The organism is Tsuneonella sp. CC-YZS046 (genome assembly GCF_035581365.1).
Classification (GTDB): domain Bacteria; phylum Pseudomonadota; class Alphaproteobacteria; order Sphingomonadales; family Sphingomonadaceae; genus JAWKXU01.
Genome location: NZ_CP141590.1, coordinates 736,009 through 847,543, shown reverse-complemented (window position 1 = coordinate 847,543; position 111,535 = coordinate 736,009). Strand labels below are relative to the sequence as shown.

The following is a 111,535-nucleotide window of genomic DNA, read 5'->3' as shown; positions in this document are numbered from 1 at the left end:
GAGGGACCGGGAAGCTGTCATGTCGGCTTCCGATCCTGCTTCTATCGCGAGGTGGATCTGGACAGTCATATGCGGCCCTCGCGACTGCTCCGGACCGAGACCGAACCCGCGTTCGACGCCGCAGCCGTTTATGCTGGCCTGCCCAATCCCACGAAACTTTGAGGGTGAGCCGGATGTCTTCCTGGCGAACGAAGCACAGACGGCGGCGCAATCCCGAAGAGATCGAAGCATTGGTGATGCGCGCAATTCTCACTGCCGACGCACCGCTCAGCGCCTACGATATTGCCGATTCCACATCACGGACGGGATCGCCGCTGGTTGCCAATCAGGTTTATCGAACGCTTGCCCGCCTGATCGAGCAAGGCCGCGTCCAGCGCATCGAATCCTTGAACGCCTATCTGCATCGCGACGGCGATGCCGATGCCTGTCTGATCTGCGACGACTGCCATCATGTCCGTATGATCGCGATGCCCGATCTACGCTCCCGTATGGGAGAGGTGGCGGACGGCACAGGCTTTGCAGTCGAGCAGCGCGTGATCGAGGTTCACGGCCATTGTGCCGACTGCCTGGCGCGTACCAGCGCATCGCATCCGACACCTTCCGAGCCGAATGAGGTACAACATGCCCAAGGATAACCGTCTTCCCGTCACCGTGCTTTCCGGCTTTCTCGGCGCTGGCAAGACCACGCTGCTCAATCACATCCTCGCCAATCGCGAAGGCAAGCGCGTTGCCGTGATCGTCAACGATATGTCCGAAGTGAATATCGACGCCGATTTGGTGCGGGGCGGCGACGCAGCATTGTCCCGAAGCGAGGAGAGCCTGGTCGAAATGACCAACGGCTGCATCTGCTGCACGCTGCGCAATGACCTTCTGAACGAGGTCCGCGCGCTCGCCGAAGCCGGCCGGTTCGATTATCTGGTGATCGAGAGCACGGGCATTTCCGAACCCCTTCCCGTCGCCACGACATTCTCGTTCCGTGATGAAGCAGGCGCATCGCTGGGTGATGTCTCCCGGCTCGACACGATGGTGACGGTGGTCGACGCCATCAATCTGCTGAAGGATTATTCGAGCCAGGATTTCCTGACAGACCGCGGGGAATCGCTGGGCGAGGACGATAATCGCAGCCTCGTCGGTCTGCTGGTCGAACAGATCGAGTTCGCAGATGTCGTGATCGTCAACAAGGCGAGCGCAATCGCGCCCGATCAGCTCGCTACGGTCAAGAAGCTGATAGCCTCGCTCAATGCCGATGCCCGTATCCTCACCTGCGATCATGGCCGCGTGCCGCTCGATGCCATTCTCGATACCGGCCTGTTCGACGAGGAACAGGCGGCGCAGCATCCGCTCTGGGCCAAAGAGCTGTATGGCTATGCCAGCCATCAGCCCGAAACCGAGGAATATGGCATCGAAAGCTTCGTCTATCGAGCGAGGCAGCCGTTTGATCCGGCGAAATTCCACGCCTTCCTGGTCGGCGGCGGTCTCGACCATGTCGTGCGCGCGAAAGGTCACTTCTGGTTGGCGACACGCCCTGATTGGGTGGGTGAGTTGGCTGTCGCTGGCGCTCAGACGACGACCTCCCGCATGGGGCGCTGGTGGGCAAGCGTGCCGAAGAACCAGTGGCCTGACGATGACCGGTTCGAGCGCTTCGTCGCCGCCCACTGGGACAATGTATGGGGCGACCGGCGGCAGGAGCTGGTATTCATCGGCATCGGGATGGATGAAACGACAATCCGCGACAGGCTGGACACATGCCTCCTCCCGGTTCAGGTCCTTACTCCCGATCTTTGGTGGGGCCTGCGCGATCCATTTCCCTCATGGCGCGAAACCGTTCCTCAGATGAGTGCGTAAGATGCGGTGGATTCATCCCCTTGTTTTCCGCAGTTCAAATGGTCGGGGAGACAGGATTCGAACCTGCGACCCTCTGCTCCCAAAGCAGATGCGCTACCAGGCTGCGCTACTCCCCGACCCTGAGCCGATCGGCCGGTGCAATGGTGGGCCCGGCAGGATTCGAACCCGCGACCTAGCCGTTATGAGCGGCCAGCTCTAACCGCTGAGCTACAGGCCCCGATTGCGCGCGTGGCCTAGCTTGGGCACAGGCAAGAGGCAAGCACCGATGCACAACCTTGGCATTGCACGCCCCGCAGAGAATTACCGAGCCTGCAGCTTCCCAAGCCATTCCGCAATCATGGCCTGCCCAGCCTGCACCGCGGCAGGGCCAAGCGTGTCATGGGCCGCGCGAAGCGAGGTTTCGTCTCCCCCGGCCTCCGCAACCGATTCAGGCCATTCCTCTATCCACGCGTTGAAACGGGGGTCCAGCCCCATTTCCGCATGGAACTGGAGCGCAAGGAGACTGCGTCCGCGCCGAAAGGCCTGATGTTCATAGACGTGGCTCGAAGCCAGCAGGTCCACATTGTCCGGCAAGGTGAACGTATCGCCATGCCAATGCAGGATGGGAACATCGACGATGTGGCGCAGAGGGCTGTCCAGCGCATGATCGTGTATCCGGACCGGATGGAATCCGACCTCCTTCACCGGGCCGGGATAGACATGGCCGCCCAGCGCGGCGGCGATCATCTGCGCGCCGAAGCAGACCCCGAGCGTCGGCCTGTCGGCATCGAGGCGCCGCGCAAGCCTGCGCAACTGACATCCGATCCAGGGATACCGATCCTGTTCGTAGACTCCCATCGGCCCGCCCATCATGATGAGAAGGTCCGGCTCACAGAGATCGAGCGCGGAAAAGGCCGGATCGGATACGTCGATCCGGTCCACCTCATATCCCGCTGCCTCGATAGGCTCACGGTATCCGGCAACGCCCTCATAAGGGACATGCCGGATAATCAGCGCACGCTTTGCACTCATCTTACTCCTCGCGAGGGAAATGCTGGCTCCGCATTCCCGCTTATCGCTCAGCCAGAAATTACGGGACTTATAAATTCAACTTTAGAGATTGACATTTAGATTGTTCTAAATCGACCTAAAGCCAAACTTTCCCGTCATTCATCCGGAAGGAAATCCGGAACCGATAGATAACGCTCGCCAGTGTCGTAATTGAAGCCCAGAATTCGCGCGTCCGCCGGAAGGTCCGACAATTTCCGGTGAATTGCGGCCAAGGTGGCGCCGGAGGAAATGCCGACGAGCAAGCCCTCTACCCTCGCGGAATTTCTCGCCCATTGCTTCGCATCGACAGGATCGACCTGAACCACGCCATCGAGCAACTGCGTATGCAAATTGAGCGGGATAAAGCCGGCGCCGATACCCTGGATCGGGTGCGGCGCCGGCTGCCCCCCACTGATGACAGGCGAGAGAGTGGGCTCGACGGCATAGACCTTCAATTCCGGCCATGCCGCCTTCAACACCTGCGCCACGCCGGTAAGATGCCCGCCGGTTCCCACCCCGGTGATCAGCGCATCGATCGGCCGGTCCGCGAAATCGGCAAGGATTTCCTGCGCAGTCGTGCGTTCATGAACCGCGATGTTCGCCGGATTCTCGAATTGCTGCGGCATCCAGGTGCCCGGCGTCAGAGCCACCAGTTCCAGAGCGCGCTGGATCGCGCCCTTCATGCCCTTTTCGCGCGGCGTGAGATCGAATTGGGCGCCATAGGCAAGCATCAGGCGGCGTCGCTCGATCGACATCGATTCCGGCATCACCAGAACGAGACGGTAGCCCTTGACCGCCGCCACCATCGCAAGCCCGACCCCGGTATTGCCGGAAGTCGGCTCCACGATGGTGCCGCCGGGCCTTAATTCGCCACTGGCTTCCGCCGCTTCGATCATCGCAAGAGCGATGCGGTCCTTGATCGAGCCGCCGGGGTTGGAACGCTCCGACTTTATCCAGACATCGGCATCAGGGAACAGTCTTTGAAGGCGGATATGCGGTGAATTGCCAATAGTGCCGAGGACCGAATCCGCCTTCATCTTCCGATTTCCAGTCTTTCATTCTGCGTGGAGGAGAAAAACGACGCCGAGGCTCCCTGCGCCGCGGCTGCGGGCGTTGGGGCGACCGCCGCAAGCAGGCGATCCAGCAGATAGCGCCCATAAGGCCAGTTCCCGATATTGGAATCGGCATTGATATGGCCGATCCATCCCGCATCGACGAGACGGCTTCCCCAGATCCGGGCCATCTTCCGGGCTTGTCCGAAAGAAGCATAGGGATCGTCCTGGCTGGCCGCGAGAATGCTGAGGAACGGCAGCCGCTCTCTCGCTACCGGCGCGAAATCGGCAAGCCGGCTGTCGACACCATGCCCCTCCAGGGCCGGTGGGGCGACCAGCAAGGCGCCCGCGACCTTGCCGTCCGGTCCGGGCCGCTCCAACGCGTTCCACCACGCGACCGCATGGCAGCCCAGGCTGTGGGCAACGAGGATGACAGGACGCTTGGCCGCGGAAATGGCGGCATTCAGCTTGTTCACCCATGTATTGCGATGGGGCTGCTCCCACATGCCGAGATCGACGCGCTGGCAATCCGTGCGCTCTCGCTCCCATATGCTCTGCCAGTGGCGCGGCCCGCTATTGTTGAGACCAGGGACGATAAGCAACGTCGGGGAGTGCAATTCGCCAGGTTCGTGAAAGAACATTTCCCGCTCCTCGATGATGGGCGATACGGTCAGTATAACCATACCCATCGGATAGGGAATTGAAATTAGCTCAACCGTGGAAAATTGTCGACTAAATAAGTTGAGTTTAACCCTAAAGGAAAAATTTATCGCCGATCACTCCTGCTCGGCGAAGTCCGACACCGGCACGATCGGATCGGCCAGGTTGATCGAATTGAGTATGGCCGCGGTTTCGTCCCGGACCTTCAGCATCAAGGCACGAAGCCGGCATTCCTTTTCGGGCAGGCAATGATCGCAATGCTCATGGGCATACCGGCTCGCGCAAGGAACCAGGGCAAGGGAACCGCGAGTGATGCGGATGATATCCCCATAACGGATATCCACGGGCGCAAGGCCGAGCTGATAACCGCCTTCACGCCCCCGGTGGGAAATCACGATGCCTTCGCGGGTCAGTTCCGAAAGTATCACTGTAAGGAATTTGGGCGGGATATTCTGTCTTTCCGCAATTTCCGCCATTCGCGCCATGCCATGCGGGTATATATCAGCCAGATGCTGAAGCGCACGGATCGTGTAGCGGCTCTTTTGGGAAAGCATGGAAGCAATTTAGCGGATCAAAGGTTAATTTCAAGCTGAGAGATAGAGATAGCCCACAGTCTCATCATCCACTTCGGCAAGCCCACTGCTCCGATTCTATTTCCTACTTGTCTAATAGGTTTAATTTAAGGATTTGGCGCAAAATCGCCCCTCCGCCATAAGGGTGGACAAGATTGCCGGACCGGGCAGGCAATCAATTGCCATTCTTCGAACACCCGTTATAATTTCGGGAAAATCCGCACAAGTCGACCGGCGCGGCGGATAGACGGGAGACGAATGGATTCAGCCATCGGATAGGAATGCTCCCGGATTGGTCGCCGGATAATTGCGGCGGAGAATTTACCCGCCGCTTCGCAAGGCTTCTTGAACCCCATACGTCAAAAGAGAGGAAAGTATAATGGCAGACTATGTCGCACTGGTGGACAAATTCCTGACCGCCTACAACGACAAGGATTTCGAAACCATGCGTAACATGATGGTTCCGGATATTGACATGGCTCACTACAATCGGAATGCATTCTTCAACAATCGTGAAGACCTGGTCGCCATTCTTCCCGTCTTTGCAGACAATCTTGCCCCGGATCGCAAGTTTTCTTCTGCCCTGCGGGTAACGGCGTCGGGAAATATCGTCATCCGCGAGTCCGATTTTTCGGGAACCGCAACCGGCGACATCCCCAACTTCGCCAGCAAGGGTGAGCATTTCAAGCTCCGCCTCTGCAGCCTTTTCCGCTTCAACGACGATGGCCTGATCGCCGAATGGAAGGATCACGGCTAAGTCACGCGCCTTCACATTTTCCGGATTTTGCCCGGGCGCTCGCCGGGTGTTCGTTTCCACCACACGGCATGAACATCCGGCGGCGCTCATTTCAATGCTTGCCAAGCAGCGCTGACTGATCGACAGCATGGCATGATGAGCATGCTGCCGACCCTTGGCGAAGCTTATTATGTCCTCGAGTGGATCATCCGGCTGGCCATGCTGGCGGTGGTGCCGTTCCGCAGGAACCCGGCCGCCACCACCAGCTGGCTGCTGCTGATCTTCTTTCTCCCGCTCCCCGGCCTGCTGCTTTTCCTGGCGATCGGCGCACCGCGCTTTCCGCGCTGGCGGACCGCTCGCTTCCGGCAATTGCAGCCATTCTTCGAGCGGGTGGCCATCAGGCTGGAGCAGGCCGCGCCGCCCGCGCCCGACACCCCGGCCGACATCTCCACCCTCGCGGAGCGGCTCGGATACCTGCCCGCCACCGGCGGCAACGCGATCGAATTGCTCGAGGAATACCAGACGGTGGTCGATCGGCTGATCGCCGACATCGATCGCGCGCGCAGTCATGTCCGCATTCTTGCCTATATTTTCGCGGATGACGAAACGGGCAGAAATGTGATCGCCGCGCTGCAGCGCGCCACGCAGCGCGGCGTCGCCTGCCATGTGCTGTTCGACCCGGTCGGCTCCCGCAAATGGAGCAAGCGGCTCCAGCGGCGGCTCGAGGAAGCCGGAGTGGCGGTGCGCGCCGCCCTGCCCTTCCGGCTGCTGCGGGCGCGGACCCGGCGGGACATGCGCAACCATCGCAAGCTGTTCCTGATCGATGGCGAGATCGGCTACGCCGGCTCGCAGAACCTGGTTTCGCGGGACTTCCGCCCCGGCGTGGTGAACCGCGAACTGGTGGCGCGGGTGGAAGGGCCGGCAGTCGCGGCGATGAATGCGGTCTTCCTGGGCGACTGGTATCTCGAAACCGAGGATTTGCTCGAGCCGAACCCGGCCATCCCCGAATCCGCCGCATCCTCGACCCTGCAGATCCTGCCGAGCGGCGCGGATTATCGGCTGGAGAGCTTCCAGGCGCTGCTGACCTGGCAGGTGGGCGAAGCGCGGCGGGAGGTCGTGATCGTCACTCCCTATCTGATCCCGGACGAAAGCCTGCTTACCGCCCTGCGCACCGCGGTGCTGCGCGGCGTGGACGTGCGGATCATCGTTTCCTCCGTCATCGACCAGTGGCTGGTGCGGCTGGCGCAGGATTCCTACTACGACGAACTTCTCCGCAGCGGAGTGAGGATACACACCTATCGGGATGAGCTTCTCCATGCCAAGAATGTGCGGATCGACGGGCGGCTGGGCATATTGGGTTCCAGCAATGTCGATATCCGTTCGTTCCAGCTCAACGAGGAAGTGAGCCTGCTGTTGCTGGACCCTGCCTGCATTGCCCGGCTGGAGGAGATCCAGCGCCGCTACCTTTCGCACAGCGACGAAATTACCCGGGCGCAATGGCGGCAGCGCGGCCGCCTGCGCAAGCTGGCGGAAAACGGCGCGCGCCTGGTCAGCCCGCTGCTGTGACGCCCGGTGGCGGGGCGACTACCTTCGCCCGCCCCGGCCGAGCGGATCGAGCGCGGATGGAACGGCTGCCGAAGCGCGCCTCACCGGCGGCTGCATCGCCTCCAACGCCGCGATCCGCTTTTCCGTGGCGGGGTGGGTGGAAAAGATGTCCGATACGCTGGTCGGCACGATGTAGAGCTGCGCCGCGGCGGGGTTGCGCTCCACCGCCGGGTTCGGGATGCGCCGGGCCGCGCCGGAAATCTTCGCCAGCGCCGATGCCAGCGCGCGCGGATTGCCGCAGATCTCGGCGCCCGCGCGGTCGGCGCCATATTCGCGCGTGCGGCTGATCGCCATTTGCACGATCATCGCGGCGAACGGGGCGACGACCACCGCGAGAATGCCGGCGGCCGGGTGGCCGCCCCGGCCATTGCCGAAGAACAGGCCGAAATTGGCGATCATCGAAATCGCGCCGGCAATGGTGGCGACCATCGTCATCACCAGAGTGTCGCGGTTGCGGACGTGCCCCAATTCATGCGCCATCACCGCCGCCACTTCCTCGCGGCTGAGCATCCCGAGCAGGCCGGTGGTCGCCGCCACGGCCGCATTTTCCGGATTGCGGCCGGTGGCGAAGGCGTTCGGGTTCGGATTGTCGACGATATAGACCTTGGGCATCGGCAGGCCCGCATTGCGCGCCAGATCCGCCACCAGCCCATAGAATTCCGGCGCGCTGGCCGCATCGACCTGCCGCGCGCCATGCATGGAAAGGACGATCTTGTCCGCATTCCAGTATGTGAACAGGTTCATGCCCGCGGCGATAACCAGCGCGATCATGGCGCCCGCCTGCCCGCCAACCGCAAAGCCCACGACCATGAACAGCGCCGTGAGCGCCGCAAGCAACATGGTGGTCTTCAAGCCGTTCATCGATATGTCCTCTGGATAAAATCCACGTTTGGAATGTAGGTAGCATGAAGGCTTTCGCAATAAGGCCATGGCCCATTTTCCAGGATCGCAGGCGAGCATGACGGACATGCGAAAGTTCTATCTTTGCGCCGGCATCGTCTCGGTGGGCCTGGGCATCATCGGGGTCGCGCTGCCGATCATGCCCACAGTGCCCTTCCTGATCCTGGCGGCGTGGTGCTTCGGCAAATCGAACCCGGCGCTGGAAGCCCGGCTGCTGAACCATCCCCGCTATGGCCCGCATATCCGCGCCTGGCGGGAAAACGGGGCCATCCCGCGCATCGGAAAGCTCGGCGCCACCTTCGCCTTCGCGGCCAGCACATTGCTCGGCTTCCTGTTCATGCCCTGGCCCTGGCCGCTGCTGCCGCTGGGCATCGCGGTCATTGCCCTGAGCTGGATCTGGTCCCGCCCGGACGCGTGACCGGGCGGCGCTGCCCAAGCCCCATCAGGCATTCCCCACCACGAAGCAGGCGGCGGCGACCAGCAGGCCGGCCATCCGGTTGGCCCGGAAACGGGCAAGCGCATTGCCGCCATCCGCCGGATCGAGCGTCAGCACTTGCCAGCCCAGATGCATCGCGGCGGGAAGCAGCGCCAGCAAGGCCAGCCAATCTTCCCGCAGCAGCCAGAACGCCGCCGCCCACAGCGCGGCCGCCAGCGCATAGAACCCGCCGACCGCCAGCCGCACATGGCTGCCGAAGCGCAAGGCGGTGGAGCGGATGCCGACCATTGCGTCATCCTCCCGGTCCTGCAGAGCGTAGATCGTGTCATATCCGATCACCCAGCAGACCGCCCCGGCATAGAGCGCGGCGAGCACCTCGAGCCGGTCCGGCCGCAGTTCGACCCAGCCGACCAAAGCGCCCCAGGTGAACACCATCCCCAGCCATGCCTGTGGCCACCAGGTGATCCGCTTCATGAAGGGATAGCCCGCAACCAGTGCAAGGCTGGCGAGAGCCACCAACTGCGCCTGCCAGCGCAATTGCAGCAGGACGACAAGGCCGATCAGGCAGAGCGCCAGCAACCAGATCCAGGCCGCCGTCCTGCTCACCCGGCCGCTGGCCACCGGCCGCGAGGCGGTGCGGGCGACCTGCCGATCGAGATCGGCATCGACGATGTCGTTATAGACGCAGCCCGCCCCGCGCATCGCAATCGAGCCGAGCAGCATCCAGCCCACCAACGCCCATTGCGGGCCGGCCCCGGCCAGCCATACGCCCCATGCGCAGGGCCAGAACAGCAGCCACCAGCCGATCGGGCGGTCGAACCGGGCCAGCAATGCATAGTCGCGCAGCCGCTGCGGCAGCAGCGCAACCAGTCCGCGATGTTCGCTGTCCGGGGTGATTTCAGAGGCGGGCATGAATCTCCTATAATCCTTCGGCGTTTCCGGGAAAGCGGGAACCCGGCGACGGGCGCGCCGGTTGACGCAGAACGCCCGAAATGTGCATTTCCATGGGGACCTGCCCCGCCCCGTATTCCCCGCGAAAACCGGGCTTCGATGGGGTGGAAAGCCGGTTCATCGGGTGTGACCTTTCGCAAGGGCGGCTTTCGCAGCTGCCCGGATCGCGAGATGGCGTCTCGAACGGCCGGGCGACGCGAAGATAACGGAATTTGCGTCTCATCCCACAGGATAAGCCAGATTTCCGCCAGGTAGGAAAGGAGAAGCGCCATGGCCCCGCCCGCACGGGGATGACGGCTTCGACTTCGGCCTTCCGCTGGCGGTGGGGGCCATGACGGTAATGGAATTGGTTCGGGCCGAGGCGGCGCCGAAATATGACGAGTAGAGGCTTGACTGGCTGTGCCATTGCTCCCATCGAAACCAACTGGCGCGATGGGGGAAGTATAGGAATGCAAAAGATTTTGGGGGCGGTGCGGCAAAAGAAAAGCTGGATCGCAGTGGTTTCGGTATTCGCTGCTTTCGTTTCGGGTCTGGCTCTGGTTCCAGCCCTGGGCAAATCAGGCAACTGCATCACGGATACGGAGCTTGAAACCGCCGTTGGCGATCAAATTCGATCCGGCGTGTTCGCGATCAACACATCCAAATTGCGCGAGGCTCCGATGTGCTCCGGTTTGACTGTGGCGCAGGCGATACATAACTTGGGCGAAAGGATCGCGCCGCGACAGAATGACGCAGGTGCTTCATCACAACCAGCGCTTGCCCAATCCGCTCCCGCAGGCCCATCAGACAGCGCCTATTCCGAACTGACGCAATATGTAGGCAAAAAGGCTGATTTCCGCGTGCGGGGCCACACATTTCTGGAGCACCCGCTCCTGGAGCGAAAGCTCCAGGAAATCGACGTGGACGGGCCGTATAGCCTTATTGTTCAGACCGGCTCGGCCTTTACCAGGATGGAAGGCCATGTGTTGGTGAATGGCGGCTGCTTTCCGGAAAACTGCAAGACCAATTATCACCGGCTGTTCCTGAACACCGAAACCGGCGCGATTGCAGTCTGCTATGTCGGCGGTCAGTGGTCCGACAGATATTGGTTCTCAACGGTAACGCGCGGCGAGTGGCTGGAGTTCACCGGCTCCTGTCCGGAAAGCTATCGCACCGCGCCGCCTGCGATTAGAAAATCCCTGGAGGCGCGAGGTGCAAGCGCGCCAAGTTCTGGCATGACGGCGCAGAATGCCGCTGCCAATGCAAGCTCGCTCGCCCAGCTTCTGATCGGTAATTGGGAAGTGACCGACCCAGATAGCGATCCTGGCCGCTGCATCTCCAAGAAAAACGAAGTTCAATTCGCGCTAACGACATTCAAGCCGGGTGGACGGGTTGAGTTCATAGGGCAAGATGGTGGAGGCGCCGGCACTTGGAGCGTTTCGGGTAACGTTGTGCGGGAAACCATCGACGGTCAGAGCCTGTCCTACACCGTGAGCGTTCTCTCCCCCGATCATCTGCACGTGAAGTACAATATCCCTAACGGAGGGACCGAGAGCTTCCGTCGCTGTCCGTGGTGAATGCTTCAAGCTTCGTAGCACACTTCCGCCCGATCATAGGGCTAAAACCTCATGGCCATTGGCGCCCATAATAGCACGTTGCCGGTTGGTTTATGCGCATCCGCACCCGGCAGACGATCTTTGAGGCGACCGAACATGACCTCAATGATGACGGCGCCCTGTCGGGCGGCTAAGGGCGTCCCATGCCCGCAACACCCGCCTGGCCCCCCAAGAGCGCGCCGCGCCTGTTCGTCCCCGGCCCTTTGCACGCCGGGCAGGAGATGGCGCTGGATGGCCCGCAGGCGCATTATCTGGCGCGGGTGATGCGCGTGGCCCCGGGCGATGCGGTGATCCTGTGCGACGATCTGACCGGCGAGTGGGCCGCCGGTGTGACCGATGCCGGGAAGCGCGATGTCGGCCTTCGCGTCGAGGAACGGCTGCGCGAACGGGAACAGGTGCCCGATTTCACCCTGTGCGCCGCGCTGCTGAAGAAGGACCGCTTCGATCTGGTGCTGGAAAAGGCGGCGGAGCTGGGCGTGCGGCGGATTCAGCCGGTGCTGACTCGCCGCTGCGTGGCCGACAAGCTCAATCTGGAGCGTGCCCGCGCCATCGTGACGGAAGCGGCCGAGCAATGCGCCCGCACCGCCCTGCCCGAACTGGCCGCGCCCATCCCCCTAGCCCAATTGCTGCGCGGCTGGCCTTCGGAACGGCTGCTGTTCTTCGCCGATGAGGCCGGCGGAACGCCCGCCAGCGCCGCCTTTTCCGCCGACCCCGGCCCGGCGGCGCTGCTGGTAGGGCCGGAAGGCGGCTTCGACGATGCGGAGCGCGAAACGATCCGCGCGATGGGCCAGGCACGGCCGATTTCGCTCGGCCCGCGCATCCTGCGGGGAGAAACCGCTTCGATTGCGGCCATCGCGCTGTGGATGGGCATGGTTGGAGATTGGGCAAAATAGCGCTGGCGCAGCGCGTTGCGCTCGCCTAACGGCCAGCCATGAGCACGCGAACGGCGTCAGAGCAAGACGATCTCCTGATCGAAGGCCGCGACCAGCTGGTCGCGCCGATGGAAGAGGGCGAGAAGCCGCGCGAGGACTGGCGGATCGGCACCGAGCATGAAAAGCTCGTCTATCGGCGCGAGGACAAGCACGCCCCGGCCTATGACGAGCCTTGCGGCATCCGCGATATGCTGCTGGCCCTGCGCGAGTTCGGCTGGGAGCCGATCGAGGAAGACGGCAAGGTCATCGCCATGGGCGGCAGCGACGGCACGGTGAGCCTGGAGCCGGCGGGCCAGCTCGAACTCTCGGGCGCGCCTCTCGAAAACCTGCACCAGACCTGCGCGGAGACCGGCCGCCATCTGCAGCAGGTCAAGAGCATCGGCGAGAAGTGCGATCTGGGCTTCCTCGGCCTCGGCATGTGGCCCGACAAGCGGCGGGACGAATTGCCGATCATGCCGAAGGGCCGATACGACATCATGCTGCGGCACATGCCCCGGGTCGGCGATCTCGGGCTGGACATGATGCTGCGGACCTGCACGATCCAGGTCAATCTCGACTATTCCAGCGAAGCGGACATGGTCCGGAAATTCCGCACCAGCCTGGCGCTGCAACCGCTGGCGACGGCGCTGTTCGCCAATTCTCCGTTCACCGAAGGCAAGCCGAACGGCTTCCTGTCCTATCGCAGCCATATCTGGTCGGATACCGACCCCTATCGCACCGGGATGCTGCCCTTCGTGTTCGAGGACGGGTTCGGATACGAACGCTATGTCGATTACATGCTCGACGTGCCGATGTATTTCGTGTTCCGCGACGGGAAATATATCGACGCGGCCGGCCAGTCCTTCCGGGATTTCCTGAACGGCGAACTGCCCGCCCTGCCCGGCGAAAAGCCGCGCCAGAGCGATTGGTGGGATCATCTCTCCACCGCCTTCCCCGAAGTGCGGCTCAAGAGCTTCCTGGAAATGCGCGGCGCCGATGGCGGCCCCTGGAACAGGATCTGCGCCCTGCCCGCCTTCTGGGTGGGCCTGCTGTATGACCAGTCCGCGCTCGATGCGGCGTGGGATCTGGTCAAGCACTGGAGCATGGAAGAGCGCGAGACGCTGCGCAACACCGTGCCCCGGCTGGCGCTCGATGCGCCGATACCGGGCGGAGGCACTCTGAAGGACATCGCCCCCGAAGTGCTGCGGATCGCGCGCGCCGGGCTATCCGCGCGGAACTGCCTCAACAGCGGCGGCGACAATGAGACCGGATACCTGACCCCGCTCGACCAGATCGTAGCCGAGGGTCGCGTGCCGGCGCAAAGGCTGCTCGACCTTTATCACGGCGAATGGGCCGGGGACATCACCCGGGTCTACGAAGAGAGCTTCTGAGAAGCCGCGCCTATTCGGCGATCTGGAGGCGCGGGCCGCGCGGCCGGATCAGGGACTTCAACCGGCTAAGCGACCGCGTAATCAGGGCGTTTTCCTCCATCCAGTCGTAATAGGCGCGGTATTTCGGATCTTCGGCCAGCAGGTGCTTCTCTTCCGTCTTGGCGCGCCAGTAATAGACCGCGCCGACCAGCGCCAGCAGCACCGTGTTGCGCACCGCGTCGGTGACCGATCCCGTGGCCGCCAGGAACGGCATGGTGGAGAACCACCAGAACGCGTTCTTGGAAAGATAGGCCGGATGCCGCGTGAAGCGGTAGGGGCCGTTGGTCAGCACTCCGCGATAGGTCAGGTTGGAGAAGCGCAGGCCGAAGGCCACCGTCGCCCAGGCATAGGCGGCGGTGAGGAACACCAGCACCGCGCCCCAGGCCCAGAGCAAGGCCGGATGGCCGCCGAGCCATTGCGACCAGTCCGCTCCGTTGACGTGATAATCGAGCGGGCCGGTCCCCATCATGTTGAAGGGCGGATAGCATAGCAGGGCCGCCACCCAGCCTGCGAGAAACGGGTTGGCGGAGCGGATATGCGCATCGAGCGGGCGGAAGGTCAGCAGATAGCCGACCATGCCGATCTGCACGTCGAACACGAAGAACATCTCGATCAGCAGGGTGCAGAAGGCGACCGGATCGCCCAGCACCCGATCCGGCTCGGCATTGACCATCGTGTTCCAGCCGCCCGGCAGGATCGAGATCATGAAGGCGGTGAAGAAGCCCTTCACCGCCCAGGCGCGCCAATGCGCCCGCACATGCTCCGGGCAATAAGGCTCCCGCCCGATCAGCATCGCGCCGAAATGCCAGGCATGGTCGCGCGGGTCCTTGAGCAGCCGGTCGAGCCAGATCACATAGGGCACCGACAGCAGGAAAAGCGGGATCGCGAGGAAGCCCATCATTTCCATGGAGAAGCGATACTGCCCGTCCCAGTAGTAGCGCGCGACGCAGTAAATGAAGCCGATCACCGCCCAGGTAGCCCAGAGGCCAGCGATCTTGGTGACGGAAATGTCGATGATCGCGGAGATCGGCCGGGGGTTGTCCCAGTCTATGCCGGTCGAGGGATTGCGATGGACCTTCTCCACCAGCAGCGACCATGCCACCATCGGCAAGGCGCAGAACAGGGTGGCGACCACCGAGGCATAAGGGCCATCCAGCCGCATATGCGGGCCGGGAAGGCCGAACAGCTCCATCAGCTGCGGCCAGCAGCGGCAGATCGCCAGCCATGTGAACAGGCCCGCAAGGCCCAGCAGGCCGACAATCGCCGGCACGTCACTCGGCGGCAAGGCGCCGGCGGCTTTCCTGCTTCCGCTGCTCATCGCCGCCGCATTAGCGGGAAAGAATTAAAGCTAAGGTAACGGGATGCCGCCCGAAGCGCCCGCGCGCGGCTCCACGCCTTGCTTAACGCAAGGCATGGATCTTGCCGCCGTCATCCAGGATATACAGGGTCTGGTTGGCCACGATCGGCGCCAGCGAGATGTCGGAGCCGAGTTCCTGCTCCGAGGCGATCGCGCCACTCGTCACATCGACTGAAACCAGCTTGCCGCGCGAGCTGGCGATCCACAGCCGGTTGCCCGCCAGCACCGGGCCGGTCCAGAAGATCTGGTTCTTTTTCTTCTTCTCGTTCTTCCATTCGCGCAATTGCGTGATCCAGCGGACCTTGCCGCTGGCGCGGGCGATGGCGAGCAGGCGGGCATCGTCGGTCAGGGTGAAGATCCACTCGCCGGCGATGGCCGGAGTGGAGATACCGGCAAGGTTAAGCTCCCAGATACGCTGTCCGGTAACCAGCTCGTAGGCCGCCATGCGGCCGCCCTGGCCCAGAGCGTAAACCCAGCCGCTGTCAATGATCGGATCGGCGTCCACATCGGTCAGGGTGCCGACCTGGGTGGAGATAGAGGTGCGGGCCAGCGCGTCGGCCCACAGGGTGCGGCCGTTCTCATAGCGATAGGCGACCAGCTCGCCGGTGCTGTAGCCCGCGATCACGGTGCCCTGCCCGGCGGCGGGGGCGGCCACGCCGAACACCCCGGCCTGTCCGACCGACGAGGATTCCTGCCAGACTTCCGATCCGTCGGCCGCATTGAGCGCGTGGATCTGGTTGTCCTGCGTCATCACATACACGGAATTGAAGGCGATGGTCGGCGCGCCGCGCAGCGGGCCGGCGGGCTTCACCTTCCACGCCACCGCGCCGGTCTGCGCATCCAGCGCGGCGACTTCGCCCACGCCGTTGGTGGCATAGACCCGGCCGTCGGCATAGCTCACCCCGCCGCCGAAGGCCGCGCTCCTGAGGTTGCCCTCCACTTCCAGCTGCTGCGACCAGATGCGCCGGCCGGTATCGGCATTGAACGCATGGATCGTGGCGGTGGTGTCGATCGCGAACAGCATTCCTCCGCCCACCACCGGGGAAGCGGCCAGGCGGCGCTTGTTGCTCGACCCGGCGATGGAAGCGGTCCAGGCCCGGCCCGGCGACGCGGACAGCGCGAAATGGCCCGATGCCTTGGCCGCGCTGCCGCCGGCCTGCGTCCAGTCGGTGTTCACCTGCGCGGGCGGGAGCACCACCGCGACATTGGAGATCGAGGCATCCACCTTGGTGCCCGCCTCGATCCGCGAGAGAATTGGCACCCGGTTGCCGACGGTGGGGGTATGCGGCTTGTCCTTGCCGCCGAGCACGCCGCAAGCGGACACCATGGTTGCGAGCAGGACGGCGGTCGTCGCCATGGCGAGACGTCGCGCCGGAGCGTTAGCATGCTTCATTCGGGTCATCCTCGGATAAATCACTGCGCCGCCTGGCCTGGATCGGCCTCGTCTTCTTCCTGCGGCTGCACGATCTTGTCGACATCGGAGATCGCATCGTAGCCCAGCAGCCCCGCAAGCTGGCGCGCCCGCGCCCGCAGCGTATCGGGCAGGCTCTCGTCCTTGGCGATCGCGGCGAACAGCGGCCCAGCCAGATCGCGCTTGCCCTGCTTGAGATAGGCCAGCCCGACCAGCTCGCCGGCGCTGCCGAACCACGGGTTGCCCGGCGTCGCCAGCGGCTTCAGCCTGGAAATCACGTCATCCGGCTTCATCGTGTCGAAATTGACGGCGACTTCGCGGATGGTGGCAAGGTCGCGCAGCGGCTGCGGCGCGCCGCTGTCGGCGGCGATGGCGGCGAAGAGCTTGGCGGCTTCGGCATTGCGGCCCTGCTGGGCGGCGATACCGGCCTTGAGCATCCGCGCCGATGCGGCGGCCCCGCCGCCATCCTGGATCACCGGATCGAGCACCTTGCTGGCGGTATCGAGATTGCCCGCGCCGATCCGGTCGATCGCGCGGACAAGCTCTTCCGAATGCTCCTCCATCGCGGATTCGCGCGTTTCCTTCCAGATCAGCCAGCCGCCCAGGGCGAGCAGCCCGACGACGACCGCGATCGCCAGCGGAATGCCGAAGCGCTTGGCCGCATAGGCCAGCTGGTCCTGACGGACGGCATCGTCGACTTCCCGGACGAAAACATCGTCCTGGGCGGCTTTCTTCTCAGCTTCGGTCTGGGGGCGATTTGGTACGAGAGCCACGCAGGCGCCTTCATAAGACTATTTGAGACAAGTCGGCGTGTTTAGCGAATGGAACCATCAATTCAACGCATAAAGCCAGCCTGTCCCCATTCATCTGAACCTCCGCTGAAATCAGAAGGGCACGCGCCGCCGCGTACCCTGCCCCGAACCGCGTCGCGCTACGGCCTGTCGAGCGCGAGCGCCTGCTCGTAAAGCGCGCGATAGCGGCCGATCATCGCTGCCTCGTCGAACTGTTCGCGCGCCTTGTCCCGGTTGGCCGCGCCTATTTCCGCTCTCAGCCCTTCATTCGCGGCAAGCTGCGCGAGCGACCGGGCCAGCAGCGCCTCGTCCCCCGGCGGCGTGACGAACGGCCTGTTCGGCTCGGCCACGATCCGGGCCACGTCCCCCACTGCGGGCGCGGCCACCGCCAGCCCCGCCGCCATCGCCTCCACCACCGAAAGCGGGAACTGCTCGCTGTCCGAGGACAGCGCGAACAGATCGAACAGGCCCGCCACCTTGGCCGGATCGGCAACGAAGCCGGGCAGATGCACGCGATGCGCCACGCCCAGCCGCATGGCCTCCGCCCGGATCGCCTGTTCTTCCGGCCCTTCGCCCGCGATCACCAGCTGCCATTCCTCCGGCAGCGGCGCGAAAGCCCTGACCAGCCGGGGCAGGTTCTTGACCGGACGAAGCCCGGCCAGCGTGCCCAGCCAGTATTCGCCCTTGCGCTTGATCAGCCCCGGCAGCGAATCCGGCCGGGGACGGCGCGCATAGGCCGCAACCGGCAAGCCATTGGCGATGCGATGGATGCGCTGCGCCGGCTGCACCCAATCCTCGCGCGCGATCCGCTCCAGCCGCTCCGAAGGGACGATCAGCGCCGAACAGCGCCCCAGCGCAATCCGCCGATACCAGTTGCGCGAGGGCTTCAGGCGCTCCGCCTCGTCCTGGTTGAACCCGTCCTCGTGATGGATCAGCGGCGCCAGGCGATAGGGCCGGGAAAACAGCGTATGCGCCATCACCGCGTCCATGGCGCCCCAATTATAGGTAAGGATCAGATCGAAAGCCTGCATCGCGCGGGCGATTCGGCTCAGCCGCGACGGCGTGGGCCAGCCTTGAAGCGATGGGAAGTTTCGTGGATAAGATACTGCAATGGATTTCGAAATATGCCGCGCGGCCCCGAGCGCTTCCGGCTCTGCGGAAACAATGGTGTGCTGGAATTGCGCACCGAAGGCGTTCATCAGCCGCACGCAGCGCAACTCCTTGCCCCCGGCATTGAATGTCGAATGCAGGTGAAGGATGCGCGCTTGCTTTCCCTTCGCGGTCATCCGACCCTTTCGAGCAGGCGGGAAATCGCCTCGATCGCCGCCGCTTCGCCCAATGTCGGCGCATGGCCCACCCTCGGCACCGTCACCGCTTCCATCTGCGGCAGGCGATGGCCCATCTCCGCCAGGGTCGCGGCGGAAAGGATGTCCGACAATTCGCCCCGCAGCACCGTGACCGGCCGCCCCGCCAGCGCCGGGAACACCGGCCACAGGTCCACGCCCGCCTCCCCGCCCGGCTGATTGAATATCTCGCCGATCTTCATGTCGTAGTCGAACACGATCCGGTCATTGTTGCCCAGGGTCATCAGGCGCTTCGCCATCGCCAGCCAGTCCGAAACCTCGTAATCGGGAAACGCCATTCCGTGGGTTTCCTCCATCGCCCGGGCCGCGTGCATCCAGGTGGGAAAGCTGCGCGCCTGCCCGACATAGTTGCGAATCCGGTCCAGCCCGGCCGGGTCGATCACGGGGCCGATGTCGTTGAGCAGCGCGCCCGCCATCCTTTCCCCCTGCCGCCCGGCCAGTAGCATGGTGAGGATGCCGCCGAGCGAGGTGCCGAGCGCGACGAAGCGCGCGATCCCGGCCTGTTCGAACAGGGCTTCCAGATCCTCGACATAGGTGAGCGGATTGTAAGTCCGCCAATCCTTGGCGTATTCGCTGTCGCCGCGCCCGCGCAGATCGACGCAGATGACCCGCCACTCGCCAGCGAAACGCTCGATCACAGGCTCGAAATCGCGGGCATTGCGGGTAAGGCCCGGCAGGCACAGCAGCGGCGGGCGGTCTTCCCGCCCCGGATAATCCCGATAATGCAGCTGTAAGCCATCCGCGCTCGACCAGTGGCGATCGGCGTATTCGATTTGCGTGGTGGCCATGGGTGCCTTGCGCTTCCGTTTTCCCTACGGCCCGGCTTGCGCCGCGCCTTCCCTGCCCCCACTATTGCCAGATGCGCGCAGAACCGCAACCCGCACCCTATCGCCCCGATCCACAAATTCGCGAGATTGCCGGCTGGATCGGCGATCCCGTGCCCGTGGCGCCCTTTCCCGAGGCGCGATTGCGCTTCCGCAACCAGCGCTGGGCGCAGGCGGTGGGGCTGGGCCAGCTCGGCGACGATGCCTGGATTTCCCATTTCGCCCGGTTCGAGCCGCTGCCGGACAATCTGCCGGAGCCGCTGGCCTTGCGCTATCACGGCCACCAGTTCCGGGTCTACAACCCGGAGATCGGCGACGGGCGCGGCTTCCTCTACGCGCAGCTGCGCGATGGCGACGGCCGCCTGCTGGATTTCGGAACCAAGGGATCGGGGCAGACTCCATACAGCCGCCGGGGCGACGGCCGCCTGACCCTGAAAGGTGCGGTGCGGGAAATTCTCGCCACCGAAATGCTGGAGGCGCTGGGCGTCTACACCAGCAAGACCTTTTCCGTGATCGAGACGGGCGAAAGCCTGTGGCGCAACGACGAGCCATCGCCCACCCGTTCCGCCGTGCTGGTCCGGCTCAGCCACGGGCATATCCGCATCGGCACGTTCCAGCGGCTCTATGCCCTGGACGAAAAGGATCATCTCGCCGAGCTGACGGATTACTGCCTGCGCCACTATCCCGGCCCTCCCCCGCCCGAGGACGCGCCGGGCCGCGACGAGCCGCCGGTGATCCTGATGCATCAGGTGGTGGAGCGGCTGGCCGATCTCGCCGCGTCCTACATGGTCGCAGGCTTCGTCCACGGCGTCCTCAACACCGACAACATGAATATTTCCGGCGAGAGCTTCGACTATGGCCCGTGGCGCTGGCTGCCCCAATGGGACCCGTCCTTCACCGCCGCCTATTTCGACGAGAGCGGGCTTTATGCCTATGGCCGCCAGCCGGAAACCCTGCTGTGGAATTGCGCCCAGCTCGCCAATGCCCTGCACGTCCTCACCGAAGTGCCCAACCTGGTGGCGGCGCTGGACCGGTTCAGACCGCTTTACGAAGCGGCTCTGGGCCGGCGGTTCGCATGGCGGCTTGGCGTCACTTCGCCCGGCCCAGAACGGGACATGGATCTGGTGCGGGCGGCCGAAGCGATCATGCGCGAAGGCGGGCTCGGCCCCGATGCCTTCTTCTTTTCCTTCCGGGGCGGACGGAACGCCCCGCCGGAGCTGGCGCAGGCCCTGGCGGGCCGCGATCTGCTGGACAGCAGCGCGTCCTACTGGTCCGGCCCCACGCCGGAAGCGATGCTGATAGACGAGGTGGAGGAAATCTGGGCCGCCATCGCGGAAGACGACGACTGGTCGAAGCTGCACGGCAAGGTCGCGCGCATTCGCGCGATGGGCCAGGCCCTGGGACCAGCGCCGTTGCCGCCGGTCGCCTCGGAACGGCACGGGCCGGAATAGCACGGTATTGCCGGAACTTCTGGCTGCAACCGAAATTCGCCGCTAAGGACATCCGACCGCAATCCGCAGATTCAGAGCAAGGTTTTTTCCCAGGGCGTGACCGTCAGCACCATCATTTCCCATGAACCCGCCACGGGGGAAGAACTGTGGCGGGGCGCGGCGGGCGATGTCGAGGAAGCCGTCGCCAGGGCGCGGCACGCCTGGCCCGGCTGGGCCGCGCAACCGCTGGCGAACCGGATCGAGCTGGTCCGCCGCTTTGCCAACGAAGTGCGCCGCACGGCCGAGGATTTCGCCACGCTTGTCGCGCGCGAGACGGGCAAGCCGCTGTGGGAAGCGCGGGCCGAGATCGAAGGCGTCATCAATAAGGTCGAGATTTCGGTGCGCGCCTATGCGGAGCGATCCGCCCAGCGCAAGCTGAACAGCGCGCTCAAGGGCACCGCCGCGATACGGCACAAGCCCCACGGGGTGCTGGCCGTGCTGGGGCCGTTCAATTCCCCCGCCTTCCTGCCCAACAGCCATATCCTGCCCGCGCTTGTCGCCGGCAATGCGGTGATCCTGAAGCCGAGCGAGAAGGCCCCGGCCTCGGGCGAATTTCTGGTCCGGTGCTTCCACGAGGCGGGACTGCCGGAGGACGTGCTGCAATTCGTGCCGGGCGGGCCGGATACCGGCCAGGAACTGGTGGTTCACGCCGGTGTGGACGGTGTGCTGTTCACCGGATCGGTGCAGACTGGGATCGCGATCAATCGCCGGCTCGCGGTCAATCCCGGGAAGATCGTGGCGCTCGAAATGGGCGGCAACAATCCCCTCGTGGTGTGGAACACGCCCATCGTCGCCGATGCCGCCGTGCTGGTGATCCAGTCCGCCTTCAGCGGCGCGGGCCAGCGCTGCACCGCCGCGCGGCGCCTGATCGTGCAGGATGCCATGTATGACGCGCTGATGGACGAGGTGAAGCGGCTCGCCGACCGGATCATCGTGGGCGCGCCCTTCGATGAGCCGTCGCCCTTCATGGGACCTGTCATCGATCCGGCCACGGCCGATGCGCTGACCGACAGCTTTCTCTATTTCCTGAGCCAGGGCGGCAAGGCCATCAAGCACATGACCCGGCCCAAGGGCGATCTGCCTTTCATCTCGCCCGGGATCATAGATGTCACCGCCATCAAGGAACGGCCTGATGTCGAGCTGTTCGGCCCCCTGCTCCAGGTGATCCGGGTAAGCTCGTTCGACGAGGCGATCGGGGAGGCCAACAATACCCGGTTCGGCCTGTGCGCATCGCTGGTCGGCGGCAGCCCGGAGGATTACAACCGCTTCTGGTCCAATGTCCGGGCCGGGCTTATCAACTGGAACCGCTCGACCAACGGCAGTTCCTCGGCCGCGCCGCTGGGCGGGCTAGGCCTGTCCGGCAACCATCGCCCCAGCGCCTTCTACGCGGCCGATTACTGCGCCTATCCGGTCGCCTCGACGGAGCTGGAGCAGCCGCGCGCCATGCTCGGCGTGGGCTTTCGCGACGCCTAGGGCCGGAACCTAATCAGCGTCCGCTGGTGACGAGATCCACCTCGGTCCGGCCCGAGGGAAGCTGCCGCGCCGACACCAGATAGGATACGCCGCCCTTCGCGCCGCCGAGCATTTCATCGCTGCCCTGGCGGACCCGGTCGGTCTTGAATCCGGCCGCAACCGCGCGGGTGTAATAGAAATCGATCACCTCGCCATGCGCCACAGGGGTGGTGTAGGTCACGGCCCGCAAGGAGCAGCCATCGCGGTCCGTCCCCGCCGCTTCCTTCACGTTTCCGCGCGGATAGACCGGGAAGGCGGCGGGCATCCTGGCGGCCCAGGCGGTCGTATATTCGACCTTCTCCGCACAATTCGCGCCATCAGGGCCGAGCGCGGCAGCGCGCGCGGCGGCGGTAATCACGCTGCCCGCGGGCTTGCCTTCGGCGACCACGCGCGGCTCAGGGGCGGGTTTCATCCTGTCCGCTCCGCCAACCAGCTCGAGCGCCTTGCGCCGTGCCGCCTCGATCTCCTCGGGGGAATTGACTTCGGGCGGAAGGGAGGCGTCCTGCGTCCCGATCGCGATGCCGGCGCTGGCCGGATTCCGGCTGGCGAGGTCCGGGTCGATCATGATCTCGTCGGCGAGCGCCTTTTCCAGCGCGGGGTCCGCTTCGGGCGCGACCTTGGCGGCCTTCGGCGCATCGTCGCCGCAGCCGCCCAGCATCAGCAGGGGCGCGGCCATCAAAACCATGGGAAAGCGGCGGGAAGCGGTCATGCGCGGGTCCTCGCGGAATGGAGCGGCCGTCAGCGATGATCCATTGATGGTTAAAGGCCGGTTAGCAAAGCCCCCGAATTGTTTCCCTGTCCCGCCTCGGGAAACAATCTCAGAAAGGTTGAAGGCGCCTGCCCGGCCCGGATCGGCGGACAGACGCCTTCTTGCAGCCCGTTCCAGATGCGACCCGGGCCGATTCCGCGAGCAGCGAGGCTGCCAGCGGAAATCTTGCCGGCCGGTCCAGCCGGCCCGACATCAGCGGCAACGGGTGTTGCCCTTGTCGATCGCCCGGCCGAGCAAGCCGCCACCGGCAGCGCCCAGAATGGCGCCCAGGGTGCGATCGCCATATCCGGCGACCTCGTGTCCGACCAGGCCGCCCACTGCCGCGCCGATCAGGAGGCCGGTGGTTCCATTGTCCTTGCGGCAATAATAGCGCCCGTCATGGCCTCTCCAGACCCGCGTATTGGCGCGGACCGGCTCGCCATAATAGCGGCGGTCATAGCGGGAATCCCGGTATTCGCGGCCCCGAGACCAGTTCCGGTCCCGCCCGCGGTCGCTATGGCTCAACGCCTCGACAGAATAGACGTTGCTCACCTGCTCCGCCGAGCCGAGCGGCACGGCTGCCGCAGGCGCCGCCGCGGCGATCAGGCCCGGCACGGCGAGAGACATCGCTGCGATTTTCCATTGCTTGGCTTTCATCACTAACCTCCTGGGTTCCTCGTTGTTCGGTGAAGCGCCATCTGCTGCATTCGCCCGTTACGTTCAGGCCTACGCCTCTTTTTCTGAACGCCACGCAACCATCTCGTAAGGTTGGCATTTTTGCGACGAAACGTGCGCGACCATCGGGCGGGTCGGGCATTGCAGTGAGGTAAAGACAGGCCTAAAGCCCCTTCCAATCTCCGGAGCCGTTCAATGCCGTCCCCCAACACAACCAAGCAGTCAGGCGGTTTCGCCTATGCCCTTGGTGCCTTCGGGACATGGGGCTTTCTCCCCTTCTACCTGCTGCTGGTCTATCACGTCTCGGCCTTCGAACTGGTCGGCTGGCGGGCGATCTTCACCTTCCCCGTCTGCGTGGCGTTCATCGCGGCGCGCAAGCAGGGCAAGGAAGTGTGGCAGGCTCTCGCAAACCGCAGGACGGGGCTGCTGCTCTTGCTCACCGCCACGCTGATCGGCAGCAACTGGCTGCTTTACGTGTGGTCGGTGATGAACAACCATATCTACGCCGCCAGCCTCGGATATTATATCAATCCGCTGCTCAATGTGCTGATCGGCACGGTCTTTCTCGGTGAGCGCCTGTCCAGCCGCCAATGGCTCGCGGTGGGGCTTGCCGGAATCGGCGTCGCGATTCTCGCCGCCGGGGCGCTCACCACCCTATGGGTCAGTCTCGCCCTTGCCTGCAGTTTCGCGACCTACGGCCTCGTGCGGAAACTCATCCCGATCGAAGCATTGCCCGGCCTGGCCGTGGAAAGCCTCTATCTGGTTCCTCCCGGCGTCCTGCTCATCTGGCTCGCAACGCGCGGCACGGGGCACACCGCGCTTCATGAAGGTTTCGGCTTCAGCCTGATAATCGCCGCAAGCGGCGTGCTGACAGCCGTTCCGCTCTACTGTTTTGCCGAAGCCGCCCGGCGCATGGACTATTCCACGCTCGGCTTCTTTCAATTCATGGTGCCGACGATCGTATTCATTTCCGGGCTGACGGTCTTTCGCGAGCCCTTGCAGCCGGTTCAGCTCGCCAGCTTCATCTTCATCTGGGCGGCGATAGCGGTATTCTGCTGGGATCTGTCCCAGAGGCACCGGGCGATGGCGCGCAGGTCAAAGGCAGCCGACGAAACGTAACGGCTCGCCCACGGCCTCGTTGCCAAGCTGGCCTTCCCACATCGCGAAATGCCCGCGCAGGATGGTGCCGATCACCCGCCCCTGAAGCTCCATCCCGGTAAAGGGCGACCAGCCGCAGCGGCTTTCCACCCAATCCTCGGTGACGGTAAAGCTGCCCTTGCGATCGACAACCGTGAAATCGGCATCGTAACCGACCGCGATCCGCCCCTTCCCGACGAGTCCGAACACCCGCTGCACGCCCGCGCTGGTCATGTCGATCAGGCGCTCCAGCGTCATCCGGCCATTCGCCACATGATCCAACATCAGGGGCAGCAAGGTCTGCACTCCGGGCATTCCGCTCGGACTGCCGGGATAGGGCTTGTCCTTTTCCTGCCTGGTATGCGGCGCATGGTCCGAGCCGATCACGTCGGGAACCCCCTGGCGCAGCCAATGCCACAGCCCGTCGCGATGGGCGCCGCTGCGGATCGGCGGGTTCATCTGCGCAAAGGTGCCCAGCCTGGGATAGGCGTCCTCGGCGGCCAGAGTGAGATGCTGGGGCGTGACCTCGCAGGTGGCGATGTCCCTGTGCCGCGAGATCAATTCGAGTTCCGCCGGGGTGGTGACGTGCAGGATATGGATCGGACGCCGCGTTTCCCGGGCCAGCCTCAATATCCGGCGGGTGGCCAGCATGGCGCTTTCATCGTCCCGCCATACCGGGTGGCTGGAAGGATCTCCTTCGACGCGCAACTCCTTGCGCGCATTCATCCGCTCCTCGTCCTCGGCATGGATGGCGACGCGGCGGACGCCATTCTGCAGGACCCGCCGCAAATTCTCATCCTCGGCGACCAGCAGGCTGCCGGTGGACGCCCCCATGAAAATCTTGACGCCCGCCGTGCCGGGAATGCGCTCGAGCCGCGCCAATTCCTCCGCATTGTCCGCCGTGGCGCCGACATAGAACGCATGGTCGCACCACATCCGATGGTGGGCGCGCTCCAGCTTGTCATGGACCCGCATCTCCGAATCGGTGTTGGGAGAGGTGTTCGGCATTTCGAAAACGGCCGTCACACCGCCCATCACGGCGGCACGGCTGCCAGTCTCGAGATCTTCCTTGTGCTCCAGCCCCGGCTCGCGAAAGTGAACCTGGCTGTCGATAACGCCCGGCAGGATGTCCAGCCCCGTGCAATCCAGCGTGCGCGCGGCTTCGGGAAAGCTCCCTATGCCGGCGATTCTGCCGTCCCTTACCGCGACATCGCCCTGAAAGGGGCCAGAAGGAGTGTGGATCGTGCCATTGGCGAGAACAAGTTCGGGGTGAGCCATAGAAATCCCCTACATTTTTGCATCGCCAATCACTACCTCTGATCGCATGCCAGCTGAACGCCTCTTTTCACGCGCCGTCATTCGCCTGTCGGCGGATTCCGCCGATGAAGATGTCGCCGCTTTCCTGCAGGGCCTCGTCACCAATGACGTAACCGGGCTGCTGCCGGTCTGGAGCGGCCTTCTCACCCCTCAGGGCAAGGTGCTGTTCGATTTCCTGGTGTGGCCCGGCGCGGACGGGCTGCTGCTGGATTGCGAAGCGCGAGTGGCCGACGATCTCGTGCGGCGCCTCTCGCTCTATCGCCTGCGGCGAAAGATCGCGATCGCACGGGATGAAAGCCTCGGCATCTATTGGCAGGCCGATTTGGGCGACGGCGGCGCGCCGGACCCCCGGCTCGCGGCGCTCGGGCAGAGGTGGATCGCCAGGGTTTCGGACGACGACGAAAGCGCCGATCAGGCCTGGATGGCTCACCGGCTGGCCCTGGGCGTGCCGGAAGGCCAGGCCGAGCTGGGCAATGGAGAAATTCTCTGGCTCGAATGCAATGCGGTGGAACTCAACGGGGTCAGTTTCACCAAAGGATGCTACGTCGGCCAGGAAAACACCGCGCGGATGAACTGGCGGCAGAAAATCAACCGCCGCCTTCTCGTGGTTCCGCTCGAAGCGTCGCAGGAAAAACGACGGCGGATCGCCTATCCCGAGCTGCGGCTCGCCATCGATCATCTCAGAAACGAGGACATCGCCGATCGGTTGCGGCCGGGATGGCTTCGGCCGGGCGACGAAAAGGAAGCCTTACTGTAATTCCGGGGGCCTCAGCTCGTTGGCTTCTTCGGCAATCACGGTTTCGAACAGGGATTGCGCAATATCGCGCGCGCGCAAGCGCGGCAAACCGAGTTCCTTCGCCATGCTTTCGCCAACCAGAGCATCCGCGAAGGCAAGAAGATTCGCCACCATGGCCGCCTGCCTGCGCGCAACCGACCCCTTGCCATCCTCCGACATTGCGCCGGATACCTTGGCAATGGCCTCGGCCATCGGCTTCAAGCCTTCCTTGTCGCCATGCAGCGCCATCCAGGCGAACAACGCGCTGCCTCCTTCCCTGGCATAGGCATCGAATACCAGATCGATCGATTCCCGCACGCTGCCAATCCCTGCCAGCCGGGCCTGAGTCGAGCGCAGAATCATCCCGCAGACCATGTCTGAAATATGCGCGCCCAGCGCCGCCTGAAGGCTGGCCGCGCTGCCGAAATGGTGAAGGATATTGGCATGGGTCTGGCCGACCCGGGCCGCCACCGCCTTCAGGGTCACGCCTTCGGGGCCTTCTTCCAGCAACAGGTCCCGAGCCGCTTCGATTGCGGCTTTTCGACTTTCCTGTGGAGATCGCCTCTTCCGATTTGACATCTTATCAAGTCACCATATCACGCGAGCGTCAGTTTGCCTGTCTGCAAGCTCTCGCCGGCGATTGTCTGGCAAATGCACCACTCAGCAGACGGCGCTTATACGTGGATCGGGCGAAAAGCAAAGTTTCGCCGTGAATCCACGTTGCTGAAGGCATATCGCCCTTCGGCTCGCAGCCTCCCCCTCTCGTTTCTCCCCCATAGTCTCGGGAGGGGGAGATGGCGTCATAGCTTGAGGCAGTCGGCGGAGAAAACCGCAAGGCATTACGCCGCGTGCATTTCAGGGCCTGCCCACGACCAGTCGCGCTTGTGCGGGATTGTCAGAATCGCGTTCTCTCCGAACGGGATAAAGCCGCTGCCGCCCGGCAGAAAACCCGACTTCCTGAGGACGCGCAGGATAGCTACGTTGCCGGGCGGAATGGTGGCCAGGATTCGTTCGTGGCCCGCCGCCCAGGCCAGTTCGGCCATTGCCCGCGCCGCCTCGGTGCCATAGCCGCGCCCGCGATGGGCGGGGTCGATCCACAATTCGAGGACCACATTGCGGTCCCTCAGAAACAGGCCGGCCGCACCGACGATCTGCTCGCCATTTCCACCGGGCCTGGCGATCACGCAGCGGGGGAGGCGCGGTGCCTCCTCGCCTTCGTCGCCTCCGTTCCTGCAAGAACCGGCCGGGGCATCCACCACCACCCTGCTCCAATCCAATTCACCGATCGCGGCACGCAAGGCCACTGCATCTTCCGACCAAATCGGCCGTAGAAACAAATTCTTACTACGAAAGAACATGTTGCCTCCTCTCGCCGACCACAATGCCATGCCACCTAACCGGGGCAGGTGACACGCATATTGCGTCAGGGCGTTTCAGTTCCGGGCGAGGGAGAAAAAATAAAGGGAGACGGGCCAGGCCCCTCTCCCTCCAGCATCCGGATCTGCTGATCCGGCAGGGGCCATCCCGGTGGACGGCCCGCTACAAAGCCATCCGTTATTCCGCGGCTGCAGCCATGTCCACCGACACATATTTGCGGCCGAGCTTGCCGCTGTGGAAGCGCACGCGGCCTTCCACGAGAGCGAACAGGGTGTGATCCTTGCCCATGCCCACATTGGTGCCCGGATAGACCTTGGTTCCGCGCTGGCGAATGATGATATTGCCGCCGACCACTTCCTGGCCGCCGAATTTCTTCACGCCAAGGCGACGGCCGACTGAATCGCGACCGTTCCGTGACGAACCGCCTGCTTTCTTATGTGCCATTTCGCTTTAACTCCGTCGGCTAACTGATCAATCTTCAGCCTGGTCGGCTGCAGCTTTCTTTGCGGGCGCCTTCTTGGCGGCGGGCTTTTCCGTGGCGGCCGTCTTCACCGGTTCCGCGGCCTGCAGGCTTTCATCCGCATTGGGAGCAGCGCCCTTGGCCGGCTCGTCCGCCTTGGCAGCGGCCTTCCTGGCGGGAGCCTTGGAATCGCCCACGGCAAGGATGCGCAACAGAGTGAGCTGCTGGCGGTGGCCGTTCTTGCGCCGGTAATTATGGCGGCGACGCTTCTTGAAGACGATGACCTTTTCGCTCTTCGCCTGGGCGATGATCTCCGCCGACACCTGCACCTTGGCGGCGTCAACCAGTTCCCCGCCGTCGCCGGCAAGCAGAACTTCTCCCAGGGTAATCGTATCGCCGGCTTCCCCAGCCAGCTTTTCGACTGCGATCTTGTCTCCGGCGGCAACCCGGTATTGCTTGCCGCCCGTGCGCACTACTGCGAACATGGTGCTCTAATCCATTCATGTGCCCAAAGAGGCTTGTAAAACCCGCCCCGCCTACGCTGGCCGAAAGATGCCTGCGTGCGGGCGAAACGCCGACACCCTGCCGATGCAGGATGCCGGAAAGATGGGTGCCGTTAGGGAAAAGCTCGCTCCATGTCAACGCCGGATCGCCGCTTTCATGAGGCGTCGAGGCCGCCGCGCATCTTCCGCCACACCCCTGCTGGAAAGCGCGCCGCGCTATGCTATTGCGCCATATATGAACCGAGCCTCGCTTGCAGCCATCATCGCAATCACCCTGGGCGGCCTGACCGGCGCCTGCGCCGGGGACAGCGGCAGATATCCGTCCCTCGCGATCCGCGAAGCGGAGCGGGTGGAGGGCACAGCACAAGCTGTCGAGCCGGAAGAGATTCCGGCGCCGGAAACTCCGTCCCAGGATCTCGTCACCCGGCTGGAACAGCTCAAAAGCGAGGCGGACCGCGCGCATAAGGCGTTCATGGCCGCCGCCCCGGGCGCGGAACGCCAGGTAAGCGCCGCCAGCGGGGCCGCGGTGGCGAGCGATGCCTGGACTTCCGCGCAGGTCGCCATCGCCAATCTCGAGGCCAGCCGCAGCAGATTGCTGATCGCGCTGGCTCAACTCGATTCGCTGCACGTCACGGCCGAACTGGAAGGCGGCGCCCGCTCCACCATCAGCGATGCCCGCAATCAGGTCGATCAAATGGCTGAAACCGAAAACGAGATCATCGCTCGCTTGCTCGGGCGGATCAGGGGCTGACAGCAAAAAAGTGGCGCGGTTTCGCCGAAGCAAAGCCGCGCCAGTCGGGAGAGAACCGTTTTGGCTGGGTCAGGACCCAGCCGCCGCGGCCATGGAAATCGCGACCAGTCCCCACAGCAGGATCAGCACGGGCAGGACCAGAACCTGGGCGGCGGCCTGACCGGCGGTTACCCGCCCCGTAAAGGTCTGGATGCCCCGAGCGCTGAACCGCCCCCAATCGAGCGACCGGCTATGGTTTTCCGGATTCATTCGCACCCAGATCAAGGGAATGGCGAAACCGGCTACAATGGAGATGGCGAAGATCGCCAGCGGAATGGCCAGCGCAGGCGCTCCGAATCCCAATGCCATGATCCCGATGAAGCCGAGATAGCAGGCCACGGTTGCGGCATAGAGCGGCGCAGGCAGCTCAAAGCTCCGATCGACAACGGTGGGCGCGCGCGCCTGGTCATGAATGACGGCCTTGGCGGCGATCTGTTCACGAGTGATCTGATTGCTCATTGCGGCAACTCCTTGGTAGTGCCGCCATATCTAGGTCCGCAAAGCACGATTTACTTTGATCGCGATCAAAAAGACGATGAGATTTTCAGTGCCAGCGGCCGATATCTTCCCGGTCGGCCGGGCGCGGCTCGATCCAGTGCCAGCCGTCCGCGCGCTTTTCGCGTTTCCAGAACCACGCATCGCTCTTGAGATGGTCCATGATGAAATCGGCCGACTCGAAAGCATCGCGGCGATGCCGCGCAGCCGTGGCCACCATGACGATCGCCTCGCCCGGCCGCATCAGGCCGACGCGATGGATTGCGAGCACGCCATCCAGCAGCCAGCGGCCCTGCGCATCGTCCACCAGCCTTTCCATGCCCGGCAGCGTAAGCGGGCCGTAATGCGAAAGCTCAAGCGCCTCCACGCCGTCGCCCGACCTCACCTGACCTGCGAACGAGACGATCCCGCCCGAAGCAGGATGAGCGGCCATGAACCGCTCCAGTTCGGTTCCGGGGGAGAATGCGCGATCGAGGAGATGCACTTCGCGCATTTTCACCCCCCGCTGACGGGCGGCAGAAATGCGATCTCGTCTCCATCGGCAACGAGCAAGGCATATGTATCCGAAACCAGGGTTCCGTTCACCGCCACCCGCACCTTGTTGGTTTCCAGAGCATCGGCAAGGTCGGGCGCCAGGCAGGCCATCAAGCCGGCCCAGTCCATTTTATCCGCAGGATCGACCGCCTGCTCCCGTCCGCCCGCCAGATCGGCCAGCTTGCCCAGAAACAGCAGTTTCAGCGGCATGATCAGCCGCCAGTCATCGACATATGGCGCGGCTGAGCCGGCTCCGCTCCGCGCCGATCCATGCGAAAATGATGCCGCTCAGGCTTGATCCGCATGGCGATGTCCAATGCCCGGGCAAGGCGGCTGTCCGGCTCCTGCGAACGCAAGGCAGCGCGCAGGTCGACCCGCTCCGCCCCCCCGAGGCAGGGATAGAGCTGTCCCGTTGCCGTGACCCGGATGCGATTGCAGCCATCGCAGAAATTATTCGTGAGCGGCGTGATGAAACCCAGCCGCCCACCCGTTTCCGGAATGTCGAAATAGCGCGATGGGCCGCCAGTGCGATGCTCGCTGGGAACAAGGGTCCAGCGCTGCTCAAGATGCCTGCGCACGACATCGAGCGGAAGATAGTGGTCGAGGCGGTCGCCCTCCACTTCACCCAGCGGCATGACTTCGATCAGGCTCAAATCGTGGCCCTGCGCATGGGCCCAGGCGATCAGCCCGGGGATTTCCGCTTCGTTGAGCCCCTTGAGAGCGACCGTATTGAGCTTCACTTTCAGCCCCGCTTCGCGGGCCGCAGCGATGCCGTCCAGCACCTGTGGCAACCGATCGCGCTTGCTGATCCGTTCGAACAGGTTTCGATCGAGGGTGTCGATCGAAACATTCACGCGCCTGACGCCCGCCGCCGCCAGCCGATCCGCATGGTCCGCGAGTTGAACCCCGTTGGTGGTAAGGGTCAGTTCTTCCAGCCCCTTCCCGATGCGACGACCGAGTGCATGCACGAGGTCCATCACATCGCGCCTGACGAGTGGCTCCCCGCCGGTTATCCTGATCCTGGTGATCCCGCGCTCGATAAAGCCGAGGGCGAGCATGTGAAGCTCATCGAGAGTCAGAACTTCCTTGCGAGGGAGGAACCGCATACGCTCGGGCATGCAATAGCTGCAGCGCAGATCGCAGCGATCAGTCACCGAAAGCCGCAGATAGCTGATGCGACGGTTAAATCCGTCTATCAGGGCTCCTCTCTCATTCATCCGGCAAATATGCCTCACATTCTTCGGATTGGCCACACAAACCGAGCAATTGCCCGGTAACTCCGGGAGAATGGCCGAGCCAGGCCAGCGCCGCCGCCAGAGCTTCACCCTCGCTACCGGCGATGCCATTGACTCGCACGGGCGCGAATTCGCGGGCGAGATTCGCAATCACCGCACGGCGCCAGCCTCTGTGCGCATGGGAAGCCGGCGGAAAGACGATGGCAAGCGAGGCCACATTCCCGGCGAGGCCATCTGTCACCATGGCCAGATGGCTGCGATAGAAATCAGCCGATGCCTGCAATGGATTTTCGGGAAGAGTGGGAATGCGAACCACCCTTTGCATGGGTCAGCGCCGTTCCCGATGCAGGGTAATGCCGATCTTCTCGTCTTTCTCGGCGATGGCCAGCTTGATGATCTTGACCGTGACGGCTTGCACCCGTTCATCCTGTACGAACAGGGTTTCGCAGATATGGTCGGCCACGGCTTCGATCAATTTGAAATGGACGCCGGGCGGCAGGGCCTCTCCCGCAGCGAACTTGAGGTCCATATAGTTCTTGCTAGCGGTCAGCGGCGTATCCGGGGCATAGCGATCCGCCGCCTTGAGCCGCACGCTGATCGAGATGCGCAAGGGCTGCGGCTTGCCGGTCTCCTCGGAGTAGATGCCGGTCAACACATTCTGTTCGAAATCGGCGACTTCTAGAAAAAGGCTGTCGGCCATGACCACTCCGCTGCTTTGTCGAGCCGATGGCATCCCTGCCCCGGCGTGTCCATCCCGCAGACACGCTTTCAACCTAACCGGCCTCTGTGGCGTTGGACCAGCGGGCGAAAATCGCGGTGGGCAGAAGCCTGCCCGCCGGGCCGTCCTCCCTGACCGCGAGTTCCCCATATTCGATCCGCCCGGGCAGGGCCGCAAGCATTTCCGCCAGCAGCCCGGCCAGGGCCAGCGAAGACATCCGCACCGCATAGACCGTCAAGAAAAGAAAGCGGCTATCCTGATCGAGCAGCCTGCTGCAATCCGCGATCAATCCGGGCAGCCCTTCCTCCAACCGCCAGATCTCGCCATTCGGCCCCCGGCCGAATTTTGGGGGGTCGAGGATAATTCCGTCATAGCGCTTGCCCCGGCGCACTTCGCGCGCGGCGAATTTGGCGGCATCGTCCACCAGCCAGCGGATCGGCCGCTCCTCCATGCCGGAAAGCGCCGCGTTCTCGCGCGCCTGCGCGACGGATTTCTTCGACGCATCGACATGAGTCACCGGGCCGGCCTGCGACAGCGCAAGCGATCCGACCCCGGTATATCCGAACAGGTTCAGCGTAGCCGCATCCGGCCGCCCGGCCAGCCGCTCGCGCATCCAGTCCCACACCGGCGCCATGTCCGGGAAGAACCCGAGATGACGGAAGGGGGTGCATTGCGCGGTGAAGCGCACATCCCGCCAGCCGAGGGGCCATCCCTCCTGGGGCACGGGTTTGGAAAAGCTCCAGCGCCCGCCCCCATCCTCATCGGAACCGGGAACGAACTCGCCATGGGCATCCCAGTCAGGCAACTTCGGCTGCCACATTGCCTGCGGCTCCGGACGGATGAAGCGATAGGAACCATAGCGTTCGAGCTTGCGGCCATTGCCGCTGTCGAGCAGCGCGTAGTCCTCCCAGCCATCCCCGGCCAGAATCAGCGGTTGCGAGGCCAGTTGCGCCATCGCCGCCCGCTCAGCCGCGCGGAGTCGCGTTCTGCGCGATGTAAGCGGCGACCGTATCGTAATCGCCCGGCAGCTCGACGAAACGCTCCTCGCGCTGGAACAGATCCCCGATCCGCGCGGGAAGCGAAGGGCGGGTGCCTGTCGCGCGTTCCACCGCGTCGCGGAACTTGGCCGGATGGGCCGTGGCCAGCGTCACTACGGGTATCGACGCCTCGATCCCCGCCTGCCGCGCGGCATGCAGGCCGATCGCGGTATGCGGGTCGATGATCTCGTCGCAGCTCTGAGAGGCCCAGAGCATCGCGGCGGACATATCGTCGGCATCGGCGCGAGCGCTGGAAAACAGGGCCGATGCCCCTTCCCGTTGCGCATTGGTGAGACGCATGGCGCGCGTCTGCTCGAAACCGCGCATCTGCTCCGCCAGCGCCAGCCCATCGCGCCCGCCGGCATCGAACAGCAGCCGCTCGAAATTGGAGCTGACCTGAATATCCATGGAAGGGGCGGCGGTGGGGGTCACCGTGCCCTGCGCATAGTCGCCGTCACTGAGCGCACGGTGCAGGATGTCGTTGACATTCGTCGCCACGATCAGCCGCTCCACAGGAAGGCCCATTTTGGCCGCGACATAGCCTGCGAAGACATCGCCGAAATTACCGGTCGGCACGCTGAAGGCCACCTTGCGCTGGGGAGCGCCAAGCTGCAACGCAGCCGCGAAATAATAGACCACCTGTGCCATCAGTCGGGCCCAGTTGATCGAATTGACCGCGCTGATCTGGAAGCGATCCGTCATGCCGCGATCGCCGAACATGCGCTTCACCATCGCCTGCGCGTCGTCGAAACTGCCCTCGATGGCGATGTTGAAGACGTTCGGCGCCTGCACCGTGGTCATCTGGCGGCGCTGGACATCGCTGACCCGGCCATTGGGGTGCAGCATGAAAATGTCCACCCGGTCCAGCCCGGCCACCGCATCGATCGCGGCGGAGCCGGTATCGCCGGAGGTCGCCCCGACGATGGTCAGCCTTTGCTCACGGCGGGAAAGAAATTCGGCGAAGAGCAGGCCGAGCAATTGCAACGCCACGTCCTTGAATGCCAGGGTCGGGCCGTGGAACAGCTCCAGCAGCCAGTGCTGCTCGTCGAACTGCTTGAGCGGCGTGACCGCGGCATGGGCGAAGCGGCCATAGGCGGCCTCGCACAAGGCCAGCAGCCGTTCCGGCGAAAGGCTGTCACCGACGAAGGGCTGCATCACCCTGGCCGCCAATTGGGCGTAGGGCAGGCCCGCCAGAGCCGCGATCTCGCCCTCGCTGAAGCGTGGCCATTCGGCAGGCACATAAAGGCCGCCATCGCTGGCAAGACCCGCCAGAGTGACGGCTTCGAAATCGAGCGCGGGCGCGCCGCCGCGAGTGGAGACATATTGCATGGTGCGCGCGCCTTAATGGCTGGCCGATTTGCGGGCAAGTGCCACGCTACTCTTCCGCTGCCTGCATATTCGCCGCCGGCTCTCCCTCCAGCGCATGTTTGAGCGCCAGAAGGCGCGCCGATGCCCTCTCCGCATGCGGCCCGATCCAACGGCGATGCACCTCCTGGATCGGGGTCGAGTTCAGGTAATTGAACCGCTGCCGGCCCTTGCGCACCGAAACCACGAGGCCGGCATTCTCCAATATCCTGAGATGCTGCATGACGGTGCAGCGATCCAGTCCATGAAACTCCTCCACCAGCGCCCCGGTGGTGAGCGGCCGGTCGCGCAGCGCATCGCAGATCGCGCGCCGGGTGGAATTGCTCAGCGCCTTGAAGACCCGGTCCATCTGATCGTCCGTTGACATGTTATATTTTTACAACATAAATTCACTCTCATCAAGCGACAGAGACAGGAATCGCCGCATGGAACTCAAATTCAGGGTGTGGGGCCGGATCGCCCGGCCGGTGGAGGACGTGTTCGAAGCCGTCGTCAATCCCGACCGGCTTTCGCAATATTTCACGACGGGCGGAGCCACGGGCCGGCTCGAGAAAGGCGCGACCGTGACCTGGGACTTCGCGGATTTCCCCGGCGCCTTCCCGGTCGAGGTGGTGGAGTTGGTCGAAAACAAGCTCATCCTGCTCCATTGGGGAAATGCCGAAGGAAATGGCACACAGACCGAAGCAACCATGCGCTTCACCGATTGCGGCGATGGGCATACCCTGGTCGAGATTGGCGAAACCGGCTGGAGCGAAAGCCAGCAAGGCCTGGACGCGAGCTATGGCAATTGCATGGGCTGGAGCCAGATGATCTGCGCCCTGCGCATCTGGATCGAGCACGGCATCAATCTGCGCGAGGGCTTCTACAAATAGGATCGCGCCGCCTCAGCCGCGCAGGCGCTTTCTCACCGCCAGGGCATAGATCACGAGCGCGGTTGCCGCGAAGAAGAACCACTGCACGGCATAGGCGAGGTGGTTGTTCGGAATTTCCGACGGATCGGGCACCGCATTCGGCCCCAGCCCGGCGAGCGGCGGATCGGCCACCAGGCGCGGACCGGGCGCGATGACGCCCATCACTTCGCCGCCGCGCCAATCCGGCGAGGCAGGCGCACGGGACCAACCCAGGACAATATCGGCGGTGCCGCCGCCCGCGAGCCGGCAAGCGGCATGGTGGGCTACCCCAGCCTCGCCCTTCGCATTGGTGCCGGCCTTCGCCGTCACGCCGGCGACTTCGCGGCAATCCACACGGGCATGACGATAATATACCGGCTCCGCGGCGCTCTCGCTTTGCGGGAACGGAACGTCGGAAGACATGCCGCTTGCCCTGGCATAGCGCGCCAGCAAGGCTTGCTTCTGCTCAAGCCTGCCAAGCTGCCATAGCCCCAGCCCGATCATGATCGCCACGCCGGCCAGAACGAGCAAGGTCGGCAAGACCGGTATGCGCATGTCTGCTAGTCCTCGCGCCCCGCCTCACCCGCCTTGCGGCTGAACTCAGCGTAGAGCAGCGCCGCCTTCGATGCCCGCAAGCCGATCAGCACGGCCGCGGCGGTAAGAGGAAGCCAGAGAAGGATATGAACCCAGAACGGGGGTGAAACGGCAAGCTGCAGCCAGATCGCCAGCACTGTCACCAGCCCGCCGATCAGCAGGGTCAGGAATGCGGCAGGCCCATCCCCGACATTGAAGCGGCTGTAATCGAGGCCGCAGCCGTCGCAGCGAGCGGCGAAGCGCACCACCCCGCCGAACAGCGATTTCGCGCCGCAGCGGGGGCACAGACCGAAAAGGGCAGCCTCGGCCATTCCGGGCTGCTCCTTCTCGTTCGGATTGCCTGAAACCATCAGTGGATCGGAGCGCCCCAGCCGCCCCAGATATACACGGTGATGAACAGGAACAGCCACACCACGTCGACGAAGTGCCAATACCACGCAGCCGCTTCGAAGCCGAAATGCTGGCGCGGAGTGAAATGGCCCAGATAGGTGCGGCGCAGGCAGACGATCAGGAAGATCGTGCCGACCAGCACGTGGAAGCCGTGGAAGCCTGTCGCCATGTAGAAGGCCGAGCTGTAGGTATTGCCGCCGAACGCGAACGGGGCATGCGCATATTCATAAGCCTGGATCGCGCTGAACAGGATGCCGAGCAGGATCGTCAGCCACAGGCCCTTCTTCAGTCCTTCGCGATCGCCATGAATAAGGGAATGATGCGCCCAGGTGACCGTGGTGCCGGAGCACAGCAGGATCATGGTGTTCAGCAGCGGAAGATCGAAGGGGTCCATGACCGCTTCGATCCCCTTGGGCGGGAACTGCCCGCCCACGACTTCCGCCAATTGCGACGGAAACAGCGCGAAATCGAACCAGCTCCAGAACCATCCAACGAAGAACATGACCTCCGAAGCGATGAACAGGATCATGCCATAACGCATGTGAAGCTGCACGACAGGGGTGTGGTCGCCTGCCTGCGCTTCCTTCACGATATTGGAAAACCAGCTGAAGAAGGTGGCGATCAGCCCCGCGAGGCCCAGACCCAGAACCAGATGGCCATAGGCCATATCGTGCATGAACAGCACCATGCCGCTGGTGAAGGTCAGTGCCGAGATCGAGCCAATCAGAGGCCACGGATCGGTAGGCAGGATATGGTAATCGTGGTTCTTCGTGCCGGCCATGAATCGTGCTTCCTGAATTTGTGGCGCGTCGCGCCTGCCCCGCGCCCCTTATCGTCCTGTTTCGCTGTGGTCCAGAGGTTACGAAGCGGGTTTCTTCGCCTCATGGAAAGTATAGCTCAGGGTGATCTGCTGCACATCCTTCGCGTTCTCGTCCTTCGCGATCTCGGGATCGACGTAGAAGATCACGGGCATGCGCACTTCCTCACCGGGCTGCAGGGTTTGCTCGGTGAAGCAGAAGCACTGTATCTTGTTGAAATACCGCCCGGTCTGCTCCGGCTCCACGTTGAAGGTGGCCATGCCGGTAATCGGGCGATCGGAATTATTGCGCGCGATGTAGATCGCCAGGTCCCGAGCCCCCAGATTGACCGTATCCGTCGAACGTTCCGGGCGGAAAGACCACGGCATCCCCCGCTCCACATTGCCATCGAAGCGGACGGAAATCATTTCGCTGCCCGCGGAGACTTGCGCGGCCTGCGCTTCGGTGGCCCGCTGGGTGGTTCCGCCAAAGCCGGTGACCTGGCAGAACAAGCGATAAAGCGGCGCGGACGCGAAGCCGAGCGCCAGCATCGAAGCGGCAAGCACCAACGCCAGCAAACCGACCTTGCGATTCCTGCGATCGGTGGCGGCCCTGCTCATCCGCCTTCCTTCATCCGCACGATGGTGATCGCGAAGATCAGCACTGCAAATCCGGCCAGAATCACCCCCAGCACGTTGTTGCGGGCGCGCTGGCGGCGGCGGTATTCCTCATCGGGTTTGAATTCGCCATTCATGGCTTCGTCCTGCACCTAAATCAGCCGATCCGCAACCAGCGCCGCGAAGAGCGCAAAAAGATATAGCACACTGAATCCGAAAAGTCGCTTTTCCGGAGACATCGGATCGTCCTCTCCCCGCCGGCGGCGGAAAGCCACAGGCAGGGACAAGCCCAGGAACAGCCCGGAAAGAACGAGCGCCGAAATCCCGTAGATCGCCCCGGTCCCGCCGATCAGCCAGGGCGTGGCGGAAAGCGGCAGGAGGATGATCGAATAGATCAGTATCTGGCGTCTGGTCGCCTTTTCCCCGGCGACAACCGGGAGCATCGGAATCCCGACCTTGGCGTAGTCGCTCTGCACGAACAGCGCGAGCGCCCAGAAATGCGGGGGCGTCCAGAAGAAGATGATCGCAAACAGCAGCACCGGCATCAGCGTTATTTCGCCAGTGACCGCAACCCATCCGATCAGCGGCGGGAAGGCCCCCGCCCCGCCGCCGATCACGATATTCTGCGGCGTGCGTGGCTTGAGCCAGATCGTATAGACAACGGCGTAATAGACGATCGATATGGCAAGGATCGAGGCAGCCAGCCAGCTTACACCAAGCCCCATCACAAGCACGGACGCGACCGAGAGGCCAACCCCGAAATCGCGGGCGCTGACCGGGTCCATCCGGCCCGCGGGCAAGGGCCGTTGCGCCGTCCGCTTCATGCCCGCGTCGATATCCGCTTCCCACCACTGGTTCAGCGCGGCCGCCCCTCCGGCGCCCACCGCAATGCAGAGAATGGCGGTGAACCCGAGCACGGGATGGATCGAACCGGGCGCCGCCAGCAAGCCGCACAGGCCGGTGAAGATCACCAGGCTCATCACACGCGGCTTGGTCAGCGCGAAGAAATCGCGCCAATCGGCTGGAAGCGTTTGAGGCACGGTTTTCGACATAAGCCTTTTGGCGTTTCCCTTCCGGGAAAGGAATGCGGGGGCCGGCTAACGCCAGCCCCCGTCATTGGAACACTTGACCGGCCCCCTGAAGAAGGGGACGCGGCACATCTCAGTGGTGACCCTTGTCCTCGATCACCGGCAGAGTCTCGAACTGGTGGAACGGCGGCGGGCTGGACAAGGTCCATTCCAGCGTCGTTGCGCCTTCGCCCCAGTAATTGTCTTCGGCCTTCTTGCCGGCAACGAAGGCGTAAACGATGTTCACGAAGAACACGCCGATCGAAACCGCCATGATCTCATAACCGATCGACGCGATGTGATTCCAATGGGCGTAGGCTTCCGCATAGTCCGGATAGCGGCGCGGCATACCCTGCATGCCCAGGAAGTGCATCGGGAAGAAGATCATGTTCACGCCGATGAAGAAGATCCAGAAATGGACGTGAGCGAGAATCTCGGAATACATCCGCCCGCTCATCTTCGGGAACCAGTAGTAGAACCCTGCGAACAGGCCGGTCACGGCGCCCAGCGACAGCACGTAGTGGAAGTGGCCAACCACGTAATAGGTGTCGTGCAAATTGTCGTCGACGCCGCCATTGGCGAGAACGACGCCGGTGACGCCGCCAACGGTGAACAGGAAGATAAAGCCAAGCGCCCAGACCATCGGCGACCTGAACTCCAGGCTGCCGCCCCACATCGTGGCGATCCAGCTGAAGATCTTCACCCCGGTCGGCACCGCGATCACCATGGTCGCCGCGGTGAAATACATCTTCGTGTTAACGTCGAGGCCGGTCGTATACATGTGGTGCGCCCACACGATGAAGCCGACGACCCCGATCGCGACCATGGCGTAGGCCATGCCGAGATAGCCGAACACCGGCTTCTTGGAGAAGGTCGCCACGATCTGGCTGATGATGCCGAAGGCCGGCAGGATCATGATGTAGACTTCGGGGTGGCCGAAGAACCAGAACAGGTGCTGGTACAGCACGGGATCGCCGCCGCCCGCCGGATCGAAGAAGGTCGTGCCGAAGTTGCGGTCGGTAATCAGCATGGTGATCGCAGCGGCGAGCACCGGCAGGGACAGCAACAGCAGGAAGGCGGTGACGAGCACCGACCACACGAACAGCGGCATCTTGTGGAGCGTCATGCCCGGAGCGCGCATGTTGAAGATGGTGGTGATGAAGTTGGTCGCGCCGAGGATCGAGCCGGCGCCGGCAAGGTGCAACGAGAAGATCGCGAAGTCGACCGCGGGCCCCTGAGAGCCATAGGTCGAAAGCGGCGCATAGACCGTCCAGCCCACGCCGGCACCATTACCGGTCCCGCCCGGCACGAAGGCCGAGAACATCAGCGAGCAGAACCCGGCCACGGTGAGCCAGAAGGAAACGTTGTTCATGCGCGGAAACGCCATGTCCGGCGCGCCGATCATCAGCGGCACGAACCAGTTACCGAAACCGCCGATAACCGCCGGCATGACCATGAAGAACACCATGATCAGGCCATGGGCCGTAATCAGCACGTTCCAGAGGTGCAGCGCCTCGTCGAAGCTCTGCGCATTGCCGCCGAGGAAGCCGGTCCACCACTGCAGATACTGGATGCCCGGCTCGGCAAGCTCGGCCCGCATGATGCCGGAAATACCGCCACCGATAACGCCCGCAAAGATCGCGAAGATCAGATAGAGCGTTCCGATGTCCTTGTGGTTGGTGGACATGAACCAGCGAGCGAAGAAGCCAGGCTTGTGATCATGGTCATGATCATGATCGTGCGCTTCGGCGTGACCCTGGAAGGTTTCAGCGGTGGTAGCCATAGTTCAGCGTAACCTTATGCTTTGATAGCGTTCGTCAGGCCGCAGGGGCCGGGGCTTCTTGTTTCGCGGTTCCGGCGGCCGGAGCCGGCGATGCGGCATCGGCAGGCGCCGGAGCAGCGGCTGGAGCGACGGCGGGCTTTTCCTTGCTGGCGAAGCTGCCGCCCTTGGCAAGCAGCCAGGCCTCGAATTCGGCGCGCGGACGAGCCTCGATGGCGATCGGCATATAGCCATGCTTCACGCCGCAAAGCTCCGAACACTGGCCGTAATAGACGCCAGGCTCCTTGATGAAGATCATCTTCTCGTTGAGGCGGCCCGGAACCGCGTCCAGCTTGAACCAGAGCGCGGGGACGGCAAAGGAGTGAATCACGTCAGATGCGGTGACCTGGAGGCGGATCGGCTCACCGACCGGAAGCACCAGGCGATTGTCCACTTCGAGGTGGGAGGGGCCGTCGCTCGGATCGGAACCGACTTCCCGCACGCCCGCGTTGATCACGGGGGCGCCCGGAATATTGAGCATCTTCGAGTCGAACTCGACTTCGCCATTGTCGGGGAAGCTGTAGGTCCAGAACCATTGGCTGCCGGTAAGTTTCACGGTCAGCGCATTGGCCGGCGGCGACTTGAACTGCTTGGCCAGCAGGTCGATCGACGGGATCGCGATCCCGACCAGAATCAGCACCGGAACCAGCGTCCAGACCACCTCGATCAGCGTGTTGTGGCTGGTCCGCGAAGGAACCTTGTTCGCGCGCCGGTTGTAGCGGGCGATCACCCACAGCATCAGGCCCAGCACGAACAGAGTAATCACGGTGATGATCGGCAGCAGCACGCCATCATGCATCCAGAGCGCATATTCCCCGATCGGGGAATACTGATCCTGAAAGCCCAGCCCGCCCTCGACCGGCATGCCCTTGCCGGCTTCCGGCATCATGCGGGCGATTCCCTCGGCGGCCGGCACCGCCGCGGGAGCCGCAGCCTCGCTGGTGGCGGGGGCCGCAACCGGGGCGGCGTTGGCGGCTTCGGCCACGGCCTCCTGCGCTGCAGCCACCTGCGGAAGAACCGCTGCGGCAAGGGCCACAAGGCCGGTTAGCAAGGTGTTCGCCCCCCTGCGGGCAGTTTTGCCGAAGTTCATCGTCACTGACGCTTTCCGCTCTCTGAACAATGCGGCCTCAATGGCCATTCCACACCCGGAAGAGGCGCGATTTGCGCGCCCTATACGCGCGCTTGCCCCGTGCCTCAAGCGCTTCTAGGGATATTTTTGACAGTCGCCTGAGCATCCCCCGCGCGCAAGGGACCGTCCTGCAATCGAAGGACTTGGAAAACCAGCATGACAGACGAAGAGGTACTAGCCGAGTTCCGCGCAAGCGGCGCGCTGCTCGAAGGCCATTTCCTCCTATCCTCGGGCCGCCACAGCGCCCATTACCTGCAATGCGCGCGCGTGCTCATGAATCCGGATCGCGCCGGACGGCTGGCTGTCGCCCTTGCCGCCGAAATGTCTCGCGATCTGCGCCAGGCTATCGACAAGGTAGTCTCGCCCGCCATGGGCGGCATCATTTTCGGCCATGAGATGGGCCGCGCCCTGGGCAAGGACGCGATCTTCGTGGAGCGCCCCACCGGCACGTTCGAATTGCGCCGCGGCTTCACCATCGCCCAAGGGGAGAAAGTGCTGCTGGTGGAGGACGTCGTCACCACCGGCCTGTCCTCGCGCGAGGCCATGGCCGCGGTCACGGAAGCAGGCGGCGAAGTGATCGCGGCCGCCGCACTGGTCGACCGTTCCGGCGGCGCCGTGGATCTGGGCGTCCCCTTCCATCCGCTGGTGAGCCTGTCGTTCCCCACCTACGCCGCGGACGAACTGCCATCCGGGCTGGCCGCGATTCCCGTGGAAAAGCCCGGCAGCCGGGCAAAGGCCTGAGGGCATGGTGATGGGCAGCCAGCCGTTTCCCGGCAAGCTGAGGCTTGGCGTGAATATCGATCACGTCGCGACGATCCGCAACGCGCGCGGCGGAGATCATCCCGATCCCGCGCGGGCGGCCCGGATCGTGGCGCAGGCGGGCGGAGATGGGATCACCATCCATCTGCGGGAAGATCGCCGCCACATTCGCGACGATGACCTTGCCCGCATCCGTGAAATATCCGAACTGCCGCTCAATCTCGAAATGGCGGCTACCGGCGAAATGCTGGAGATCGCCCTGCGCCACGGCCCGCACGCGGCCTGCATCGTGCCGGAGCGGCGCGAGGAACGCACGACCGAGGGGGGACTCGACGCAGCCGGGCAGCACAATATGCTGCAGCCGGTGGTATCCCGCCTGCTCGACGCCGGCATCCGCGTCAGCCTGTTCATCGCCCCGGACCCGAGACAGATCGAAGCCGCGATGCGACTCAATGCGCCGGTGGTCGAGTTTCACACCGGGGAATATGCCCATGCGGAAGGGGATGCCCGGGCAGTGGAATTGAAGCGCCTCGGCGATATGGCCGCGCTCGCGGCTAGGAACGGGATCGAGCCTCACGCCGGGCACGGCCTGACCTATGAGAATGTCCAGCCGATTGCCGCCATCCCCCAGCTGACGGAACTGAACATCGGCCACTATCTCGTGGGCGAGGCGGTTTTCGTCGGGCTTGAAGAAGCGGTGCGCAGAATGCGTGACTTGATGGACGCCGCCCGATGATTATCGCCATTGGCTCCGACCTGTGCAGCATCGAACGCATTCAGGCGTCGCTGGATCGTTTCGGGGAACGTTTCGAGAGACGGGTGTTTACCGAGATCGAGCGCGCCAGGGCGGCGCGCCGCCCGTTCACCCGCGCAGGCACATACGCCAAGCGCTTCGCCGCCAAGGAAGCGTTTTCGAAGGCGGTCGGCACAGGCTTCCGCCAGGGAGTTTTCATGAAGGACATCGGAGTAATCAATGCCCGGTCGGGCGCGCCCACCCTTGCGCTGAGCGGCGGTGCGGCGGTGCGGCTGGCCTCCATCACTCCCGCAGGATACGAAGCGATCGTGCATCTCACGCTTACCGACGATCATCCCTGGGCGCAGGCCTTCATCGTTATCGAGGCGCGGCCCTTATGAACGGGAACATACAGTCTGTCGAAGATGGCGATCCGAAATCCGAGCGGGTGAATTGGGTGGCGGAGATTCGCGGACTCGGGCTGATGCTGCTGGCGGTCCTCGCCTTCCACAGTTTCATCGCGAAGCCCTTCTATATCCCTTCCCAATCGATGATGCCCAACCTGCTGGTGGGCGACCGGCTGGTGGTGAGCAAATATCCCTACGGCTGGTCGTGGGTCTCCGCCTCTTTCCACGTTCTTCCGCGCTTCAAGGGGCGCCTGTTCCCCGCCACTCCCGAATATGGCGACATCGTGATCGCGGTCCCGCCGGAACTCGATGAAGATTACATCAAGCGGGTGGTCGCCTTGCCGGGCGACCGGATCGCGCTGGTGAACGGGCAGATCATCCTGAATGGAAAGCCGGTGCCGCAAACGATCGAAGCCCCGATCGAACTGCCGATAGATGCGAACGCTCCTTGCGATCCCGAATCCTATCCCGGCCTCAGGATTCGCAAACCTTCCGGGCTGGATGTCTGCGAATTGCCCGCATTGCGCGAGACTCTTCCCAACGGCGCGACATATGTGGTGATAGACCATCTGCACCAGCGTCTGGACGATATGGCCGAGATCACGGTGCCTGCGGGCCATGTCTTCCTGATGGGCGACAATCGCGATCATTCCGCTGACAGCCGGGCCGAGACTTTCGAGCGCGGATTGGGCGGGCCGGTCCCTCTGGAGAATATCGGCGGACGGGCCGAGTTCATCACCTTCTCCCTCAATGGCAGCGAAACGCTGAATCCCTTGAGCTGGTGGGATGCCCTTCGCGGCGGGAGAGCATGGCGATCCCTGCGGCCCGCCATAATGCCACAAGGGAACGCCGATGAGCGACAATGACGAAGCATCCGCCGAATTGATCGGTTCCAGCCCGGCCCAGCTAAGCGATCCCCGGCTCAGGTTCGAGGCAAGGCGGGCGCTGGTGTGGACCGCGATGGTCGGCCTCGTGGCGCTCGCCGTCTATCTCGTGCAGCCCCTGCTCGTCATCTTCGGCGCGATGGTCTTCGCCTGCATGATCGACGGAGGCGCTCGCCTGCTAGGGCGGGTGCTTCCGATCGGGCGCGGCTGGCGAATCGCGATCGTGCTGATCGGGGCGGCGGCGTTTCTCGCCTGGCTGATCCAGTTCGCCGGCTATCAGATCGCGGAACAGGCGGCCCAGCTTCCCGCCCTCGTCGACAGCCAGCTCTCCCTTGCGAATGCCTGGCTGCAAGGCATGGGCGTCCATATCCGGATCGACGACATCAAGGGTTTGGCCCAGCAGCTTTTCAGCGGGGTCGGCAGCGTGACCCGGGCGCTCGGCGGGCTGATCGGGGGCTTCGCAAACCTCGTCCTGATCGTCGTGCTGGGCATTTACATCGCGCTGGAGCCGCATATCTACCAGCGTGGCATTGCCTGGATGATCGCGGAAGACCAGCGCGAGGATTTCGCGGAAATGGCCGATGAGATGGCCTATACCCTGCGTCGGCTGTTGAGCGGACGGCTGCTGGGAATGGTTGTCGAAGGCGTGTTCACCTGGGCCTTGCTTGCGCTCTACGGGGTTCCGATGGCCGCCTTGCTGGGGCTGCTGACCGGCCTGCTCGCGTTCATTCCGAATATCGGGGCGATCGTATCGGGCCTATTGATGGTGCTCGTCGGATTTTCGGGCGGGACGGAAATGGGCCTCTATACGCTGGGCGTCTATTTCGCGGTGCAGACCATCGACGGATATATCCTGGTGCCGATGATCGCCCGCAAGACCGTGGATCTCGCGCCCGCCCTGGTGCTGGCCGCGCAGCTGATTCTCGGCGTGTTGTTCGGGATTATCGGGCTGACGCTGGCCGATCCGCTGGTGGCGATGGCCAAGGTCGCGCTTCAACGGCGATCGCGCAGGATCGATCAACAACAGGAAAGCGTTTCTACCAACTGATATGGCCCGCAAGTTCCTCTACCTCATCGCGCTGCTGACCGTGCTGGTCATTGCCGCGCTGTTCGCTCTCCGGATATGGTCGCGCGAGCTGACCGAATTCGCCTTCGTCCCCCGCAGCGAGTTCGTGCAGCAGGCATCGCTGGCTCCAAACGCTTATGAAGACCCGGCCATGTGGTTTTCCCGGCCCGGCATCGGGCAGGACGATCCTTCGCGCTGGCAGCCCTCGCCGGAAGCATTGGACGAAGACGCTTCCACACCGCCTGCGAATACTGCAAACGCAGCGCCGCTCCCTTCCCCCGCTCCCGTGGATTCGACCGATCCCACCGAGGTCGGCCCTTCGTTCGCGGTGTTTTTCATCCACCCCACCAGCTATCTTCAGCGTTCGTACTGGAACGCCCCGCTGGACGACGAGGAATCGCAGGAGCGCGCCCGTATCTTCCTGCGCGGGATGGCCAGTCCCTTCGACGCGGCGAGCGAGATCTGGGCGCCGCGCTATCGTCAGGCAACGTTCGGCGCCTTCCTGACCGATGCGCCGGAGGCGCAGATGGCGCTCGATGCCGCCTACAAGGACGTGGAGCAGGCCTTCGAGTTCTTTCTTTCCAGCGTCGACGAGAAGATGCCGATTGTTCTGGCCGGGCACAGCCAGGGGGCGCTCCATCTGACCCGGCTGCTCAAGGAGCATGTGGCGGGCACGCCGCTTGCCCGGCGGATCGTCGCCGCCTATCCGATCGGCTGGCCCATTTCAGTAGAGCACGACCTTCCTTCCCTGGGCATGCCGCCCTGCGAGAAGCCGGATCAGACCGGCTGCATCATCGCCTGGTCCAGCTTCGCGGAACCGGCCGATCCCGCCATGGTCATGGACCGTTATGCCCAGTCCGTCGGTTTCGATGGGCAATTGCGCGGGAACAGCGCGATTCTGTGCACCAATCCGCTGACCGGAGTTATCGGCGGCGAAGCGCCGGCGAAGGATAATCTGGGAACATTGGTGCCCGACCGCGATCTCAAGGACGCCAAGATCAAGCCGGGCATGGTTCCCGCCCGCTGCGATCCATCCGGCCTGCTGCTGATCGGCGAACCGCCCAAGCTTGGCCAATATGTCCTGCCGGGGAACAATTATCACGTCTATGATATTCCCTTGTTCTGGCGAAATCTGGAAGCCGATGTCGGCAAGCGGGTGCAGGCGTGGGCAGCCAGCCACTGATTACGGCCCAGGCCGCGGAATTGCGCGCAGCCCTGCCCGATGGCGGCGTGCTGATGGGGCTGGACCCCGGCACCAAGACCATCGGCACCGCCTTCTGCGATGCCGGCTGGCGGTTCGCCTCGCCGGGCAAGACTTTCCCGCGCGGCAAGTTCGCGCGCGACAAGGCGGCGCTGGAGGCCCTGGCGGTGGAACGAGGGGTCGCCGGGCTGGTGATCGGCCTGCCTCTCAACATGGATGGCAGCGAAAGTCCCCGCGCACAGGCGAACCGGGCCTTCGCGCGCAATCTCGGGGTTCTCGGGCTGCCGATACTGCTCTGGGACGAGCGCTGGTCCACCGCCAGTGCGGAACGCAGCCTGATCGATCAGGACATGAGCCGGGCAAAGCGCGCTGGCCGCATCGATTCAGCGGCTGCCGCGGTCATCCTTCAAGCCGCGATCGACGCCTTGTCGGGCAGCGCGTTCCAGGATTGACCTCACTGCCGCCGCAACAGGATCACCAGTCCTTCCCTGCCGCTTGCCCCGGGCGGATCGTTCGATACGCAGTGCCGCACGGCATCCGCCCGGGCGCGGGCAAGAATGGCGGACGCAACCCCTGCCGTATACAGGATCGCATCCGCCGAGCCGAGCAGCCGGGCCTGGCGCAGCGTCAGATCCTCCGGATCGTCGCTGGTGAGTTCGATCTCGATCAGCCCGGCCTCCGTTCCGGGCGGAGCATTCTCAAGCCATTCGGGCACGGCATCGGCGGATTGCTCACGCAACGGGTCCAGCGCTCCCCCTTCCGCCAGCGCCGCATCCAGCGCACGCCGCCGTTCCCCGGCATCAGGCCACCTGGCACGCAAGGCTGAACGGGCAGAGTTGAGCGCTTTGGCCAGTACTCCCAATCGTTGCGGCAGCAGGGTTTCCAGCCGCAGGCGAATGGCCTTGGCCAGACCGGCAGAAGCGCCCGACGTACCGATTGCGATCAGAACCGGATCACGATCGAGCACGCTCGGCACAGTGAAATCACATAGATCCGGACGGTCGGCAGCATTCACGAGCACACCCGCCTCGCGCAGCCGCTCCGAAGCGGCTTCGACCCTGACGGACTCGTCATGGGCGACGAATGCGAGCCGCGCATTCCGTCGGATGCCTTCTTCGGGGTCGGCGACGACGACGCCTCCCGCCCGTTCCACCAGCCGCCGCTTGGCCTCAGCCGCTTCTCCTTCCCCCAGCACGATCACCGGCTGCCCGGAGATGCGGTGGAAAAGCGGCAGGCTTCTCATTCGGCCAGCCAGTCCGGAACCCGCTCCGCCGCGAGAATCGCAGCCGGATCTATGCGATTGGCGACGATGGCCCACCGATCGCCATCGACCATGACCTCAGGGACGAGCGGGCGGCTGTTGTATGTGTTCGCCATGGTCGCGCCATAGGCCCCGGCAGTGCGGAACGCGGCCAGATCGCCCGGCTTCACGGCATCGATGGCCCGCCCCATCGCGAAAGTGTCGGAGCTTTCGCAGATCGGGCCGACGATATTGGCGGTGATCGTCTCTCCAGACGGGCGGATGGCGATAAAATCGTGCCATGCATCGTATAGCGCCGGGCGGGCCAGATCGTTCATCGCCGCATCCACGATCACGAACGGGCTGGTCACACCCGGCTTCACGCGGATCACGCGGGTTATCAGGACGCCGGAATTGCCGGTAATGACGCGCCCCGGTTCGAACATCAGGGTCACGTCCCAATCGGCGGTGACGCGCGCGACCATCGCGCCATATTCGGCCGGGCTGGGGAAAACCTCGCCGGCCTTGTAGGGCACCCCGATCCCGCCGCCGAGATCCATATGGGTGACGCTGTCGCCCTGAGCGCGGATGGCGCGCATCAGTTCGCCCATTTTCAGGAAGGCCCGCTCCAGCGGGTCCAGGCTGGCGAGCTGGCTGCCGATATGGACGGCAAGCCCGCGCATATCCATGCCCGGCAAGGCGGCGAGTCGCGCATAGATGCCCGCTGCAAGGTCATAAGGAACGCCGAACTTGTTTTCGGCCTTGCCGGTCGAAATCTTGCCATGGGTGCCGGCATCCACATCCGGATTGACGCGCAGCGCGGCGCGCGCGGTAAAGCCGTGCCCGGCGGCAAGCGCCGCAAGCTCCACACCTTCTTCCTCGGATTCGAGATTGAATTGGCCGATGCCCGCCTCAAGCCCGCGCAGCATTTCGGCCCGGGTCTTGCCCACCCCGGAAAAGACGATGCCCTCGGCGGACATCCCCGCGGCAAGGGCGCGCTCCAGCTCCCCTCCGGAAACCACATCGGCCCCGAACCCCTCGCTTGAAAGCAGCTTGAGCACCGCGAGATTGGGGTTGGACTTCACGGCAAAGGCGATCTGCCTGCGCGGCAGCACATCGAGCGCTTCCCGAAAGACGCGGGCATGGCGCACCAGCGTGGCGCGCGAATAGACATAGGCGGGCGTTCCCACCTCTTCGGCAATCTGATCGAGCGGCACATCCTCCGCATGGAGAACGCCATCCCTGTAAGCAAAATAATCCATTATCCGCTTTCGTGCGCTTCAGTTCTGCGGCGGAAGGTCGAAGGGGTCGTCCTCCCGTTGTTCCGACCGCTTGCGCAATTCCACACTGCGCTCCGGCTCGGCCTGCACCTCTGGCAGCAGCAATTTGTCGGCGGTCGGCTGTTCCGTCGCACCGTATGGCGCGACCGGCAATTGAGCGCCTGGCGCCGGCTGCAGTTCCGTGCGGGCGCCGCAGGCCGCAAGCGCAGCGGCAAAAGGCAAAAGCGCAAATACGCGCATCGCTGTATTTCCCTTCATGCCGCGCCATCCATGCCCAGCGCGCGCCGCGCTTCGGCCACGCGCTTGCGGACTTCCGCCGGCGCGGTGCCGCCATGGCTGCAACGAGCGGCAACGGAAGCCTCGACGGATAGCGCAGAATAGACCGCCTCGCCAATCCGCGAATCGATCTGTTGCAATTCCTCCAGGTTCAGCGCCTCGAGCGCGATCCCCTTGCTTTCGGCCAGCTTCACCGCCGCCCCGGTGATGTGATGCGCCTCGCGGAACGGAATATCCGCCTGCCGCACCAGCCAGTCGGCCAGGTCGGTGGCGGTCGCATAGCCCAGCTGCGCGGCCTGACGCATGCGTTCCGTCCGGAAAGCTGTTTCGGCCACCATTCCCGTCATTGCGGCGATGGAAAGGCCCAGCAGCCCGGCCGCCTCGAATACCGGCGGCTTGTCGTCTTGCATATCCTTAGAATAGGCGAGCGGCAGGCCCTTCATCGTGACCATAAGTGCCGTCGCGCAACCCACGATCCGCCCCGCGTGGCCCCGCACCAGTTCCGCCGCATCCGGATTCTTCTTCTGCGGCATGATCGAGCTGCCGGTGCTGAGCGCATCCGGCAGGGCGGCAAAGCCGAAGGGCTGGCTTGCCCAGATGATGAACTCTTCCGCCAGACGCGAAAGATGCAGCGAGCATTGCGCCGCAGCCATCAGGTAATCCAGCGCGAAATCGCGATCCGACACGGCATCGAGGCTGTTATTGGTGGGCCGTTCGAAACCCAGCGCCTGCGCGGTCGCATCGCGGTCGATCGGAAAGCCGGTGCCTGCCAGGGCGGCCGAACCCAGCGGGCTTTCATTGAGGCGCGCCCGAGCATCGGCAAAGCGCGACCTGTCCCGCCGGATCATCTCGTAATAGGCCATCAGGTGATGGCCGAGCGTGACCGGCTGCGCGGTCTGCAAATGGGTGAACCCCGGCATGATCGAATCGGCATGTTCGCCGGCGCGCGCGACCAGCGCCTTCTGCAGCTCGGCCAGCCCCGCATCCACCTGATCGATGGCGTCGCGCACCCACAGCCGGAAATCGGTCGCCACCTGGTCGTTCCGGCTGCGCGCCGTGTGCAGCCGCCCCGCCGCCGGGCCGATCAGCTCGGCCAGCCGGCTTTCAGTGGTCATATGGATGTCCTCGAGATTCCAGTCCTCCGGAACCCCGTTCGCCGCATATTCGCCCGCGATGCGATCCAGACCCACGCTGATCGCCTGCACATCATCCTGCGAGACGATGCCCTGCTTGCCGAGCATCGCGACATGCGCCTTCGATGCGGCGATGTCCTGCCGCCACAGCGCCTTGTCGAAGGGAATCGAGGCGTTTATCTCGCGCATGATCGCGCTGGGCCCTTCCGCGAAGCGCCCGCCCCACATCTGGTTGGAGCCTCCCTTGGACAGATCCCTATCCCGATTGCCTTCGCTGTCGCTCACACTTGCCGTCCTGGGCCTCGCCGTCATCAATGGCGGCTGCGATAGGCAAAGCCAGCCGCCAGCGCAACCGGCGGCGAAGGAGCAAGCCAATGCCGGAAGCCCGGCGACAGCGGCAGGATCGCCCGACCGCAGCCATGCGGGCAGCCGCCTGCCCGATTTCACCTTTGCCGATCCCAATGGGCAAAAACTTCACCTGCCGGAATTGCAAGGCACCCCGGCGCTGATCAATCTCTGGGCAACGTGGTGTGCGCCCTGCGTGAAGGAAATGCCGCTGCTGGACGATCTGGCCAGCCGGATGCAGGGCAAGCTGCGGGTCGTCACCATCAGTCAGGACATGCAGGGGGCGGCGAAGGTCGCGCCGTTCTTCAAGCAAAACGGCTACCGAAAACTGGAACCGTGGCTGGACCCGGAAAACGAACTGGCGTTCCATTATGGCGGAGCCAATTTGCCGATGACTCTCCTGTACGACGCGCAAGGGCGCGAGGTCTGGCGGATCGCCGGCGATTTCGACTGGAGCGGCGCCGAAGCGCAGAATCTGGTGGGGGAAGCACTGGTCAAATAAATGAAAATACTGGATTTCCTTCCGAAACAGGGGAGCAACTCAGCTTTCCTGCGGACAAAATTCAGGCAAGTTTCCGGAAGCGTAATTTGCCGTAAAACCGGCTCACTATGGCTTGGCTTGAGGGTCGCAAAGACAAACTATCATTGACGGCAATATGTCTACTCACTAGCTTGACTTTCAAGAGGCAAGTCTGATCCCGCCTGCCTCTTTCGCTTCTTCGGGGTCCGCGGCTTTTGATCGGGAAGCAGCTTGCTCCGCGTTACCAACCGCTAAAGCGCGCGATGCTCAGGCGACAACGCCAAGCACCGTGTTCCCCTCAACTTCGATGAGGTGATACGATGCGCATGCATTCAATCAGCAATCCATAGCCAATGAAGATATGATCGGGCAGCTGTCAGGCCTGGCCTGAACGCCTTCGATGCTTCCAGCGACACGCTGGAGCCGGGTGTAGGCGTCCGTCATCCCTCTTCGTGATTTCAGCGCAGTCGACGCTGGCTTGTCTGGGCTTGCCAGATGCATCCGGCTGTCCGCCGGCCCCGATGCGGCCCGGCTTACGGACCAGGTTTTCGCCTGCGCTGCTGGCTTCTGGTCGGCCATGGCCTGCGGCCAACGCAGGTTGACAGATGACTTTTTTCTCAAGGTTTCAGGGCATTATATAACATGGATTCATTCGTTTATTCCGGCGCGCGGGCAAAAAAGAGGGAAACCGCCCCGCGCCTTTCATCCAGGCACAAGGCTGCCTTTTTCGCGGGAAGCGCTTTCCTCGCCCTTCCCGGCACCGCACATGCCGAAAGCGACATCAATACCGTGGCGGATGCTTCGGCCTCGCTCTCGACAGCTGCCGAAAGCGACTTGTCGGACGCCATCGTGGTGACTGCATCGCGCCGTCGCGACGAGAACGCGCAGGACGTGCCGATCGCGCTCAGCGTCGTCAGCGCGGAATCGCTCGAGCGGCGCGGCGACTACACGCTGACCCAGATCCAGCAGCAGGTGCCCAGCCTGCAGGTGTTCAGCTTCAATCCGCGCAACACCAACATCAATATCCGGGGCCTGGGCAGCAATGTCGCGCTGACCAACGACGGCCTGGAGAACGGCGTCGGCTTCTATATCGACAATGTCTATTACGGCCGTGTCGGGCTTTCCCAGTTCGATCTCGTCGACCTGCAAAGCATAGAGGTGCTGCGCGGCCCGCAAGGCACCCTGTTCGGCAAGAACACCACCTCGGGCGTTATCAACATCACCAGCCGTAAGCCCAGCTTCGATCCGGAGTTCTCCGGCGAGGCGTCGGTCGGCAATTACGGTTACTACCAGTTGCGCGCTTCCGCGTCCGGGGCGCTCGTCCCCGACCTGCTGGCGGTGCGCGTCAGCGGAGCGCTGACCGAACGGCGGGGCTACCTCTACAATGTGACGCAGGACGAACGGGCGCAGGACTATTACAACGCCAGCATCCGCGGGCAGCTGCTGTTCACGCCCAGCGAGGACGTCGAACTCAAGATCATCGGCGACTATTCGCGCCAGAAGCAGAACTTCGTGATGAATCTCTTCGTCGCGAACAACACCACCTATGAAAACGGGGCCGCGATCCCCAACAATTTCACCACGCGGGCCGCCCGCTTCCCGGACTACGTCCTGCCGACAATCGACCCGTTCGCCCGTCGCGGCGAAGCCAACAGCCATTACCAGTCGAACATGGCGGGTTATGGCGTTTCCGGCCAATTGGACTGGGATCTCGGCGGCGCGGCCCTGACCGCCATCAGCGCCTATCGCTGGTGGGACTGGAATCCGGCAAACGATGGCGACAGCACCTCGCTGCCGATCATCACCAAGGCGCAGCAGGCAAACCGCCAGCGCCAGTTCAGCCAGGAAATCCGCGTGGCCTCGAAAGGCGACGGGCCGGTCAGCTATGTCGTGGGCGGCTATTATTTCTGGCAGATCATTCGCGGCTACGGCAAGTCTGCCTATGGGCCGGCGGCGGCGCTCTGGAACAGGCCGCCGACCGCACCGACTTCCCTTGCCGCATGGGAAGCCGCGCTCGACGGTTTCGAAGCCAATTCCACCTCGACGCCGGAGACCAAGACGGTCGCTGCCTTCGGCCAGCTCGACTGGAAGGTCAGCGATACGCTGACGCTGACGGGCGGCCTGCGCTACACCCATGAGAAGAAGGAAGGCGCGTTCAGCCAGTTCTGGGTCGCCGGCATCGATCTTTCCACCCTGCCGGATTTGCAGGCGACGGCCACCGCCATCCGCAACCAGTTCAATCCGATCACCAGCTATTCCACCAGCTTCACCGACAACAGCCTGTCGGGCCTGGTCTCGCTGAGCTGGAAGATCGCGCCCGATGCCCTGCTCTATGCAAGCTATTCGCGCGGCAACAAGTCTGGCGGCCTCAACCTTACGAATTTGCCGGCCGGGATCGAGGCGGAGGTCCGGCCGGAAAAGGTCGATGCCTACGAAGTGGGCTTCAAGTCCCAGTTCCTCGATCGCCGCCTGACCCTGAATGGCGCGCTCTACTGGACCGAGATCTCGGATTATCAGACCGCGATCACCGAGCAGGTCCAGAACACGGTCAACTACAGGCAGTATATCGCCAACATTCCGAAGGTTCGCTCGCGCGGCTTCGAGGCCGATCTGACTTTCGCTCCCAGCCAGCGTTTCAGCTTCAACGCCTCCATCGCCTATGCCGATGCGACCTATCGCGAATATACCAACGCCCCGCAGGCGGTCGAACGTCTCAATATCTCGGCGATACAGGATCTGTCCGGCGATCGGCTGCCGGGCGTGCCTAAATTCACCTACTCCCTGGGTGTCGACGGCAATTTGCCGGCGGGCTCGCTCGGCGGGCGCGAGCTTGAACTCTACGCCCATGCCGACTGGTCGCACCGGTCTTCCTTCAACACTTCGTCCAGCAACTCGGCCTGGGCGAAAATCCCCGCTTACGGCCTGGCCAATGCCCACATCGGCTTCCGCTCGTCCGACGGGCTGTGGGATGTTTCGATCTGGGGCAAGAACCTGTTCGACAAGGATTATTTCCTCAGCCTTTCGCCAGTCAACACCGGCATTGTCACCGGCCAGGTGGGCGATCCCCGGACCTATGGCGTGACCGTGCGCACCAAACTGTAAGGGAAAGGAGAACTCCAATGACAGTCCAATTGCTGGAACGCGACGCCGGAACCGAGCTGTTCGATGTAACCCCTCTCCAGCCAAGCCTTGGCGCACTCGTTTCGGGTATAGACCTCTCCCGTCCTCTGGACGGCCTGACGCGGGATGCCTTGCGCGCGGCATTGCTTCACTACCGGGTGCTGTTCTTCCGCGACCAGAACCTGACCCGCGAACAGCATATCGCGCTTGGCGCGGCGTTTGGTGAACTGGAGGTGCATCCGGTATTCTCGCTGCCGGACTATCCGGAGATCCTGCCGCTCATTTCGCAGGAACTGGCCGGCAAATACCGCCAGACGAGCGATGGCAACTGGCATGCGGACACCACGTTCCGCGCGGAGCCTTCCGCCGCCTCGATCCTGATCCAGCGCGTCTCCCCTTCGCTGGGTGGAGACACGGTCTTCGCCAATGCGGTGGCAGCTTACGAAACGCTCGACGATGAAACCAAGGAGCGGATCGACGGCTTGACCGCAATCCACGATCCGCAAATCTTCCTGCAATTCCTCGACACCGAGGAAAAGCGTGAAGCGCTGAGATCTCAATATCCTCCGGTTGAGCATCCCGTCGTCCGGATACATCCGGAAACGGGGGAAAAGGTCCTTTACGTCAACTCGGTCTTCACCCGCCGCATCGTCGGCCTGGAGGAGAGTGAAAGCCGAGCGCTGCTGACGCGCCTCTTCGACCAGGTGAAGCGCCCCGAGTTCCAGGTCCGCTGGAGCTGGAAGCCCGGCTCCATCGCCTTCTGGGACAACCGCGCCACGCAGCACTACGCCGTGCCGGACTACACCGACGCCCGCCACATGGAACGGGTGACGATCATTGGCGACCGCCCGGTCGGCCCCAGCCTCAAATCCTGAATTCCTGAAAGGAGAATACCCATGACTGTAATCACGCATGACTTCGTGAACGCCCGAGAAGCCGACAGCCCGCTGGACATCGTGCCAGTCGCAGGCCGGATCGGCGCGGAAATTCGCGGTATCCGCCTATCCGGGGATCTCGATGACGCGACGGTCGCGGCCATCCGCGCCGCGCTTATCCGGCACAAGGTGATCTTCTTCCGCGACCAGATCCATCTGGACGATGCCGGCCAGGAAGCTTTTGCGGCGCGCCTGGGCGAGCCGGTGGCTCATCCGACGGTGCCGGTCGCGGAAGGCTCCAGATTCCTGCTCGATCTGGATTCCAAGGAAGGCTACGCCGCTTCGAGCTGGCATACCGACGTAACCTTCGTGCCCGCTTATCCGGAAGCTTCGATCCTGCGCGCGATCAATATTCCTGAAGCAGGGGGCGACACGCTGTGGGCCAATGGCGTGACCGCCTATGAGGAACTGCCCGATGCGCTGAAGACGCTGGTGGACAACCTCTGGGCAGTCCACACCAACGATTATGACTATGCATCGGCTTTCGCGAATGCGCCTACCGACCGCATCAATTACCACAAGGAAATCTTCGCCTCGACGGTTTACGAGACAGAGCATCCGGTCGTTCGGGTTCATCCCGAATCCGGCGAAAGGGCGCTGCTTGTCGGCCACTTCGTGAAGAAGTTCGTCGGGCTGAGCGGGCCGGATTCGCAACGCCTGCTCGCGATCCTGCAGGAGCATGTGACCAAGCCGGAAAACACCGTGCGCTGGCGCTGGCGGGCGAATGACGTGGCGATCTGGGACAATCGTTCCACCCAGCATCGCGCCATCGCCGACTTCGGGCTTCAGCGCCGAACTCTGCGCCGCGCGACGATCGCCGGAGATGTGCCGATCGCGATCGACGGCAGCCGCAGCCGGGCGATCGTTCCGGACCAGCAGCAGACCCTGGAAGCCGCCGAATAAGGCAGCCTCCAGCCCGGGACTGCGGCCGCGATCTTCGTTCCCTGGATCGTGGCCGCATCCCACCGAACTTACGGAGAGACGCTTGATGCGCCGCTTTATCCTCGCTCTGGCAGCCGTCGCTGCCCTGTCCGGCACAGCCCATGCCGAAACACCCGAGAAGCCCAATTTCCTCATCATCGTGGCGGACGATCTCGGCTATTCGGACCTCGGCGCCTTCGGCGGCGAGATCGACACTCCCAATCTGGATGCGCTTGCCAACAGCGGCGTTCGCCTCACCGGCTTCCACACCGCTCCCACCTGCTCGCCCACGCGCTCCATGCTGCTCTCGGGCACCGACAATCATCGCGCCGGTCTCGGCACGATGGCGGAGCTGGTCGCGCCCAACCAGCGCGGCAAGGAAGGGCATGAAGGCTATCTGCGCCCGCAGGTGGCTTCGCTGGCGGAACTGCTGCAAGCTGGCGGCTATCGCACGCTGCTTTCGGGAAAGTGGCATCTCGGGCTGACGCCGGAGCAGGACCCGCACGCGCGCGGCTTCCAGCACACATTCGCCCTGCTGCAAGGCGGGCACAATCACTTCGGCATAGGGCTCGCGGAAAATCCCCAGCCCAGCGGGCTGCGGTTCGGCGCAACCTATCGGGAAAACGGCAAGACGCTCTCGAAATTGCCGGATGATTTCTATTCTTCCGACACTTTCGCCAGCAAGCTGATAGACCAGTTGAAGGCAACCAGGGCCGGGCCGGACGGCAGGAAGCCGTTCTTCGCCTATCTCGCCTTCACCGCGCCGCACTGGCCGCTTCAGGCGCGGCCCCAGGAGATCGCCAAATATCGCGGCAAGTATGACGCGGGCTTCGAGGCGCTGCGCCAGCAGCGGCTGAAGCGCCAGGTCGAGCTGGGCCTGCTCGATCCCAAGGTCGCCGCCCATCAACCCCAGTTGCGCCACGGAGAATGGGACACGCTATCCGCCGAGGAACAGCGCGTCGCCGCGCGCGATATGGAAATCTACGCCGCAATGGTGGACCGGCTCGACCAGAATGTCGGCCGGGTGATCCAGACGCTGAAGGAAACGGGCGAATACGATAACACCGTGATCGTGTTCCTCGCCGACAATGGCGCCGAAGGGCTGGATCTGACGCATTCGGAAATCCCGCAATTCCAGGCGCTTGCGGCGTCGGCCGACAACAGCTTCGACAATCGGGGCAGCGCGACATCGTTCATCACCTACGGCCCTGGCTGGGCGCAAGCGGCCACCGCTCCTTCCTGGCTTTACAAGGCCTATGCCACCGAAGGAGGCACGCGCACCGTTTCCTTCATCACCGGCAAGGGGCTGAGCCAGCCGAAGGGAATCGGCACCGCTTTCCTTTCCGTTGCCGATGTGGCTCCGACCTTCCTCGAACTGGCGGGCATCCCCGATCACAAGGGCCGCTTTCAGGGGCGGCAGGTCGAGCCGATCCGCGGCAAGAGCTGGGTCTCCTATCTCAAGGGCGGGAGCGACCGGGTCTATGGCAAGGATGAAGCCTATGGCGTCGAACTGTTCGGATCGCGCGCGATCCGGCAAGGCGACTGGAAGATCGTGGATCTCGGCAATGGCGAGTGGAAGCTCTTCAATATCGCCAGTGATCCGGGTGAAACGACCGATCTGAGCGCGCAGGAGCCGGAGCGGCTGAACCAGCTCAAGGCCGCCTGGGAGGTTTACGCCAAGGATGTAGGCGTCGTCCTGCCCGACCAGAGGCTTTACCGGCCGTGATCGCCAGGACCGCCCTTGCCCTGCTCCCGCTGGTGGCGTTCGCCTTCATCGGCGGGAGCGATGGCGTGGCGCGGCCCTCGGCGGCGCCTGCCTGCGCGGGCATTCTGGACGATCAGGTCTGGGTGCCCGGCGGGCTGGCGCGGTTCGGCAGCGACGCGGCCTATCCCGATGAGGGGCCGGCCTATGAAGCGCGGGTAAACAGCTTCTGGATCGACCGCCATGAAGTGACGAACCGTCAATTCGCGGAATTCACCTCCGCCACCGGACACATCACCCAGGCGGAGCGAGAAGGCGGGTCGATCGTTTTCGATCCGCCCGGCCCCGGCGAAGTGCCGGTAGAGCCGAGCCAATGGTGGTCGTGGGTCGAGGGCGCGGACTGGCGCCATCCCGACGGTCCGAAAAGTTCGCTGGCCGGACGCGACAATCTGCCCGTGGTTCACGTCGCCTATTCCGACGCCCTGGCCTATGCGGCGTGGAAGGGACGCGCCCTGCCCAGCGAGGAGCAGTTCGAATATGCCGCTCGCGCCGGGGCGGAACAAAGCCTCGATCAGCCTGGTCCGCGCAAGGCCAACACCTGGCAAGGCAGCTTCCCGGTCGAGAACACCAACGACGACGGCCATCCGCGCCTGGCGCCGGTCGGATGCTATGAAGCCAACGGCTTCGGGCTGGACGACATGATCGGCAACGCCTGGGAATGGACCCGCAGCTGGTATCTGCCGGGCCACGGCGCCTTTCCGGAAAACCCCAACGGCAACCCCAGCTACTATCCGGGCCAACCCGATGTCCGGGCCCGGGTAATCAAGGGCGGATCGTTCCTGTGCGCTCCCAATTACTGCGCGCGATACCGCCCTGAGGCGCGCCATGCGCAGGATGAGAGCGCGGGCGCATCCCATATCGGATTCAGAACGGTGTCGGCCTAATGAGCGTGCATTGCCGCCGCCCCGCCGCATCGCCCCATCAAGAAGGCAAGCTGATGAGATTTTTCATCAATCCGTTGAGATTCCTGTTTCTTGGCCTCGCGCTGTCTCTCGCCGGATGCAACTCCTCCCAATCGAGCAACGATGACAGCGGCGTTGTCTTGCGCGTCGGCGACCAGCTCAAGGGACTGAAATCACTGATCGACAGCGCCGGAGAAGGCGAACCCCGCGATTACACGATCAAATGGGCAAACTTCGTAGGCGGACCGCCGATCATCGCGGCCCAGACGGGCGGTTCCATCGATGTCGGCTGGATGGCCGAAACGCCGCTGATCTTCGCGCAGGCGGCCGGCAGCCCGGTCAAGGTGGTTGCAGTCAGCACGTCCGCCAAACCCGACGGGTCCGCCTATGCGCTGGTGGTGAAGACGAATTCTCCGATCCGCTCCATCGCCGATCTCAAGGGCAAGTCCGTCGCCTATATGCGCGGAACGGTGCTGCACTACATGGTCGCCCGCCTGCTGGAGGATGCCGGCCTGTCGCTCCACGATGTCCGTTCCGTGCAGGTGACGGGGTTCGGCTCGTCGCTGCTGGACCAGAATGTGGCCGATGCGCTCACTCTGACCGAACCCTATCTCACGCAATTGCTGGAAGCAGGCAAGATCAGGGTTCTGGCCACAGGCGCGCCGCCGGCGACGCCAGGGTTCAACTATCTGGTGGCTTCGGACGCGGCATTGGCCGATCCGGACAAGGCGAAGGCGATTGGCGACCTGGTGGCGCGCGCCGCGCGCGCAACCAGGTGGCAGCGCGAAAATGTGGCCCAGGCAGCCCCGGACTTGGCCAAGGTTTACAGGATCGAGCCCCGCATTGCCGAGAAGATGATCGAGCGTTCCCCCTCACGCTATGCTCCCATCGGCCCATCGATCATCGCCGCGCACCAGGCCGAAGCCGATCTGTTCCACAAGCTGGGGCTGATCCGCACTCGCCTGGATGCGAGCAAGATATTCGATCCCCGTTACGACGCGCTAATTGCACAGGTGGAAAACGACCAATGAACGCTCCCGCGACAATCTCGGTTCCAGTGCCTGACCCAGGCCATCTCGTTCGCCCCGTCGTCCGGCAGCGCGGCGGTTCGTCCGGCCGCTTTTCCTTTGCCCGCCGCGCCCTCGGCCCACTGCTGATCGTGGCTGCCTGGGCGTTGTCGACCACGGCCGGCTGGGTGGACCCGTCCATCCTCCCCTCACCCTCCGCATTGGTGGAGGGCTTCAAGCAGCTATGGGCCGAGCAGGCGCTGGCCCATCAGGTGGGCGTTTCTCTCAGCCGGGCTCTGGCGGGGGGAATTGCCGGAATCCTGCTGGGCCTGGCGCTGGGGACCGCGGCGGGCCTTTCACGGCTCGGCGAGGAATTGTTCGATGCCCTGCTGCAGATGCTGCGCACCGTGCCGTTCCTGGCCCTCGTGCCGCTGTTCATCGTATGGTTCGGAATCGGCGAATTGCCTAAGCTCCTGCTGATTTCGCTCGCCACGATGTTCCCGATGTATCTGAACACCTATGCCGGGGTGCGCAATGTCGACCGCAAAGTGATCGAGGCGATGCGCAGCTTCGGGCTGAACGGGCGCAGGCTGATCCTGGAAGTGGTGCTGCCGCTTGCCTTGCCGCAGATTTTCACCGGGCTGCGCTTTTCGCTGGGCGTGGCGGTGCTGGTGCTGGTGGCCGCGGAGCAGATCAATGCATCGGCGGGCCTGGGCTATCTCCTGAACAGCGCGCAGCTTTATCAGCAGGTCGACGTCATCCTGATCTGCATCGCCATCTATGCCGTGCTCGGACTGGGCGCGGATCTGTTCGTTCGCACGCTCGAACGGCTGTTCATGCCGTGGCGCGCGAGCATTGCCGTCCGCTAGGTCAGAAGGAACGAAACCGATGTCTAACGTGCTGTTCTACAAGGCGCTCGAAAAGCAGGTTTTCGAAAAGCAGGTTTACACCCCTGCGCCGGATTTCTCCGCCCATCCGGTGGCTGTCCGGATCGCCAATGTGTCCCGCACTTTTTCGGGCGTCAATGTACTCGACGGGCTCGACCTGACGATCCGCAGCGGTGAATTCGTCGCACTGCTCGGCGCGTCGGGCAGCGGCAAGACCACCCTGTTGCGGATATTGGCCGGCCTGGACGCACCAGATGGCGGCGAAGCCTGGGTGCCCGATGCGAGGACAGTGGTGTTTCAGGAGCCTCGGCTGGTCCAGTCGAAGAAGGTCTGGCGCAATGTGGTGATCGGCCTGTCGGGCGAGGAAGCCTCTCGCGAGCGCGCCCTGGAAGCGCTGGACGAAGTGGGCTTGTCGCATCGCACCGATGCATGGCCGGCGACCCTTTCCGGCGGAGAAGCGCAGCGCGCCGCCCTCGCCCGCGCACTCGTGCGGGAGCCGCGCCTGCTTCTGCTGGACGAGCCATTCGCGGCATTGGATGCGCTTACGCGGCTGAAGATGCAGCGCTTGATCGGCGACCTGTGCCGCGCCCATGGCCCGGCCACCCTGCTCGTCACGCATGATGTGGAGGAAGCCATCCTGCTGGCGGATCGTATCCTGGTCCTGAAGGAAGGCGCGATCGGCTTCGATACCCGCGTGCATCTGCCTCACCCCAGACGAGCGGGCGGGGAGGAGTTCGACAGCTTGCGCGACCGGCTGCTCGGTGAATTGGGCGTGCCTCAATCGGCCTAGCCTGTCTCCGCGGGAAACAGGCGAGCGGCGCAATCCCGGCGATATGCCGAGGGGCTGAGGCCGAAGTGGCGTTTGAATGAACGATCCATGTGCGGCAAATCGCAAAAGCCTGCCTTATGAGCGATCTCTGTCAGATTCAGGCGAGGATTGCCCTGGGCCGCCAGCAGCCTTCGCGCCCATTCCAGCCGCTCCCTCGCGACATGGGCGGAGAAGGTCGTTCCCGATGCGGCGAAGATCCGCTGCAGGTAGCGAACGCTGATTCCCAGCGATTGCGCGATCGATCGCGGGCTGAGCCGGACGAACCCTATATTTTTTGAAATCTCGGCCTTGGCCGCTTCCAGCAGTTCGCGCTGATTTCGGTTCAGGCCCTCGTCCTGTCCGGGATCGAGCGCAAAGCAGGCGAATATGAGATCGATCGATGCTTCCAGCACGCGCCGCTGCGCCATGGGCGGCATGTCGTCGATCAGCCTGTGAAGATTGCGCATATGCTGGGACAGCATCCTGCCGATCCCGTCGTTGCATTTGGCGCTTTGCCCCAGGGATTGCCCGATCGGCCCGACGCGCCGCTCTACCAGATCCAGCGGCAGCCAGATCAACTCGAACTGGCTGGCGCCCGAACTGGTGAACATGCTGGGCGTGGCGCCATCCCACAGCAACAGGTCGCCGCGTTCCACCACCAAGTCCCTGTTCCCTTGCGAGAAGGTGAGATAGCCCTGCTTGAGATAGCTGAGGCAGATATAGCCGCTGTCCCGGCCGGATATCTCGGAATAATCCCGTATCCCGGTGCAGGAGCCGAAGCTCATCTCGCCCACGGTGCAGTCCGCGACGCTCCGCCGCCGGACCTGGGCGTTGAATCTTCTCGATTTGACCCCGATCCTCCACGGAACATCGAGCTTGCCGATCGTGTCGGAAAATTCGTCGGCGTCGAGGAATTGCGAGTTCAGTTCCCCCGCCGGGTTGGCTTTCCCATCCAGCATCTCTCTCTCTCACCGTTCGATGATTGAACGTTGGCGCGAATGCTAGATCGCGACGGCCCTGCTTGGCAAGGGCCGCGCCAGTGCATCCCGGTTCTGGCGGGGAGTGCGCCGGGGTCCAAGCCTCTTCCGGACGGAAACGGTAACATGCGGTCCAGCAACAACTGCCCGAGGGTCGATCATGGACGCCATTCTCGATGCACCGCTACCCGAACAGGGCACCCATGCGCTGGGCATGGAGAAGATACCGACCGACTTCTACACCAGCGCCGATCATTACGAACGGGAGCTGAAGCATGTCTTCGCCAGATGCTGGCTGCTGGCGGGCCGCGCCTCCGACCTGGCCAAGCCGGGGGATTTCTTCACCTTCCAGGTCGATGCGCTGTCGACCTCGGTGGTGGTGGTAAAGGGCAAGGACGGCGCGATAAGGGCCTTCTACAACGCCTGCACCCATCGCGGCACGAAGATCGTGACGGAGCAGAGCGGCAGGCTGCGTGGCGGCATGATCTGCCCCTATCACGGCTGGGCCTTCGGCCTGCACGGCGATCTGCTCAATGTGCCGGACGAGGAAACCTTCGGCTGCCTCGACAAGAGCACGGAAGGCTTGCGCGCGGTGGCGGCGGATGTCTGGGGCGGCTTCGTCTTCATCAATCTCGATCCCCGGCCGCAATGGTCGCTGCGCGAATATCTCGCGCCGCTGAGCGAAGGGCTCGCGCAATATGTGGGCGACGATCAATGGTCGTGGAGCTTCGGGTGGAAGTCCGAAGTGAAATCCAACTGGAAAAGCCCGGTCGATGCGCAGGTGGAAGGCTATCACATCACCTATGGCCACCGGCGCACCATTGCCCGCAACGTCACGGCGGAAACCACCCGTCCCTATATCTTCGAGAACTCCATCGGCGTGCCCGGCGGCCATCACCTGTTCAGGCCGGAGAAGCTGGGGGTGCAGACCCCCATCGGCCTGCTTTCCGCGAAGTTCGGCGCCACCTCGCTCTATGCCGAGCCGGAAAGAGAGTTCGAGGCGAACCATCTGAATGTGCTGAAATTCAGCAACCATCCGCGCTGGATACTCGATGGCTACCTGCTGTTCCCCAATACGGTGCTGTTCGTGCAGCAGGGACAGATCTTCATCCAGCGCACGCTGCCGGTTTCACCGCATGAATGCATATGGGAAGTGGATTTCTATCATTCCGAGAAGATGAAGAGCTTCGGGGACCGCTTCAATCGCGAGCAGGGCCGCATCCAGATCCGCGACGTGCTCAGCGAAGACCTGAAGATCGTGGAGGGAATCCAGGAAAATCTCCGCTCCGGCGCGATCTCCTCCATGCATCTGTCGAAGCAGGAAGTAATCATCCGCTCCTATTATCACATGGTGAAACGCTTTGTTGGAGGGCAGTGAGGCAATGAAGGAAATCTCCAACCCGGCAATCGAGGCGATCGAAGCATTCCTCGACGATTGGGCGGGCGCCACTCCCGCTGAACGGGTGGCCAAGCGCACATCCAGTTCGATGGAAGAGATCAACGCCTTCTATGACTCCATGCTGCCCTGGATGGAGGAGATACTGGTCTATCTCAATCAGTATCCGCTGGAGGAGATTCCTGACGAGGCGCGGGGCATCGCCAATGCCGCTCTGGCGATGTGCGAGGTCGACAATCCGGTGCGCTGGAAGGAGACGGAGCTTTCGAGCGGCTTCGACGTGCGCGCCATGATCGAGAAAGGCTCTTTCTACGACAGCGGTTTTCATTCCCGGCACCGGCATCTTCTGCATCGGTAGCGGGTGATTTCTTGCGCTTCGAATGAGGCGCGAAAAATTGAGCTGCCGCCCGAGTTCGGCAGAGCGTCGGCCTATTGCTACAAATTGCGACAATTTCCCTTGCGCCCGGAGAAACTTGAGCGACAGGCGCGGCGCACTTTCTCCTCAACGCCGATGGAGCGTTTGAGATTGCCAAGGAGAAAGTCGATGAAGAAGTTCATCATTGCCGCTGTGGCCGCCTCGCTGATCGCGACCCCCGTTCTGGCAGCGCCATATCACGCTCAGGGACAAAACGACCGGAGCCGGATCGAACAGAACGACCGCCGCCCGGAAGTCCGTCGCGAAACTTTCCGCAAGGATGGCAAGCAGATGCAGTATCGCCAGAACTGGAAGCGCGGCGATCGCTTCGACAGCCGCAAGGCCACCAACTATCGGGTGATCAGCAATCCCCGCACCTATCGCCTGCATGACGCGCCGCGCGGCTACCGCTGGGTGCAGTCGGGCAATGATGCGGTGCTGGTCGCCCTCGCGACCGGAATCATCGCTTCTGTCATTGCCAATGGCGCTTACTGAAGCAACGTCCAGGCAGAACAGGTCCCGGAAGCTCGCTTCCGGGGCCTTTGCCACACTGCCCCATAAGAGCTAATCCGGAACAGCATGAGCCAGGAACCCCATATCCTCGTCGTCGATGACGAACGCGACGTCCGTGATCCGCTGGCCCAATTCCTGGGCAAGAACGGCTTGAGGGTTTCCAGGGCGCAGGACGCAGCCGAAGCCAGGGCGATCCTGGCCGTGCATGGTATCGATCTGGTCCTGCTCGACATCATGATGCCGGGCGAGGATGGCCTGACGCTTGCGGGCTTCATTCGTGCAACATCCGCGATCCCGGTCATCCTCCTGACGGCCAAAGCGGAGGAGATGGACCGGATCATCGGCCTGGAAGTCGGCGCGGACGACTATGTGACGAAACCCTTCAGCCCGCGTGAGCTGCTGGCCCGCATCAAGGCGGTGCTGCGGCGGTCTTCGGCTTCCACCGCGATCCATTCCCCCCAGGCAGAAGGCTATGCTTTCGGGCCGTGGGTGCTGCGCACGCAAGACCGGGAACTCGTCGATGCCGAAGGCGTGTCGGTGCCGCTCTCGACCGGCGAGTATAATTTGCTGTTTGCCTTCGTCACGCACCCGCGCCGCGTGCTCACTCGCGACCAGTTGCTGGATCTCAGCCAGGGCCGTGAACTTGCCGCTTTCGACCGCAGCATCGACAATCACGTCAGCCGTTTGCGCCGCAAGATCGAAGAGGATTCCTCCGATCCGAAATTCATCAAGACGGTATGGGGCGGCGGCTACATGCTGGCGGCCGATGTGCGGAAGATATGACGCGTTTCCTGCCCCGCAGCCTGGCCGCGCAAATGCTGCTGCTGCTGAGCGCGGCCCTGCTGGTGGCGCAACTCGTCAATTTCGCGCTCATTCTGAATGAACGCCAGAAGTTGAGCCTTGCCCAGAACGAAGGGCCGGCAATCACGCGCTTCGTGCAGGTCGCGTCGGACCTGACCACCGCGGTGCCGATCCTGCGCGAAGCGCTGCTCACCGACGCGTCGAGACGCGGCGCCCGTTTCACGCTGCAAGCGACAAGCGGCATTTCCGACAGGATGCGGAAATCGGAGATCGAGAGCCAGCTGGCCACGGCGCTTGCCGCACAGGGGCTGGCGGCCGATGCCGTTCGCGCGGGCTTCCTGCAGGAGACGGAAAAGGACAGGCCCGATGATGCGCCGCCGATGCCGCCGCGAAGATGGCTGATCCTCTCGGTCGAGCAGGCCGATGGCGCATGGCTCGTCGGTCGCATGCCCGTGCCTCCACGCGATGAATGGCTGGCGCTGCGGCTCGGCGCCGCAACGGCGCTGGTTTATCTGATCGTGCTGGGCGCCAGCGGCTGGGCGGCGCTGCGCCTCGCCCGCCCATTGCGCGACCTCACCCGTGCGGCCAACGCCTTCGGCGGCCGCGCCGAGCCCGTGACCGTTACCCCCGCAGGCCCGGATGACTTGCGGCACGCGATCGAAGCGTTCAACGCCATGAATCATCGCGTGGTGGCATTGCTCGATGAGAAGGACCGTATGCTCGGCGCTCTCGGTCACGACCTGCGCACCCCCCTTGCCTCGCTTCGCATCAGGGTGGAAACGATGGAGCCGCCGGAGGAGCGCGAGGCCGCCATCGCCAAGATCGGCGAGATGTCGGACATGCTGGAGGAGATACTGGTGCTGGCGCGCGCGGGTCGTGCCCGAGAGCCGGCCAAGCGCATGGATGTCGCGGCACTGGTGGAAACGCTGGTATACGAGCAGCAGGAACTGGGGCGTCCAGCCCAAATGGCCGCGCAAGAGCGCGTCGTCGCCGAGATTCAGCCGGGCCTGCTACGCCGCGCCGTTACCAATCTCATCGACAATGCCGTCAAATATGGCGGCGGCGCGATGGCAACCGTCCAATATATTCCCGGCGGCGTCGAGATCCGTATCGCCGACGAAGGGCCGGGCATTCCCGATGAGGAGCTGGAGCGGGTGCTTGAGCCGTTCCACCGGCTCGAAGGCTCGCGCAATCGCGACACGGGCGGGACCGGGCTTGGTCTGGCCATTGCCCGCGCCATAGCCGAGAGTCACGGCGGCACCCTGCGGCTCGAACGCGCCGGGCCGGAAAGCAGTGGGCTGGTGGCTATCCTGTTCCTGCCCGCCTGATCGTCCCGACAAATATCGGACCGCCCGGATGGGCGGATGATGGCAGGCAAGCAAGGGGATCAGCCGCAAACGCGGCGTTCGTGAGGATCCATGATTTGCCACGGACAGCTGTCATGTTAACTATATAACATTCCTGACAGCCGGAGATTTACACACAGGGGCGCCTCTCATGATTAGAACCGCATTGCTTATACCCTTGATCCTCACAATGGGCCTGACGACGGCCTGCGACCGAAGCGCTGCGAAAGGTGAGAACGTGAATGTCGCGGCCGCCGCGAAACCTGCCGATCACCCTACTCAATCATCGGCGCCGGCTGACGGTGAACCCAAGGCTGCGTCGCCGAGTGCCGCTTCGGCCGCCGGGGACCAGCCCGCTCCGTCAGTCTCCCTCAGCGGTTCGCGCACGGACAGGATAGCCGGAATATTCAGAAACATCGTTGCGGCAGGCGAGGCTCCGGACTGGGAAACCGCGCTCGCGGCCTTTCCCGGTGCGCGTTGGGGCAAGCGTGAGACTCATGCCCCTCTTTGGGGAGACAATTCCACTCTCACCCAAACAGGGTCGATCGACCTCTCAGGCGCAATTTATGGCATCGACATCAGTGGGGTCGCAGGCCGTGTCAACCGCTTCCATCTTTCTTCTCCAGGAGACGATACGATTGAATGGAGCACCATAGAACCCTCGCTGCGCACCCTTGGCGTCAAGTCGCGGAATATCGGCTGCCACAGCCCAACGGGTTTCGGATATGTCCGGCTGACAAGCGATCGAGGCTCCGCCGTTCTGCATAAATCCGTCAATTACGGCAGTGCCGTGCCGAGCACGGATGAATATGAATTTTCCCTTCGGAAGCCATTTGGCGATCAGACGGAAGCGCAGGCGGCAAGCGATCGCAGCTTGTGCAACTGATCCAACCGCCCGAGGCAACTCCTCGCCACGGCAGGCCTTATAATTTCGGAACCTGACCGGCGGGCCTGCATGGGGATGCGTCCCGCCGGATACCAGGGTCAGATTGTGCCGCCCGGGAACAGCGGGGTTGCCTCGTCGCGCCGGCCTATCGGGCCGCCGCCACCGCCGCCCGGAGGCGGGCCGGGTGGGCGGGTCCCCCAGCCGCCGGGCCTGTCGCCCGGAGGGGGACCGTCGGGAGGCGGACCGCCCGCCATGCCCTGTCCGCCTTCCCGCCACTGGGCGTTCGGATCGACCCCGACCACAAGGGCGGCGACATAGCGATCCTTCTGTTCCCGGATCGCGCAATAAGCGCCCGGTCCTGCCTGTTCGGCGATGCCGTCGATCCTGTTCACCGTGTCGCGCGCTTCGCCGCGGGCATAGGCCGCATTCTTGAGGTAGACATATTCGCTCAGCGCATCGGGAAAGAATATCTGGCTGGTCAGCACCGTCTTCTGATCCAAAAAGACCTTGTAGTGAATATGCGTCGTCCGCCCGCTATACCAACCCGGATAGATGGTGTCGAAAGTCACGATACCATTTCTGTCCGTCATCTGCGTACCGCGCAGGAAGGTCTGCCCGGTCGTGTCATTGTCACGGTTGGACCCCATGTTCGCATAGCCTGAGTAATCGCCCTGGGCGTCGCACTGCCAGATATCGATCCGGGCGCCGGCCAGCGGGCGGCAATCGGCCGTCACAACCTGAAGCTGCATCCGCAGCGGGATGCCGGATCTGCCTTCCGTGATATTCTGCCGGACGAGCTTTGGATCTATGTAATAAGGCCCTTCGGTCGTCTCCGGCATCACGGCGCAGACATTGCTGGAGATCAGCCCCATCGTCGCCGCGACAAGCGCGAGCGATGACGCGCCTGCACCTTGGAGTTCTGCCTCGGCCGCCTGCGCACAGCCGGTCAGGACCGGCAAGGCGACCGGAGCGGCGAGCAATGCCTTGAGCAGATTGCGGCGGTCGCCGCTCGTTTCTTCATCCGAAGTGGCGGTGTCCATTGTCTCGTCCCTTTTCGCTCTCATGAGGGATTATGCTGATTGCCACCGGCCGGGGCAAGCTGGGCGCCCCGGCCGGCGACCGTTCCTTTTTACCGGATTGCGTTGGTCACGACCGATGAAATGATGTTGTTGCTAAGGCGGACCAGCAGGGCATCCCGGCCCGACTGCACCCAGCGATAGCCCTTGGGCGCACTTTTCAGCTTGTAGGCACGCGGATTGGTGATCACCCGGTAATTGGTCGCCTTGCTCCTGTCGAAACGCTCGCCACGCTTCCACTGATGAGCCTTGGCGACCTTGCGCGGCGCTTCGGCTTTCCGTGCGGACTGGTTCTGGCTGGGCTTGCCCTGAATGGACTGGCTGTGGGTGGACCGCTCCTGATACGCCGCGTTGTGCTGGGCCTGACCCGGCGCCGCCAGAACGGGGGTCGCGATCAGCGAGGATGCGGCGATGGCGAGGATGAACTTTTTCATGATGCTTCTCCTTGTGAAAATCGGTGACGCCGGGTTGGCGTTGAGGAGAAAGTGGATCACGCCTGTCGCTAGAATTTCCTTGGGAAGCGCATATATTGTCGCAATTTGTCGTGACGCGGCAAAACGCATGGCCTGGGCATCATCGCCCGGCTTCCCACTCTGACCCATATACCATTGAAGCCTTAGGGGATGCTTTTGCGCGGGTTTGCATGTAATGCTTCTGCAATGCAGCAAGCGCCACCGCCCACGTTCGGCTCGCATGCCATCAGCTTGTTTCTGGATTTCGACGGCACCCTGGTCGATTTGGCTGAACACCCCGAAGCAGTTATCGTCGGAGATGCCCTCAGGGCGTTGCTGACGGAGCTGGCGGGGCGGCTAGGTGGGCGAGTGGCACTGGTCAGCGGCCGCTCGATCGACCAGATCGACAGGCTTGTCGGGCCTGTTGCCCATAGCCTTGCCGTGGTGGGCAGCCATGGCGGGGAGGTTCGGGCTGCGGGGGCAATCGTGCTGCGGCCGGAACGGCCGCCTATGCTGGGGAATGCCGAAAGGGCATTCAACCAGGCCTTTCTCGACCGCGAGGGAGTCATCATCGAGGTAAAATCATTGGGAGTAGCCATCCACTACCGGCAAAACCCCTCATTCGCCGCCGAGGCCAATGCGCTGGCGGAACGGTTCGGCGCGGAAAGCGGGTTAATGGTGCAAAAGGGAAAGATGATGGTCGAATTGCGCTCTGCGGGTCACGACAAGGGTAGCGGCATAGCCGCGCTGATGCAGTCGCCCCCCTTTGCAGGGCATATTCCAGTCTTTCTGGGGGACGATGTGACGGACGAACCGGGCTTCGAACTCTGCGCCGCATTGGGGGGCGCCGGCATCCTGGTGGGGCCGGACCGTGAAACGGCCGCGCAATACCGGCTGACGAGCGTAGCGGACGTGCATCATTGGTTGCGCGGCCTGTGACCGCAACCCTTGATCTCTGGCCGATCGGCAATTGCCAGGTCTCCGCGCTGATCGATCGGTCGGGGCGGTTCGTCTGGGGATGCCTTCCACGTATCGACGGCGATCCCGCCTTCTCCTCGCTGCTTGACGACGCGCCGCCGGCTGGCGAGGGCGCCTACGGGTTCTGGGAGATCGACCTCGATGGCGTGGTCAAAACAACCCAGGCCTATCTGCGCAACACACCCATTCTTGCGACGCATCACGTCGATGCGCATGGCAACGCGATCGAAATCATCGATTTCGCGCCGCGTTTCCATCGCAACGGCCGGACATACCGGCCGACCGCGTTCGTGCGGATCGTTCGCCCCGTCGCCGGCTCCCCCCGCATTCGCGTCCGGCTCCGCCCCTCCACGGCGTGGGGGAGCGCGCGCGCAGACCATACGCGTGGCTCCAACCACATCCGCTATCTGCTGGAAAATGGCGTGATGCGCCTGTCGACGACGGCTCCGATCGGCTGGATCGAGGACGAGCGGCTGTTCCGCGTGGAGCGGCCCCTGCATTTCTTCCTCGGCCCCGACGAGAGTTTCGACGATGATATAGCCGCCTCGCTTGAGATGATGCTCGATCGGACGACCGCCGAATGGCGGCACTGGGTGCGCGGTCTGGCCACGCCCTATGAATGGCAGGAAGCGGTGATCCGCGCGGCGATTACACTGAAGCTGTGCCAGCATGAGGAAACCGGCGCGATCGTCGCGGCGATGACCACTTCGATCCCGGAACATGCGGATTCGGGCCGCAACTGGGACTATCGCTATTGCTGGATCAGGGATGCCTACTACACGATTCAGGCGCTCAACCGGCTAGGCGCGCTGGACGTGCTCGAGGGCTATCTCGAATATCTTCGCAATATCGTGGACAATGCGGCAGGCGGGCATATCCAGCCGCTCTACGGTGTCGGCGGCGAGCAGACACTGACCGAGTGGGAGGCGCCCGGCCTCAATGGCTATCGCGGGATGGGGCCGGTTCGCGTGGGCAACCAGGCCTATGACCAGATCCAGCACGACGCCTATGGCCAGATCGTTCTGTCCAACGCCCAGGCGTTTTTCGACCATCGCCTGTTCCGCATGGCCGGAATCTCGGATTTCGAGGCGCTGGAGCCAATCGGCGAGCGCGCATGGGAGCGATACGACCAGCCCGACGCCGGGCTTTGGGAATTGCGCACCAGATCCTATGTCCACACCTATTCGGCCGCCATGTGCTGGGCCGCCTGCGACCGGCTCGCGAATGCGGCCGCCGCGCTTGGCCTTCGCGATCGCGCCGCTTTCTGGCAGGATCGCGCCGACACGATGCGCGCGCGGATCGAGCAGGCGGCGTGGCGGCCCGAAACCAACCGGTTGTCGGCGACCTTTGCCGGAGACAATCTCGACGCCAGCCTGATCCAGTTGCTCGAACTGCGCTTCCTCGCGCCCGACGATCCGCGCTTCCTTGGCACCCTCGAAGCTGTCGAGACGGGGCTGCGGCGGGGATCGAACATGCTGCGCTATGACAGCGAGGACGATTTCGGCGTGCCGCATACCGCGTTCAACGTCTGCACCTTCTGGCTGATCGAGGCGCTCCACTACACCGGCCGCGACGACGATGCGCGCGTGTTGCTCGAGGAGATGCTTTCGCGGCGCACGCCGGCCGGCCTGCTTTCGGAGGATATCGACCCCGTTTCCGGGGAGCTGTGGGGCAATTACCCGCAGACCTATTCGCTGGTCGGCATGATCAACTGCGCCGTCCTGCTGAGCAAGCCCTGGAGCACGATCCGTTGAGCCGGCTGATCGTCATCTCCAATCGCGTATCGGCGCCGACGACGGCGCAGCCTGCCGCCCAGGGCGGACTCGCGGTCGCACTCACGGCGGCATTGCGCGAGGCGGAAGGTATCTGGTTCGGATGGTCGGGCGAGACCGGCGAGACCGGCGATCTGAAATTCGAGACATTCGACGGCGTCACTTCGGCAACGATCGACCTGCCGGAACAGGACGTCGACGAATATTATGATGGTTACGCCAACCGCACATTGTGGCCGCTGTTTCATTACCGGCTGGAACTGACCGAATTCGAGCGCGAGTTTCAGGGCGGCTACGAACGCGTCAATCGCGTGTTCGGCGAAGTGATCGCCCCCCACATCGAGCCTGACGATCTGATCTGGATTCACGATTATCACATGATCCCGCTCGGCTGGGTGCTGCGGCAACACGGGTTGACCAACCGCATCGGCTTTTTCCTCCATATTCCCTGGCCGCCAACCCGCCTTCTGACCGCATTGCCCGAACATCGCCGCCTGGTCGACGCGCTGTTCGCCTATGACGTTGTCGGCTTCCAAACCGAGGAATGGCTTGAGACGTTCCACGACTATGTCACCCACGAAATGGGCGGGTCGCTGGGCCCGGACGGAGCCATCACCGTCGGCGCCCGGACGATCAGGGCGATTGCGTGTCCGATCGGAATCGACGCGCAGGAATTCATCGCAAATGCGAGCAGCAAGGAAGCGGCCGCCACCCATCGCCGCATGATAGAAAGCTCGATCGGTCGTAGCCTGATCGTCGGGGTCGATCGACTCGACTATTCGAAAGGGCTCGAGGAGCGGTTCAACGGCTATCAGCGTTACCTGGAAACGCGGCCCGATGCGCATGCCAATGTCTATATGCTCCAGATCGCGCCGCCTTCTCGCGACGCCGTGCAAAGCTATCGCGATATCCGCGCGCACCTCGATGCGCTGTCGGGACGGATAAATGGCGCCTTTGCGGACATCGACTGGGTGCCGCTCCGCTATGTGAACCAGGGATTTCCGCGTAATGTCCTGGCTGGCGTTTATCGCGCCGCGCGCGTCGGCCTCGTCACGCCACTTCGCGACGGCATGAACCTTGTCGCGAAGGAATATGTCGCAGCTCAGAACCCCGATGATCCGGGCGTTCTGATATTGTCGCGTTTTGCCGGCGCGGCGGCGCAATTGGATAGCGCCCTGATCGTCAATCCCTACAGCGCGGACGACATCGCCGATTCGATTGCGAAAGCGCTTGCCATGCCGCGCGAGGAGCGCATCGCACGATGGCGGCCAATGCATGAGAACATCGTCAGCGAAGATGTGATCTGGTGGCGCAAGCGCTTCACCACGGCGCTGATGCAGCAATGATCCGCGATGCCCTGGACATCGCCGGACGCCAGGAACAACGCAGGAAGAGAGGGATTGGCGCTCACGGCGCTGTGAGGCTGACGACCATATCAGTCAATTTACTGAGGTATTTTGGGCACCATCTGGAGAAGCATCCGGTACTTGATCCGACGCAACAGGAGAAGGAGAAGTGGCAGGAGCATTCATCGCCTGTCTTATGAAAACCTCTTTTTCGATTCTCTCAAAGGCGTCCTTATAAATCGCTGGATCCGTTACCGGTGTTTCGTCTGTGTAGACATTCCGACTCTTTGCTTTCGATAGCACGAAGTTCAAACGAACTCGCGCGATACTGGGGCCACGCTGCTCTACAAATGCCGAAACTATTGGAACCGTCTTCTTTTTCCCAAGGCCAAACCAAAGATTGAATGTCATTTTTTGTTCTGCAGACCCGATGCCTGAAACGAATCCTGAAGACTTGTCGGCCTCTGTAATTCGATAACCGGCATCTTGAAAAACGGTTACGATCGAAGGAAATAGGATATCAACATTTGTCTCAAAGTCCTTGGCCTGAATCTGTTGGAGCGCAAGGCCAGTTAATGCCGATTGATCTTTTGCGACTGCCGGTACGCTTGTAGCAAGCGCCACCGTAGACAAACCAACATGCCAAAATTTTTTCATAGACCCCCACCATATTAAAATGAACTGCTACGACTCTTGAAGTCTGTTACCTTCTTGTCTGAACCAAATTTAATGATTAGAGTCATGGTTCGTTGAGTCTGCGTCGATTTTGATTTGGAAGAGCTAAAGCCCAAGCCTCCTGCTCCCGCAGCATCCCCACCCCCAGCTCCTAGGAGCATACCAATAGAAAAGCCGCTGCTGCCTGAGCTTGTAACAGTGGCCTGACGATCGTACACCCAGACTTCCTGGCCCTGCGCATCCAGCGTTGTTACATTTGGACCGCCAAATGCTTCCAGCACTTCCATCTGGGTCGTGCTTCCCACATGCAGGGTCATTTGAACCATGCCATGCGTTAACGTATTGGGATCCTCATTCTTTGGAGACTTGGCACTCGCAGTAGTTGCGGCAAATACCAAGGTTGCCACGACAACCAGCGTTCTTTTCATAATGCCCCTCCGACCGTCCCCCTCGACGGTGAACAAAGATTGCCGACATGACAGGAGGAGTCAATGAGACGCGGACCGAGAAAACTTGCCGATGGAGACGCGCTCAGCTTCAAAGACTTTGGGGGTGCTCCAAGCGCGCATGCACCTCATCAACGAGAATCTTAGTCCAAATCGGAGCAAATAGACGGGAAGATGGTGGGCGGTGACGGGCTCGAACCGCCGACCCTCTCGGTGTAAACGAGATGCTCTACCAACTGAGCTAACCGCCCGGATCGCGAATGTGGGCGCGTTTAGCGGGTTTCCTCGACCCGTCAACCACCCTCTTCGCGGAACAGAATGGCACCGAGCGGAACCCAACGGCACCTAAAGACACCCAATGGCACTTTGGAGGGTCGAATAGCCCCCAACCATTAAATCCTGTCAGATCGGCAGCGGCGCTTCACCCAGTTCCCCGAAATAACGCGCCATTCCATCCGCCGCCTGCTGCGTAAGGTCGATAAAGGCACGGCGCCGGTCCGTCTTGTCTTCCACCCGCACCAGAAGCCCTGCATCGGTCATCTGACCGATCCAGCGCAAGGCCGTGGTCGGCGGAACGCCGGAAGCGATGCAAAGGCTGGTGACAGATACACGCACATTCTCCACCCGCGCAGCCGTGAGATCGAGCAGGATGTCCCAGGCGGGGTCGGCGAACAGATCGCCATCGAAGAAACGCGAGCGCAATTGCCGCTGGCGGATAATCTGGCGCACCAGCCGCGGGTCCGGCAAGGAAGGGGTGAAAAGCTGCACAAGGCGCGAGGGGTCGCTGGAATCGCTGCCCCCGCTTACAGAGGGGGATACCAGCCGCAAGGCCGAACCAGCGGCAGATTCGGAAGGCCCGTCCAGCCGCCCCAGCCGTTCGGCAATCCGGCTGACCTGCTCCGTCAGGCGCAGCAGGGTCATCCGGTCTTCCTCCGACAATTCACGCACACGGCCATCGGAACGCCTGGCCAATGCCTGCCCCAGCGCGATCACGCGATCCGCGCGGCCGGGATCGACAAGAATATCCGGCTCCGAACTGTCCAGACAGGCAAATACCTCATCCAGCACATCGAGGCTGGTGGATACGATCAACCGCGCGCCGGAACGCGATGCGCGAATATCCAGCCGGCAAAGCGCGGCCATGCCCGCCGCATCCAGTTGCGGGCAATCGAGCATGACGATTTCGCCGAGCGCCCGCGCCTCACCCTCCAGCAGCGCACCCAACGAGCCGCATTCGATCACGCGAAACCGGGCACTCTCCGCATCCTCACGCATTTGTTCGCGCACATGCGGCCGGTCGGCATGAATGGAGAGAGTAAGCGGAACGTCCGCCTGATTGCTGGGAATATCATAGGCAAAATCGGCCCGGATCATGTTCACCTCCCCGAAAGTCTTGAACATGATGAGAACATAACGGGATTATGTCAAGAATGTTCCGTTCATGTTCTAGGGCCGAATCTCGATCGGCGTGCCATCGGCAACAAGCGTCCAGAGTTCCTCGATCTGGGCATTGGAGAGGGCGATGCAACCGTCGGTCCAGTCTCCCGGCACGCGCTCGCCGTCCGGCCATCCGTTGGGCTGGCCATGGATGAAGATCAGCCCGCCGGGCGAGCGCCCGGATCGCGCGGCGAAGGCCCGGTCCGCCTCATTCGGGTAGGAGATATGGAGCGAGAGATGATAGGAGCTTTGCGGGTTGCGATAATCCAGCACATAGCGCCCCTCTGGCGTGCGCTCGTCCCCTTCAAACCGCTTGTGCCCCATGGGTGCATCGCCGAATTGCAGGCCGCCATAGGTGCGCAGGGCCAGCCCTTCGCCATATAGCGTCAGCGTCCGGTCAGACTTGTCGACCAGCACGAAATCCACCCGCACCGGCCTCGGCGCGGGTGGCGCCGGAACCGTGGCGATCGAAGGCGCGCGGGGCGGCAGCGGAACCGGCGGACCCGAGGCACAAGCCGCCAGCGCCAGGCTCAGCGCCATTATCACAGGGATCTTCCCGGTCATGCCGGAAGGATAGGACGTGCGAAGCCCTGGCTCAATCCATGAACGGATCGCGCACCAGGATCGTGTCCTCACGCTCCGGGCTGGTGGAAACCAGCGCCACCGGCGTTTCGATCAATTCCTCCACCCGGCGGATATATTTGATGGCTTGCGCCGGAAGATCGGCCCAGCTGCGTGCGCCCGCCGTCGTGCCTTCCCACCCTGCCATTTCCTCGTAGATCGGCTCCACCGCGGCCTGATCGGCGGCGTGGGCGGGGAAATAATCCAGCACCTCGTCGCCAAGCCGGTAGCCGGTGCAGATCCTCACGGTCTCGAATCCGTCCAGCACGTCCAGCTTGGTCAGGGCGATGCCGGTCACGCCGCTGATGGCGCAGCTCTGGCGCACCAGCACGGCGTCGAACCAGCCGCAGCGGCGCTTGCGCCCTGTCACCGTGCCGAATTCATGGCCCCGCTCACCCAGGCGCTGGCCGGTTTCATCCTCCAGCTCGGTCGGGAACGGGCCGGAACCGACGCGGGTCGTATAGGCCTTCACAATGCCCAGAACGAAACCCGTGGAGGACGGACCAAGACCGGAACCGGACGCAGCCGTGCCGCTGACCGTGTTCGAGCTGGTGACGAAGGGATAGGTCCCGTGATCGACATCCAGCAGCACGCCCTGCGCCCCTTCAAACAGGATGCGCGCGCCTTCCTTGCGCACCTGATTCAGGCGCTTCCACACCGGCTGCGCATATTGCTGCACGAAGGGGGCGATCTCGCGCAGGTCGCGCAGCAGCCTTTCCCGGTCGATCGGGGGTTCGTTGAAGCCCGCCCGCAAGGCATCGTGATGGGCGCAGAGGCGATCCAGCTGCGGCTGTAGCGCATCCAGATGAGCGAGGTCGCACACGCGGATCGCGCGCCGGCCCACCTTGTCCTCATAAGCCGGGCCGATGCCGCGGCCGGTGGTGCCGATCTTGCCCTTGCCGGCGGCGGCCTCGCGCAGCACGTCGAGATCGCGATGGATCGGCAGGATCAGCGGGCAATTGTCGGCAATCGCGAAATTGCCGGCATTGATAGCCACGCCCTGCCCTTCGAGCTTGGCGATCTCGTCGCGCAGCGCCCAGAGATCGAGCACCACGCCATTGCCGATGATCGAAAGGGTGCCCCGCACGATACCGGAGGGCAGCAGGCTGAGCTTGTAGACCTGATTGCCCACGACCAGCGTGTGGCCCGCATTGTGGCCACCCTGGAAACGCACCACGGCGTCGGCCCGGCTCGCCAGCCAGTCTACGATCTTGCCCTTACCCTCATCGCCCCACTGGGCGCCGATCACGGTGACATTGGCCAAGATGAAATCCCTTCCGGCAGAAAACCCGCCGGGCCCTAGGATATGGGGACGACCAGGGCAACAGGCTTCCGCCCTGCAAGCGGTTTTGCCCCCATCGGTCTGCGTCAGAGGCTGGCAATGACCTCGCGGCTTACCCGGGCATATGCCCCGCTGTCATAGCGATGCGAGCCGACGAAGTGGAGAAAGGCCGTGTTGTCATGCCAGCCTTCGTTCCAGAAGTTCAGGTAACGCCGCGCAGGCAGCAGCACCGGCTCCGCATCGTTGGCCACCTGGAAATTCGACGCGACTTGTTCGGTACCCCAAGTCACCACGTCGGGTCCGACAAGCCTTTTCATGGCCTCGAGAAATTCCGCCGCCAACGGCCGTCCCGCGCCTTGCGCCGAAAAGCCTGCGAAACCCGCGCAGCCGCGAATATAACGCCAGTCGTCCCGGCTAATCTGACCCATGCGCGATTCTATGCGCACCTGGATATGGCCATCCGCCGGCCCATCCGGATAGAGCGCCGAAGCGATCTCCCGCAGGGGAAGCGCCCCGATCTCCCCATCGTCGCCACTCAGCATGGTGAAGCTGCGGTTCCCCTCGACCGCCGCCCTGACTTCCGGCACATCGGCAAGGGTGACGGTGTCGCTATCCAGCTGAATCCAATATTCATCCTTGCGCCTGTCGAGGATGGTCAGGAACCGTTCCCAGCAGCTCCCGCGCGGGAAAGGATCGGTGACGACAGAATCGAGCGAGATGATCTCGGGATTGCCGCAATGCAGATTCAACAATTCCTTGTCGCGCGATGTCAGCGAACCATCGTCCAGCAGGACGACGCGCCCGCGCTGCAAATGGCGCCACAGCGATTTCACGGCCACAAGGTATGGCAGCAGCACCGCGGTTCCGATCATGGAGAACAGCACCACCCCGTCATCCCTGGGAATGAGAGGCGGGGTGGCGAGAACCGAGGAAATCGCGCGGTCGTGCCGTGCCGTTTCTATCCTGCGACGCAAGCGGTAGGGAAGATAACGGGTGAGTTGCACGGCGGTTGGCCTCCTAGCCAAGATGGACCTAGCGACCTTATGTAGAATGTGCGTTTCCGGTTCGTAAGCATATGTTGCCGGCGCCGGGCGCCGCGAACCGGCTCAAAGCGGGACGGTATCTCCCCCGGCAAGCCGGTGCGTGCAGCCCAGCGCGGCGGCATCGTCGGCGGCGGAGAGGGCAGCTATGGTGCGCCAGCCTATGCCCCGCAGACGGGCGGCGATGCCGGGATCGTGCCCCAGCGGGAGAAACAGGGTGTCCCGCACCTCGGCCGCCTCATGCGCGGCGGCGACCAGCGGATCGGTGTAGAGGGAAAAGCCGGTGGCAGGCTCGTCCACGCCGAGAATACGATAAGTGCCGCCCCTGCCCAGCACACCGCGTATCCCTTCCGCATAGAGCGTGAAGCCGAACCAGCTCTGATATTCGAAGCCATGCCGTTCTGTGGGATCGAGCGTAATGCGCGCCGTCCCGGCAATCCGCTCCGCGATTTCGCGCAGGCCCGCGATCCGGCTGTCCAGCACATCTTGCGCGCCGACCGCGGCCAGCCGTTCTATCGCGCTGTCGAACGCGCCGGTGGCATAGAGCAGGGGAAGATAGGCTTCCCCACCCGCTGCCTTCAGCCCGCCCGCATCCTTGGCATCGAGTTCCCGCCGCACGGCTTCGACGCTGGACGGATCGAGCGGCAGCGCGGAGCGAGCAAGATTATCGACCAGATCGGGCAGCGTGAAATCGACGGAAATGCCGGTTGCGCCCGCCGCCTTGAGTGCTTCGATCGCAACGGCCACCACTTCGCCGGCGGCGGCCACGCTGTCGCTGCCGATCAGTTCCGCGCCAAGCTGCAACCGTTCCCGCGTCGGATCGAGGCCATCGCCCTTGATGGTGACGACCTGCCCGGCATAGCACAGACGCAGCGGGCGTGGCGCTGCAGCCAGCCCGGTCGCGGCGATCCGGCCAACCTGCATGGTGATGTCCGAGCGCAACGCGAGGGTGCGCAGCGAAGACGGATCGACGAAGCGGAACATGCGCCGGGGCTGCACACCCGCCATTCGCCCGGCCAGCGACTTCTCGAACTCGATCAGCGGCGGGCGCACACGTTCATAGCCATGGGAATCCATGACATCGAGCGCGGCGCGCATGACACGGGTGGCGGCCGCCGCTTCGGGCGGCAGCTGGTCCTCAAGCCCTTCGGGCAGCAGATCGCGGTCGGTATCGTCCATCGTGCGGGCCTTTAGCCGGGTCTTGCGCCCGTGTCGAACCCCGGCGCATGCGGTTCGACAGGCTCAGCGCGAACAATGCGCGGGGCCGGAGCATCGCCCCGGCCCGCACTGCCTCAAAACGCCAGTGCCATGACCCGCTTCACACCCGGAAGGGTCCGGGCCTGCTCGATCACCGCAGGCGGAACCGGGCTGTCGACGGACAGCAGCAGCACCGCCTCGCCCCCGGCCGAATGGCGGCCGAGGTTGAAGGTGCCGATATTGATGGCGTTCTCGCCCAGCAAGGTGCCGATCCGGCCGATGAAGCCGGGAGCGTCCTCGTTGACGATATACATCATGTCGCCCGCCAGCTCGGCTTCGACCTTGATGTTGAACAGTTCCACCAGGCGCGGCTCGGAATTGCTGAACAGCGTGCCGGCGACGGACCGCTCGCCGGCCTCCGTCTTCACCGAAACGCGGACCAGGGTGTGATAGTCGCCCTCGCGCTCGGTTTTCACTTCGCGCACTTCCATGCCGCGTTCCTTGGCCAGGAACGGGGCATTGACCATGTTCACCGTGTCCGAATGCACGCGCAGGAAGCCCGCGAGCACGGCGGCGGTGATCGGCTTGATGTTAAGCTCGGTCGCGGCGCCTTCGGTATGGATCGAAATGCGCGGGATCGACCCGGTGGTGAGCTGGCCCATCAGCGAGCCGAGCTTTTCGGCCAGCGCCATATAGGGCTTCAGCTTCGGCGCTTCCTCGGCGGAAAGCGACGGCATGTTGAGCGCATTGGTGACGCCGCCATTGACGAGATAATCGGCCATCTGCTCCGCCACCTGGAGCGCGACATTGACCTGCGCCTCATTGGTCGAGGCCCCGAGATGCGGGGTCGCCACGAAGTTCGGGGTGCCGAACAGCGCATGCTCCTTCGCCGGTTCCGTCACGAACACGTCGAGCGCCGCGCCAGCGACATGGCCGGAATCGAGCAGTTCCTTGAGCGCGGCCTCATCGACCAGCCCGCCGCGCGCGCAATTGATGACGCGCACACCCTTCTTGGTCTTGGCGAGATTCTCGCGGCTGAGGATATTGCGCGTCTGGTCGGTCAGCGGCGTGTGCAGGGTGATGAAATCGGCCCGGGCGAGCAGTTCGTCCAGTTCCACCTTCTCGATGCCGAGATCGATGGCCCGCTCCGGCGAGAGGAACGGATCGAAAGCCACGACCTTCATCCGCAGGCCCAGCGCGCGGTCGGCAACGATCGAGCCGATATTGCCCGCGCCGATCAGGCCGAGCGTCTTGCCGGTCACTTCGACCCCCATGAAGCGGTTCTTTTCCCATTTGCCGGCCTGGGTGGAAGCATCCGCCTCCGGAAGCTGGCGGGCCAGCGCGAACATCAGGGCGATAGCATGTTCGGCGGTCGTGATCGAATTGCCGAACGGCGTGTTCATCACCACCACGCCCTTGGCCGAGGCGGCGGGAATATCGACATTGTCCACCCCGATGCCGGCGCGGCCGATGACCTTCAGATTGGTTGCCGCGTCGAGGATTTCCTGCGTTACCTTGGTCGACGAACGAATGGCCAGCCCGTCATACTGGCCGATGATCGCGATCAGCTCTTCCGGGGTCTTGCCGGTGATTTCATCGACTTCGCAGCCGCGCTCGCGAAAGATCGCGGCGGCGTTGGGGTCCATCTTGTCGGAAATGAGAACTTTGGGTTTGGTCATGACGAATCCTTCAATTCGTCATCCTGACAAAGGTCAGGATCTCGGGCGGCCGGGTTGAACGTCGATCATACAATCCGGCCCGAGATCCCAGCCTTCGCTGGGATGACGGTTCATTTCTTGAGCGAGGCGTAAGCCCAATCGAGCCACGGGCCGAGCGCTTCGATATCGGCTGCATCCACCGTGGCGCCGCACCACACGCGCAGGCCCGGCGGCGCGTCGCGATAGCCCGCGATGTCGTAGGCGGCGCCCTCGGCTTCCAGCAGGCTGGCGAATTTCTTGATGAAATCCGCATCCGCGCCTTCGACCGTGAGGCAGACGCTGGTGCCGGAACGCGAGGCATAGTCCTGCGCCAGATGGCCCAGCCAATCGCGCGATTCCACGATTGCGTTCAGCGCCTTGGCGTTCGCCTTGCTGCGGGCGATCATGCCGTCCAGCCCGCCGATGGACTTCGCCCATTCCAGGGTGAAGATCGCATCTTCCACCGCCAGCATGGACGGGGTGTTGATGGTCTCGCCCTTGAACACGCCTTCCGCCAGCTTGCCCTTGGAAATCAGGCGGAACACCTTGGGCAGCGGCCAGGCAGGCGTGTAGCTTTCCAGCCGTTCCACAGCGCGCGGCCCGAGAATGAGCACGCCATGCGCCCCTTCCCCGCCCAGCGCCTTCTGCCAACTGAATGTGGCGACATCGATCCTGTCCCACGGAATATCGTAGGCGAACACCGCGCTGGTCGCGTCGGCGAAGGACAGCCCTTCGCGATCCGCCGGAATCCAGTCGCCATTCGGCACCCGCACGCCGCTGGTGGTGCCGTTCCAGGTGAACAGCACGTCATTCGACCAGTCGACCGCCGAAAGATCGGGCAGCTGGCCGTAATCGGCGCGCAGGACGGTCGGTTCCAGCCGGAGCTGCTTGACCGCATCGGTGACCCAACCTTCACCGAAACTTTCCCAGGCCAGCGCCGTGACCGGGCGCGCGCCCAGCATGGTCCACATCGCCATTTCGAACGCGCCCGTATCCGAGCCGGGCACGATGCCGATGCGATGCGTATCGGGGAGCTGCAGCAGCTCGCGCATCAGGTCGATGCAATAGGCAAGCCGGGATTTGCCGATCTTCGCGCGGTGCGAGCGGCCCAGCGATTCAATGGCGAGCTTGTCGAGGGAATATCCCGGCGGCTTGGCGCAGGGACCGGAAGAAAAGAACGGGCGCGCTGGTTTGCGCGCCGGTATTTGTACAGTCATATAGACTCTCCTTACAGAGAGCTCGCGCGGCGTTGGGACCGCGTGGCCCGCCGGCGGCCATAGAGATGTGCCGATGCCAGTCAAGCGGAAACGCGGGCAAGCCGGCAAAGCAATTCACAGGAATGCGACGAACGGCGGGCGGGATATGCCATTTGTTAGTATAAGGTTAACCATAGCGTCGCAGTATTACGGCTATGTATCGCGCAACCGCCACCATCGTTCTGATATTGGCCCTGACCGGATGCGGAATGGTGCCCGAACGCAAGCGGCAGCCCAGCCGGACCGCGACGCAGACCTACAACCCGTCTCCCAGCGCCCGCCAGTGCCTGGCGGAACTGGGGAAGAGCAACGCCAGCTTCACTCCGCTGCCCGACCAATATTACGGCGGCGGTTGTTCCACCCTGAACACCGTGCGCCTTTCCGCCATCTACGGCGATGAAAAGTCTCTCCCGGTGGCCAACCTCGGCCCGGTCGCCTGCCCGCTGGCCAATACATTCGCGGCATGGGCGCGCTATGGGGTGGATCGCGCCGCAAGGCAGATACTCGGCAGCGGCCTTGCCCGGATAGAGACCATGGGCAGCTATTCCTGCCGTAACGTGGCGGGAACCGGCCGCCGGTCAGCCCATGCCACCGCGAATGCGATCGATGTCGGGGCATTCATTCTGGAAGACGGCCGCCGCATCAGCCTCATCAACGGATGGAACAACGGCACGAGCCAGGAACGCCGGTTCCTGCGCGTGGTTCACCAAAGCGCCTGCAAGCGGTTCGGAACCGTTCTCGGCCCGGACTACAACTCGGCCCATCGGGACCATTTCCATCTCGAAACCAGCGGACAATCCTTCTGTCGTTGAAGTCAGTCCTCGCCGAATGTGTAGTCGGGAAGCGAGTTCGAACGCCGCCTTGAGCGCATTGCCCCAGCTTGACGAAATCGCCTGGAAATAGGGGTCGGTCGCCTCGATCCGCCTTTCATGCAGCGGCTCGAACCGATCCCGCTCGATAACCAGCAGGTCCAGCGGCAGACCGACAGAAAGATTGGCTTTCAAGGTGGAATCGAAAGACACCATCATCAGCTTCACCGCATCCTCGAACGTCATGTCGCGCTCGTAACCCCGGATCAGGATCGGGCGCCCGTATTTCGTCTCACCGATCTGGAAGAAGGGTGTGTCGAAGCTGGCCTCGATGAAATTGCCTTCCGGGTAGATCATGAACAGGCGCGGCTCCATCCCGGCGATCTGTCCGGCCAGGATGATGGACGCGGTGAAGCGGCCCTGCCCCTGATCGTTTTCGATCTGCGCTTCGCGAATTGTTTCCCGCAGCAGCCGCCCGATTTCGGTCGCCACCTTGAACATGGTGGGCGCTTCCAGCAGCGAATTATGGCGTTCGGCGGGGGCCTTGCTGCGTTCCTCCAGCTGGCTGATAACGGCCTGGGTCGTCGCCAGATTGCCCGCGGTCATCACCGCGATGATCCGCTCCCCCGGCTCGTTCCAATGGAACATCTTGCGGAAGACGGAGATATTGTCGACGCCCGAATTGGTCCGGGTATCGCTCATGAGCACGAGGCCCTTGTCGAGCGTCATGCCAACGCAATAGGTCAATGTATTCTCCTGAAGTGCTGCCCGGGTCCGTGCTCTACTGTTCCACGGATTGCTGTTCCACCGCAATTTCTATGTGGAGCGATTGTTCCGCCCCCCCGAAGGTTATGCCGTTCACCGGCGCGGCTTCCGCATAATCCCTGCCGGTGGCGATCCGGACATAGCGGGCATCCGGGCTGATCCCGTTGGAGATGTCGAAGCCGACCCAGCCCAGCCCGTCGATACAGGCTTCCGCCCAGGCATGGGTCGCTTCCTGGCCGACACGGTCGTCCATCATCAGATAGCCGCTCACATAGCGGGCGGGGATGCCCAGCATCCGGACAAGGCCGATGAATATCTGGGAATGATCCTGGCACACCCCGCGCCCCAGCGCCGCGGCTTCCTCCGCGCTGGTGCCGACATGGGTATGGCCCGTCTCATAACCCACCGAATTGAGAATCGCGGCCGAAAGGCCATGCAGTGTTCCGATCGGATTCTCGCGATCGACCGTCACCGAGGAAAGGATCGCCCGCATCCTCGGGCCAGGGCGCGTGAGCGCGGTCTGGTTGACGAAAGCCCATAACGGCATGTGCCCCGCATGGCGGCCGATCACCCCGACCTGATCGGAAGTCTCGACCGTCCCTTCGCAATGGATCACGAAATCCAACGTTCCGGGAAGGATCGAAACGAGAGTTACATGGTTGCAATTCTGGTCGTCGTAGGAAAGCTCTTCCTTCGCGCCCTCGAAGCTCATGCGCCAATCCACGACCCGCTGCCCTTGCGTTTCCTTCGGGGTCAGCCGCAGGCGTTGCAGGCCATGCGCGACAGGACTGCGAAAACGGTAGCGGGTCGTATGACGGACGGCGAGACGCACGCGAGAAGCCCTTCCCTCAGTCGTTGAATCGGTAATCGACCGCGATGGCGCTGGCCAGGGCCTGGTTTTCGCCAATGAAGCCGAGCAGGAACTGGTGCAGGCCGACATCGAAAATCCCTTCGATGTCCTGTTTCCCCAATTTGTCAGCGGCACAGCGAGCAAGATCGTGGGATGGCTCGCGGTGGCTGTATTCCTTCTCCAGGCCGCCCAGATTTTCCAGCAATTGCCCGTAACAGAAGGTGAGGCTTCGCGGAAAACGCTCGTCCAGGATCAGGAATTCGGCGATCCCCTTCGGGTCCATCCGCCCGGCGTTCAGCCAGCGATAGGCCCGTTCCCCACCCAGCGAGCGCAGGACATTGTCCCATTGGGTGCTGTCCAGGCTGGACCCGACATAGGCCAGCGACGGCAGCAGCAGATGGTATTTCACGTCGAGGATGCGGGCAGTGTTGTCGGCCCGCTCGATGAAGGTGCCCGCGCGGGCGAAGTGATAGATCTCGTTGCGCAGCATGGTGCCGTAGGTCGCGCCCCGGACCAAAGTGGATTCCCGGCGAATCGCGGAAAGGACCGGCCCGAGATTGCCTTCCCGCAGCGGGCGGGACAGCATGTCGCGGATCGTCATCCAGCCTTCATTCACCGTTTCCCACACTTCGAGCGTGATCGAGGACCGGGCCATGCGGGCATTGCTGCGCGCGCCCTCGATCATCGCCAGGATCGTCTCGGGATGGCTTTTCTCGCGCAGCACGTAATTGCAGACCTGCATCCCGTCATAGCCTTCATGCAGGGCATCGTAATGCTGCTGCAGGCCAAGCGTCGCCAGCACCGACCGCCATTCCTCGCTGGCGGCATCGGCACCCCGCATCAGGGCCATGCGAAAGCCGGCATCCAGCAGGCGGGCGGTGTTCTCGGCGCGCTCCAGATAGCGATACATCCAGTAGATCCCGTTCGCCGTCCGACCTAGCATCGCCGCCCCCGCCCCATCAGTCGTCAAGCACCCAGCTGTCCTTGGTGCCTCCCCCCTGGCTCGAATTGACGACCAGCGAGCCTTTCTTCATCGCGACCCGGGTCAGCCCGCCGGGCGTGATGTCTATCCCGTCCGGGGAAACCAGCACGAAGGGCCGGAGATCGACATGGCGCGGCGCAAGGCCCTTGCGGGTGAAGATCGGGACGGTCGAAAGGGATAGCGTCGGCTGGGCGATATAATTGTCCGGCTTCGCCTCCAGTTTCTTCCTGAAATCGCGGATTTCCCGCTTCGACGCGGTCGGGCCGATCAACATGCCGTAGCCGCCCGAACCGTGGACTTCCTTGACCACCAGATCCTCGAGATTGTCGAGAACATAGGCAAGGCTGTCCTTTTCGGTGCAACGCCAGGTCGGCACGTTCTGCAGCAGCGGCTTCTCGCCCGTGTAGAATTCCACGATATCCGGCATGAAGCTGTAGATCGCCTTGTCATCCGAAATGCCGGTGCCCGGAGCATTGGCGATGGTGATCCCGCCCGAACGATAGACGTCCATGATGCCGGGAACGCCCAATATGCTGTCCTTGTTGAAGGTGAGCGGGTCCAGGAAATCGTCATCGACCCGGCGATACAGCACGTCGATCGGCGTATAGCCCCGGGTCGTGCGCATCTTGACCCGCCCGTCCTCAACCCGCAGATCGCTGCCTTCGACCAGTTCCGCGCCCATCTGGTCGGCCAGGAAAGCGTGCTCGTAATAGGCGCTGTTGTAGACCCCGGGAGTCAGCACCGCGACGACCGGCTTGGACCCGGCGCAGGACGGAGCGCAAGCGGCCAGGCTCTTGGCCAGACGGCGCGGATAATCCGATACCGGGCGCACCCGGACCTTGGTGAACAGTTCCGGGAACATCGCCATCATGGTTTCCCGGTTTTCCAGCATGTAGCTGACCCCGCTGGGAGTGCGGGCATTGTCTTCCAGCACCATGAAATCGTTCGATCCCGTCCGCACCAGGTCGATGCCGACGATATGGGTATAGACGCCGCCCGGCGGCGAAAAGCCGACCATCTGCGGCAGCCAGGCCTCGTTGTCGCGCAACAGGCGTTCCGGCAGCCGGCCGGAGCGGATGATCTCCCGGCGGTGATAGAGATCGTGGATGAAGGCATTGAGCGCCCTCACCCGCTGCTCGATCCCCCGCGACAGCTTGCGCCATTCCGCCCCGGTTATGATCCTGGGGACCATGTCGAAGGGGATGAGCCGCTCCTCCGCCTCCTCAGCGCCATATACGTTGAAAGTGATGCCGGTCCGGCGGAAGAACGCCTCGGCTTCCGAATGCTTTCGCTTCAGCCAGATCTCGTCCTGCTCATCCAGCCAGCGGCAATAATTGCCATAGGCTGGCCTTACCGAACCGTCGGCCGCATACATTTCATCGAATGATGGCTCGCTTGCGTTCATATTCTTTTGCTGCAGCGCACAATGCCATAAAGAGTGGCCCTGTCAATGCTCCGCGGCAATCGAATTTCAGCGCTTCAATCCAGCTCCAGTTCCCGCAGGACCGCAGCGATCGCTTCATTCGAATAGGCGAAGCCGAGATGGGTGCAGCGCAGGGCCACCGCGCGGTCCCGCTCGCCCCGGCGGCCGCAGGACGAACGCGGCGAAACGATGCCGTCGCGCGGGCTCCACAAGGCCACGGTCGGGACCGGCGGCTTGGCGGAGATGTCCTGCGTGATCGGGGGGCGCTCCACCGGATGCCCCGTCACCAGATGATACAGGCGCCAGGCATTGTTGGCCCGGCGATTGCCCGAAAACGGGGAACCCATCGTCACCACCTTGGCCACCGCATCGGGATGGGCCTTGGCCAGTTCGCGGGCGAAAATGCCGCCCAGGCTCCAGCCCACCAGCACCACTGGCTCGCGATGGCGGCGGTAGAGATCGAGCAGCCGTTGATTGAGCCGCGCGAAATTTTCCTCGGTCGGCCCGAAATTGAAGCCCAACCCCCAGCGCTTGACCCTGTGACCGGCCGCCTCGAGCTGTTCCGCCATGTGCCGCATCCGGATGGGATGGGTCGCGAACCCGGGCAGCAGCATCACCGTTCGGCGGCGCCCGGCCCGGGGAATCGCCTCCACGTCCTGCCGCCGCCAGAATGGGCCGGCCAGCGCGGACAATTCCCCCACCAGATGCCGCAGCGGCGGCCCCTTGACCCCTTCGGGCCTCGGTTCCCCCGCCAGCGCGGCACGGCGCACCACTTCATCGCGCAGCGCGGCCATGCGTGAAAATCCGCCAACTTGCTGGGCAGAAGCGCTCTGGCCCGAATCATTTCTGGTCGCTGCGGTAGCCATGGATATGCGCATTACATTTTTATGAAGCTATCTCCCTGCATGAATCCTGAATGTCATAAATGTTCCGCAATTGGCGTCAGCCGCAGTCCCCGATCCGCTCGTTAGTGACTTCCATCTTGGTGTGGATCTTGCCGCCCGGCACCTGCGACACGCTGTTCTCGATATCCATGACCATCACCGACTTGGTGGGCGTGACATTGCCTTGCATGGCCATCTGCGCCTTGCCGGCCTGACCCATGTCGCAAGTCATCCTGGCGTCGATCGTATTGGTGGTGGTGTCGAACTTCTCGAAGGTGCAGTTACCTTCGGACGACTTCTTCACCATCTCCTCATAGCCCTTCTCGACATCCTGCGCCGTCAGGCAGAATTCGTGGCTCTGGCTGGCCGCGCCGCCCATCATCTTCTTCATCTGGTCGGCCTGGTCCGCCGGCAGGCCGGGAATGTTGAATTCCAGCATCTTGATGCTGCTGCGGTATTTGCCCGGCTCAGGCTTGGCCATCTGCTTCGCCTGCTCGGCGGCCTGTTCCACCGTCTTGGGCGTATCGTCCGCCTGCTTGCCGCATCCGGCAAGGGCAACCGCGGCAGCCAGCGGCAAGGCAATAATCAGGCGCATTCCAATTCTCCCTCGATAAAGGCGGCCGCGGCCGCACGGATCCGCACTGGTAACAACCCGGCGCACTCAAAGCCAACGCCTTGTGCGAAACGCCCTTTTCCCTGCCTGCCGGTGCGGGGGGGGGGTGACAGGGTTGACACTGTTCAAGGCAAAAAGATATTCTCTCAAAAGGCAGGCAAAACGATCTGAAAAGACGTGGAACTTTCCTTCCGATGGCTGGATAGGGATTCGGGCGCATGTAGGAAAGATTTTTCCAGCGCGGCGAACATGCCGGGAACATATTGCACCGCCCCGCCCGCTCCCCCATATTCGCGCGCATGGCCGAGCTCGTCATTCGTCGCGGACTGGAAGAACCCGATACCTCGGGGACTTTCGTTCCCCACAAGCCGCAGCGCCCGGAAAAGACGCTGGGCGGCAAGCGCTTCCGGATCGTTTCCGATTACGAACCGAGCGGGGACCAGCCGACCGCCATATCCGAGCTGGTCGCCGCCGCGCGGGAAGGCGAGAAAACCCAGGTGCTGCTGGGCGTGACGGGTTCCGGCAAGACCTTCACCATGGCCAAGGTGATCGAGGAATTGCAGCGCCCGGCGCTGGTGCTCGCTCCCAACAAGATCCTCGCGGCGCAGCTCTATGGCGAGTTCAAGAGCTTCTTCCCCGAAAACGCGGTGGAATATTTCGTCTCCTACTACGACTATTACCAGCCGGAAGCCTACGTCCCCCGCTCCGACACCTACATCGAGAAGGAAAGCTCGGTGAACGAGGCGATCGACCGGATGCGCCATTCCGCCACCCGCGCCCTGCTGGAACGGGACGACGTAATCATCGTCGCCTCTGTTTCCTGCCTCTACGGCATCGGCTCGGTCGAAACCTATTCGGCCATGATCTTCGACCTGAAGAAGGGGGAATCCGCCGATCAGCGGGAGATCATCCGCAAGCTCGTCGCCCTGCAATACAAGCGCAACGACGCCGCCTTCGCCCGGGGCAATTTCCGCGTGCGGGGCGACAATCTGGAAATCTTCCCCAGCCACTACGAGGATATGGCCTGGCGAGTCAGCTTCTTCGGCGACGAGATCGAGGAGATCGTCGAGTTCGATCCGCTGACCGGCAAGCCCGGCACGAAGCTGGACCGGGTGCGGGTCTATGCCAATTCGCACTATGTCACCCCCGGCCCGACTATGAAGCAGGCGACGGAAGCGATAAAGTTCGAGCTGGAGGAACGGCTGAAGGAGCTTCACGCCGAAGGCCGCCTGCTGGAAGCGCAGCGGCTGGAGCAGCGCACCAATTTCGACCTGGAGATGATCGCGGCCACCGGAAGCTGCGCGGGGATCGAGAATTACTCCCGCTTCCTTACCGGCCGCCTGCCGGGGGAGCCGCCGCCGACCCTGTTCGAATATCTGCCGGACGATGCCCTGCTGTTCGTGGACGAAAGCCACCAGACCATCCCGCAGGTAGGCGCGATGGCGCGGGGCGACCACCGCCGCAAGCTGACGCTGGCCGAATATGGCTTCCGCCTGCCGAGCTGCATCGACAACCGTCCGCTGCGCTTCAACGAATGGGATGCGATGCGGCCGCAGACCGTGGCCGTTTCCGCCACCCCCGGCCCGTGGGAGATGGAGCAGTCCGGCGGCGTGTTCGCCGAGCAGGTGATCCGCCCGACCGGCCTGATCGACCCGCCGGTGCTGATCCGCCCGGTGGAGGACCAGGTGCAGGATTGCATCAACGAATGCCGCGAAACCGCGGCGAAGGGCTATCGCACGCTCGTCACCACCCTGACCAAGCGCATGGCGGAAGACCTTACCGAATTCATGCACGAGGCAGGATTGAAGGTCCGCTACATGCATTCGGACGTGGAGACGCTGGAACGCATCGAGCTGATCCGCGACCTGCGCCTTGGCGTCTATGACGTGCTGGTGGGCATCAACCTGCTGCGCGAGGGGCTGGACATCCCGGAATGCGGCCTCGTCTGCATCCTCGATGCGGACAAGGAGGGTTTCCTGCGCAGCGAAACCTCGCTGATCCAGACCATCGGCCGCGCCGCGCGCAATGTCGACGGGCGGGTCATCCTCTATGCCGACCGGATGACCGGCAGCATGGAACGCGCCATCGCCGAAACCGACCGCCGCCGCGAAAAGCAGCGCGCCTATAATGAGGAACACGGCATCACTCCGCAGACGATCAAGCGCCAGATCGCGGATATCGTGGCCCATACGGCGGCGCAGGACAGCGTGACCGTGGATACCGGCGACGACGAACGCAACAACCTCGTCGGCCATAATCTGCGCGCCTATATCGAGGATCTGGAAAAGCGGATGCGCGATGCCGCCGCCGACCTGGAGTTCGAGGAAGCGGGCCGCTTGCGCGACGAGATCCGGCGGCTGGAAGCGACCGAACTCGGGCTGCCGGAAGGCGAGAGGCTCGCTCCCCCGGCCTCAAGCAGCGGAGCGGTAGGCCGCTCGAACTCGGGCAAGCCCGGCACCCGCAAGCTGCGCTACGGCAAGACCCAGCGGAAATGGGGGAAATGATTAGATCAAAATAGTTCTGGAAAGTTCCAAAATGATCTGATAGCTCGTTGACTGAGACGAGCATGCGCACCATTGAAATCAGCACCGATGTATTCGCAAAAATCTGGTCGTTGAGAGCAGAGGGTGAAGAGGATGAAAATACCATTCTCAAGCGCCTGCTCGGACTCAACGGTGAGAGGCAACAGCCTTATATCGTTGAGAAAAAAGGCCAACGACCTGGAAAGGTGCTTTGGCGGGACGATGTCTTTGCCGCTCTCCAATCCCTCGGAGGAACAGCGCATCTGAGCGAAATCTATGAGGAAGTCCGGAGCATTCGCCGTAGGGCCGGACGCTCCGTACCGATCAACATTGAAGCCATCATTCGCAGGGAGCTAGAATACAATAGTTCCGATGCCCGTGCTTTCATTGGGAAACGCGACTGGTTTCATTCCGTTGACGGGATTGGCGGTGGAGTATGGTCCATCAGGCAGAGCCACGTCGAATGACCAAACCCGCAAGACTCTATTCACAGCTTCTGCAGTCAACGAGCAAATCCATCGCCTTTCGCGATTTTGAACGATTGCTAACCGCATTTGGCTTCGAACACGTGCGCACTAAAGGCAGCCATCGCATCTACACGCATCCGGCGCTTTCGAGGCCGTTCCCCGTGCAACCCGGCAGCAAGGACGCCAAACCCTATCAGGTCCGCGAATTTCTTGAACTGATCGAGGAACACGGACTATATATCATCGAGTGAACGAACCCCATTATCACATCAACCTGTTCTGGTCTGCCGAGGACTCGTGCTGGATCGCGGATGTCCCTGACCTGAAACCATGCTCTGCGCATGGCGATACCCGCGCCGACGCACTCGCCAATATCGACGATGCGATCGAAGGTTGGCTGGAAGTTGCCAAGGAACGTGGCTTGCCCATTCCCGAACCTCGTTATCGTCCCGCTATCTACGCAGCAGGTTGAACAACCTTGCAGCGTTTTTGTCTTGGCTTCGCACTCCCCATCTTCACCCTTCTTGCCGCCTGCGGTCAGCAGCATGGCGATGCGGTGGAGCGCATTGCGCTCGACACGATCAGCACAGGCCCGTCGCAGCCCCTGCCCTCGCCCGACACCCGGGGGGCGGAGTGGCAGCCGCTGGACGGCGCGCGGTCGATCCGCTTCGGCAAGCCGGGCGAGCCGCCCTTGCTGACCATCGCCTGCGAGCTGGGCGGCACTGCCCCTCCCCGCATACGCATGATCCGCCACGCTCCGGCCGATCCGGAGGCGAAGGCCCTGTTCGCGGTGATCGGCCCGAGGCACAATGCCCGGTTCAATGTCGATGCAAGGCGCAATGGCACGGGATGGCGGTGGGAAGGCGCCACTCTGGCCGACAACCCCTTGCTGGACGTATTCGCCGAAAGCGGGGAAATCGAAGCAACGCTGCCCGGCGCCGGCACGCTGAAACTCTCGCCTAGCGATCAGCCGGGCCGCCTGGTGGCGTGGTGCCGCCGCGCGAGCCCGTCGCTGCAGCCTTCCGGGCCAGCGTAGTCAGGCTGTCGGGCGTCAGGATCTGCGGCAACAGGGTTTCCGCCCCGACGCCATCAATCCACACATAGAGCGGCACGCCAGCCGCCCCCTTGGAAGCGAGATAGCGGGTGATCTCCGGATCGCGCCGGGTCCAGTCCCCCCGGATCGCAACTACGCCTGCGCGTTGGAACGCCTCACGGGTCGCATCCCGCTCGATCGCGACCCGCTCATTCACCTTGCAGGTGAGGCACCAGTCCGCCGTGAACCAGAGGAAGATCGGACGGCCGCTGGCCCGCGCTTCGGCCAGTGCCACAACGCTGAACGGCCGTGCGTCGATCACGCCAGCTTCCTCGTGCCGTGCGGGATCGAAGGAAGCGGGCAGCGCAAAGCCAGCGAACAGAGCGAACGGCGCGGCGATCAGCGCGAAAGACCGGAAAGCAGCCTTGCCTTGCCGCTGACGCTGGCCCGCCGCCCACAGGGCGAGAACCAGGCCGCCGGTCGCGACTGCGGCCACCAGCGCGAAACCGGCTCCGCCCAGCCTGTAGGCCAGCCACAGCAGGGCCAGCGCCGTCAGCGCCATCGGCAGCGCCATCCAGTGGCGAAAACGCTCCATCCACGCGCCCGGGCGAGGCAGCATGCGGCGCAGCGGCGGGATGAAGCCCAGCAGCAGGAACGGCAGCGCGAGGCCCAGCCCGAGGCAGCCGAACAGCAGCAGCGCTTCCGGCTCGGGCAGCAGCAGGGCCGCGCCCATCGCCGCCGCCATGAACGGACCCGTGCAGGGCGTGGCGACGAAGGCGGCCAGCAGCCCGGTCGCGAAAGCGCCCGACGGATTGCCCGGGCGGGTGAACGGCAGCGCGGGCAATTCGAACACACCGGCAAGATTGGCGGCGATCGCCGCCGCCAGCGCGAGCAGCGCGATGACCACGCCCGGCTCCTGTAGCTGGAACGCCCAGCCGACCTGCTCTCCTGCTGCCCGCAAGGCCAGCAGCAGGGCGCCAAGGCCAAGGCAGGCCACTATCGCCCCGGCGGTGTAGGCCAGCCCTTCCCGCCGCGCCTGCGCCTCGCTTTCCCCGGCCCGCGCCAGGCTGATCGCCTTGAGGCTGAGGATCGGAAAGACGCAGGGCATGATGTTGAGCAGCAGCCCGCCCGCAAGAGCGCCCAGGACCAGCAGCCAGAGCGGCCCGGCCCCTTCCCCTGCGGGACGGAGGGGACGGAGATCCGTGGGCACCTCGCCCGGCGCGGCGACGAAGCCGATCCCGTCCTGCCCGCCAAGCCGGAGGATGCCGCTTATTTCGGCGGGAGCGGTCGTGCCCTTCCGCGCGATTTCCGCGACCAGCATATCGCCCTGGCGCGAGAAAGCCTGCGCCGCCGCGTAATCGACGAGATCGTCATTGCGGATGAACACATGGGGTTCGCGGATCTCCAGCGACGCCGGCAGCGGTATGGCGATGCGCAGCCGTTCCTTCGTCAGTTGGAACTGTACGGGCCGGTCGAGCAGCGGCGGCAAAGCCGCGCGCCAGCCATCGAAGCGGGCATCCCGCGCGCCCTGCTCCGCGACCGGGATCGGCAGGGGCAGCGTGGCCTGCTCGGGCACGCAGATCTTGTCGGTGCAGGCCAGCCATTCCGCCTCGACCTTCAAGGGCGCCGCTCCGCCAGCAGCGCCCGCCGGAACGGTCAGCGGCACGATCACCGCATAATCGCCCTCGTAGACATGGTTCATCAGCCCGCCGATCACCAGCGTCTGCGGCACCGGGTAGCGCGGCTCCCCGGCCTTCCACCCGGCCGGCAAGTCCCATTTCAGCGCCATGCCGTAACCGGCGTCGCCCGGATTGATCCAGTAGCCGTGCCAGCCGGGCGATGGCCGGAAATGCAGCGCGAGATCGACCGTCCGGCCGGGAACGGCGGGGCCTTCCGCAACGAGTTCCGCGGCGATGTTCGTCCCGCCGGGCCGGGTCTGGGCGTCGGTCTGAATCGGGGTCTGGGCGGGGGCGGGATGCGCGAACCATGCCGCGATCAGCGCGCAGGCGAATATCCAGACGAAGGGAAACGGCTTAATCCTTGCGCGCATGGCGCGGCAGGCTCTAGAGCATTCGCGCCGGAGTGGGAACGTCTTAGGACGGCCCCTTCATCGAATTGACCCACGGCAGGAACGGGAATGGCCGAAACGCGCGAATTGCTGATCTTGGGCGGCGGCCTGGTGGGCATGACGCTTGCCCTCGCCGCCGCGCGGAAGGGCATGTCCAGCCATGTGGTCGACCGGGCCGACCCCGCCGAGCTGACCGCCGAAGGGTTCGACGGGCGCGCATCCGCTATCTCGACCGCAAGCTGGAACCTGTTCACCCATATCGGCCTGGCGGAAAGCCTGGCACCGCTCGGTTGCCCGATCGATTCCATCGCCGTGACGGACGGCATGAAGCCGGGACGGATCGATTTTCGCCCGGAACCGCACGAAGGCTCGCTCGGCTATATGTTCGCCAACCGGGTGCTGCGCCTCGCCCTGTTCGAGGCCGCGCGCAAGGAACCGCTGATCGCGTGGCATGCCAGCAGCGAAGTGGCGGAACGCCAGCGCGGCGAACATGGCGTCTCCGCCACGCTCGCCAACGGCGATGTGCTGCAGGCGCGGCTGATGGTCGGCGCGGAAGGGCGCCGCTCCCCCACCCGCGAGGATGCGGGCCTGGGCCTCGCGCGATGGGATTATCGCCACCGCGCCATCATCACCGGGCTGGAACATGAAAAGCCGCATGGCAATGTGGCGTGGGAAATCTTCTATCCCGCCGGTCCCTTCGCCCTGCTGCCGATGCTCGACGCGCCCGACGGCACCCACCGGACCGCGCTGGTCTGGACCGTGGCCGAAAAGGACGCGGCAGGCGTGCTCGCCCTGTCCGACCGCGGCTTCATCGCCGAGGTCGAAAAACGCATGCACGGCGTATTGGGGGCGATCGGGCATGCCGGCCCGCGCGAATCCTATCCGCTGAGCTTCCAGCACACCGCCCGGATCACCGCGCAGAGGCTGGCGCTGGTGGGAGATGCCGCCCACGGCATCCATCCGATCGCCGGGCAGGGCCTCAATCTCGGGCTGCGGGACGTCGCGGCGCTGGTCGAAGTGCTGGCGGATGGAATGCGGCTGGGCCTCGATCCCGGCGATGCGCAGCTTCTGGCCCGCTACGAGCGCTGGCGCAGCCTCGACAGCTTCTCCGTCTCCCTGGCGACCGATGGCCTGACCTGGCTGTTCGGCGTGCCCGGCAAGCTCCCTTCCGCGATCAGGCGGCTGGGCATGTCGGCGGTGCAGCGCATCTCACCGCTCAAACGCTGGTTCATGGATGAAGCGCGCGGCGTGAGCGGAAACGTGCCGGACCTGCTGAAAGGCTAACCGCAGACAGCGTTACTCGGTCGCGATCGGGCTGATCTGCTCCACCTGATCGCCCGCGCCGTCCCGCAGCTTGCGCGGTTCGAGCACGGCTGTCGTCTCGATCAGCTCCAATGCGGACTGAACCTTGGCATAGCGTTCCGCATCGATGATCCAGCTACTTGCCCGGGCGGCCCCCGGCATATTGCGGATTTCGGCCACGGCGGCTTCCACCCGTCCGGTTTCCAGGAACATCCGCGCCCGTTCCAATCGCAGACGCGGTGCGGGCGATGGCGAAGCTTCACGCCGGATCACGAACAGCCCATCCAGTTCGCGCCGGATTCGCGGCCAGACGCCTTCATCCTTCGGAGCCATCGTGAGATCCTGCGACAGCCCTTCGAGGCGCGCCACGAGCTGGTCCAGCGTGATCGGATCCCGCGATGCCTCGATGATGATGCGGACCGCATTGGGCCGAGCATCGCCGAAACGAAGGCGCAACTGGTCGCCGAGATAGCCAAGCGGCGCCCCGCGTTCCAGCGCGCGGCGCGTGGCGAAGGCGATGAGCAGGCCTTCCGCGCGCGCCGCATTGCCCGATGCCGCCTGCGCCTGCAGATCGAGCCGGGTCAGGCGCTGCTCCAGCGCGGCCAGCCGCTGATCGAACCCGCCCTGCTGCTGCGCGGCCTTTTCCACGACCTGCGCGGCCTGTTCCACCTTGGCCGCGGTTCCCGGGCTGACTTCCGGCGCCGGCTCCACCGCCGTCTGCGCCGCTTCTTCCGGCGCGGCCGACGAAGTGGCGTCATTCAGCAGGGGAAATTTCACCAGCCCGCGCGAACCGGCCCAGACCGCCAGACCCGCGCCGAGCAGAAAGGTGATAATGGCTACCGCCACTATCGTGCCGAACCCGGCCCTTCGCTCCGCATAGCCACTTTGCTGCGGCTCGCTCAACACATTGTCGACCATCAAATCCTTCGGCTATCCATGGGCTCGGTCTGCACCGAGGCCACACCCCGTCCCCTCAATGGCACAACTGGTCGCCCAGCGCCAGTAGCTCCCCCTCGCGTGGATTCGCGGCGCATCCGGCGGCTGCCCAGCCCTTGCCGGCGGCATCCAGGATACGCGGGCCGAGCGCCGCCAGGCGCAGCCTGCCGAGAGGTATCCCCAAGCGTTCGCATTCCCTACGGAAGTGGCGCGCGGCCTGGGCGGAATGCAGCATGACCACTCCCCCGCCCCTCAAGGCGCGTTCCAGATCGGACGGCATCGGAAGCGCGCTGCTGGCGTAGACGATGCGGGTTATAATCGTCAGCCTGGAAGGGGGATCGAGCGGCACATGATCCTCGCCCGCAAGGCGAAGCAGGCGCAGCTCGCGCCCGGCCAGCCGGTCCAGCACCGTTTGCAGGCCGCCCGCACCGACGGTTTCCACCGCGAACCCGGCATCCCGCGCGGCTTGCGCCGTCGCTTCCCCGACCACATGCGCGGGCTTGCCGGAGAAGGCCCCCAACCCTGGCCCGCCATGGCGTAGCGCATTCGCGCTGCCGAACAGCATGGCGTCCACCTCGCCGGCATCGGGCGGCGTCCATGCCAGCGGCCCGATCTCGAAAAGCGGCACGCCGATAATCTCCATGCCCAGCGCCTGCGCAGCCCGGCAGGTCGCCGAAAGCCCCGGCTCGGGCCGGATCGCGAAGATCGGCAAGGCAAGCCGCCCGCTCATTGCCGCTGGACGGGCGAACCGGAAAAATGCGCGGAGATGCCGGGGGTCGCGCTCCGAAGCAGTTCGGCGGCGAGCCGGTGCGGACCATCCAGATCTCCGGCGGAGAACCGTGCCGACATTTCCGCGCGTTCAGCTCCGTCCGGGCTGAACAGGACGACACGAGCCGAAATCTCCCCGCCCTGCATTTCGGTGAGGATCGCGACCGGGCTGTGGCAGTTGCCGCCCAGCGCCTCGAGCACCGCTCTTTCCGCCATGACCCGCGCCCGGCTGGGCGCATGGTCGACGGCGGCCAGCAGGGCGCGGGTGGATTGGTCGGCGGCGTTGCATTCGATGCCGATCGCGCCCTGTGCCGGTGCGGGCAGCCATTCTTCAGCGGCAAGCGGGGTGCCGGTGCCATGCTGGCCGAGCCGCTCAAGCCCCGCCGCCGCGAGCAGGGTGGCGTCGGCCTCGCCCGCAGCCAGCCGGGCCAGCCGCGTGGCGACATTGCCCCGGAACATCACCACCGAGCAGTCGGGCCGGGCATTCAGCAATTGCGCGGCGCGGCGCGGCGCGCTGGTCCCGATCCGCGCACCGGGAGGCAATTGCGAAATCGAGGCGGCGCCCACCAGCACATCGCGCACATCGGCGCGCGGAAGGATTGACGCGATGACGAGGCTATCGGGGCGGATCGTCTCCACATCCTTCATCGAATGGACCGCCGCGTCTATCCGGCCTTCGGCCAGCCAGGCGTCCAGTTCCTTCGTCCACAGCGCCTTTCCGCCGATTTCGGCGAGAGGGCGATCCTGGATGCGGTCCCCGCTGGCGACGACCGGAACCAGCTCTATCGCCGCTTCTTCCCAGCCATGCGCTGCGCATAATCGCGCGCGGGCTTCCCGGGCCTGCGCCATCGCAAGCGGGGATTCGCGAGTTCCCAGCCTGAGCCGGGGGGATATGTCGTATTGTGTCGTCATCTGGCTGCGCTTGCCCTAATCGGCATTGTGGTTCAGGGGAAGCGGGGATGGCCGTGATCTTGGGCATTGAATCGAGCTGTGACGAAACGGCGGCCGCATTGGTCGACGATGGCCGACACATACTCGCGCAGCGTATCGCCTCGCAGGACGATGCCCATCGCCCCTATGGCGGCGTGGTTCCGGAGATCGCCGCCCGCGCCCATGCGGAACGGCTCGCCCCGTTGATCGAGGCGACGCTGGCCGAGGCAGGCGTGGCTCTGGATGAGGTGGATGCCGTGGCGGCGACCGCAGGCCCCGGCCTGATCGGCGGAGTGATGGTCGGCCTCGTCACCGCGAAGGCCCTGGCCATGGCCAGCGGGAAACCGCTGGTGGCGGTCAACCACCTCGAAGGCCATGCCCTGTCCCCTCGCCTGGCCGACGCAACGCTCGAATTTCCTTATGCGCTGCTGCTGGTTTCCGGCGGCCATTGCCAGATCCTGCGGGTGGACGATGTGGGCCGGTATCGCAGGATCGCGACGACCATCGACGATGCGCTGGGCGAAGCCTTCGACAAGACGGCCAAGATCCTGGGCCTGGGCTATCCCGGCGGACCCGCGGTGGAGCGGCTGGCGGCGCAGGGCGACCCCCGGGCCGTGCCGCTGCCCCGCCCCCTGCATGGCAGCGCGGAGCCGCATTTCTCCTTCGCCGGATTGAAGAGCGCGGTGTCGCGCGCGAAGGAAAGCGGGCAATATCGGGATGCCGACATCGCAGCCAGCTTCCAGCGGGCGGCGATGGATTGCATTGCCGACAGGCTTGCCGTGTCGTTCGGGATAATGGGCGATGTCACCGCTCTCGTGGTTGCGGGCGGGGTCGCCGCCAACAGGGAAGTGAGAACATTGCTGGAAGGGATCGCCGCCGAGCGCGGCCTGCGCTTCGTCGCGCCGCCGCTGACGCTTTGCACGGATAATGCGGCCATGATCGCCTGGGCGGGGCTGGAACGCTTTCGCAAGGGGCAATCCGATCCCCTGGATTTCGCGGCGAGGCCCCGCTGGCCGCTCGATCCCGAGGCGGAGCCGGTGCGGGGCGCGGGAGTGAAGGCATGAGCGGCGATAATCCGAAGCTGGGCCCGAAACTGGGGGTAATCGGCGCCGGGGCATGGGGCACAGCCCTTGCCCAGATGCTTGCCTCGGACGGAAGCGCGGTGCTGCTCTGGGCGCGCGAGCCTGAACTGGTGGACGAAATCAACACCCAGCGCCGCAACGGGCTTTACCTGCCATCGGCGGAGCTTGCGCCCTCGATCCGCGCGACCGGCGATCTTGGCGATCTGGCGCAATGCGACATCGCGCTGGTCGTCACGCCTGCGCAGCACATGGCCTCCATCCTGGGGCGGATACCCGCCGTGCCGCGCGACATCGTGCTTTGCTCCAAGGGGATCGAGGCGGGCAGCCGCCGCCTCATGAGCGATGTCGCGCGCGACGCGGCGCCCGCGAGCGAGATCGCCGTGCTGTCCGGCCCGACATTCGCGCATGAGGTCGCCGCCGGCTTGCCCACCGCCGTGACGCTGGCCTGCGGCGGGGGCGAAGCGCAATGGGCGCGCCTGGCCGACAGGATCGCCAGATCCAGCTTTCGCCCCTATTACTCGGACGACGTGATCGGGGCGGAGATCGGCGGCGCGGTCAAGAATGTGCTGGCCATCGCCTGCGGCGTGGTCGACGGCTTGCAGCTGGGACAGAACGCCCGGGCCGCGCTGATCGCCCGCGGCTATGCGGAGATGCTGCGCTTCGGCGAAGCGCTGGGGGCAAGGCGCGATACGCTGGCCGGGCTGTGCGGCCTGGGCGATCTGGTGCTGACCTGCTCCTCCACCTCCAGCCGCAATTTCTCGCTGGGCAAGGCATTGGGCGAGGGCCGTTCGGCGCAGGAGCTGATGGCCAACCGCTCGACCGTGGCGGAAGGGGCGCATACCGCGCCGGTGCTGGTCGAACTGGCCGAATATCATGGGGTGGCCATGCCGATCGTCGCGGCGGTCAACCGCCTGCTTGAAGGCGCGACCGCCGCCGCGGTGGTCAGCGACATGCTGGCCCGGCCGCTGAAGGCCGAACAAGGCGCGCCTGCGTGACGGACGACAAATCGCAAAGCGATATTGCCGCCCTGGCGAAGGGCGGGCGGACCAATTTCTTCGGTTTCCTCCTTCGCCTCGCGGCCCGGCTGCCTTTCCTGTTCATTGCCGGCCGCATGTTCGGCGCGGAATCGCTGGGCCGCTTCGCCTCGGCCCTGGTGGTCATCGAACTGATCGGGCAGCTCTGCGCACTGGGCATGAAGCGCGGCCTCGCCCAGTGGCTTTCGCAGGACGAGGTGCGCAAGCCCGCCAACATCGTGGCGGACGGGATGCTGCTGGCGCTGCTGTTCTCCAGCGCGGGCGCGCTCGCGCTCTATGCCTTCCCGGTGCCGATGTTCCCGAGCGGACACTATACCGAAATCGACCGCCTGCTGCCGTTCGCGATCATTCCCCTCGCGCTCACGGAAGTGGCGCTGGCGGCGCAAGCCTATCGCTACGACATCGCCACCACGGTCAGGGCGCGGGCGATCGTCGAGCCATGGACGATCTCGATCATGGCCGGGGCCATGTATTTCGTCGACCGCAGCAGCGGCCTGTCCATCGCCTATCTCGCCTCGGTGTTCGCCGCGGCCATCGTCGCCTTCATCCCGCTGCTGCGCACCTATGGAAAGCCGGAAGCATGGCGCCCGCATCCCGGCCAGATGGCGCGGCTGGTGGGCCAGAGCCTGCCCCTGGCCACCGCCGATGCGATCGAATGGGGCACGAGGCGCCTGGACATCGCGATACTGGGCCTGTTCACCCATCCCAGCACGGTGGGGATCTATTATGTGGCCCAGCAGGTCGCCAGCCTGCCGCAGAAGCTCAAGACCAGCTTCGAGCCGATCCTCGGCCCGGTCATCACCCGCAATCTGAAGGAAAAGAACTTCGCGGCGATTGCCGGGCAGGTCTGCCAGGTCGGGTTCTGGATCACGGCCGCGCAGGCGGGCATCGCCCTTGCGCTCGGCATTCCCGGCGAAGGGGTGATGGGCCTGGTCGGGCCGAACTTCGTGGGCGGCACCGGCGCGCTGGCGTTCCTGCTCGCGGCGGAAGTGGCGGCGGCCACCGCCGTCGTTTCCGAGGCCGCGCTGGTCTATGTGGCGCGCATGCGCAACCTGTATCTCTCGATCCTGACGATCGCGCTGCAGGCAGCCCTGACCGTGGGCTTCATCATCCTGATCCGGCGCCTCGGCTTCAATGAATTATTCATGGCGGCAGGCGCCGCGGCGGCGCTGATGGTCGCCCTGGGGGCAGCCTCGATCGCCAAGGCATGGCTGCTCAAGCGCATCCTGCGCGAGCCGGTCAACAACTGGCGCTGGGCGCTGATCTGGGCCGCCGCACCGGCGGTGGCCGTCGGCTATATCGCCACCCTGCTGCCGGAATGGATGGAATTGCTGTTCGGCATTCCCGCCATCCTGCTCACCTACGGCTTCGTAATCTGGCGGCGCGGTTTCGGCCCGGAAGACCGCTTGCTGTTCCGCCGCAAGATCGCGCCGCACGGGGGCTAACGATTCGTCGTCGGCCAAGGGCGTTCAGTCGTCATTCACCCGCCCGGCACGAGCTTCCGCCGCAGCGATCGAACCTGGAGGAGAGGTCCCGTCATGCGTCTTGCCGCACCCCTTTTTGCCGGCTGTGCCCTCATTCTCGTCGCGGGCTGCGCCGCCCAGCGGGACAAGGACATCATCGTCACCGCGCAGGGCGCGCAGGGTGAAACGAAAGCCGCGAATGATGCGTCCCAGGCTGCCGCGCAGGAGGGGGGCACACCCACCACACCGCCTCCACCGCCGCCGCCGCCCCCTCCCCCGCCATCTCCCGCCGTCCTGTCGCCCAGGGCGGAGATGGTTCGCGCCGCGCCGGGCTATTACGTCCCCCCGGTGGTCGTGCCGACCGATCCGGGGCGCGAGCGCTACGACGGTGAGGAAGTCTCGCCGGTCAAGCTGGTTTCGGCAGAGCCGGTTTCCACCTTCTCCGTGGACGTGGATACCGGGGCATACGCCAATACCCGCCGTTTCCTGACGCAAGGCATACGTCCGCCCCGGGATGCGGTGCGGACCGAGGAAATGATCAATTATTTCCGCTACGACTATGCCACGCCGGAAACGCGGGCAGTCCCCTTCACCGTCGCCACCGATGTCGCCCGCACCCCCTGGAACGAAAACACGCGCCTGCTGCGGATCGGCCTGCGCGGATACGATCTGCCGCGCAAGGACCGGCCGCCCGCCAACCTCGTCTTCCTGCTCGATGTTTCCGGTTCCATGAACAGCGCCGACAAGCTGCCGCTGGTCAAGACCGCGCTGTCCAAGCTGGCCGGCGAACTTTCCCAGAAGGACCGCGTGTCCGTGGTGGTCTATGCCGGGGCGGCCGGGCTGGTGCTCGAGCCGACCAATGACACGAGGAAGATCCGCGACGCCTTGAATCGCCTCGAGGCAGGCGGCTCCACCGCCGGCGGGGCCGGGCTAAAGCTCGCCTATCAGGTCGCGCGCGACAACCGGATCGAGGGCGGGGTCAACCGCGTGATCCTGGCCACCGACGGGGATTTCAACGTCGGGCTTACCGACAACAAGGCCCTGATCGAGATAATCGAGAAAGAGCGCGACAGCGGCATCACCCTGACCACGCTCGGCTTCGGCACCGGCAATTACAACGAAGCGATGATGGAGCAGGTCGCCAATCACGGAAACGGCAATTACGCCTATATCGACAGCGCGCTCGAAGCCGAGAAGGTCCTTTCGGACGAGATGCAGTCCACCCTCTTCACCATCGCCAAGGACGTGAAGATCCAGGTCGAGTTCAACCCCGCGCAGGTCAGCCAGTATCGCCTGCTGGGCTATGAGAACCGTGCCCTGCGGGAAGAGGATTTCGACAACGACAAGATCGATGCGGGCGACATCGGCGCGGGGCATCAGGTCACCGCGATCTATGAAATCGTTCCGGTCGATGCGAAAGGCTGGATCGCCCCCCGCCGTTATGAGGATACGCCGGCGAAAGCGGCCACGTCCAAACTGTCCGAGCTTGCCCACGTCAGGCTGCGCTACAAGATGCCGGACGGCGCCACATCGAAGCTGATCGAACGAACCGTTCCAGCCGCCGCGCTGCAGACAGCGGCCCTTCCGAAGGGCGATTTCGCCTTTGCCGCCGCCGTTGCCGCCTATGGCCAGAAGCTGAGGGGCGATCCCTTGCTGGGCGATTTCGGTTTTCCGCAAATCGTTGCCCTGGCCGGGAAGCAGACCGATTTCTGGCGGCAGGAATTCCTGCGCCTCGCTTCGGTGGCGGACGGGTTGGACAAGCAATAGCGCGGCAAGCCCTTCCCCCCGGCAATTCTGCCGATTAAAGGAAGGTCATGCAGCATGGCCGAATTCTGTTTCCGGTTGCCGGCGCGGTATTGTCCGCGCTGCTCGCGCTTGGCGCGGCGCATTACAGCGGCAAGATGCTGGCTACCCGGCTTTCCGCGCAGGCGCGACATGCGATAGCGAAGGCCGGCGGCAGAGGCGTCGTGCCGGATTTCCACACGAATCAAGGGTGGCCCACCCGGCATCCGGTTCTGCGCGGCGGAGAAAAGCTGAGCAATGAGACGCGCCTCGCGGTGGCGCGTGCGGTCGCCTCCATTCCGGGCGTGGGCGCAATCCGCTGGGCGGGGGGATCGTCCATCAAGACGGTTGGGGAAGAGCCGCCCAAGCCGCTCCATTGCGAACAGGATGTGGATGCCCTGTTGCGCGCCCGCACCATCCGTTTCGAGGAATCGAGCGCGGATATAGATCCAGCCAGCCTCGGCCTGGTGGGGGAAGTCGCCGAAGCGCTGCGGCCCTGCCTGGGAAGCATCATCGCCATCGTCGGCCATACGGATTCCTCGGGCAACGTCGCCGGGAACCTGATACTTTCACAGGAACGGGCCGATGCCGTCCGCCAGGTCCTGATCGCGCGCGGCATACCTGCCGACGGCCTGAGGGCGAACGGGGTGGGATCGGCGGAGCCGATAAACGGGCTGGACCCTTCCGACCCCGCCAACCGCCGGATCGAATTTTCGGTGATCGCGACGATGCCGGTCAAGCCCACCCCTGTGGATACTCCAGGCCCCTATTAGGAAACCTCGATGCCGATCTGGCTGGAACTGATGTTATTGCTGCTATTCGCTTATGGCATTGGCCTGGCGATCGGCTGGGCGATATGGGGCCGCGCGGGCGACCAATTGCGGGAGAACGGTGAATGAACGAACTGCTGGCTCAATATTGGGTGCTGATCCTCGTCGCGCTGATTATCGGGATCGTCGTGGCGTGGTTCGTCTTCGCGGCCAATCGCAAGACCCGCGTGGTGATCGCTTCGACGGAAAAGGAAAGCGAGGAACCGGCGCGGCGCAATCAGGCCCTGATAGATGCGCCGCCGGCGGCGCAGGCAGTCGAGATTCCTCCCGCCACGCCAGAAGGACTGGCGGGGGCAGGCGAAGCGGTGGCGGCCGCCGTGCTCGCGGCGGAACACCAGCACGCCGATTCGGCGAGCGCGCAGGCGACGGATAAGGCCGCCGACGATCTCACCCGGCTCAAGGGTGTGGGCCCCAAGCTGAATACGCTGCTTTGTTCGCTGGGGGTTAACAGCTTTGATCAGATCGCGAACTGGACGGATGCGGATATAGACCGCATCGATGCCCAGCTTGGCAGTTTCCAGGGCCGCATCAGGCGGGATAATTGGGTTGAACAGGCCCGGTTTCTGGCCAAAGGCGATACGGCAGGCTTCCAAAGCCGTTTCGGCGCCCTTTGAGCGCAATTTGTAATTTCGGAGAGCAAGGAATGTCTGAAGCTATACACCCGGTGCCAGCCGAATGGGCCAGCAACGCGCTGATAGATGCGCGAGCCTATGCCGAAAAATACGAGCGCTCGGTGAACGATCCGGAAGGCTTCTGGGCGGAAGAAGCCAGGCGGATCGACTGGATCAAGCCCTTCACCCAGGTCAAGGACACCTGCTTCGATCAGGAAGGGTTCGGCATTCGCTGGTTCCATGACGGAACATTGAACCTCTCCGCCAACTGCCTCGATCGCCATCTGGCCGCCAAGGGCGATACGGTGGCGATCATCTGGGAACCGGACGATCCGAAAAGCCCCGGCCGCACGCTGACCTATCGCGAATTGCACGAAGAAACCTGCCGCTTCGCCAATGCCCTCAAGGCCAATGGGGTGAAGAAGGGCGATCGCGTGACGATCTACCTGCCGATGATCCCCGAAGCCGCGGTGGCCATGCTGGCCTGCGCCCGGATCGGCGCGATCCATTCCATCGTCTTCGCCGGCTTCTCGCCGGAAGCGCTGGGCGGGCGGATCGAGGATTGCGCCAGCGACATCGTGATAACGTCCGATGAAGGCCTGCGCGGGGGCCGCAAGGTTCCGCTGAAGGCCAATGTCGACGAGGCGCTGGCCCATCACGCCTCGGTCAGCCGGGTGATCGTGGTCAGCCATACCGGCGCCGGCGTGCCGATGAAGGAAGGGCGCGACATCTGGTGGCATGACGCCATTGCCGGGCAGCCCGGCGAATGCCCTGCCGAGGAAATGAACGCCGAAGACCCGCTGTTCATCCTCTACACCTCCGGCTCTACCGGCAAGCCGAAGGGTGTGCTCCACACCACCGGCGGCTATGCGGTGTGGACCAGCATGACCCATGAATACACCTTCGATTACCGCCCCCATGCAGACGGGAGCAATCAGATCTACTGGTGCGCGGCGGACATCGGCTGGGTGACGGGCCACAGCTATGTGGTCTACGGGCCGCTGGCCAATGGCGGCACCAGCCTGATGTTCGAGGGCGTGCCCAATTTCCCCGATCATTCCCGCTTCTGGCAGGTGATCGACAAATACGATGTCGAGATATTCTACACTGCGCCCACGGCCCTGCGCGCGCTGATGCGCGAAGGCGACGATTGGGTGAGAAAATCCAGCCGCAAGAGCCTGAAATTGCTGGGCACCGTGGGCGAGCCGATCAATCCCGAAGCCTGGGAATGGTATTACAATGTGGTCGGCGAAGGGCGCTGCCCGATCGTGGATACCTGGTGGCAGACCGAAACCGGCGGCCACATGATTACGCCCCTGCCCGGCGCCATCGACCTGAAGCCCGGCAGCGCGACCAAGCCGATATTCGGCGTGAAGCCCGCGCTGGTGGATAATGACGGGAAACTGATCGAAGGCCCGGGCGAAGGCGCGCTGGTCATCACCGACAGCTGGCCCGGCCAGATGCGCACCGTCTATGGCGACGACGAGCGCTTCTTTCAGACCTATTTCAGCACCTTCAAGGGCTATTACTTCACTGGCGACGGCTGCCGCCGGGACGAGGACGGCTATTACTGGATAACCGGGCGCATCGACGACGTAATCAACGTTTCCGGCCACCGCATGGGCACGGCCGAGATCGAGAGCGCGCTGGTCGCCCATGACAATGTGGCGGAAGCCGCCGTGGTCGGGATGCCGCACGATGTGAAGGGCCAGGGCATCTATGCCTATGTCACGCCGATGGAAGGCGTGGAGCCCACCGACGAGCTGCGCAAGGAGCTGGTGCAATGGGTTCGCCACGAGATCGGCCCGATCGCCACGCCCGATGTGATCCAGTTCGCCCCGGCCCTGCCCAAGACCCGGTCGGGCAAGATCATGCGCCGCATCCTGCGCAAGATCGCGGAAAACGATACCGGCAATCTGGGCGACACCTCCACCCTCGCCGATCCATCGGTGGTGGACGATCTGCTCGCCAACCGGCCTCGCGCGAGCGTGGAGCAGGCATAGAACGGCACGCAAGCCGCGCGGACAGGCACGTAAATAGCGCAGACAGCCGGTTGCCTGCGCTTTCCTCCCGGCTATATTGCATCGCAGCATAGCCGGGAGTTTCCATGAGCCATTTCATCCGCCCCGACGTCCAGTTCCTGCTCCAGAAGATCAGGGAGCTTGCCGCCCCTTCGGTGACGGAGGTGGGGCCGGAAGGGGCGCGGGACATGATGCGCCGCGCCGCGCGGCTCGATCTTCCCGAAGTGCAGCTGCCGGTGCGCCGGGACTGGACCATTCCCGGCCCCGGCGGCGATCCGTTGCCCCTGCGGCTATACGATTCGCGCGAAAGCCGGGAATCCTCATCCGCCCTGCTCTATTTCCACGGCGGCGGCTTCGTGATCGGCGATCTCGACAGCCATGCCTCGCTGTGCAGCCATATCGCCAAGGAGCTGGATCTGCCCGTGATCGCGGTGGATTACCGGCTCGCGCCGGAGCATCCCTGGCCAGCCGGGCCGGACGATTGCGAAGCGGCGGCGCGCTGGATCGCTTCCAGCCCCGCGGAGCTGGGGTTCACTGTCTCCGGCCTCGTTTTTGCAGGGGACAGCGCGGGCGGCGCGCTGGCGGCCGTCACGGCCATGGCGCTGCGGGACGAAGCCGCCGATGCCCCGGTGATCTGCCAATGGCTGATCTATCCCACGGTCGATCTGGGCAGCGGCAGCTATCGTTCGCTGAGGGAGTTTGCGAAGGGCTATTTCCTCGAAACCCGCGAGATCGTGTGGTTCAACGGCCTTTACGCCCCCGATGCGGAGAGCTGGCGCGCATCGCCGATCAAGGGTGCGGCCGCCGGCCTGCCCCCTGCCGTGATCCACACCGCATCGCTTGATCCGCTGCGCGATCAGGGGCGGGCCTATGCCGCCCGGCTGGCGGAAGCGGGTGTCCCCACCCTGCTGCTGGAGGCAGAGGGCGTGGTGCATAATTTCGCGATCATGCGCGCCGCCCTTCCCTCGGTGACGAAGGACCTCGCCAAGGCGCTTGCCGGAGTGCGCCTGTTCCTCCGGCAAGCCTGAGAACGCGCGGCGCCCTCACCCCTTGAGGTGAGCGGGCGCGCCATGCAGCAGGATGGTCTTGGCCTCGAGGAACGGCTTCAGCCCTTCCACGCCGCCTTCGCGCCCGATGCCGGACTGCTTGAAGCCGCCGAAGGCGATGGAGAAGAAGTCCCCGGTCGCGCCGTTATGGCCGACCGTGCCCGCGCGCATCTGCCGGGCGACTCGATAGGCCCGCTCCGGATCGTTGGTGAAGACCGAGCCGGACAGGCCGAACACCGTATCGTTGGCGATGTCGATGGCGTGTTCCTCGCTGTCGGCGGCGATCATGCTGACGACCGGGCCGAAGATTTCCTCCTGCGCGATCGTGGCGCGCGGATCGACATTGGTGAAGACCGTCGGCTCGATGAAATAGCCGCGCTCCATTTCGGCCGGGCGCCCGCCGCCCACGATCACCTGCGCGCCTTCCGCGCGGCCGACCTGGAGATAATGCTCCACCCGGTCGCGCTGGCGCGACATGGCGAGCGGCCCCATCTGCGTGCCCTGCTGCAGCGGATCGCCCACGCGAATATCGCGGAACGCCGCCGAAAGCGCGTCGGCCAGCTCATCATAGCGGCTGCG

The 111,535-nt window shown here is 63.9% G+C and carries 116 protein-coding genes, 3 tRNA genes and 1 pseudogene (2 of these 120 running past the window's edge); 55 read left to right on the top strand and 65 right to left on the bottom strand.

Annotated features, from left to right (window positions below; translation table 11 throughout):
* The 3 genes in view from hisI to U8326_RS04255 are tightly spaced (at most 11 nt apart) and all read left to right on the top strand, a layout consistent with a single transcriptional unit that may run on beyond the window.
* Positions 1-162, top strand: partial view of a phosphoribosyl-AMP cyclohydrolase gene (gene hisI / locus U8326_RS04265; RefSeq protein ID WP_324742564.1) — the 3' portion only. 318 nt of this gene lie to the left of the window's left edge; only the last 162 of its 480 coding nucleotides appear in the window; its start codon lies off the left edge, out of view; the stop codon is at positions 160-162.
* Positions 163-173: 11 nt separating this feature from the next.
* Positions 174-635, top strand: a complete 462-nt coding sequence (locus U8326_RS04260) for a Fur family transcriptional regulator (RefSeq protein ID WP_324742562.1) — start codon at positions 174-176, stop codon at positions 633-635.
* Positions 622-1,845, top strand: a complete 1,224-nt coding sequence (locus U8326_RS04255; RefSeq protein WP_324742560.1) for a GTP-binding protein — start codon at positions 622-624, stop codon at positions 1,843-1,845. Before U8326_RS04260 ends, U8326_RS04255 begins: the two co-directional genes overlap by 14 nt.
* A 39-nt stretch (positions 1,846-1,884) precedes the next feature.
* On the opposite strand, the gene U8326_RS04250 is transcribed toward U8326_RS04255, so the two are convergent.
* The 6 genes from U8326_RS04250 to U8326_RS04225 all read right to left on the bottom strand — a co-directional run bounded on the left by U8326_RS04250 (position 1,885) and on the right by U8326_RS04225 (position 5,140).
* Positions 1,885-1,961, bottom strand: a tRNA-Pro gene (locus U8326_RS04250).
* Positions 1,962-1,986: 25 nt separating this feature from the next.
* Positions 1,987-2,062 (bottom strand) — tRNA-Ile (locus U8326_RS04245).
* A gap of 83 nt (positions 2,063-2,145) precedes the next feature.
* Entirely contained in the window at positions 2,146-2,856 is a 711-nt protein-coding gene (locus U8326_RS04240; RefSeq protein WP_324742559.1) for a glutamine amidotransferase, read from the bottom strand.
* 134 nt (positions 2,857-2,990) lie between these two features.
* Complete coding sequence (gene cysK, locus U8326_RS04235; protein ID WP_324742558.1) at positions 2,991-3,911, bottom strand: cysteine synthase A; 921 nt, start codon at positions 3,909-3,911, stop codon at positions 2,991-2,993.
* Positions 3,908-4,615 carry an alpha/beta hydrolase gene (locus U8326_RS04230; protein WP_324742557.1) on the bottom strand — a complete coding sequence of 236 codons (708 nt, stop codon included), beginning with the start codon at positions 4,613-4,615 and terminating at the stop codon, positions 3,908-3,910. The genes cysK and U8326_RS04230 overlap by 4 nt, the downstream gene beginning before the upstream one ends.
* A gap of 87 nt (positions 4,616-4,702) precedes the next feature.
* Positions 4,703-5,140 carry an Rrf2 family transcriptional regulator gene (locus U8326_RS04225; RefSeq protein WP_324742556.1) on the bottom strand — a complete coding sequence of 146 codons (438 nt, stop codon included), beginning with the start codon at positions 5,138-5,140 and terminating at the stop codon, positions 4,703-4,705.
* 397 nt (positions 5,141-5,537) lie between these two features.
* Here U8326_RS04225 and U8326_RS04220 point away from each other — a divergent pair, with 397 nt between their 5' ends.
* Positions 5,538-5,915 carry a nuclear transport factor 2 family protein gene (locus U8326_RS04220; RefSeq protein ID WP_324742555.1) on the top strand — a complete coding sequence of 126 codons (378 nt, stop codon included), beginning with the start codon at positions 5,538-5,540 and terminating at the stop codon, positions 5,913-5,915.
* Positions 5,916-6,047: 132 nt separating this feature from the next.
* Positions 6,048-7,460 carry a cardiolipin synthase gene (gene cls, locus U8326_RS04215; protein ID WP_416385510.1) on the top strand — a complete coding sequence of 471 codons (1,413 nt, stop codon included), beginning with the start codon at positions 6,048-6,050 and terminating at the stop codon, positions 7,458-7,460.
* An 18-nt stretch (positions 7,461-7,478) separates the two neighbouring features.
* Here cls and htpX read toward each other — a convergent pair whose 3' ends face one another.
* Entirely contained in the window at positions 7,479-8,360 is an 882-nt protein-coding gene (gene htpX / locus U8326_RS04210; RefSeq protein ID WP_324742554.1) for a zinc metalloprotease HtpX, read from the bottom strand.
* A 97-nt stretch (positions 8,361-8,457) separates the two neighbouring features.
* Here htpX and U8326_RS04205 point away from each other — a divergent pair, with 97 nt between their 5' ends.
* A complete protein-coding gene (locus U8326_RS04205) occupies positions 8,458-8,817 on the top strand; it encodes a YbaN family protein (protein ID WP_416385509.1) in 360 nt (119 codons plus the stop codon).
* A gap of 24 nt (positions 8,818-8,841) precedes the next feature.
* On the opposite strand, the gene ubiA is transcribed toward U8326_RS04205, so the two are convergent.
* On the bottom strand, positions 8,842-9,747 hold the full coding sequence (gene ubiA / locus U8326_RS04200; RefSeq protein ID WP_324742553.1) for a 4-hydroxybenzoate octaprenyltransferase: 906 nt from the start codon (positions 9,745-9,747) through the stop codon (positions 8,842-8,844).
* A 488-nt stretch (positions 9,748-10,235) separates the two neighbouring features.
* Here ubiA and U8326_RS04195 point away from each other — a divergent pair, with 488 nt between their 5' ends.
* From U8326_RS04195 to U8326_RS04185, 3 genes are all read left to right on the top strand, one after another.
* On the top strand, positions 10,236-11,342 hold the full coding sequence (locus U8326_RS04195; RefSeq protein WP_324742552.1) for a lipocalin family protein: 1,107 nt from the start codon (positions 10,236-10,238) through the stop codon (positions 11,340-11,342).
* 182 nt (positions 11,343-11,524) lie between these two features.
* Positions 11,525-12,274 (top strand): 16S rRNA (uracil(1498)-N(3))-methyltransferase, encoded by a 750-nt coding sequence (locus U8326_RS04190; protein WP_324742550.1) that lies wholly within the window; start codon positions 11,525-11,527, stop codon positions 12,272-12,274.
* Between the two features lie 38 nt (positions 12,275-12,312).
* Complete coding sequence (locus U8326_RS04185; RefSeq protein ID WP_324742549.1) at positions 12,313-13,683, top strand: glutamate--cysteine ligase; 1,371 nt, start codon at positions 12,313-12,315, stop codon at positions 13,681-13,683.
* 10 nt (positions 13,684-13,693) lie between these two features.
* On the opposite strand, the gene U8326_RS04180 is transcribed toward U8326_RS04185, so the two are convergent.
* From U8326_RS04180 to U8326_RS04160, 5 genes are all read right to left on the bottom strand, one after another.
* Entirely contained in the window at positions 13,694-15,040 is a 1,347-nt protein-coding gene (locus U8326_RS04180; RefSeq protein ID WP_324742548.1) for a methyltransferase family protein, read from the bottom strand.
* An 82-nt stretch (positions 15,041-15,122) separates the two neighbouring features.
* Positions 15,123-16,481 carry a PQQ-binding-like beta-propeller repeat protein gene (locus U8326_RS04175; RefSeq protein ID WP_416385508.1) on the bottom strand — a complete coding sequence of 453 codons (1,359 nt, stop codon included), beginning with the start codon at positions 16,479-16,481 and terminating at the stop codon, positions 15,123-15,125.
* Positions 16,482-16,492: 11 nt separating this feature from the next.
* On the bottom strand, positions 16,493-17,263 hold the full coding sequence (locus U8326_RS04170; RefSeq protein WP_324742546.1) for a tetratricopeptide repeat protein: 771 nt from the start codon (positions 17,261-17,263) through the stop codon (positions 16,493-16,495).
* A gap of 158 nt (positions 17,264-17,421) precedes the next feature.
* Positions 17,422-18,567, bottom strand: a complete 1,146-nt coding sequence (locus U8326_RS04165; protein ID WP_324742545.1) for a glycosyltransferase family 4 protein — start codon at positions 18,565-18,567, stop codon at positions 17,422-17,424.
* Positions 18,564-19,433 carry an alpha/beta hydrolase gene (locus tag U8326_RS04160; protein WP_324742544.1) on the bottom strand — a complete coding sequence of 290 codons (870 nt, stop codon included), beginning with the start codon at positions 19,431-19,433 and terminating at the stop codon, positions 18,564-18,566. The genes U8326_RS04165 and U8326_RS04160 overlap by 4 nt, the downstream gene beginning before the upstream one ends.
* Positions 19,434-19,504: 71 nt before the next feature.
* Here U8326_RS04160 and U8326_RS04155 point away from each other — a divergent pair, with 71 nt between their 5' ends.
* Both U8326_RS04155 and U8326_RS04150 read left to right on the top strand, forming a co-directional pair.
* Positions 19,505-20,920: a protein adenylyltransferase SelO family protein gene (locus U8326_RS04155; RefSeq protein WP_324742543.1), complete on the top strand. Its 1,416-nt coding sequence runs from the start codon at positions 19,505-19,507 to the stop codon at positions 20,918-20,920.
* A 96-nt stretch (positions 20,921-21,016) separates the two neighbouring features.
* Positions 21,017-22,432: a succinylglutamate-semialdehyde dehydrogenase gene (locus U8326_RS04150; protein ID WP_324742542.1), complete on the top strand. Its 1,416-nt coding sequence runs from the start codon at positions 21,017-21,019 to the stop codon at positions 22,430-22,432.
* A gap of 13 nt (positions 22,433-22,445) precedes the next feature.
* Here U8326_RS04150 and U8326_RS04145 read toward each other — a convergent pair whose 3' ends face one another.
* Positions 22,446-23,180, bottom strand: coding sequence for a hypothetical protein (locus tag U8326_RS04145; protein WP_324742541.1), 735 nt, complete (start codon positions 23,178-23,180; stop codon positions 22,446-22,448).
* Between the two features lie 252 nt (positions 23,181-23,432).
* Entirely contained in the window at positions 23,433-23,876 is a 444-nt protein-coding gene (locus U8326_RS04140) for a glycine zipper 2TM domain-containing protein (protein ID WP_324742540.1), read from the bottom strand.
* Between the two features lie 213 nt (positions 23,877-24,089).
* Between U8326_RS04140 and rarD the strand changes: the two genes are divergently transcribed.
* Entirely contained in the window at positions 24,090-25,013 is a 924-nt protein-coding gene (gene rarD / locus U8326_RS04135) for an EamA family transporter RarD (protein ID WP_324742539.1), read from the top strand.
* Here the strand turns inward: rarD and U8326_RS04130 are convergent.
* Positions 24,990-26,309: a dihydroorotase gene (locus tag U8326_RS04130; protein ID WP_324742538.1), complete on the bottom strand. Its 1,320-nt coding sequence runs from the start codon at positions 26,307-26,309 to the stop codon at positions 24,990-24,992. The two genes, rarD and U8326_RS04130, sit on opposite strands and share 24 nt — an antisense overlap.
* Positions 26,310-26,355: 46 nt before the next feature.
* On the opposite strand from U8326_RS04130, the gene U8326_RS04125 reads away from it, so the two are divergent.
* Entirely contained in the window at positions 26,356-27,105 is a 750-nt protein-coding gene (locus U8326_RS04125; RefSeq protein ID WP_324742537.1) for a folate-binding protein, read from the top strand.
* Here U8326_RS04125 and U8326_RS04120 read toward each other — a convergent pair.
* From U8326_RS04120 to rplU, 4 genes are all read right to left on the bottom strand, one after another.
* Positions 27,097-27,702 (bottom strand): helix-turn-helix domain-containing protein, encoded by a 606-nt coding sequence (locus U8326_RS04120; RefSeq protein WP_324742535.1) that lies wholly within the window; start codon positions 27,700-27,702, stop codon positions 27,097-27,099. The two genes, U8326_RS04125 and U8326_RS04120, sit on opposite strands and share 9 nt — an antisense overlap.
* A 260-nt stretch (positions 27,703-27,962) precedes the next feature.
* Entirely contained in the window at positions 27,963-28,511 is a 549-nt protein-coding gene (locus U8326_RS04115; protein WP_324742533.1) for a GNAT family N-acetyltransferase, read from the bottom strand.
* Positions 28,512-28,677: 166 nt separating this feature from the next.
* On the bottom strand, positions 28,678-28,944 hold the full coding sequence (gene rpmA, locus U8326_RS04110) for a 50S ribosomal protein L27 (RefSeq protein ID WP_324742531.1): 267 nt from the start codon (positions 28,942-28,944) through the stop codon (positions 28,678-28,680).
* A gap of 27 nt (positions 28,945-28,971) precedes the next feature.
* A complete protein-coding gene (rplU, locus tag U8326_RS04105) occupies positions 28,972-29,445 on the bottom strand; it encodes a 50S ribosomal protein L21 (protein ID WP_324742530.1) in 474 nt (157 codons plus the stop codon).
* 253 nt (positions 29,446-29,698) lie between these two features.
* Between rplU and U8326_RS04100 the strand changes: the two genes are divergently transcribed.
* Complete coding sequence (locus U8326_RS04100; RefSeq protein WP_324742529.1) at positions 29,699-30,214, top strand: hypothetical protein; 516 nt, start codon at positions 29,699-29,701, stop codon at positions 30,212-30,214.
* A 69-nt stretch (positions 30,215-30,283) separates the two neighbouring features.
* Here U8326_RS04100 and U8326_RS04095 read toward each other — a convergent pair whose 3' ends face one another.
* From U8326_RS04095 to U8326_RS04055, 9 genes are all read right to left on the bottom strand, one after another.
* Positions 30,284-30,712, bottom strand: a complete 429-nt coding sequence (locus U8326_RS04095) for a hypothetical protein (protein WP_324742528.1) — start codon at positions 30,710-30,712, stop codon at positions 30,284-30,286.
* Positions 30,713-30,797: 85 nt separating this feature from the next.
* On the bottom strand, positions 30,798-31,241 hold the full coding sequence (locus tag U8326_RS04090) for a molybdenum cofactor biosynthesis protein MoaE (RefSeq protein WP_324742527.1): 444 nt from the start codon (positions 31,239-31,241) through the stop codon (positions 30,798-30,800).
* 2 nt (positions 31,242-31,243) lie between these two features.
* Positions 31,244-31,492, bottom strand: a complete 249-nt coding sequence (locus U8326_RS04085; protein WP_324742526.1) for a MoaD/ThiS family protein — start codon at positions 31,490-31,492, stop codon at positions 31,244-31,246.
* Between the two features lie 2 nt (positions 31,493-31,494).
* On the bottom strand, positions 31,495-32,499 hold the full coding sequence (gene moaA / locus U8326_RS04080) for a GTP 3',8-cyclase MoaA (protein ID WP_324742525.1): 1,005 nt from the start codon (positions 32,497-32,499) through the stop codon (positions 31,495-31,497).
* Positions 32,492-32,842 (bottom strand): Rossmann fold domain-containing protein, encoded by a 351-nt coding sequence (locus U8326_RS04075; RefSeq protein ID WP_324742524.1) that lies wholly within the window; start codon positions 32,840-32,842, stop codon positions 32,492-32,494. Before U8326_RS04075 ends, moaA begins: the two co-directional genes overlap by 8 nt.
* A 3-nt stretch (positions 32,843-32,845) precedes the next feature.
* A complete protein-coding gene (locus tag U8326_RS04070) occupies positions 32,846-33,217 on the bottom strand; it encodes a dihydroneopterin aldolase (protein WP_324742522.1) in 372 nt (123 codons plus the stop codon).
* A 73-nt stretch (positions 33,218-33,290) separates the two neighbouring features.
* On the bottom strand, positions 33,291-34,190 hold the full coding sequence (locus tag U8326_RS04065) for a class I SAM-dependent methyltransferase (RefSeq protein ID WP_324742521.1): 900 nt from the start codon (positions 34,188-34,190) through the stop codon (positions 33,291-33,293).
* Between the two features lie 10 nt (positions 34,191-34,200).
* Positions 34,201-35,601: a threonine synthase gene (gene thrC / locus U8326_RS04060; protein WP_324742520.1), complete on the bottom strand. Its 1,401-nt coding sequence runs from the start codon at positions 35,599-35,601 to the stop codon at positions 34,201-34,203.
* A 46-nt stretch (positions 35,602-35,647) separates the two neighbouring features.
* Entirely contained in the window at positions 35,648-36,004 is a 357-nt protein-coding gene (locus tag U8326_RS04055; protein ID WP_324742519.1) for a metalloregulator ArsR/SmtB family transcription factor, read from the bottom strand.
* 58 nt (positions 36,005-36,062) lie between these two features.
* Here U8326_RS04055 and U8326_RS04050 point away from each other — a divergent pair, with 58 nt between their 5' ends.
* Positions 36,063-36,509 carry an SRPBCC domain-containing protein gene (locus U8326_RS04050; RefSeq protein WP_324742518.1) on the top strand — a complete coding sequence of 149 codons (447 nt, stop codon included), beginning with the start codon at positions 36,063-36,065 and terminating at the stop codon, positions 36,507-36,509.
* Positions 36,510-36,521: 12 nt separating this feature from the next.
* Here U8326_RS04050 and U8326_RS04045 read toward each other — a convergent pair whose 3' ends face one another.
* From U8326_RS04045 to coxB, 8 genes are all read right to left on the bottom strand, one after another.
* Entirely contained in the window at positions 36,522-37,082 is a 561-nt protein-coding gene (locus tag U8326_RS04045; RefSeq protein ID WP_324742517.1) for an SURF1 family protein, read from the bottom strand.
* 5 nt (positions 37,083-37,087) lie between these two features.
* Positions 37,088-37,432 carry a DUF983 domain-containing protein gene (locus U8326_RS04040; protein ID WP_324742515.1) on the bottom strand — a complete coding sequence of 115 codons (345 nt, stop codon included), beginning with the start codon at positions 37,430-37,432 and terminating at the stop codon, positions 37,088-37,090.
* A gap of 38 nt (positions 37,433-37,470) precedes the next feature.
* Positions 37,471-38,292 (bottom strand): cytochrome c oxidase subunit 3, encoded by an 822-nt coding sequence (locus U8326_RS04035; protein WP_324742514.1) that lies wholly within the window; start codon positions 38,290-38,292, stop codon positions 37,471-37,473.
* Positions 38,293-38,370: 78 nt separating this feature from the next.
* Positions 38,371-38,928 carry a cytochrome c oxidase assembly protein gene (locus tag U8326_RS04030; protein ID WP_324742513.1) on the bottom strand — a complete coding sequence of 186 codons (558 nt, stop codon included), beginning with the start codon at positions 38,926-38,928 and terminating at the stop codon, positions 38,371-38,373.
* Positions 38,925-39,062: a hypothetical protein gene (locus U8326_RS04025; protein ID WP_324742512.1), complete on the bottom strand. Its 138-nt coding sequence runs from the start codon at positions 39,060-39,062 to the stop codon at positions 38,925-38,927. Before U8326_RS04025 ends, U8326_RS04030 begins: the two co-directional genes overlap by 4 nt.
* A 15-nt stretch (positions 39,063-39,077) precedes the next feature.
* On the bottom strand, positions 39,078-39,977 hold the full coding sequence (locus U8326_RS04020) for a heme o synthase (protein ID WP_324742511.1): 900 nt from the start codon (positions 39,975-39,977) through the stop codon (positions 39,078-39,080).
* 109 nt (positions 39,978-40,086) lie between these two features.
* A complete protein-coding gene (gene ctaD, locus U8326_RS04015; protein ID WP_324742509.1) occupies positions 40,087-41,775 on the bottom strand; it encodes a cytochrome c oxidase subunit I in 1,689 nt (562 codons plus the stop codon).
* A gap of 34 nt (positions 41,776-41,809) precedes the next feature.
* Positions 41,810-42,901 (bottom strand): cytochrome c oxidase subunit II, encoded by a 1,092-nt coding sequence (gene coxB, locus U8326_RS04010; protein ID WP_416385507.1) that lies wholly within the window; start codon positions 42,899-42,901, stop codon positions 41,810-41,812.
* Positions 42,902-43,096: 195 nt separating this feature from the next.
* Between coxB and pyrE the strand changes: the two genes are divergently transcribed.
* From pyrE to ruvX, 7 genes are read left to right on the top strand one after another with little or no spacing between them, the layout of a single operon-like run.
* Positions 43,097-43,681, top strand: a complete 585-nt coding sequence (pyrE, locus tag U8326_RS04005) for an orotate phosphoribosyltransferase (RefSeq protein ID WP_324742507.1) — start codon at positions 43,097-43,099, stop codon at positions 43,679-43,681.
* A gap of 10 nt (positions 43,682-43,691) precedes the next feature.
* A complete protein-coding gene (locus tag U8326_RS04000) occupies positions 43,692-44,435 on the top strand; it encodes a pyridoxine 5'-phosphate synthase (protein ID WP_324743516.1) in 744 nt (247 codons plus the stop codon).
* Positions 44,432-44,833 (top strand): holo-ACP synthase, encoded by a 402-nt coding sequence (gene acpS / locus U8326_RS03995; protein ID WP_324742506.1) that lies wholly within the window; start codon positions 44,432-44,434, stop codon positions 44,831-44,833. The genes U8326_RS04000 and acpS overlap by 4 nt, the downstream gene beginning before the upstream one ends.
* Positions 44,830-45,705 carry a signal peptidase I gene (gene lepB, locus U8326_RS03990; RefSeq protein ID WP_324742505.1) on the top strand — a complete coding sequence of 292 codons (876 nt, stop codon included), beginning with the start codon at positions 44,830-44,832 and terminating at the stop codon, positions 45,703-45,705. The genes acpS and lepB overlap by 4 nt, the downstream gene beginning before the upstream one ends.
* Positions 45,692-46,771, top strand: a complete 1,080-nt coding sequence (locus U8326_RS03985; protein WP_324742504.1) for an AI-2E family transporter — start codon at positions 45,692-45,694, stop codon at positions 46,769-46,771. The genes lepB and U8326_RS03985 overlap by 14 nt, the downstream gene beginning before the upstream one ends.
* 1 nt (position 46,772) lies before the next feature.
* Positions 46,773-47,972, top strand: a complete 1,200-nt coding sequence (locus U8326_RS03980; RefSeq protein ID WP_324742503.1) for a DUF3089 domain-containing protein — start codon at positions 46,773-46,775, stop codon at positions 47,970-47,972.
* On the top strand, positions 47,954-48,442 hold the full coding sequence (gene ruvX / locus U8326_RS03975; protein WP_416385506.1) for a Holliday junction resolvase RuvX: 489 nt from the start codon (positions 47,954-47,956) through the stop codon (positions 48,440-48,442). Before U8326_RS03980 ends, ruvX begins: the two co-directional genes overlap by 19 nt.
* Positions 48,443-48,444: 2 nt before the next feature.
* Here ruvX and U8326_RS03970 read toward each other — a convergent pair whose 3' ends face one another.
* From U8326_RS03970 to argH, 4 genes are read right to left on the bottom strand one after another with little or no spacing between them, the layout of a single operon-like run.
* Positions 48,445-49,233 carry a siroheme synthase gene (locus tag U8326_RS03970; RefSeq protein WP_324742502.1) on the bottom strand — a complete coding sequence of 263 codons (789 nt, stop codon included), beginning with the start codon at positions 49,231-49,233 and terminating at the stop codon, positions 48,445-48,447.
* Complete coding sequence (gene lysA, locus U8326_RS03965) at positions 49,230-50,492, bottom strand: diaminopimelate decarboxylase (protein WP_324742501.1); 1,263 nt, start codon at positions 50,490-50,492, stop codon at positions 49,230-49,232. Before lysA ends, U8326_RS03970 begins: the two co-directional genes overlap by 4 nt.
* A gap of 18 nt (positions 50,493-50,510) precedes the next feature.
* The gene (locus U8326_RS03960) at positions 50,511-50,768 is read right to left on the bottom strand and encodes a hypothetical protein (RefSeq protein WP_324742500.1); all 258 of its coding nucleotides are present in this window, start codon (positions 50,766-50,768) and stop codon (positions 50,511-50,513) included.
* The gene (gene argH / locus U8326_RS03955; protein ID WP_324743514.1) at positions 50,765-52,147 is read right to left on the bottom strand and encodes an argininosuccinate lyase; all 1,383 of its coding nucleotides are present in this window, start codon (positions 52,145-52,147) and stop codon (positions 50,765-50,767) included. Before argH ends, U8326_RS03960 begins: the two co-directional genes overlap by 4 nt.
* Positions 52,148-52,184: 37 nt before the next feature.
* Between argH and U8326_RS03950 the strand changes: the two genes are divergently transcribed.
* The 9 genes from U8326_RS03950 (at position 52,185) to U8326_RS03910 (ending at position 63,108) form a co-directional block, all read left to right on the top strand.
* A complete protein-coding gene (locus U8326_RS03950) occupies positions 52,185-52,766 on the top strand; it encodes a TlpA disulfide reductase family protein (protein WP_324742499.1) in 582 nt (193 codons plus the stop codon).
* A 660-nt stretch (positions 52,767-53,426) separates the two neighbouring features.
* Positions 53,427-55,886, top strand: a complete 2,460-nt coding sequence (locus U8326_RS03945) for a TonB-dependent receptor (protein WP_324742498.1) — start codon at positions 53,427-53,429, stop codon at positions 55,884-55,886.
* A 17-nt stretch (positions 55,887-55,903) separates the two neighbouring features.
* The gene (locus U8326_RS03940; protein ID WP_324742497.1) at positions 55,904-56,779 is read left to right on the top strand and encodes a TauD/TfdA dioxygenase family protein; all 876 of its coding nucleotides are present in this window, start codon (positions 55,904-55,906) and stop codon (positions 56,777-56,779) included.
* A 21-nt stretch (positions 56,780-56,800) separates the two neighbouring features.
* The gene (locus U8326_RS03935; protein WP_324742496.1) at positions 56,801-57,742 is read left to right on the top strand and encodes a TauD/TfdA family dioxygenase; all 942 of its coding nucleotides are present in this window, start codon (positions 56,801-56,803) and stop codon (positions 57,740-57,742) included.
* Between the two features lie 82 nt (positions 57,743-57,824).
* Positions 57,825-59,486: an arylsulfatase gene (locus tag U8326_RS03930; protein ID WP_416385505.1), complete on the top strand. Its 1,662-nt coding sequence runs from the start codon at positions 57,825-57,827 to the stop codon at positions 59,484-59,486.
* Positions 59,483-60,406 (top strand): formylglycine-generating enzyme family protein, encoded by a 924-nt coding sequence (locus U8326_RS03925; protein WP_324742493.1) that lies wholly within the window; start codon positions 59,483-59,485, stop codon positions 60,404-60,406. Before U8326_RS03930 ends, U8326_RS03925 begins: the two co-directional genes overlap by 4 nt.
* Before the next feature lie 53 nt (positions 60,407-60,459).
* Positions 60,460-61,455, top strand: coding sequence for an aliphatic sulfonate ABC transporter substrate-binding protein (locus U8326_RS03920; RefSeq protein ID WP_324742492.1), 996 nt, complete (start codon positions 60,460-60,462; stop codon positions 61,453-61,455).
* On the top strand, positions 61,452-62,300 hold the full coding sequence (locus U8326_RS03915) for an ABC transporter permease (RefSeq protein WP_324742491.1): 849 nt from the start codon (positions 61,452-61,454) through the stop codon (positions 62,298-62,300). The genes U8326_RS03920 and U8326_RS03915 overlap by 4 nt, the downstream gene beginning before the upstream one ends.
* Positions 62,301-62,319: 19 nt before the next feature.
* A complete protein-coding gene (locus U8326_RS03910; RefSeq protein ID WP_324742489.1) occupies positions 62,320-63,108 on the top strand; it encodes an ABC transporter ATP-binding protein in 789 nt (262 codons plus the stop codon).
* Here U8326_RS03910 and U8326_RS03905 read toward each other — a convergent pair.
* Positions 63,105-64,085 (bottom strand): helix-turn-helix domain-containing protein, encoded by a 981-nt coding sequence (locus U8326_RS03905; protein ID WP_324742488.1) that lies wholly within the window; start codon positions 64,083-64,085, stop codon positions 63,105-63,107. The two genes, U8326_RS03910 and U8326_RS03905, sit on opposite strands and share 4 nt — an antisense overlap.
* 178 nt (positions 64,086-64,263) lie before the next feature.
* On the opposite strand from U8326_RS03905, the gene U8326_RS03900 reads away from it, so the two are divergent.
* From U8326_RS03900 to U8326_RS03875, 6 genes are all read left to right on the top strand, one after another.
* Positions 64,264-65,481 carry an aromatic ring-hydroxylating dioxygenase subunit alpha gene (locus tag U8326_RS03900; RefSeq protein ID WP_324742486.1) on the top strand — a complete coding sequence of 406 codons (1,218 nt, stop codon included), beginning with the start codon at positions 64,264-64,266 and terminating at the stop codon, positions 65,479-65,481.
* Between the two features lie 4 nt (positions 65,482-65,485).
* Entirely contained in the window at positions 65,486-65,857 is a 372-nt protein-coding gene (locus U8326_RS03895; protein ID WP_324742485.1) for a hypothetical protein, read from the top strand.
* Positions 65,858-66,043: 186 nt separating this feature from the next.
* Entirely contained in the window at positions 66,044-66,409 is a 366-nt protein-coding gene (locus U8326_RS03890) for an RcnB family protein (RefSeq protein ID WP_324742483.1), read from the top strand.
* An 84-nt stretch (positions 66,410-66,493) separates the two neighbouring features.
* Entirely contained in the window at positions 66,494-67,210 is a 717-nt protein-coding gene (locus U8326_RS03885; RefSeq protein ID WP_324742482.1) for a response regulator, read from the top strand.
* Positions 67,207-68,556: a HAMP domain-containing sensor histidine kinase gene (locus tag U8326_RS03880; protein WP_324742481.1), complete on the top strand. Its 1,350-nt coding sequence runs from the start codon at positions 67,207-67,209 to the stop codon at positions 68,554-68,556. Before U8326_RS03885 ends, U8326_RS03880 begins: the two co-directional genes overlap by 4 nt.
* A 208-nt stretch (positions 68,557-68,764) precedes the next feature.
* Positions 68,765-69,460: a hypothetical protein gene (locus tag U8326_RS03875; RefSeq protein ID WP_324742480.1), complete on the top strand. Its 696-nt coding sequence runs from the start codon at positions 68,765-68,767 to the stop codon at positions 69,458-69,460.
* A 98-nt stretch (positions 69,461-69,558) separates the two neighbouring features.
* On the opposite strand, the gene U8326_RS03870 is transcribed toward U8326_RS03875, so the two are convergent.
* Together U8326_RS03870 and U8326_RS03865 are read right to left on the bottom strand one after the other, a co-directional pair.
* Positions 69,559-70,524, bottom strand: coding sequence for an intradiol ring-cleavage dioxygenase (locus tag U8326_RS03870; protein WP_324742479.1), 966 nt, complete (start codon positions 70,522-70,524; stop codon positions 69,559-69,561).
* A 65-nt stretch (positions 70,525-70,589) separates the two neighbouring features.
* Complete coding sequence (locus tag U8326_RS03865) at positions 70,590-70,970, bottom strand: RcnB family protein (RefSeq protein ID WP_324742478.1); 381 nt, start codon at positions 70,968-70,970, stop codon at positions 70,590-70,592.
* Between the two features lie 189 nt (positions 70,971-71,159).
* On the opposite strand from U8326_RS03865, the gene otsB reads away from it, so the two are divergent.
* Genes otsB through U8326_RS03850 form a run of 3 tightly spaced genes read left to right on the top strand, consistent with a single transcriptional unit; the run spans position 71,160 to position 75,084 of the window.
* Positions 71,160-71,927, top strand: a complete 768-nt coding sequence (otsB, locus tag U8326_RS03860) for a trehalose-phosphatase (protein ID WP_324742477.1) — start codon at positions 71,160-71,162, stop codon at positions 71,925-71,927.
* Positions 71,924-73,720, top strand: a complete 1,797-nt coding sequence (locus U8326_RS03855) for a glycoside hydrolase family 15 protein (RefSeq protein ID WP_324742476.1) — start codon at positions 71,924-71,926, stop codon at positions 73,718-73,720. The genes otsB and U8326_RS03855 overlap by 4 nt, the downstream gene beginning before the upstream one ends.
* Positions 73,717-75,084, top strand: a complete 1,368-nt coding sequence (locus U8326_RS03850) for an alpha,alpha-trehalose-phosphate synthase (UDP-forming) (RefSeq protein ID WP_324742475.1) — start codon at positions 73,717-73,719, stop codon at positions 75,082-75,084. The genes U8326_RS03855 and U8326_RS03850 overlap by 4 nt, the downstream gene beginning before the upstream one ends.
* Before the next feature lie 93 nt (positions 75,085-75,177).
* Here U8326_RS03850 and U8326_RS03845 read toward each other — a convergent pair whose 3' ends face one another.
* The 10 genes from U8326_RS03845 to U8326_RS03800 form a co-directional block, all read right to left on the bottom strand.
* Complete coding sequence (locus U8326_RS03845) at positions 75,178-75,741, bottom strand: hypothetical protein (protein ID WP_324742474.1); 564 nt, start codon at positions 75,739-75,741, stop codon at positions 75,178-75,180.
* 14 nt (positions 75,742-75,755) lie between these two features.
* Positions 75,756-76,187 carry a hypothetical protein gene (locus U8326_RS03840; RefSeq protein WP_324742473.1) on the bottom strand — a complete coding sequence of 144 codons (432 nt, stop codon included), beginning with the start codon at positions 76,185-76,187 and terminating at the stop codon, positions 75,756-75,758.
* 193 nt (positions 76,188-76,380) lie between these two features.
* Positions 76,381-76,456, bottom strand: a tRNA-Val gene (locus tag U8326_RS03835).
* Positions 76,457-76,607: 151 nt separating this feature from the next.
* Positions 76,608-77,579, bottom strand: coding sequence for a MarR family transcriptional regulator (locus U8326_RS03830; RefSeq protein WP_324743513.1), 972 nt, complete (start codon positions 77,577-77,579; stop codon positions 76,608-76,610).
* Between the two features lie 72 nt (positions 77,580-77,651).
* Positions 77,652-78,206 carry a L,D-transpeptidase family protein gene (locus U8326_RS03825; protein ID WP_324742472.1) on the bottom strand — a complete coding sequence of 185 codons (555 nt, stop codon included), beginning with the start codon at positions 78,204-78,206 and terminating at the stop codon, positions 77,652-77,654.
* Positions 78,207-78,237: 31 nt separating this feature from the next.
* Positions 78,238-79,527 carry an adenylosuccinate synthase gene (locus tag U8326_RS03820; protein ID WP_324742471.1) on the bottom strand — a complete coding sequence of 430 codons (1,290 nt, stop codon included), beginning with the start codon at positions 79,525-79,527 and terminating at the stop codon, positions 78,238-78,240.
* A 104-nt stretch (positions 79,528-79,631) separates the two neighbouring features.
* The gene (locus U8326_RS03815) at positions 79,632-80,549 is read right to left on the bottom strand and encodes a hypothetical protein (RefSeq protein ID WP_324742470.1); all 918 of its coding nucleotides are present in this window, start codon (positions 80,547-80,549) and stop codon (positions 79,632-79,634) included.
* Between the two features lie 102 nt (positions 80,550-80,651).
* Complete coding sequence (locus tag U8326_RS03810; RefSeq protein WP_324742469.1) at positions 80,652-81,764, bottom strand: ATP phosphoribosyltransferase regulatory subunit; 1,113 nt, start codon at positions 81,762-81,764, stop codon at positions 80,652-80,654.
* Positions 81,765-81,877: 113 nt separating this feature from the next.
* A complete protein-coding gene (gene serA, locus U8326_RS03805) occupies positions 81,878-83,461 on the bottom strand; it encodes a phosphoglycerate dehydrogenase (protein ID WP_324742467.1) in 1,584 nt (527 codons plus the stop codon).
* 110 nt (positions 83,462-83,571) lie between these two features.
* A complete protein-coding gene (locus U8326_RS03800) occupies positions 83,572-84,696 on the bottom strand; it encodes a phosphoserine transaminase (RefSeq protein WP_324742466.1) in 1,125 nt (374 codons plus the stop codon).
* Between the two features lie 194 nt (positions 84,697-84,890).
* On the opposite strand from U8326_RS03800, the gene U8326_RS03795 reads away from it, so the two are divergent.
* The gene (locus U8326_RS03795) at positions 84,891-85,547 is read left to right on the top strand and encodes an extensin family protein (RefSeq protein ID WP_416385504.1); all 657 of its coding nucleotides are present in this window, start codon (positions 84,891-84,893) and stop codon (positions 85,545-85,547) included.
* Between the two features lie 2 nt (positions 85,548-85,549).
* Here the strand turns inward: U8326_RS03795 and U8326_RS03790 are convergent.
* From U8326_RS03790 to U8326_RS03765, 6 genes and pseudogenes are all read right to left on the bottom strand, one after another.
* Positions 85,550-86,273 (bottom strand): annotated as a pseudogene (locus tag U8326_RS03790) (peptidase).
* A gap of 52 nt (positions 86,274-86,325) precedes the next feature.
* A complete protein-coding gene (locus U8326_RS03785; RefSeq protein WP_324742465.1) occupies positions 86,326-87,141 on the bottom strand; it encodes a transglutaminase family protein in 816 nt (271 codons plus the stop codon).
* 16 nt (positions 87,142-87,157) lie between these two features.
* On the bottom strand, positions 87,158-88,102 hold the full coding sequence (locus U8326_RS03780) for an alpha-E domain-containing protein (RefSeq protein ID WP_324742463.1): 945 nt from the start codon (positions 88,100-88,102) through the stop codon (positions 87,158-87,160).
* 16 nt (positions 88,103-88,118) lie between these two features.
* Positions 88,119-89,546 carry a circularly permuted type 2 ATP-grasp protein gene (locus U8326_RS03775; protein WP_324742461.1) on the bottom strand — a complete coding sequence of 476 codons (1,428 nt, stop codon included), beginning with the start codon at positions 89,544-89,546 and terminating at the stop codon, positions 88,119-88,121.
* 74 nt (positions 89,547-89,620) lie between these two features.
* The gene (locus U8326_RS03770; RefSeq protein WP_324742459.1) at positions 89,621-90,358 is read right to left on the bottom strand and encodes an esterase/lipase family protein; all 738 of its coding nucleotides are present in this window, start codon (positions 90,356-90,358) and stop codon (positions 89,621-89,623) included.
* Between the two features lie 148 nt (positions 90,359-90,506).
* Positions 90,507-91,043, bottom strand: a complete 537-nt coding sequence (locus tag U8326_RS03765; protein ID WP_324742457.1) for a DUF3617 domain-containing protein — start codon at positions 91,041-91,043, stop codon at positions 90,507-90,509.
* A 317-nt stretch (positions 91,044-91,360) separates the two neighbouring features.
* Between U8326_RS03765 and uvrB the strand changes: the two genes are divergently transcribed.
* From uvrB to U8326_RS03740, 5 genes are all read left to right on the top strand, one after another.
* Complete coding sequence (gene uvrB, locus U8326_RS03760) at positions 91,361-93,565, top strand: excinuclease ABC subunit UvrB (protein ID WP_324742455.1); 2,205 nt, start codon at positions 91,361-91,363, stop codon at positions 93,563-93,565.
* Between the two features lie 62 nt (positions 93,566-93,627).
* Positions 93,628-94,050, top strand: coding sequence for a hypothetical protein (locus tag U8326_RS03755; RefSeq protein ID WP_324742453.1), 423 nt, complete (start codon positions 93,628-93,630; stop codon positions 94,048-94,050).
* Positions 94,047-94,301 (top strand): type II toxin-antitoxin system HicA family toxin, encoded by a 255-nt coding sequence (locus U8326_RS03750; protein ID WP_324742451.1) that lies wholly within the window; start codon positions 94,047-94,049, stop codon positions 94,299-94,301. Before U8326_RS03755 ends, U8326_RS03750 begins: the two co-directional genes overlap by 4 nt.
* A complete protein-coding gene (locus tag U8326_RS03745; RefSeq protein ID WP_324742449.1) occupies positions 94,298-94,522 on the top strand; it encodes a type II toxin-antitoxin system HicB family antitoxin in 225 nt (74 codons plus the stop codon). Before U8326_RS03750 ends, U8326_RS03745 begins: the two co-directional genes overlap by 4 nt.
* 6 nt (positions 94,523-94,528) lie before the next feature.
* Positions 94,529-95,086: a hypothetical protein gene (locus U8326_RS03740; protein ID WP_324742447.1), complete on the top strand. Its 558-nt coding sequence runs from the start codon at positions 94,529-94,531 to the stop codon at positions 95,084-95,086.
* On the opposite strand, the gene U8326_RS03735 is transcribed toward U8326_RS03740, so the two are convergent.
* Complete coding sequence (locus U8326_RS03735) at positions 95,010-97,133, bottom strand: protein-disulfide reductase DsbD family protein (protein ID WP_324742445.1); 2,124 nt, start codon at positions 97,131-97,133, stop codon at positions 95,010-95,012. The two genes, U8326_RS03740 and U8326_RS03735, sit on opposite strands and share 77 nt — an antisense overlap.
* A gap of 87 nt (positions 97,134-97,220) precedes the next feature.
* On the opposite strand from U8326_RS03735, the gene U8326_RS03730 reads away from it, so the two are divergent.
* Positions 97,221-98,435 carry an FAD-dependent monooxygenase gene (locus U8326_RS03730; protein WP_324742443.1) on the top strand — a complete coding sequence of 405 codons (1,215 nt, stop codon included), beginning with the start codon at positions 97,221-97,223 and terminating at the stop codon, positions 98,433-98,435.
* 12 nt (positions 98,436-98,447) lie between these two features.
* Here the strand turns inward: U8326_RS03730 and U8326_RS03725 are convergent, their stop codons facing one another.
* The 3 genes from U8326_RS03725 to hemC are packed head-to-tail and all read right to left on the bottom strand — an operon-like array spanning position 98,448 to position 101,069.
* On the bottom strand, positions 98,448-99,371 hold the full coding sequence (locus U8326_RS03725) for a hypothetical protein (RefSeq protein ID WP_324742441.1): 924 nt from the start codon (positions 99,369-99,371) through the stop codon (positions 98,448-98,450).
* A gap of 55 nt (positions 99,372-99,426) precedes the next feature.
* Positions 99,427-100,119 (bottom strand): uroporphyrinogen-III synthase, encoded by a 693-nt coding sequence (locus U8326_RS03720; protein ID WP_324742439.1) that lies wholly within the window; start codon positions 100,117-100,119, stop codon positions 99,427-99,429.
* Positions 100,116-101,069, bottom strand: coding sequence for a hydroxymethylbilane synthase (gene hemC / locus U8326_RS03715; protein ID WP_324742437.1), 954 nt, complete (start codon positions 101,067-101,069; stop codon positions 100,116-100,118). Before hemC ends, U8326_RS03720 begins: the two co-directional genes overlap by 4 nt.
* Positions 101,070-101,116: 47 nt before the next feature.
* On the opposite strand from hemC, the gene tsaD reads away from it, so the two are divergent.
* From tsaD to U8326_RS03675, 8 genes are all read left to right on the top strand, one after another.
* Positions 101,117-102,151, top strand: a complete 1,035-nt coding sequence (gene tsaD, locus U8326_RS03710) for a tRNA (adenosine(37)-N6)-threonylcarbamoyltransferase complex transferase subunit TsaD (protein WP_324742435.1) — start codon at positions 101,117-101,119, stop codon at positions 102,149-102,151.
* Positions 102,148-103,164: an NAD(P)H-dependent glycerol-3-phosphate dehydrogenase gene (locus U8326_RS03705; RefSeq protein ID WP_416385503.1), complete on the top strand. Its 1,017-nt coding sequence runs from the start codon at positions 102,148-102,150 to the stop codon at positions 103,162-103,164. The genes tsaD and U8326_RS03705 overlap by 4 nt, the downstream gene beginning before the upstream one ends.
* Positions 103,161-104,648: a lipopolysaccharide biosynthesis protein gene (locus tag U8326_RS03700; protein ID WP_324742433.1), complete on the top strand. Its 1,488-nt coding sequence runs from the start codon at positions 103,161-103,163 to the stop codon at positions 104,646-104,648. Before U8326_RS03705 ends, U8326_RS03700 begins: the two co-directional genes overlap by 4 nt.
* Positions 104,649-104,741: 93 nt before the next feature.
* On the top strand, positions 104,742-106,433 hold the full coding sequence (locus U8326_RS03695) for a vWA domain-containing protein (protein ID WP_324742431.1): 1,692 nt from the start codon (positions 104,742-104,744) through the stop codon (positions 106,431-106,433).
* A gap of 47 nt (positions 106,434-106,480) precedes the next feature.
* Positions 106,481-107,221 (top strand): OmpA family protein, encoded by a 741-nt coding sequence (locus U8326_RS03690; protein ID WP_324742429.1) that lies wholly within the window; start codon positions 106,481-106,483, stop codon positions 107,219-107,221.
* A gap of 122 nt (positions 107,222-107,343) precedes the next feature.
* Positions 107,344-107,892: a hypothetical protein gene (locus tag U8326_RS03685; RefSeq protein WP_324742428.1), complete on the top strand. Its 549-nt coding sequence runs from the start codon at positions 107,344-107,346 to the stop codon at positions 107,890-107,892.
* A gap of 29 nt (positions 107,893-107,921) precedes the next feature.
* Entirely contained in the window at positions 107,922-109,892 is a 1,971-nt protein-coding gene (acs, locus tag U8326_RS03680) for an acetate--CoA ligase (RefSeq protein ID WP_324742427.1), read from the top strand.
* Positions 109,893-109,996: 104 nt separating this feature from the next.
* Positions 109,997-110,938 (top strand): alpha/beta hydrolase, encoded by a 942-nt coding sequence (locus U8326_RS03675; RefSeq protein WP_324742426.1) that lies wholly within the window; start codon positions 109,997-109,999, stop codon positions 110,936-110,938.
* Between the two features lie 15 nt (positions 110,939-110,953).
* On the opposite strand, the gene U8326_RS03670 is transcribed toward U8326_RS03675, so the two are convergent.
* Positions 110,954-111,535: the end of an aldehyde dehydrogenase gene (locus tag U8326_RS03670; protein ID WP_324742425.1), read on the bottom strand. The gene runs 903 nt beyond the window's last position; 582 of the gene's 1,485 nt are visible here — the last part of the coding sequence; its start codon lies off the right edge, out of view — the gene reads right to left on this strand; it ends in the stop codon at positions 110,954-110,956.

Bases quoted from the DNA above. Each gene is read 5' to 3' on its own strand.
- U8326_RS04260 (WP_324742562.1), top strand. From the start codon at position 174: ATGTCTTCCTGGCGAACGAAGCACAGACGGCGGCGCAATCCCGAAGAG.
- U8326_RS04255 (WP_324742560.1), top strand. From the start codon at position 622: ATGCCCAAGGATAACCGTCTTCCCGTCACCGTGCTTTCCGGCTTTCTC.
- U8326_RS04240 (WP_324742559.1), bottom strand. From the start codon at position 2,856: ATGAGTGCAAAGCGTGCGCTGATTATCCGGCATGTCCCTTATGAGGGC.
- cysK (WP_324742558.1), bottom strand. From the start codon at position 3,911: ATGAAGGCGGATTCGGTCCTCGGCACTATTGGCAATTCACCGCATATC.
- U8326_RS04230 (WP_324742557.1), bottom strand. From the start codon at position 4,615: ATGGGTATGGTTATACTGACCGTATCGCCCATCATCGAGGAGCGGGAA.
- U8326_RS04225 (WP_324742556.1), bottom strand. From the start codon at position 5,140: ATGCTTTCCCAAAAGAGCCGCTACACGATCCGTGCGCTTCAGCATCTG.
- U8326_RS04220 (WP_324742555.1), top strand. From the start codon at position 5,538: ATGGCAGACTATGTCGCACTGGTGGACAAATTCCTGACCGCCTACAAC.
- cls (WP_416385510.1), top strand. From the start codon at position 6,048: ATGATGAGCATGCTGCCGACCCTTGGCGAAGCTTATTATGTCCTCGAG.
- htpX (WP_324742554.1), bottom strand. From the start codon at position 8,360: ATGAACGGCTTGAAGACCACCATGTTGCTTGCGGCGCTCACGGCGCTG.
- U8326_RS04205 (WP_416385509.1), top strand. From the start codon at position 8,458: ATGACGGACATGCGAAAGTTCTATCTTTGCGCCGGCATCGTCTCGGTG.
- ubiA (WP_324742553.1), bottom strand. From the start codon at position 9,747: ATGCCCGCCTCTGAAATCACCCCGGACAGCGAACATCGCGGACTGGTT.
- U8326_RS04195 (WP_324742552.1), top strand. From the start codon at position 10,236: ATGCAAAAGATTTTGGGGGCGGTGCGGCAAAAGAAAAGCTGGATCGCA.
- U8326_RS04190 (WP_324742550.1), top strand. From the start codon at position 11,525: ATGCCCGCAACACCCGCCTGGCCCCCCAAGAGCGCGCCGCGCCTGTTC.
- U8326_RS04185 (WP_324742549.1), top strand. From the start codon at position 12,313: ATGAGCACGCGAACGGCGTCAGAGCAAGACGATCTCCTGATCGAAGGC.
- U8326_RS04180 (WP_324742548.1), bottom strand. From the start codon at position 15,040: ATGAGCAGCGGAAGCAGGAAAGCCGCCGGCGCCTTGCCGCCGAGTGAC.
- U8326_RS04175 (WP_416385508.1), bottom strand. From the start codon at position 16,481: ATGACCCGAATGAAGCATGCTAACGCTCCGGCGCGACGTCTCGCCATG.
- U8326_RS04165 (WP_324742545.1), bottom strand. From the start codon at position 18,567: ATGACCGCGAAGGGAAAGCAAGCGCGCATCCTTCACCTGCATTCGACA.
- U8326_RS04160 (WP_324742544.1), bottom strand. From the start codon at position 19,433: ATGGCCACCACGCAAATCGAATACGCCGATCGCCACTGGTCGAGCGCG.
- U8326_RS04155 (WP_324742543.1), top strand. From the start codon at position 19,505: ATGCGCGCAGAACCGCAACCCGCACCCTATCGCCCCGATCCACAAATT.
- U8326_RS04145 (WP_324742541.1), bottom strand. From the start codon at position 23,180: ATGACCGCTTCCCGCCGCTTTCCCATGGTTTTGATGGCCGCGCCCCTG.
- U8326_RS04140 (WP_324742540.1), bottom strand. From the start codon at position 23,876: ATGAAAGCCAAGCAATGGAAAATCGCAGCGATGTCTCTCGCCGTGCCG.
- rarD (WP_324742539.1), top strand. From the start codon at position 24,090: ATGCCGTCCCCCAACACAACCAAGCAGTCAGGCGGTTTCGCCTATGCC.
- U8326_RS04130 (WP_324742538.1), bottom strand. From the start codon at position 26,309: ATGGCTCACCCCGAACTTGTTCTCGCCAATGGCACGATCCACACTCCT.
- U8326_RS04125 (WP_324742537.1), top strand. From the start codon at position 26,356: ATGCCAGCTGAACGCCTCTTTTCACGCGCCGTCATTCGCCTGTCGGCG.
- U8326_RS04120 (WP_324742535.1), bottom strand. From the start codon at position 27,702: ATGTCAAATCGGAAGAGGCGATCTCCACAGGAAAGTCGAAAAGCCGCA.
- U8326_RS04115 (WP_324742533.1), bottom strand. From the start codon at position 28,511: ATGGCATTGTGGTCGGCGAGAGGAGGCAACATGTTCTTTCGTAGTAAG.
- rpmA (WP_324742531.1), bottom strand. From the start codon at position 28,944: ATGGCACATAAGAAAGCAGGCGGTTCGTCACGGAACGGTCGCGATTCA.
- rplU (WP_324742530.1), bottom strand. From the start codon at position 29,445: ATGTTCGCAGTAGTGCGCACGGGCGGCAAGCAATACCGGGTTGCCGCC.
- U8326_RS04100 (WP_324742529.1), top strand. From the start codon at position 29,699: ATGAACCGAGCCTCGCTTGCAGCCATCATCGCAATCACCCTGGGCGGC.
- U8326_RS04095 (WP_324742528.1), bottom strand. From the start codon at position 30,712: ATGAGCAATCAGATCACTCGTGAACAGATCGCCGCCAAGGCCGTCATT.
- U8326_RS04090 (WP_324742527.1), bottom strand. From the start codon at position 31,241: ATGCGCGAAGTGCATCTCCTCGATCGCGCATTCTCCCCCGGAACCGAA.
- U8326_RS04085 (WP_324742526.1), bottom strand. From the start codon at position 31,492: ATGCCGCTGAAACTGCTGTTTCTGGGCAAGCTGGCCGATCTGGCGGGC.
- moaA (WP_324742525.1), bottom strand. From the start codon at position 32,499: ATGAATGAGAGAGGAGCCCTGATAGACGGATTTAACCGTCGCATCAGC.
- U8326_RS04075 (WP_324742524.1), bottom strand. From the start codon at position 32,842: ATGCAAAGGGTGGTTCGCATTCCCACTCTTCCCGAAAATCCATTGCAG.
- U8326_RS04070 (WP_324742522.1), bottom strand. From the start codon at position 33,217: ATGGCCGACAGCCTTTTTCTAGAAGTCGCCGATTTCGAACAGAATGTG.
- U8326_RS04065 (WP_324742521.1), bottom strand. From the start codon at position 34,190: ATGGCGCAACTGGCCTCGCAACCGCTGATTCTGGCCGGGGATGGCTGG.
- thrC (WP_324742520.1), bottom strand. From the start codon at position 35,601: ATGCAATATGTCTCCACTCGCGGCGGCGCGCCCGCGCTCGATTTCGAA.
- U8326_RS04055 (WP_324742519.1), bottom strand. From the start codon at position 36,004: ATGTCAACGGACGATCAGATGGACCGGGTCTTCAAGGCGCTGAGCAAT.
- U8326_RS04050 (WP_324742518.1), top strand. From the start codon at position 36,063: ATGGAACTCAAATTCAGGGTGTGGGGCCGGATCGCCCGGCCGGTGGAG.
- U8326_RS04045 (WP_324742517.1), bottom strand. From the start codon at position 37,082: ATGCGCATACCGGTCTTGCCGACCTTGCTCGTTCTGGCCGGCGTGGCG.
- U8326_RS04040 (WP_324742515.1), bottom strand. From the start codon at position 37,432: ATGGCCGAGGCTGCCCTTTTCGGTCTGTGCCCCCGCTGCGGCGCGAAA.
- U8326_RS04035 (WP_324742514.1), bottom strand. From the start codon at position 38,292: ATGGCCGGCACGAAGAACCACGATTACCATATCCTGCCTACCGATCCG.
- U8326_RS04030 (WP_324742513.1), bottom strand. From the start codon at position 38,928: ATGAGCAGGGCCGCCACCGATCGCAGGAATCGCAAGGTCGGTTTGCTG.
- U8326_RS04025 (WP_324742512.1), bottom strand. From the start codon at position 39,062: ATGAATGGCGAATTCAAACCCGATGAGGAATACCGCCGCCGCCAGCGC.
- U8326_RS04020 (WP_324742511.1), bottom strand. From the start codon at position 39,977: ATGTCGAAAACCGTGCCTCAAACGCTTCCAGCCGATTGGCGCGATTTC.
- ctaD (WP_324742509.1), bottom strand. From the start codon at position 41,775: ATGGCTACCACCGCTGAAACCTTCCAGGGTCACGCCGAAGCGCACGAT.
- coxB (WP_416385507.1), bottom strand. From the start codon at position 42,901: ATGAACTTCGGCAAAACTGCCCGCAGGGGGGCGAACACCTTGCTAACC.
- pyrE (WP_324742507.1), top strand. From the start codon at position 43,097: ATGACAGACGAAGAGGTACTAGCCGAGTTCCGCGCAAGCGGCGCGCTG.
- U8326_RS04000 (WP_324743516.1), top strand. From the start codon at position 43,692: ATGGGCAGCCAGCCGTTTCCCGGCAAGCTGAGGCTTGGCGTGAATATC.
- acpS (WP_324742506.1), top strand. From the start codon at position 44,432: ATGATTATCGCCATTGGCTCCGACCTGTGCAGCATCGAACGCATTCAG.
- lepB (WP_324742505.1), top strand. From the start codon at position 44,830: ATGAACGGGAACATACAGTCTGTCGAAGATGGCGATCCGAAATCCGAG.
- U8326_RS03985 (WP_324742504.1), top strand. From the start codon at position 45,692: ATGAGCGACAATGACGAAGCATCCGCCGAATTGATCGGTTCCAGCCCG.
- U8326_RS03980 (WP_324742503.1), top strand. From the start codon at position 46,773: ATGGCCCGCAAGTTCCTCTACCTCATCGCGCTGCTGACCGTGCTGGTC.
- U8326_RS03970 (WP_324742502.1), bottom strand. From the start codon at position 49,233: ATGAGAAGCCTGCCGCTTTTCCACCGCATCTCCGGGCAGCCGGTGATC.
- lysA (WP_324742501.1), bottom strand. From the start codon at position 50,492: ATGGATTATTTTGCTTACAGGGATGGCGTTCTCCATGCGGAGGATGTG.
- U8326_RS03960 (WP_324742500.1), bottom strand. From the start codon at position 50,768: ATGAAGGGAAATACAGCGATGCGCGTATTTGCGCTTTTGCCTTTTGCC.
- argH (WP_324743514.1), bottom strand. From the start codon at position 52,147: ATGTGGGGCGGGCGCTTCGCGGAAGGGCCCAGCGCGATCATGCGCGAG.
- U8326_RS03945 (WP_324742498.1), top strand. From the start codon at position 53,427: ATGGATTCATTCGTTTATTCCGGCGCGCGGGCAAAAAAGAGGGAAACC.
- U8326_RS03940 (WP_324742497.1), top strand. From the start codon at position 55,904: ATGACAGTCCAATTGCTGGAACGCGACGCCGGAACCGAGCTGTTCGAT.
- U8326_RS03935 (WP_324742496.1), top strand. From the start codon at position 56,801: ATGACTGTAATCACGCATGACTTCGTGAACGCCCGAGAAGCCGACAGC.
- U8326_RS03920 (WP_324742492.1), top strand. From the start codon at position 60,460: ATGAGATTTTTCATCAATCCGTTGAGATTCCTGTTTCTTGGCCTCGCG.
- U8326_RS03915 (WP_324742491.1), top strand. From the start codon at position 61,452: ATGAACGCTCCCGCGACAATCTCGGTTCCAGTGCCTGACCCAGGCCAT.
- U8326_RS03910 (WP_324742489.1), top strand. From the start codon at position 62,320: ATGTCTAACGTGCTGTTCTACAAGGCGCTCGAAAAGCAGGTTTTCGAA.
- U8326_RS03905 (WP_324742488.1), bottom strand. From the start codon at position 64,085: ATGCTGGATGGGAAAGCCAACCCGGCGGGGGAACTGAACTCGCAATTC.
- U8326_RS03900 (WP_324742486.1), top strand. From the start codon at position 64,264: ATGGACGCCATTCTCGATGCACCGCTACCCGAACAGGGCACCCATGCG.
- U8326_RS03895 (WP_324742485.1), top strand. From the start codon at position 65,486: ATGAAGGAAATCTCCAACCCGGCAATCGAGGCGATCGAAGCATTCCTC.
- U8326_RS03890 (WP_324742483.1), top strand. From the start codon at position 66,044: ATGAAGAAGTTCATCATTGCCGCTGTGGCCGCCTCGCTGATCGCGACC.
- U8326_RS03885 (WP_324742482.1), top strand. From the start codon at position 66,494: ATGAGCCAGGAACCCCATATCCTCGTCGTCGATGACGAACGCGACGTC.
- U8326_RS03880 (WP_324742481.1), top strand. From the start codon at position 67,207: ATGACGCGTTTCCTGCCCCGCAGCCTGGCCGCGCAAATGCTGCTGCTG.
- U8326_RS03875 (WP_324742480.1), top strand. From the start codon at position 68,765: ATGGGCCTGACGACGGCCTGCGACCGAAGCGCTGCGAAAGGTGAGAAC.
- U8326_RS03870 (WP_324742479.1), bottom strand. From the start codon at position 70,524: ATGAGAGCGAAAAGGGACGAGACAATGGACACCGCCACTTCGGATGAA.
- U8326_RS03865 (WP_324742478.1), bottom strand. From the start codon at position 70,970: ATGAAAAAGTTCATCCTCGCCATCGCCGCATCCTCGCTGATCGCGACC.
- otsB (WP_324742477.1), top strand. From the start codon at position 71,160: ATGCTTTTGCGCGGGTTTGCATGTAATGCTTCTGCAATGCAGCAAGCG.
- U8326_RS03845 (WP_324742474.1), bottom strand. From the start codon at position 75,741: ATGAAAAAATTTTGGCATGTTGGTTTGTCTACGGTGGCGCTTGCTACA.
- U8326_RS03840 (WP_324742473.1), bottom strand. From the start codon at position 76,187: ATGAAAAGAACGCTGGTTGTCGTGGCAACCTTGGTATTTGCCGCAACT.
- U8326_RS03830 (WP_324743513.1), bottom strand. From the start codon at position 77,579: ATGATCCGGGCCGATTTTGCCTATGATATTCCCAGCAATCAGGCGGAC.
- U8326_RS03825 (WP_324742472.1), bottom strand. From the start codon at position 78,206: ATGACCGGGAAGATCCCTGTGATAATGGCGCTGAGCCTGGCGCTGGCG.
- U8326_RS03810 (WP_324742469.1), bottom strand. From the start codon at position 81,764: ATGGACGATACCGACCGCGATCTGCTGCCCGAAGGGCTTGAGGACCAG.
- serA (WP_324742467.1), bottom strand. From the start codon at position 83,461: ATGACCAAACCCAAAGTTCTCATTTCCGACAAGATGGACCCCAACGCC.
- U8326_RS03800 (WP_324742466.1), bottom strand. From the start codon at position 84,696: ATGACTGTACAAATACCGGCGCGCAAACCAGCGCGCCCGTTCTTTTCT.
- U8326_RS03795 (WP_416385504.1), top strand. From the start codon at position 84,891: ATGTATCGCGCAACCGCCACCATCGTTCTGATATTGGCCCTGACCGGA.
- U8326_RS03780 (WP_324742463.1), bottom strand. From the start codon at position 88,102: ATGCTAGGTCGGACGGCGAACGGGATCTACTGGATGTATCGCTATCTG.
- U8326_RS03775 (WP_324742461.1), bottom strand. From the start codon at position 89,546: ATGAACGCAAGCGAGCCATCATTCGATGAAATGTATGCGGCCGACGGT.
- U8326_RS03770 (WP_324742459.1), bottom strand. From the start codon at position 90,358: ATGGCCGCGCTGCGCGATGAAGTGGTGCGCCGTGCCGCGCTGGCGGGG.
- U8326_RS03765 (WP_324742457.1), bottom strand. From the start codon at position 91,043: ATGCGCCTGATTATTGCCTTGCCGCTGGCTGCCGCGGTTGCCCTTGCC.
- uvrB (WP_324742455.1), top strand. From the start codon at position 91,361: ATGGCCGAGCTCGTCATTCGTCGCGGACTGGAAGAACCCGATACCTCG.
- U8326_RS03755 (WP_324742453.1), top strand. From the start codon at position 93,628: ATGCGCACCATTGAAATCAGCACCGATGTATTCGCAAAAATCTGGTCG.
- U8326_RS03750 (WP_324742451.1), top strand. From the start codon at position 94,047: ATGACCAAACCCGCAAGACTCTATTCACAGCTTCTGCAGTCAACGAGC.
- U8326_RS03735 (WP_324742445.1), bottom strand. From the start codon at position 97,133: ATGCGCGCAAGGATTAAGCCGTTTCCCTTCGTCTGGATATTCGCCTGC.
- U8326_RS03730 (WP_324742443.1), top strand. From the start codon at position 97,221: ATGGCCGAAACGCGCGAATTGCTGATCTTGGGCGGCGGCCTGGTGGGC.
- U8326_RS03725 (WP_324742441.1), bottom strand. From the start codon at position 99,371: ATGGTCGACAATGTGTTGAGCGAGCCGCAGCAAAGTGGCTATGCGGAG.
- U8326_RS03720 (WP_324742439.1), bottom strand. From the start codon at position 100,119: ATGAGCGGGCGGCTTGCCTTGCCGATCTTCGCGATCCGGCCCGAGCCG.
- hemC (WP_324742437.1), bottom strand. From the start codon at position 101,069: ATGACGACACAATACGACATATCCCCCCGGCTCAGGCTGGGAACTCGC.
- tsaD (WP_324742435.1), top strand. From the start codon at position 101,117: ATGGCCGTGATCTTGGGCATTGAATCGAGCTGTGACGAAACGGCGGCC.
- U8326_RS03705 (WP_416385503.1), top strand. From the start codon at position 102,148: ATGAGCGGCGATAATCCGAAGCTGGGCCCGAAACTGGGGGTAATCGGC.
- U8326_RS03695 (WP_324742431.1), top strand. From the start codon at position 104,742: ATGCGTCTTGCCGCACCCCTTTTTGCCGGCTGTGCCCTCATTCTCGTC.
- U8326_RS03690 (WP_324742429.1), top strand. From the start codon at position 106,481: ATGCAGCATGGCCGAATTCTGTTTCCGGTTGCCGGCGCGGTATTGTCC.
- U8326_RS03685 (WP_324742428.1), top strand. From the start codon at position 107,344: ATGAACGAACTGCTGGCTCAATATTGGGTGCTGATCCTCGTCGCGCTG.
- acs (WP_324742427.1), top strand. From the start codon at position 107,922: ATGTCTGAAGCTATACACCCGGTGCCAGCCGAATGGGCCAGCAACGCG.
- U8326_RS03675 (WP_324742426.1), top strand. From the start codon at position 109,997: ATGAGCCATTTCATCCGCCCCGACGTCCAGTTCCTGCTCCAGAAGATC.